Consider the following 115,343-nt stretch of genomic DNA (forward strand, 5'->3'; position numbering starts at 1 on the left):
ATATCCTGCCGTTTTTCCCGTTTACGTCTGATGATGGTTTTGCTGTCTCGGATTACTACAGTGTCAGCACGCAACTTGGTGATTGGCCTGACATCACGCGCATCGCGGATGATTTTCACCTGATGTCCGATCTCGTCCTGAACCATGTCTCAAGCCAGGGGGGATGGTTCACGAATTATCTTCAGGGCAAATCTCCTCATGACCGGTTTTTCTTTGAGGCCACGCCCGAAGACGATCTGTCACAGGTCGTTCGACCGAGGACAACGCCGCTTTTGCGGCAAGTCGAAACGAGTTTGGGCGAGAAATACGTTTGGTGTACGTTTTCTCATGATCAGGTCGATCTGGATTTCTCAAACCCCGAAGTGCTGATCGAGATGCTGCGGATTATCCGCCTGCATATCGACAAAGGTGTGCGAATTCTGCGACTTGATGCGGTGGCGTTCATTTGGAAGGAAATTGGGACCAATTGTATCCATCTGCCACAAACGCACGCCATAGTTCAGCTGTTGCGGCTGCTGTGTGATTACACAACTGAAACGCTTGTTCTGCTGACGGAAACTAATGTTCCGCGCACCGAGAACCTCAGTTATTTTGGCAACCGAAACGAGGCACACGCGGTCTATAATTTCCCTCTTCCGCCGTTGATCCTGCATGCGATGCAATCGGGCACTGCCCAGTATCTGCGGGAATGGCAGTCGGCGATGCCGCCAGCCCAACTTGGGTGCGCCTACCTGAATTTCACAGCCAGCCATGACGGGATCGGGATGCGTCCCGCCGAAGGGCTGCTTCCGCCGGATGAGAAAGAGCGCATGATCGACACAGTTCGCCGGATTGGAGGGCTCGTGTCGATGCGCGCGCTACCGGACGGGCGCGAAGAGCCATACGAAGTGAATTGCGGTTATTTCGAAGCCATGACCGAGACGTTTCATGGGCCCGATCAATATCATTTGGCGCGTTTCATCTGTTCGCAGACAATCGTTATGTCACTGGAAGGCATACCTGCGTTTTACATTCACTCGTTACTGGCGACCCCAAACGACTACGACGCTGTTGAACGGCGCGGCATGAACCGCGCAATCAACCGACATCGATGGCATTACCCCGATCTGCTGGCCCGTTTGGCCGATCCAGGCTCGAACCAGGCTTTGGTGTTGTCCGAGCTTTCCAAGCGCATCCGGTTACGCGCCCAGCAGCCAGCCTTTCATCCGAACGCCACGCAATTCACGTTGCGATTGGACGATCGTGTCTTTGGTGTATGGCGACAGAGTCTGGACCGTAGCCAATCCATCTTTGCCTTGCACAATGTGTCACCGGAACATGTTTACGTCAGCCCCGCAGAAATGAATATGATCGCCGAAGAAGTTTGGACCGACGCCCTGACTGGGGAAATACTGGCCACCAATGGCCCCGATATTGTTCTGGCGCCGTATCAATGCCGATGGATCACGAACGCGGGGTGAATTCATCCAAATCGTTTGCAACGGCGGATTTCAGGCGCAGTAGAAACTCAGGGTCTGCGGAATGAACGCGGTTCCAGGTTGGGATAAACGGCGTTTCATGCGGATTGTCTAAAAAGATCTGGCCCGCGCGGATGATGTTTTCGGCGAATAACTCGATGGACTTCTCTTCCTTGTGTCGATCCAGTTCCAGCCCGTTCATCTTTGCGTCTGTATAATACCCCTCGAGCAGATCGAGCGCGGACCGATAGTAAGTGGCCTTTAAGGTGCGGAACGTGTTCGGTGTAAAAACCGTGCCGTCGGCCGCCAGTTTACGGAAAATGGCCTTGCAGATATCTGTAGACATCCGGCTGAGCCCCCGATTGGCGTCTTCCGCAGACAGGGTTTGGTGTTTGTGATCATAGTTGTCTGCGATCTCAACCTGGCAGACCGACTTTGGTGCCAGATTGCGCCAGGCTTCTGACAGAACACCGATTTCAAGGCCCCAATCTGAAGGGATGCGAAGATCGGGCAGGGTAGGGGTGCGAATGGCGAATTCACCCGAAAGCGGGTATCGAAAGCTGCGCAAATAGTCGAGGTAGTCCCGATCGCCGATGACTTTCTTCAACGCGATCAACAAAGGGCTAACAAGCAGGCGGGTCACCCGACCGTTGAGCTTTCCGTCACCGATGCGGGGGTAAAAGCCTTTGGCCATCTGGAAAGGGAAAGTGGGATTGACCACGGGGTAAACCAGCCGGTCCAGCATTTCACGATTATAGGTGACGATATCGCAATCATGGATCGCCATGACTGAACTGTCGGCGCAGGCCAACAGGTAGCCGATGCATGACCAGACGTTTTTGCCCTTTCCGGGCTCTTGCGGGGCCAAACCCAATTCGCGCAAGTGGCTTTCCAACTCGGTCAAACGAGGGCTGTCATTCCAGACGACGGCATGGTTTTGCGGAAGTGTAGAAAAGAACGCTCGGGCTTTTCGATACTGCTCTTCGTCCGCCTGATCCAGACCTATGATAATGCGGTGCAAATAAGGAACTTGTTTGAGTTCGTGTAGTATCCCAGCCAGCGCAGGCCCTTCCAATTCTGAATAGAGGCACGGCAGGATCAGGGTGATTTTGCGGGTTTCAGCAAACACTGCGATCTCATGTGCCAGCTGCCCAGCAGACCGACTGCGTAAGTTATGTAAGGTCGTAATGTTTCCGTTTTGATGGAAATCTGCCATTCGAATTGCCTCGTATCTTCAGAGCCCGGCGGTCAAGGTCAGGATGGCATCTGACCAGCCCCGCGGTCCACTCTGTTTTGTTCTTATTACCCGCGCTTCAATGTCTGCAGGAAAGGGCGGTATGTCTGGGCCGTCCGGGTTGGCGATGACAACGCCAAAATCTGCAGCTTGGATCATCTCAATATCGTTGGGCGCGTCCCCCAGCGCGATTGTGCGTTCGGGGGATAATTGCAGGATCACCTCGGCCATGGCGTCGGCTTTGGATTTGCCGAATGAGAGGGTTAGAAACCGCCCCCCTTGTCGCGCGTGCAGTCCAAGCCTTTGCGCTTTTTCCAGAAAGACCGGCAGGTCAGCTTTGGAACCAGTCCACAATCCAGGTTCGCTGAATTTGCGTTGACGGGCTAATTGCGCCTGTTCGGGCGTCAGCCCGGTAACCTGGGCGACTTCGTCGTTGGTCATATCGCCAAACCCGACAAACCCCGTGGGCAGCTCCTGCAATAAAGCCCGCAACCGCCCGTATTCGTCCTCAATTAGATCGGTTTGGTATGGCCATAGCAGGCCGGCACCGTTTTCCACGATGGCTGGCATATCCGCTTGGCCCATTTCGCTTTGCAAAGGACGGATTTCAGCTGCGGTTTTACTGCTGGCTAAAACAACGCCTGCCCCAATTTCGGACAGGCGCTTCAGCCCGGGTTTTGCCGCTGACCAACTGTAATCATGGTGGTCCAGCAACGTCCCATCCAAATCGGAAAACACCAGCAGCGGTGGGGGACGGTTCATGGTATTGAATGGTCTTTTCGTTCTGACATTGTGGGGGCAGTAAAAGTTCCGACTGCGGGGAAGTAAATCCATTCTGTGGAAATAACAGCAAACAAGGTGCCCACGCCTAAAAAATAGGCGTGGGCGTTCTGGCCTACTCGATAAATGTCTTTGCGAGACGGTCACTGATAGGTTGGGCCAGATAGGTAAACACTGCGCGTTCGCCGGTGTTGACAAACAGGTCCGCGGGCATGCCAGGCACAAGGTCCAGCGTGGCAACAGCCTGCGGTTGGTCGGCATCAAGTTTGACGCGCGCTTTGTAAAAGGTTTCGCCGGTACGGTCGTCCTCCAGCGCATCGGCTGAGATATCAAAGATCTCGCCGCTGGCTTCGGGGACGTCAGCCTGCGCAAATGCCGACAGCCGGATGCGCGTGGTTTGCCCGATGTACAGCTTGTCGATGTCGCCAGTTTTGACACGTGCTTCGACGATTAGGTTCTGATCTGCCGGAACGATGTCCATGATGGGTTCTCCTGGCCGGATAACTCCACCGTTTGTAGACACCGCAAGGTTAACAACACGACCGCTGGTCGGAGCCAGTACCTGAGTCCGTTTCAACCGCGCGGCCGTTCCCGCATACTGAGGACGGACCAGATCAAGCTGTGCTTCGACGACGGCCAATTCGCCAGCGATGACCTCGTCGCGCAGTTTCTTTTGGCTGATCAGCGACAGGTCCAGTTCATGCATTTGGTCCTGCGCCTGCGCGATCTGCGTCCGCAAGGATGCGTCGATGCCATTCAAACGCTCCAGCTCAATCCGACGTCCGCTGACGCGGGTCACAGCCACCAGGCCCTTAGCCAACAAGGTCTCGAGGTTTTCGAGTTCGGTGTTGGTGATCCCAATCTGGTTTTTTGTACTGCGTCGCTGTTCTTCCAGACCTGCGATCTGATTTCGAAGGCCCGAAATGCGCTGCGCGTTGATCTGCGCTTCGGTGCGGCGCGCGCGGGCTTCGGCGTCGAACAATTGCTTCTGTGTCAGATACGGTGACACCCAGTGCAACCGGTCCATGCCTTCGCGATACCCGGCCATCGCAGTGCTTTCGTCAAAGCTGTGCTGACCGCTCATCTGCGCCAACAGACGGGCGCGGCGGACCGATAGTTCACCCAATTGGCTGCCCTGAACGCTCAACTCAACGTCGATCTCCGTGCTGTCCAGTTGAACGAGCGGTTGGCCTTGCTGCACGAACTCACCATCTGCCACGAGGATCGAACGGATGATGCCGCCGTCCAGATGCTCGACCGTTTTGCGATCACCTTCGACCACAAAAGAGGCAGGGGCGACAACGGCACCGTCTAGCTTTGAAGCAAAAGCCCAGTAGACGCTGCCGCCGACAAACACGGCCAGAGCGAACAGCCCGAACAGAACATAACGTCCGATGCCAGCAGAATTGTCCGAGATTTCCTTAAGCTGCGCCTCATGAAATGAAACGGCGTTATTGGACGGGGAGTAATTTACCAAGTCGTTCATTGGGCTGCTCCACTGATCTGAGTTTCGGTTGCGGGATGCGCGGCAGGTCTTGCACCATGGGGTTGCGGTTGCGAGTCCAGCACATTGCGGCGGTTGACTTTCAGGACATCTTCCTTGTCCCCGAATTGAATCTGGCTTCCGTCGCGCAAGACCATGACCTTGTTGGCCGCCTGCAATGTGGCCGGTCTGTGGGTCATGACGATGGCAATTGAGCCCCTTGTGTGGGCGGCCATCAGCGCATCACGCAGCGCCTGTTCGCCATCCGCATCTAGGTCAGAGTTAGGCTCGTCCAGAACCAACACGAACGGATCACCATACAACGCGCGTGCAAGAGCCAACCGTTGACGTTGCCCGCCCGACAGGAAGAAACCGTTTCCAATCCGCGTTTCATATCCATCCGGCAGATTGCTGATCAGTTCGTGGACACCTGCTTCGCGTGCAGCGCGCAGCACTTCGGTATCGTCGATTGCCGTCGAGAACCGACCGATGTTTTCGCGAATTGTCCCGTCGAACAGTTCGACGTCCTGCGGCAGATATCCAATCTGTTTTCCCAGATCTTCACCATTCCACTTCGACATCGGGCTTCCGTCCAGCATCACTTCGCCACGCTGAGGAAACCAGATACCCGCCAGCATTTTGCCAAGTGTGGTCTTACCTGATCCGCTGTGACCGATGATGGCCAGTACGTCTCCGGCTTGCAGGCTGAAGTCAATGTTGCGGATCGTGGCGTTGATAGCGCGCGGCGGGCCTGCCTGTGCAATCTGAACATCCAGCGACTTGAACGCGCGGGGCAGATTCAGGTTCGGCGGTGTTTCGGCATAATCCTGCGTCAACTTCTTGAGCTTTGTGTACGATCCACGTGCCGCAAGAAACGTCCGCCATTGACCAATCAGTTGGTCGATCGGTGACAAGGCACGCGCCAATACGATTGTGGCAGCAATCATAACACCTGCAGTGGTTTCTCCGGTGATCGCCAGTGCAGCGCCAAGACCCAGAATGGCCGATTGCAATCCCATCCGGACCGTTTTCGACAGGACCGAGAAACTGGCAACGCGATCCGCTGCGCGTGTCTTGTGCCGGTGCGCGTCGATCTGCAACGCAGTCCAGCGGCGGACAAGGTCGGATTTCATACCAAGTGCGTGCACCAGTTCGGCATTTTTGTCTGTGGTATTGAACAAAGCGTCCGAACGACCGCGGGCTTGCGCGGACAGCTCCATCGGGGCGCGGGCACGGCTGTTATTGATAAGCGCCATAATGGTAAGGGTCAAAGCCCCAACAAGACCGAGCAGCCCGAGCAAGGGATGTAACACATACAAAACAACTAGATAAATCGGAATCCACGGCGCATCGAAAAAGGCCGTCAGGGTTGTGCCGGATATAAACTCGCGAAAACCATTTACGTCTTCGATCAGGTTTTCCCCCGCGTCGCCTTCGCCTTGCACCCGGCGACGCATCGCAGCGCCCAGTACAGGTGCGCCAACGCTCATCTCAAAGCGGGCGGCGAGGCGGCCCAGAATGCGCATCCGCATCAGATCCAGGCTGGCAATAACAACGAAAACACCCAACAACAGAACAGACAGAGCGATCAGCGTGTCGACATTCTGGCTGGTCAATACGCGGTCATAGACCTGCAACATGTAAAGAGGACCGGCCAGCATAAGCAGGTTCAGAAACAGGCTGAAGAAGGCGACCGCGACAAAGCCTTTACGCAGTGACCCCCAGGCGTTCTTTACGGGATTGGCTTTCTGGAACATTTCTTTGACCCTTTCCGGTTTGAAAAACGGGGCGGTCGATGCCGCCCCGCTGTTGGTCAGTTACGCGAGGAAATCGCCGTCGTTCAGGTCGTCGCTATCGAAGTTGGCGAGACGAACGGATCCTTGGTTACCGAACGAGATAACCGCGTCGTTGCCATCCTGGGATACGCTGACACTGCCGCTGAAGTCGGGACCAAAGTCGCTAAACTGCAAGCGGTCCGCACCGGCTTCGAAGTCCTGGATGGTGTCGTTGCCGAACTGGCCTTCGAACACGAACGTGTCGTTACCTGCGCCACCGATCAGGATGTCATCGCCACCCTCACCGTTCAGGACATCATCTCCGGCCTGACCATTCAGAGTGTTCGATCCCGAGTTGCCCGACAGGATGTCGTTGCCACCATTCGCGCTTCCGGCGTTGTTCGAGCCGTTGATGTTCTCGAACCCGAACACCTGGTCGATCAGCTGACCGTTTGGCGCGTTGACTTGTGCAACACCGTTGCCGTCGTCGTCGAGATCCAGAACAACACCCGGACCGGCTGTGAACAACGCTGTGTCGATACCTTCGCCACCGATGATGATGTCTGCACCACCGAATGAGTGGATCGCATCATTGCCGGCACCTCCGTCGAGCACATTGAACTCGTTGTTGCCAAGGATCAGGTCATCCCCATCCGAGCCGACAACGTTTTCAAAGTCATCCACTTCGGTAACGATCTGACCGTCAACGATGATCGCACCGTCCTGCGGACCTTCATCGCCGTTGCCAGCCGGGTTCGGCGAAGGTGTGCTCAGGTCCAAATCGATCGTGACACCGTCAAAGCCGGACAGATCGATCGTATCGCTGTCGTCAGAACCAACAACCCGTTCAATCGAGCGCAGGATATCGGTCTCGATCTGGTTGTCGATGACATCTTCGCCGATGACACCAGTTCCACCAGTTGCCTCGACATCCAGAGTGGCACCAGCGTCCACCAGCGTATCCTGAACAACCGGACCGTTTTGACCGACGGCTGCATTGTGCAGGTGGATTGCCGAAACAACACCCGGGATCGGGGTCTGCAGATCAGCTTCGTTCAGACCCGTCACGCTCAGCTGGCTGGAATAGGTTACTTCACCAGTCAGAAGATTCTGCGTGATGACCAATGTTGCCTGACCAGTCGCTTCGCTATCCGATGTCGGATCTGGTTCCTGCGATGCATCCAGGCCCCCGCTTAGCGTAACCGTGCGGATGTTGCCGACAGTTTCATCTGTATCGACGAACAGCTGCCCGCGGATTTCGCCACCCGGGAAATCCGAGGTGTGGATGTTATAGTACAGGTTACCTTGGACCGCTTGTTCAACGAATTCGGCACCGTTGCTGATGCTCGACCCGAACTGATCCGGTGCCGCAACAACCGCATCCGTGACAGTGACGTTGAAACCTGTGTCGCGCGTTGCCGTTCCATTGCCGTTTGCATCAAGGCTAACCTCGACCGCGACATCCAGATCCGAGAAATCTGCCGTGTCGAAACCTTCACCACCGTCGATGAAGTCATCGCCCAGCCCGCCGGTCAGGACGTTGTCTGCATCGCCTGCGATCAGGATATCCTCGCCTGCGCCACCGACGATATCGCCATTGGTGGTGCCCAGATCGACAAAGATGTCGTCCCCGTCGCTCAGCAGAACGTTGCCGTTGATCACACCTTCGTCGTCGTTGACGATGGTCACGAAGCCTGCATCCGATGCGTCTATCGCATTGACCGTGCCGCGGATTTCGCCTTCGTTCAGGATCGCACCAACGAGGTTCAGACCGCCATCAACGCGGATACCGGCTGCGGCATCCGAGTCCTCGGAACCGGCGATCAAGCCTTCGTTGATCACAACGCCCGCGAATGACGCATCATCCTGGCTTGTGAACAGACGCAGACCGTCACCGACCTCATTGCCTTCCAGCGCATCGCCACGACCTTGCAGCGTACCTTCGTTGATAACCACAGCGGACACGATATCACCGGACTCGTCGCCGGTTTGCAGCGAAACGGCGGAACCGTTGTTGCCTTCGCCCGCATCGACCAGACCCGAGTTGGTAAAGCTGTAGTTGTCAGCAGTGCCATCGGCATAGACCGTGCCGTTGCGTTGATCGCCGGTGCCCAGGATGGTGCCTTCGTTGACAACGTCCAGACCAATACCGTCGATATTCACCGCGCGGCTGTCCGAGGTTACGGTGCCACGGTTGACGAACGAGCCGCCTGTGTGATCACCGGTGCCAAAGTACACACCGTTCTGGCCGCCTTCGAACAGACCGCCTTCTTCGTTGATCAGCTGACCTTGGAAGTTGACGTTGTTCACTGCACGGAACGCGCCGACTGTGCCGTTTGCACCTTCAGACGTAACTGTGCCCGAGTTGGTGATGGTGCCCGAGAACGTGCCCGTGTTGCCGACATTTCCAATGCGGATACCGTCGCCGGCTGCATTGGTGCCTGCTGCCGCGTTGCCGCGACCCTGGATAGTGCCTTCGTTGTTCAGGTCAAAGCTGTTCTCGCCTGCAATCTCGGCGCCAAAGCCCGACCCTTCGTTGCCTTCGCCCGCATCGACCACACCGGTCGACAGGTTGTTGAAGGTAAAGTCCTGCGCGGTGCCATCAGCATAGACCGTGCCATTGCGCTGATCGCCGGTGCCCAGAATGTCACCGGCGTTGTTCACTTCCAGACCGATGCCATCAATGTTGAACGCGCGGCTGTCGGACGAGATGGTCCCGCCTTCCAGGTTGTTGAATACACCGCCGGTGTGATCGGCACCCTCGCCTTCGACCGGGTTGCCGAAGTAAACACCGTTCTGCACGCCCGAGATATCGCCAGAGTTGTTGAACTCACCCTGGAACGAAACGCCGTTCACGAAGCGTACGCCAGCAACGGTACCATTTGCGCCTTCCGAGTCGATGGTGCCGGTGTTGTTGATGACCGCATCGGTGGTCCCGATGTTGCCGACATTGCCGATCCGCACGCCGTCACCGGCTGCGTTCGTGCCCGCTGCGGCGTTGCCGCGACCTTGGATCGTACCGGCGTTGTCCAGCGTGAATGAGGTCACGCCGTCTGGTGCGTCACCGATTTCTACACCAAAGCCCGAGCCTTCGTTGTGCTCACCCGCGTCGATCGTTCCGGAAACAAGGTTGTTGACCGAGAAATCATCGGCGGTGCCATCGGCATAGACGGTGCCGTTGCGCTGATCGTCGGTGCCTAGAATGTCGCCACCATTGATCAGGTTCACGCCCGTGCCGTCGATGTTTACGGCACGGCTGTCGGATTGGATGGTGCCAAAGTTCAGCACGTCCAGATCATGTTCGCCCTGACCGATATACAGACCGTTCGCGGCACCTTCGATCACCCCGGTCGAGGTGTTCAGAATTTCGCCTTCGGTGTTTGCACCATCGGCGATGCGGATACCGCCGGCAGTACCTTGGGTGCTTTCCGAAGTAATCAGGCCGCTGTTGACGATTTCGGTTTCCAGAATGGTGCCTTCGGCGCCATTGTCGATGCGGATGCCGTCGCCCGCCAGCGTTGTGTTCGACGCGGCCTGACCGCGGCCCTGAATGGTTGCACCGAAGCCGTTGAAAATGTCGGTTTCAACGCGATCACCGACCTCGTCGCCCACTTGCAGCGAAACACCAGCGCCCTGGTTGCCTACGCCTGCATCGATTGTGCCGCCCGAGAAGTTCGAGATCGAGACGTCCTCGGCAGTCGAGTTGGTGTAGATGGTGCCGTTGCGTTGATCGCCGGTGCCGATGATGTCACCAAAGTTGCGAACGTCGATGCCTTGACCCTGAATGTCGACCGCTCGGCTGTCCGAGCTGATAACACCGCCTGCAAAGTTATCCAGGCTGCCCGAGCTTTCTGCGCCTGCGAACTGAACGCCGTTGAAATCGCCCACGATCTCACCGAAGTTGCGCACAGACGCACTGCCTGTGACCTGAACGCCAGTAGCCAAAGCGTCGGGGCCATTGTTCGCCTCGATCCGGCCAGAACGGAAGTTGAAGATGTCAACGTCCTGACCTTGCGCCTGTACGGCCGCGACCGCGTTGTTGGTGATGATCTCACCAAAGTTCAGCAGGCGCGAGAAGTCATTGGCCAACACAAATGCGGGGGTGTCATCCACCACCGTGCTTTGAAAGAAGTTGTTAATGAGGGTCTGGCCATCGCGAGTGGTCTCTTGCGCCAACGTGGACGATGTCAAGAGACGAGCGCGAAGGTCCGTCAGAAGTTGGGACAGCATGGGATACTCCGTCAAGAATTGTTATTGGTTCTGCGGGTCACCCGTTGGTCTGGGCGTTCCACGTAGCAAAGGGGTAGCCACGGACGTCTGTCTGCTAAAATTCATCCTTCGAATTGGGGGTATAACCAACGCAAATACTCACGCTTTTCGTGAGAATTCACGAGGGGCAGAAACGAAAAATCAATGGGTTAGCAGAATTATAGTCTCATTTCGAAACTATTCATTGTCGAATGTTGACACTTAAGTGAGGCGAAGTGATCGTCTTTTCATCCAAGTCGGAACGCATTGAGGATAAAAATAGCCGGTCACTCGCTGCCAAAGACCTGGTTTAGATAGTTTGCACGCATGAATTTTAGAGACTTGGAATACGTACTTGCCATCGCCAAACATGGCCAGTTCAGTCAGGCGGCAGTAGCCTGCAATGTATCGCAACCTGCGCTATCCAATCAGGTCAAAAAACTGGAACAGGAACTGGGTGCCGAACTGTTCCTGCGTCTCAATAATGAGGTGCGTCCCACACTGTGCGGAGAACAGATTATTCGCATCGCCGAACGTATTCTGCTGGACGGGCAAAAGATCCGCGACACCGCAACCCAATTCCGGGATCCGGAAGCTGTCCCATACAACATCGGGATGACGCCGACTTTGGCACCTTATCTAACGCAGTATTTCTCAGAACTGTTCAGCGAAGTCTTTCCCAATATGCGCGTCACCATGATCGAGGATCTGCCGCATAACATGTTGCGGATGGTTGAGGACCACACATTGGATCTTGCCTTGGTCGCAAAGGTAAACAACGCTGAGACGCTCGAGTTCACGTCGATCTGGTCCGAACCTCTGTTCCTTGCCGTGCGTGAAGGGCATCCGTTGTGCACACTGTCTTCGATTGCCCCCGAGGATGTACCGCGGCATGACTTCATTCGGTTGCCGCACAGCTTTGGATATGAATTGGAAAACCGACTGCCCAAGGCGGACCCTTCGAACCGGGCCAGCAAACGTTTTGACCTGAGTGCGCTGCGGTTTGAAACGATCTGCCGACATATCTGCCATTCAGATGATTGCACAATCGTCTCCGCCTTGGCAGCCGAGCAGTTCAAAAGAGACCGTTGGCCTTTGTGCTTCATTCCCTTTGATGCGCCAGGCAATCTTCGCGATCTTGGGGCTGCAACGCGACCTGGCTGTCCGCGGCGGCCACTGCTGGACCGCATTGGTGCATTTATCCAGCAGCAACCACCCTCAGGCGTTTCACCGACCTTTGATCTGTAAAAGAACGGACGCCTGTTTGCGCTAAATCAAAGTGCGCGCAGATCATCTCGCTCATAGCTGGTTCAGGGACCATCCGATATCCGCTGCGTTGCGCATTGGCGATCGCGCAATCGTGAACTTAGTTGACAATGGATTTTGTATTTTGGATACATTGAGCAGTGATTTCGCGATGACCAGAGTCGTCAGGGATTGTTCCGCAAAAAGAGCAACGCGAAAGTCAGACAAAAAACATTTCTGGGAGAAACTCATGAAACTGAGATTTTTGGCCGCAACCGCAGCGATTGCGTTGTCCGGCGCTGCGGCGCAGGCAAACACGTTGGTGTATTGCTCGGAAGGTTCGCCTGAAGGTTTCGATCCGGCGCTGTTCACGGCCGGCACAACATTTGATGCGTCTTCGCACCCAATCTACAACCGCCTGCTGGAGTTTGAGACCGGCACAACCAACGTGATTCCGGGCCTCGCGGAAAGCGTTGAGGCCAGCGATGATGGTTTGGAATACACATTCAAACTGCGTCAGGGCGTCAAGTTCCACTCGAACAACGAATTTACGCCCACTCGTGATTTCAACGCAGACGACGTGATCTTTTCGTTCATGCGTCAGAAAGACGAAGGCCACGCATACAATCAGGTGTCTGGTGGCACGTGGGAATACTTCCAGGGCATGGGCATGCCGGATCTGGTCGAGTCCATCGAAAAGATCGATGACTACACGGTTAAATTTACCCTGACCAAGCCCGAAGCACCGTTTGTCGCCAACATGGCTATGGATTTCGCGTCGATCCTGTCGGCCGAATACGCCGAGGCAATGATGGAAGCGGGAACACCTGAAAAACTGAACACGGCACCGATCGGCACCGGCCCGTTTTCGTTCGTCGCCTATCAGAAGGATGCCGTGATCCGCTATGCGCAGAACGCCGACTATTGGAAAGCTCCTGCGGATGTAGAGAACCTGATCTTTGCGATCACGCCGGATGCGTCGGTCCGCTACCAAAAACTTAAGGCCGGCGAATGCCACATCATGCCATATCCGAATCCTGCCGACATTCAGGCAATGAAGGATGATGCGGACATCAACATGATGGAGCAAGAAGGCCTGAACGTTGGTTACCTTGCCTATAACACCACCATGGAGCCTTTCGATAATCCCAAGGTTCGCAAAGCGTTGAACATGGCAATCGACAAGCAAGCGATCATTGACGTGGTGTTCCAGGGCTCGGGCCAGGCAGCCAAGAACCCGATTCCGCCGACAATGTGGGGTTACAATGAATCGATCACCGACGATCCCTATGATCCAGAGGCTGCCAAGGCCATGCTGGAAGCTGAAGGTGTCTCTGACCTGTCGATGAAGATCTGGGCCATGCCGGTTCAGCGCCCGTACAACCCCAATGCGCGTCGCATGGCCGAGCTGATCCAAGCTGATTTTGCCAAGGTCGGCGTGGACGTTGAAATCGTGTCTTATGAATGGGGCGAATACCTTTCGCGTTCGAAAGAACTGAACCGCGACGGTGCGGTCCTGTTGGGCTGGACCGGTGACAACGGCGATCCAGATAACTTCCTGGCCGTGCTGTTGGGCTGCGATGGTCGTGAAGCATCGAACCGTGCGCAGTGGTGCCATGAACCGTTCGAGGATCTTATCCTGAAGGCCAAGCAAACCACCGATCAGGATGAGCGCACCAAGCTGTACGAAGAAGCACAGGTTGTATTCAAGGAACAGGCACCTTGGGCAACCATTGCACACTCGGTCGTCTACATGCCGATGAGCAACAAGGTGCAGGGCTATAAAGTCCATCCGCTGGGCGGTCACATCTTTTATGGTGTGAGCGTCGAATAAATCACCACTCACGGACCGGAGCTGCCCATGTGGTGGCTCCGGTTTTCTTTTTTGGAGGTCGGCCCTGATGCCGGATTTGTCCGAGTACCGTCAACTGGCAAAGGACATGTCAGTAGACGCCGTGGCCCTTGTGCCCGGCCCGAATTTCACCCGCGCGTTGAAAAAACCATTTATGAGCCACGAGCGCCCCTTTGTGGTCGTGATCCCGGCGCAAGGGAACCCGGCTGCGGTTGTACCCAATCTTGAACTGGGGTCGTGGGAATTAGTTGGCTTCGAAGGGGCTGTTTTCGACTGGCGGGATCAGACGGGCTATGACGAAGCCTTTGCTACGCTGGCCGAGCATATGCCGCTGACTTCGCTGGCCGTCGAAGGGCAGGTCATGCGGGTCTTTGTGTCAAAGGCCTTTACCAACGCTTTGCCTGATTTGCGCATCGTGGATGCCGAACGAGAAATTTCCGGTCTTCGGATTTGTAAAACCGAAGAAGATATTGCTGCCATGCAAGCGGCAATTGATATCTCGGAACGCGCTTTGGCCCGCGTGATCGCTGATGTACGCGTCGGTCAAACAGAAACTCAGATTGAACAAGCTCTTGTCCAGACCCTTTTTGCAGAGGGCGCCACCTCGCTGGCCTTTCCTCCTATCGTCGCGGCTGCTGACAATTCTGCGCGACCGCATGGCAAGGCGCGCGCAGATTACCAGATCAAATCTGGCGATGCGCTGCTGTTTGATTTTGGGGCGCGCAAACATGGGTTTGCAGCAGACATCACCCGAACCTTCTTCGTTGAAAAGGTTTCGGACGAGGGGCGGGATGTCTATGACACGGTTTTGCGCGCAAACCTTGCAGGCTTCGCAGCGTGCCGCCCGGGTGTCACCGCACACGATATCGACGACGCGGTGATCAGCGTGCTTGAAGCCTCACCTTACGCCGACCGTATCCGCACTAAGACCGGCCACGGGCTTGGCCGTGACGTGCACGAGGCACCGTACATAATGCGTGGAAACCAACAGGAAATGCTGCCCGGCATGGTTTGGACAAACGAGCCGGGTCTGTATGAGTTGGACAACTTTGGTGTGCGCATAGAAGACGACGTGCTTGTAACCCAGGATGGATGCCGGTCTTTGACCAGCTTTCCCAAAGATCTCACAATCATAGGTCGCTGATGTTTGGCTATTTTCTGACACGCCTTGGCATGTTCATCCCGACCTTTCTGGGCGTGACGCTGATTTCATTCATGTTTATCCGGGTACTTCCGGGCGACCCCATCATTGTCATGGCCGGTGAACGCGGCATGACCGAAGAACGCTATCAAGAGATGGTGGTAAAACTGGGCTTTGATAAACCGGTTCTACAGCAATACTGGGACTACCTTGTCGGGGTCATGCATGGCGACTTGGGTGAAAGCTTTGTTACCAAGAAACCGGTCTGGGATGAGTTTTTCGCCCTGTTCCCTGCGACGCTAGAGCTGTCAATCTGCGCGATGGTCTTTGCGGTGGCACTTGGGCTACCCGCGGGTGTGATTGCGGCGGTGAACCGGGGTAAGTTCTTTGATCGCGCGCTGATGTCTTCGGCACTGGTCGGATATTCGATGCCGATCTTCTGGTGGGCGTTGCTGCTGATCATTGTGTTCTCAGGCAATTTGGGCTGGACGCCAGTGTCGGGCCGGATCGACCTGCTGTATTATTTCCCAAGCGTGACCGGGTTCATGCTGATTGACAGTTTGCTTTCGGGGCAGGAGGGCGCATTCGGATCCGCCGTGCGCCACCTGATTCTACCCACCATCGTTCTTGGGACAATCCCATTGGCGGTGATCGCGCGGCAGACACGATCCGCAATGCTCGAAGTTCTGGGTGAGGACTATATCCGTACCGCTCGCGCCAAGGGGCTTGCGCCCACACGGATCAACGGGCTGCATGCACTGCGGAACGCGCTGATCCCGGTGATTACTGTGATCGGCCTGTCGGTCGGCACGCTGCTGGCCGGCGCGATCCTGACCGAGACGATCTTTAGCTGGCCGGGGATCGGCAAGTGGATGGTCGACAGTATTTTCCGTCGAGACTACCCGGTTGTGCAGGGCGGGCTATTGATGATCGCTGTGATCGTGATGCTGGTGAACCTGCTGGTCGATGTCCTCTATGGCATCATCAACCCCAAAATCCGGAGACGATGATGGCAGAATTGTCGGCAAACGAGCAAAAAACCGAAACCCGCCCCAGTGCTCTGCGTGAATTCTGGTTCTACTTCAGCGAAAACCGTGGCGCTGTCATAGGCCTATATGTGTTTTCGGCTTTCGTTTTATGCGCAGCTTTCGCGCCCCTATTGGCCCCTTATGACCCAACCGAACAGTTCCGGGATCACATTCTGCAACCCCCTGCTTGGCAGGAAGGCGGCAGTTGGGCATTCCCACTCGGAACTGATCCGCTGGGACGGGATATGCTGTCGCGGCTCATTATGGGGTCGCGGTATTCCTTCTTTGTCGGCATTGTTGTTGTCTGTGTGGCTGTGACGGGCGGCGTCATCATCGGATTGCTGTCCGGCTTTGCGCCGAAATGGGTCGACACGTTGATCATGCGGGTGATGGATATCATCCTGTCCTTCCCTTCGCTGCTGCTGGCTTTGGTACTGGTTGCGATCCTTGGCCCCTCACTGACCAACGCGATGATCGCCATCGCCATCGTGTTCCAGCCACACTACGTGCGGCTGACCCGCGCCTCGGTGCTGTCGGAGCGGCAGAAGGACTACGTTACGTCAGCCCGCGTCGCCGGTGCAGGCAAAGCGCGGCTGATGTTCAAGACTGTGCTGCCCAACTGTCTGGCACCGATCATCGTGCAGGCGGCGCTGTCATTCTCGACCGCCATTCTGGACGCTGCGGCATTGGGCTTTCTGGGCATGGGCGCGCAGCCGCCCACGCCGGAATGGGGCACCATGCTGGCCGAAGCGCGTGAGTTCATTCTGCGGGCGTGGTGGGTGGTCACTTTCCCCGGCCTCGCCATTCTGGTCACAGTTTTGGCCATTAACCTGATGGGCGACGGTCTGCGCGACGCGCTGGACCCGAAACTCAAGCGGAGCTGACGACATGAGCCTGTTGGAAATCCGGAACCTTTCGGTCGAATTCGCAACTGCTTCGGGTAAATTCCGCGCTGTGGATGGCGTGGATTTGTCTGTCGACAAGGGCGAACTTATGGCCATCGTCGGCGAAAGCGGATCCGGTAAATCGGTATCGATGCTGGCGCTTATGGGCCTGTTGCCCTGGACTGCAACCATCACGGCCGATCAACTGAGTTTCGAAGGCAAAGATCTAACGACAATCTCAGCCCGCGACCGTCGCAAGATCATAGGGAAAGACATCGCCATGATCTTTCAAGAACCGATGTCATCCCTGAACCCGTGTTTCACGGTGGGCTTTCAGATCAAAGAGGCGCTGCGCATCCATTTGGGCCTGAACCGCAAGGACCGCCACCAGCGCGCGATCGAGCTGTTCGATCAGGTTGGCATTCCCGCGCCGGAAAGCCGCCTGAACACGTTCCCGCACCAGATGTCTGGGGGGATGAACCAACGGGTAATGATCGCCATGGCAATCGCCTGTAATCCCAAATTACTGATCGCGGATGAGCCGACAACGGCTCTGGACGTGACCATTCAGGCGCAAATACTCGATCTGTTGGTCCGCCTGAGAGATGAACAAGGAATGGGCTTGGTCCTGATCACTCACGACATGGGTGTTGTCGCTGAAACGGCCGAACGTGTTCAGGTGCAATACGCAGGACAGAAAGTAGAGGAACAGCCGGTGCGCGATCTGTTTCGCACCCCACGACACCCTTACACATCCGCGCTGCTCAGCGCGTTGCCGGAACGGGCAACCTCAAAGCTGTTGCCGACCATCCCCGGTGTCGTGCCGGGACAGTTTGATCGTCCAAAAGGGTGCTTGTTCAGCCCAAGGTGCCATTTTGCGGATAACACGTGTCAGTCCATCCCGCCCACGCCGCATAGCGAAACCTTTGGAAAAGCGCGCTGTCACCATGTCGAAAGAATTGCTGCCGGAGAAATCGCATGACCGCTCCTATCGTTCAGGCAAATGCTCTGGCGCGTCACTACGAAGTCAAGGGTGGGTTGTTTTCCAAATCGGCAACCGTGAAAGCCTTGTCCGGCGTGGACTTCGATTTGCAACCCGGTAAAACGCTTGCCATCGTCGGTGAATCTGGTTGTGGGAAATCGACGCTGGCGCGCGTCGTCACAATGATCGAAGAACCCACGTCCGGCACGTTGACGATAGACGGCGTGGACATCTCACCCTCGAAATGGGCACAGATGCGCGAAGCGGTGCAAATCGTTTTTCAGGACCCGTACGGCTCGCTCAATCCGCGCCAACGGATCGGGCAAATTTTGCAGGAACCCCTGATTATCAATCGACCAGAAATGTCATCATCAGACCGCGAAACGCGGGCCCGTGAAATGATAGATCTGGTTGGGCTACGTCCTGAACACTATGACCGTTACCCGCATATGTTTTCGGGAGGGCAACGCCAACGTATCGCCATCGCCCGCGCCTTGATGTTGAATCCGAAGGTTCTGGTTCTGGACGAACCCGTGTCCGCTCTGGATGTCTCGATCCAGTCGCAAATCCTGAACCTGTTGGTCGAACTGCAAGAGCGTATGAACCTCGCATACCTGTTCATTTCGCACGATTTGTCGGTGGTCAAACACTTTGCAGACGATGTGATCGTCATGTATCTGGGCCGCGCAGTCGAAAAAGCACCGAAGGAAGAGCTGTTTGCAGCGCCGCGACACCCGTATTCCAAGGCGCTCCTTTCGACGACACCCCGAGCTGACCCTGATGCACGCAAAGATCGGATCAAACTGGAAGGCGAGCTGCCGTCACCAATGAACATCCCCAAAGGCTGCGCCTTTGCGCAGCGGTGTTGGTTGGCAACAGATGAATGCCGTGTCGAACCACCCGAGCTGTCCGGTGCAACACACCAAGTCGCGTGTATCCATCCGTTGGAACAAGAATAATCAGCTTTCGGCGTTTCGCGTCGCGGTGACCATCGCCAAAAGCTGGTCCTTCGTGCGCTGAATATGTTCTGTCAGCAACACGCAGGCGTCCTCTGTTTTTCGAGCGCGGGCTAAGTCCAACAGATCCTTATGATCTTTCTTGGCGGGCTCACGTTGCTCCATCACGCTCAGGTGCATACGGACATAACGGTCGGACTGTAGGTTGACGCGCTGAAGGATCTCATCCGTAAACCGACGACCCGAGGCGGAATAAAGTGCCTTGTGGTATTCGTAGTTTAAACGGCCCCAGCGTCCGACATCATAGGCTTCGTAGGACTTCTCCATTTCCGACAACAGCGTTTCACATCTTTCAAAATCTGTTTCTGTCATCATGGGGATCGAACGTCTGAACAGGTCAACCTCCAGCAAGACACGCAGGTCGAAAATCTCGGCGATTTCGGAAAGGGAATGCGTGGTCACAGATGCACCACGGTTGTTGGTCAGTTGAACAAGCCCCTCAGCATCCAGTCGCTTCAGCGCCTCGCGTATTGGCATACGAGACACATCGTAATCTTCGGCAAGGGCTTCTTGGCGAATGGTTTCTCCTTCGGCCATTTCGCCACTCAGGATCCGCTCGCGCAGATCGTTGGTGATAACATCAGGCAGGCTTTGCCGTGCGATTGCGCGTGGTCCGCTCATTTGTTTGTTCCGGGTCGTAAGTTTGTATCCAAAATACAAACTGAGCGGCATTTTTCCAAGTGGCTTTGCAAAATTGAAACGATGTTAATCCACACTTCGCTTGGGCGGCGATCTTACGGTGAAATATAGAGCAAACCAATAGGTTTTATCAAAACAATGAATTGGACCTATATACAGATTTGCTACAAGTTGCCGCCAAATCGAAGCTCAATCGACTCATTTGAGGCTGCTATGTGGACCTACTCGAACCCGGTCAGCACCGTATTCGGCGCCGGAACCATCGCTGAGATGCCGCGTCTTGTCGGCGGCAGGGGATATGCTTTGGTCACATATCCTGATGGCCCATTTCGTAACGTCACGGCCCGTTTGCAAGAAGCGATGGGTCAGGCCGCTATTGTCATAGATGATGTCGCGCCCAACCCCGACTATCGGTTGCTGAGTGACCAATGCGCCCGGTTTAGCGGGCTCCTGAATGAGGTTGAGGTTATCGTCGCTCTGGGCGGCGGATCGGTCATTGACTCAGCCAAGGTTTTCGCCGCCGCCGGTGGTGATTTCGCAAAAGTCTCAACCTTTCTGGAAACCAAGGCGGGTGCGGAACGGCTTTCGGCCATTCCGATCATCGCGGTTCCGACCACAGCTGGAACCGGAAGCGAGGTTACCTGTTGGGCAACCGTGTGGGACGAAGAACGCGGTTTGAAGTATTCTTTGGCCCAACCCAATCTTTATCCAGAAACGGCTGTCATTGACCCCGAGTTGATGGTGAACAAACCCTATGGGTTAACGCTTGCAACAGGTTTGGACACGTTGTCACATGCACTGGAGAGCATCTGGAACGTCAACGCAAATCCAGTTTCGGCGCGACATGCCGTCTTTGCTGCGCGCACCATCCTGAACACTTTACCAGAGTTGCTAAGCGATCTGGGGAACCTGGCTCTGCGAACGCTGATGGCAGAAGCAGCCCTTAGCGCAGGGCTTGCATTTTCGAACACGAAAACCGCCATCGCCCATAATCTGTCCTATCCGATAACTCTGGGCTGGGGGGTTCAACACGGGATCGCTTGTTCTTTCACACTCCCCCTCATTCTGAAATCGGTGACTGGCATTGGAGGGTTCCGCGAAGCCGCGCTGCATGAGATTTTCGGAGAAGACCTATTGGTGGCCGCAGACGAGTTAGAGGTTTTTCTGACCAGATTGGGTATCTCAACCCGGTTTGCCGACTACGGCGTCTCGGATGCCGAAAGGACCAAGATCATAGATGAAGCTTTTGCCGGTGAACGCGGAAAAAACTTCATTGGAAACAAAGAAGTCTTTTTGACCACTTTAAAAGCCAACGACGCTGCAAAGTCCAAGGTTGCCTGAGGCAATCCCCAAACAACGAACTGAGAATTCACCAAGCCTGAATTGGCATGGATCAATACGCAAGGATCAACCAATGACACTTCAAACCCCGATTTCCGCGAATGAACGGGTCTACCCAACGCCGAAAGTTCCCGCGATCGCGATCTGTCTGGACGGCTGCGAGCCGGAATATCTGGATGTGGCGATCGCGAAAGGCCTGATGCCGACGCTGAAACGCATACGTGAAACCGGCACAGACCGTTTGGCGCATTCGGTCATTCCGTCTTTTACGAACCCCAATAACCTGTCCATCGCAACGGGTCGTCCACCGATCGTACATGGAATTTGCGGCAACTACCTGATCGACCCTGAAACCGGGGACGAAGTGATGATGAACGATGTTCGTTTCCTGCGCGCACCGACCATTTTCTCACAATTCTACGAGGCCGGTTACCGGGTGGCGATGGTTACGGCCAAAGACAAACTGCGTGCTCTTCTCGGCGCGGGCCTGCGGTTTGACGAAGACCGCGCGGTCGCATTCTCATCAGAGCGTTCGGGTGAAACGACCACTGCCGAACATGGTATCGCCAACGCCAGTGAATGGTTGGGCATGCCGGTTCCAGAAGTGTACTCTGCTGAGCTGTCTGAATTTGTGTTCGCCGCAGGTGTAAAGCTGCTGAAGGAATTCAAGCCGGACATTATGTATCTTTCGACGACAGATTACATCCAGCATAAGTTCGCCCCCGATCAGCAAGGAGCGCTGGATTTCTATGCCATGTTCGACAAATACCTAGCTCAGCTTGACGAACTAGGTGCAGCCATCGTGATCACGGCTGACCACGGGATGAAGCCGAAGCACAGCGAAGACGGCACCCCGAACGTCATCTATGCGCAGGACCTGATGGATGAGTGGTTGGGCAAGGACGCCGCCCGTGTCATTCTACCTATTACCGACCCCTATGTCGTCCACCACGGGGCGCTGGGTTCCTTCGCCACCGCTTATCTGCCGGAAGGCGCAGATTGCGCCGATATCATGGCCAAACTGGATGCAATCGACGACATGATCCTTGTCGTGGATAAGCAAGAAGCGATCAAACGCTTTGAGCTGCCGGCAGATCGCATCGGCGACATCGTCATGATATCCGGAGAGAACATGACCATCGGCACATCCGCCGATCGTCATGATCTGGCAGCCCTGAAAGAGCCACTGCGCAGCCATGGTGGACTGACGGAACAGGAAGTCCCATTTATCGTTAATCGCGTGATTGATCTGAACAACGCACCTGAACTACGCAACTTCGACGCGTTTTTCTATGCGACAACTGCGGCAGCTCTGTAAGATGGACGGTATCATGAACACATCCGACATTCGCCACGAAGGTATGCGCATCGGTGGAGAGGTTGTCTTTACCGACGCGACCGTTCCCGTTCACTACCCCTATACCAACGAAGTTGTCGGTACCGTACCTGCCGGCACCGCCGAACATGCGCGTAAAGCCTTTGAAATTGCGGCCAATTATACACCTAAGCTCACTCGCTATGAACGGAGCCAAATCCTGCAACGGGCCGGTGAGCTGATTGGTGAGAAACGAGAGTATTTGGCAAAATGGCTGACGCTTGAACTGGGTATTTGTCATCAGCACTCGATTTATGAAACCAAACGCGCGCAGGATGTCTATCAGTTTGCTGCTGCAGAGGCATTGAAAGATGATGGTGAGATCTTTTCGTGCGACCTGACCCATAACGGTAAAGAGCGTAAAATTTTCACCAAGCGCGAACCCGTACGGACCATCAGCGCGATCACACCGTTCAACCATCCGCTGAACATGGTCAGCCACAAGATTGCGCCCTCTATCGCGACAAACAATTGTATGGTGTGCAAACCAACCGAGTTGACACCTCTGACAGCGCTCGCGCTGGCAGATATTCTGTACGAAGCTGGCTTGCCGCCCGAGATGTTCCAGGTTGTCACAGGCTGGCCGCAAGACATTGGTGACGAGATGATCACCAATGAAAACATCGACATCATAACCTTCACCGGCGGTGTGCCTGTGGGTAAGATGATCGCATCCAAAGCCGGGTACAAACGGCAAGCGCTGGAATTGGGTGGAAACGATCCTCTGATCGTCTTGAATGACCTGAGCGATGCCGACCTTGAAAAAGCCGCCACAATCGCAGTTGCCGGGGCAACGGGTAATTCTGGTCAGCGCTGCACCGCCATCAAACGCATATTGGTGCAAGAAAGTGTCGCAGATAAATTCGTACCGCTCGTTCTGGAAAAGGCGAAAGCCATTCGCGTCGGTGATCCTCAGGACCCTGACACGCAACTGGGTTGCGTTATCCATGCCGATGCTGCCGAGCTGTTCGAAAAACGTGTCTTCATGGCCGAAAAAGAAGGCGCAGAAATCCTCTATCACCCGGGTCGTCAAGGCGCGCTGCTGCCGCCGATCGTGGTCGACAGGGTGCCCCATGACAGCGAACTGGTCATGGAAGAGACGTTTGGCCCGATCGTGCCGATCGTACGGGTTCCCGATGACGATGCGAGGGTTATGGAAATCTCGAACGGAACTGAGTTCGGCTTGTCTTCGGGCGTGTGCACCAATGATCTGAACCGTGCGATAGCGTTCATCAACGGCTTGAATGTCGGCACCTGCAACATCTGGGAGCAACCCGGTTATCGCATTGAAATGTCACCGTTCGGGGGCATCAAAGACAGTGGGAATGGCGTAAAAGAAGGCGTGATCGAGGCGATGAAGTTCTTTACTAACGTCAAGACTTATTCTCTGCCTTGGCCGGGGTGATCGCGGCCTAGAAGAGACTGCGAAGTAAACTAAGGCTTAAAAAAAGCCCGGCCAGAAATGGCCGGGCTTTGCAGTAACGGTACCAGGCGGGTTATTACCCTTGGATGACGTCCTGACGCTGTACGCCAAGACCTTCGATACCCAGCTCCATCTTGTCACCAGCTTTCAAATAGGTTTGCGGGTTTTGACCCATACCAACACCCGGAGGTGTTCCGGTCGAGATCACATCCCCGGGCTGCAGCGACATGAATTGAGACAGGTGTGAAATCACTGTGGCAACGCCGAAATGCATCGTCTTTGTCGACCCGTCCTGATAGCGATGCCCATTGACCTCAAGGTACATCGGCAAGTTCTGCGGATCAGCGACCTCGTCACGTGTCACCAACCACGGGCCGATTGGGCCAAAAGTATCAGCTGATTTGCCTTTGACCCATTGGCCCGAGCGATGCAGTTGAAAGTCACGCTCGGAAAGATCGTTTGCAACGCAATAGCCCGCCACGTGGTCAAGGGCGTCTTCTTCTGAGACATATTTGGCCTCTTTCCCGATCACGACGCCAAGCTCAACTTCCCAATCGGTCTTGACCGAGCCACGCGGAATTTCAACCGTATCGTCCGGACCAATGATGGCCGATGTCGCTTTGAAAAAGATCACAGGTTCTGCGGGCAACTCCATCCCGCTTTCTGCTGCGTGGTCAGCATAGTTCAAGCCGATGCAGATGAACTTGCCAACCTGGCCAACACACGCCCCGATGCGCGTGCCCGCGTCCACTGCGGGTAAGCTGGACAGATCAAGGGCGCGCAGCTTTGACAGCGCCTCATCACTCAGAGCAGAGCCCGAGATGTCCTGAATTTCACCCGACAAATCCCGGATTGTCCCTTCATTGTCCAGAATCCCCGGCTTTTCAGCACCAGCAGGCCCAAAGCGTAGCAGTTTCATTTCAGTTTCCTTTTCGGATCAAATGGTCCAGCCGCCATCGATAGCAAATGGCTGTCCCGAGGTATATTTGCTGGCATCACTGGCCAGATATAGGGCCAGTTCCGCAATTTCATCAGCCGTCCCAATCCGGCCCATCGGCTGCCGCGCGATGAAATCGGTCATTGCTTGTTCATAGTCTCCGGTTGCGCGCAACCGGTCATGCAAGCTGGGGCTGTCTACCGTGCCGGGGCAAATCGCGTTGCACCGGATGCCATGGGTAACAAAATCCGCAGCAACAGATTTGGTAAGGCCAATAACAGCCGCTTTGGACGCGCAATAGGCAAATCGGTTTGGAACACCTTTCATCGAAGATGCAACCGAAGACATGTTGATGATCGAACCCCCGCCGTTTTCCAACATTGCGGGCAAGACAAGCTTGATCAGCCGATACATTGCCTTGACGTTCAGATCAAAACTGAAATCCCAGTCTTTCTCATCACACTCAAGAATCGAACCACCCGCAACATATCCTGCGCAATTGAACAGTACGTCCAATGGCGGAAGGCCTGCGACAGCGGCTTTAACTGCGTCAGCGTCCGTAACATCCAGCTTTAGCGCTGTGATGCCCTCGATCTTTTCCAATTCCGCCAGGCTGGCATCGTTGATGTCGCTAGCAAAAACTGTTGCACCTTCCGCGGCAAACAATTCCGCCGTGGAACGGCCGATCCCCTGACCAGCCGCCGTAATTAAGGCAGTTTTCCCGGCCAAACGACCGGACGGTTTTATATCTCCCATGTGCCCCTCAAACTTGTTCAGGCAGCAAGGCCGCTGGAAGGTTTTGGTAGCAAACCGGGCGCAGGAAACGCCTGATCGACAACGTGCCCACGGACGTAGCGCCAAAATTCGTGGAAGCGGGGTAGGGGCCGCCATGCACCATGCTATCGGCCACTTCGACGCCAGTCGGGAAACCGTTGGCCAGCAAACGTCCCGCTTTCCGTTCCAGAACAGGTACCAACTGGCGGGCAAGGTCAGTATCGCTATCATCGAGATGCAAGGTGCAGGTTAACTGCCCTTCAATCGCTTGCGCCGTCTGTTGCATTTGATCGGCGTCCCGCACCCGCACCACGATACCCATTGGGCCGAACACCTCTTCGTGCAGCGCCGAGTTGCCAAGCCAATCGTCGCCCGACACCACAAACAAGTTTGGCGACGCACTGCGTGGTTCGCTATCGGTCGCAACTGTCTGAGTAACGCCGGGCTGCGCAGCCATCTGAGACACACCCTTTCGGTATGCCTCGGATATGCCAGCCGTCAGCATCGTCTGACCCGAGATATCCTTAAGCGCAGCCTCTGCAGCGGCTTGGAAGGCGTCTGCATCGGGTCCGTCCATAACAACGGCTATTCCCGGATTGGTACAGAATTGACCGGCACCCATTGTCAACGAGCCAGCCCAGCCTGCACCGATTTCTGCGCCCCGTGCAGCCAGCGCACCCGGCAACAAGAACATTGGGTTCACTGACCCTAGCTCGCCGAAAAATGGGATGGGTTCAGGTCGCGCCGCACACAGATCAAACAAAGCACGCCCCGCGCGCAGCGAACCGGTGAAGCCTACCGCGCGGATCAGCGGATGTTGGGCTAAGGCAGTTCCCACTTCGATCCCATCGCTTTGAACCAGTGAAAACGTACCTGCCGGATTACCAGTCGCTTTGATGGCCGCGTCAATCGCTTGCGCTACGATTTCGCCGGTACCTGGATGTGCCGGGTGCCCTTTAACGACGACCGGACAACCTGCAGCCAGAGCAGCGGCAGTGTCACCACCGGCAACAGAAAATGCCAACGGGAAATTCGACGCGCCGAACACGGCAACCGGCCCAAGCGGGCGTTGGATCATTGTCAGATCAGGGCGGGCCAGGGGGGCACGATCGGGCATGGCCGCGTCGTGACGATGGTCAAGGTAATCGCCTTTTTCGATATGGTCCGCAAACAGGCGCAATTGCCCGACTGTCCGCCCCCGCTCACCTTGCAGCCGCGCCTCTGGCAGACCAGTTTCCTGACATCCAATTTCCGTAATCGCATCGCCGCGCGCGTCAATTTCATCGGCGATCTTGCGCAGCAAAGCGGCGCGTTCAGCGCGCGTAGACCAGCCGAATGTGGCAAAGGCTGTTTCTGCAGCTTGCACTGTTGCATCCACATCCGCCGCAGTTCCGACACAGAACGCATGGCTGGGGCCGTGGGCAGGCGTGGACTCAAAAGTTTCGCTACCGCCGATCCATTCGCCGGCGATCAAGTGCTTTCCAGTTAGCATTGTCTGGTCTTCCTTACAGCAGGCCGCGTTGGGCCAGATTTCGCATCAAATGAGACGCCCCAAAGTTCCATTCAGGACATTCAGTGGACAGGCGCACGGTGTTGGTCAGCGCCCCCAGCTTACCGTTTGCAATAGTGACAAGGTCCCCCAGTTTGTGGGTGAACCCGCCCCCCGGCACATCCCGGTCCTGAGTTGGTGCAAAAAGCGTACCCAGGAAAAGCATAAACCCGTCAGGGTACTGATGATGCCGGCCGATCGTTTGGCGGACAAGATCAGCGGGGTCACGGCTGATCTGAGACATCGATGACTGGCCGTTCAGCACAAACCCATCCTCACCCGTGACAGTCAGCGTCAACTCGGCATTGCGGACATCGTCCAGATCAAAGGTTGCGTCGAACAAGCGGATCATCGGACCGATGGCGCAGGACGCATTGTTGTCTTTTGCCTTGCTCAACAACAAAGCCGAGCGTCCTTCGACGTCACGCAGGTTCACGTCATTGCCCAGTGTTGCCCCTTTGATTTCACCTTTTGAGGTGACCGCCAGTACAACTTCGGGTTCCGGGTTGTTCCATGTGGAAATCGGGTGCAACCCGACGTCGGCACCCAAACCGACCGAGGACAAGACTTGCGCCTTTGAAAACACCTCGGCATCCGGGCCAATTCCAACTTCAAGGTATTGGCTCCATAACCCTTCGGAAATCAGCGCATCTTTTACTTGGGCTGCAGCTTCGGAACCGGGAACGATATTGGACAAGCTGTCACCGATACGCTCTCCGATGCGGTCCCGGATGGCTTTGGCTTTTGCAGGATCTCCGGCGGCTTGTTCTTCAATGACACGTTCCACCATTGATCCAGCGAATGTGACACCACATGCCTTGACCGATTGCAAATCGCACGGGGCAAGCCACGCATGACCTTCGTTCAAAGAGCCCAAGTCCTCGCCGGGTGCGTTGCGGACATAATCGGCGGAGTTTTCCATCTCGAGGATATCCCGAACGGTGGGCCCTGCCTTGGCGGTGATATCAACAAGTACGCCATCGCGCAGGGTCACGACACATGGCCCAATACCCGGACGCTCGACACGACCGAGCCAGAGGCCCTCGGAATCCAATTTCAAATCAGTCATTTCAGTTCCTGAGGTTATAGGCTTGGGCTGCGTTGCCGCCCAGAACCGCTTTGCGTTCATTTTCCGACAGTTCGCTAAGCAGCGTTTCTGTCGTGTCCAGCCAGCGTTCGTAACTGCTGGCGAGCGTGCACACAGGCCAATCGCTGCCCCAGATCAAACGCTTGGGGCCGAAAGTGTCCAACAAATGCTGAACATAGGGGCGCAGGTCGTCTGTTTTCCAATCTGATGACGCCTCAGTGACCAGGCCCGATAGCTTGCAATAGGCATTCGTTTCTTTGGCCAGTACAGCCATGTCCCGTGCCCATTCATCAATCAACCCGTCCCGGATAACCGGCTTGGAGCCGTGGTCGATCACCACGCGCAACTCGGCGTGACGTGCCAGCAACTGGCGCAACGGGACCAAATGCTGTGGCAACGTCAGCGCATCAAACGTCAGATCAACTTGCTGCATCGTCGTGAAGGCAGGTGTCAATTGATCGCCGAGCATCCAAAGCGGATCAGCAATGTCTTGAATCATAGGACGAAGGCCAACCAAGGCTGAATGTCCTGACATGGCCTTTATCTGTTCCTGCGCGTCGCTGGCTTCGAAATCAACCCACCCGACGACACCTTTGATAAAGGGTTCCTGGTCGGCCAGGGACAGCATGTATTCAGTTTCGGCCACTGTGGGTGCGGCCTGCACCAGAACGGTGCCTTCGATCCCTGCCGCGTTTAGCAACGGCGCAAGATCAGAAGGGGCAAAATCCCGGTAAATGCCGGCGAGTTCAGGGGTCAGCCAACCATAGTCACCTCTGGCCAGTGACCAGAAATGCTGGTGCGCGTCGATCTTCATTCAATGACGCCTTTTTTCAAAATGATGTTTCCATACAAGCGACGCTCACCCGTCTGAATGATGGCGAACGCAGTGGCAGCCCTGTCATAAAACGCGAATCTTTCCAGCCCTTGGACCGGGGCCGGATTGTCCGCTTGGGCATCGATGATGCGCTGGAAATCCGCCACGGCCTCTGGAATGGCATCGGGGTCACCGACGACCTGCATTGTCAAAGCTGGATCCGGCACAAAACTGTCTAATGGCATAACCGACAGCACGGCTTGCAAGATGTCGCTGGCCGAAGATCCATCGGCACGAACGCATTTTGGACCTGTGCTCGAACCCGGGAAATTCGCGTCGGCGATCACGATCTCATCCCCATGGCCCATAGCCCGCAATACATAGAGCAGGTCCGGCGACAGAAGCGGATTGATGTTACGCAGCATAAGCTGTCTCCGACGGTAAAGGGGCGTCGGGGCGAATTAGCCCTTCGCTGCGCAGGTCCGACCAAAGGCCAGCAGGAATATCGCGGTCCAAAAGGTTCACATTTGCCTGTACCTCGGCTGCGTTCACCGCACCGGGGACAACTGTTTTGACTGCTGGGTGTCCCAGAACAAATTGTAATGCTGCAGCAATCAAAGGGGTGCCATGAGCTTTGCACACTGCCTCAATCTTGCGCACACGGACCAGAACCTCTTCGGAGGCGTCAGCGTAGTTGTACTTGGCACCAGGAACGGCACCCGTCGCCAAAATGCCGGAATTGTAAGGCCCGCCCAAAATGATCCCGACATCTCGCTTTTCGCAAAGGGGAAGGAAGCTGTCTAACGCTTCTTGCTCAAGCAACGTATAGCGGCCTGCCAACAGGAAGCCGTCAAAATCGCCCAAACCTAACAGTTTTTCGCAAACCTGCCATTCGTTGACACCCGCGCCGATCGCCGCAATTTCGCCGGCTTCGCGCAGCTCAACCAGCGCTTTGTATCCGCCCCCATCGAACAGTTCGCGGACCTTAGCGTCAGACATCTCCTGGCTGCCTTGGCTAAAGACACAGACGTCATGTACCAGCAAAATGTCGGCATTGGCCACGCCAATACGCTCGCGGCTCGCCTCGTATGACCGCATGACGCCATCATAGGTATAGTCAAAAACAATGCGTTTTTGAGGAACGTCGACAAATGCCTCTGGCGTCACCTCATGAGGTTCGCAATCCAATAGTAAGCGACCAATCTTGGTTGAAAGCTGAATGTTCTCACGACCGAACCGAGCGATTGCTTCTCCGAAACGACCCTCGGACCGCCCAAGACCATACTGAGGTGCCGTATCAAAAAAGCGGATACCAGCATCATATGCCGCTTGCAGGGCGGCCTGCGCATCCTCGTCTGACACTTTGCGGTACAGATTTCCCAAGGGTGCTCCGCCAAAACCCATTCGGGTCAGCGGAACAGGTCGGGACGTTCGATTGTTCAGAAGTTCTGTGCTGGAAACTTTCATCCTGCCTCTCGTGCGGGTTGGATATTTATGTTGAAAAGTTCGGGTTTTTCTTGCTGCAAAATGTCAAGTCGCGGTGCGAGTTGTCCAAGATGGTGCCGCATTGCGTCCTGCGCGGCGCGCTCATCCTGCTCCAACAGCGCGTCTAAAATTGCGCGATGCTCGACCAGAGTTTCAGCAACCCTTCCCGGCGTAGGCAACAAAAGCATGCGCGCCCGGCTGACCTGCAGCGAAACGGTTTGCGCGACATCCGACAGTCGGCTGAAACCTGTGAAGTCCATCAAAAGCGAGTGAAATTCTTCATCCGCCTGATAAAAGCCGGGGATATCTTCATCCTCAACCAGCAGCCCTTGCAGGCGAACGTTGCGGCTTAGTTTTTTGCGCTGCTCATCGGTCAGGTCACGTGCGACTTTGGCAACGGCTGCCAATTCAAGCGCCTCGCGCAGGAACATCCCCTCGCGGATTTCTGACATCGAAAAATAAGACACGCGCGTTCCGGATTGCGGCACAACGTCGACCAGCCCTTCTGCATCCAGACGGGCGATGGCTTCTGCTACCGGTGCGCGCGACACACCCAGCCTTTCGCAAATTGGGGCTTTCCTGAGGTTTGCGCCCGGCGGGAAGTCAAGCGACAGAATGGCCCTCTTGAGAACCATATAAACCCGGTGCGCCAGAGAGCCTTCGGTCGAAGAAATATCGCCCAACAAACGTGCATCAATGTCTTGAGGTCTTTCCATGTTCGCCGATCTAGCATACTAACATGTTAGTTGACAAGTGCGTGATCGCAGTTTAGCAATCAGCGCAAGCAAGCGGGAAAACGATGCAAGCAGATCAAGAAACAAAGACCCCTCCGGCCGCGACTCGCGATACGGTAAAGCTGAATCCCGATGACAATGTTGTTATCGCGTTGAAGGAGCTGCAGGCGGGTGATCAGCCCTCTGGCGTGCCTGTTCCGTTGACCGGTTCAATCGTTCGTGGGCACAAAATTGCGACGAAGAATATTGCAGCAGGCGAGAACGTAATTCGTTATGGCCAAATCATAGGCCAGGCCAAAGCAGACATCGCACCCGGAGAGCACGTTCACGTGCACAATCTGGGTATGGGAGAGCATCAACAGGACTATGCGCATGCCAGCGCAAACAGCCCACTGCCCAAAGTTGAGTCCACAAGAACCTTTCAAGGCTTTCACAGAGCAGACGGAAAGGTGGGAACACGCAACTACATTGGCATTCTGACTACGGTCAATTGCTCTGGTTCGGTCGCGCGGTTCATTGCCGAGGCTGCGGAGAAATCCGGCATGCTGGACGCTTACCCGAATGTTGATGGAATCGTCCCGATCGTTCACGGCACCGGTTGTGGGATGTCGGGCAGTGACGAAGGTTACGCCACACTCTTTCGCACTTTGGCCGGGTACGCCCAGCACCCTAATTTTGCGGGTATTTTGCTGATCGGTCTGGGCTGTGAAGTCATGCAGGTCGCGGACTTGGTCGGTGGACGTCCGATCCGCAAGGATGGCGCGCTGCGGTACATGACCATCCAGAATGAAGGCGGCACGCGCAGAACGGTCGAGCGTGGCCTTGAAGAGGTAAAGGGCATTGCAGAACTTGCCAATCAGGTCAAAAGAGAACCTGCGCCGATAAGCGAGATTACGGTTGGCATGCAATGTGGCGGGTCGGACGGCTATTCTGGCATCACGGCCAACCCTGCCTTGGGCTATGCCTCGGATCTTTTGGTGCGGCACGGCGGGACCACCATCCTGTCGGAAACATCAGAGGTTTATGGCGCCGAACATCTTTTGACACGCCGTGCAGAGACCCCTGATGTCGGTCAGAAACTGATCGATCACATCCACTGGTGGGAGGATTATACCGAACGTAACGGCGGCGAGATGGACAACAATCCCAGCCCCGGCAACAAACGCGGTGGGCTCACAACCATCCTCGAAAAATCCCTAGGTGCTGTAGCCAAGGGCGGTACTGCACCAATGCGGGACGTCTACAAATTTGGTGAGGTTGTCGACAAAAAGGGCTTTGTCTTTATGGACAGCCCAGGCTTCGATCCGTGTTCGGTCACGGGGCAGGTGGCCTCGGGTGCAAATATCATTGTCTTCACGACTGGGCGTGGCTCAGTCTCAGGCTATCAGCCGACGCCTTGCGTCAAGTTGGCGACAAATACCGAAATGTATGCACGCATGGCCGACGATATGGATCTGAATTGCGGCGACATCGTCACCGACGGTGTAAGCATCGAAGCCAAAGGCGAAGAATTGTTCGAAATTCTGATCCGCGTGGCTTCGGGCGAAAAAACCAAAAGCGAGGAACTGGGCTTTGGGGGCGTCGAGTTCGTGCCCTGGCAAATCGGCGCAGTAATGTAATGCACGCAAACCCAAGGGGATAAGGGGCGTTGGGAGGAGAAATGACTAAACTGGTCGAAATGACGGGGATTGAAAAGTATTTCCCCGGTGTGCACGCGCTGAAGTCGGTGCAGTTCGATCTGTTCTCGGGTGAAGTTCACGCCTTGATGGGCGAGAACGGGGCCGGGAAAAGTACGCTCATGAAGATCCTTTCAGGGATTTACCAGCGTGACGGCGGTGATCTGCAGATAGAAGGCACAACGGCCAGCCCGACCACACCGCGTGAAGCTCAGGACCTTGGCATTGGCATCATTCATCAGGAATTGAGCCTGATGAACGACCTGACGGTTGCTCAGAATATCTTCATCGGTCGCGAACCCCGCAAAAGCTTCGGTCGGCTGGATGAGGGTGCTCTGAACGCGCAAACGGCCGAAATCTTTTCATCGATGAACCTGAATCTGGACCCAAAGGCGCTGGTCGGCAGCCTGACAATCGCCAAACAGCAAATGGTCGAGATCGCCAAGGCCTTGTCGTACCGCTCCAAAGTTCTGGTGATGGACGAACCCACCGCCGCCTTGAACGACGCAGAGATTGCCGAGCTGTTTGTTATCATCCGCAGGCTCAAGTCCGAAGGCGTCGGGATTGTGTATATCAGCCATAAAATGGATGAGCTTAAACAGATTGCTGATCGTGTCACCGTGATGCGTGATGGCGAATATGTTGGCACTGTTGGCGCTGCTGAAACACCGATTAGCCAAATCATTGCCATGATGGTCGGTCGCGAAGTCAACGAAGAGCCACTGGATGTGCCAGATCTGGGTGATGCTGAAGTTTCGCTGGAAATTAAGGGCCTTAATCGTGGCAAAGACATCAAGGACGTCAGCTTTTCGGTCCAAAAGGGCGAGATTTTGGGTTTTGCCGGGCTGATGGGGGCCGGGCGGACCGAAGTCGCCCGAGCTATTTTTGGGGCCGACCCGAAAGACAGCGGTGAAATTCGCGTGCACGGAAAACCCGTTTCCATCAAATCGCCGACTGATGCAGTGCAGGCAGGCATTGGCTATTTGTCCGAGGACCGCAAGCATTTCGGCCTCGCAACCGGAATGAATGTGCGAGACAACATCGCATTGGCATCCATGGACTTGTTTACCGGAACCGGCGGTGTCCTCAGCGACAGCGAAATTAGCCAGACAGCCAAAGGATACATCGCCCAGTTGGGGATCCGGACACCGTCAGATGTGCAGGAAGTACGCCTCTTGTCGGGGGGCAACCAGCAAAAAGTAGTCATTGCCAAATGGCTGCTGCGTGACTGCGATATACTGATTTTTGACGAACCGACACGCGGCATCGACGTTGGCGCCAAATCCGAGATTTACAAACTACTCGAAGATCTAGCCGAGCAGGGCAAGACGATCATCGTGATCTCATCTGAATTGCCGGAAATCATGCGCCTCAGCCACCGCATCGCCGTGATGTGCGAGGGTCGGCTGACCGGCATTCTGCCCGGCGGAAAAGATACCACTCAGGAAGACATCATGCACTTGGCGACCCAACGCGCGGCGGCCATGCAGGTTACAGGGGCAATGCAATGACCACAGCAACAGACATCGAAAAGAAAAAGCCACTCGCGGGTCTGTCGGAAAGCGGGGCGTACCAAAAGCTGCTGGCATTCGCCAGCCTGATCGCGCTGTTGATCGGTTTCTCAATTGCCTCACCGAACTTCATGCAAACGTCGAACATGATCGCGATCTTGCAGGCAACGTCGGTCAATGGGGTACTGGCGGTTGCGGCAACATTAGTCATCATTACTGGCGGCATCGACCTGTCGGTGGGCACATTGATGACCTTCTGCGCTGTTATCGCAGGTGTTGTACTCACGTATCTTGGTATGCCGCTGCTGCTGGGCGTTGCTGCTGCGATTGCAGCGGGCGCGTTCTGCGGCCTGTGTTCGGGTACGTTTGTCGCAAAAATGAAAATCCCACCCTTCATCGCGACATTGGGGATGATGTTGATCCTAAAGGGCCTGTCGCTGGTGATTTCCGGCACAAGACCGATCTATTTCAATGACACCCCCGGGTTCGACCAGATTTCGCGCGGCTCATTGATCGGAGAGATATTTCCGGCTTTGCCAATCCCGAACGGTGTACTGATACTGTTTTTGGTGGCAATCGCAGCGTCCTATATTCTGGGTCGTACGGTTCTGGGGCGTTACACCTTTGCGCTGGGATCAAACGAAGAAGCCGTGCGTTTGTCGGGTGTGAATACCGACATGTGGAAAATGCGCATCTACGCTCTGGCCGGTGGCATTTGTGGTATCGGCGGCATCCTGATCGCATCGCGGCTGAACTCGGCCCAACCAGCACTGGGTTTGGGATATGAACTTGAAGCCATCGCCGCTGTTGTGATCGGTGGTACATCTTTGGCCGGTGGCCGCGGCACCATTCTGGGTACGTTGATCGGAGCGCTGATCATGGCCGTCCTGACAAACGGACTGCGGGTCTTGTCCGTGGCGCAGGAATGGCAAACCGTTGTTACCGGGGCAATCATTATCCTGGCTGTATATGCCGACATGGCACGTAAGAAAAGGTCAGGCTGAACAACCAAAACCAACGACAAAACGACCAACTGGAGGAGAAAATCATGTTTTCACGTCGTTTCATTCTGGGGGCGCTGAGCGCAGCCACTCTTGCAGCACCGGCCTCGATGGCCTCGGCTGAAGAAATCTACATCCCGCTGGTATCGAAAGGTTTCCAGCACCAGTTCTGGCAGGCCGTAAAATCGGGTGCTGAACAAGCAGCAGACGAATTTGACGTCACAATCACATTCGAAGGCCCGGACAACGAGACCATGGTTGACCGCCAGATCGACATGCTGGCTGCTGCTTTGGCTAACAATCCCAAAGCCATCGGTTTCGCCGCACTGGACAGCCAGGCCGCGATCCCGCTGCTGAGGCAGGCCAACGAAAAGGGTATTCCGATCATCGCCTTCGATAGCGGCGTAGACAGTGACATCCCGGTCTCGACCGCGACCACCGACAACCTGGCTGCGGCTGGTCTGGCTGCTGACAAAATGGCTGAAAAGCTTGGCGGCAAAGGCAAAGTCGCCGTTGTTGCACATGACCAAACCAGCCGTACAGGTATCGACCGCCGTGATGGTTTTGTTAACCGCATCGCCGAGAAGTATCCGGACATCGAAGTCGTCACCGTTCAGTACGGTCAAGGCGACCACCTGAAGTCGACCGAAGTCACCAAAGCCATTCTGACCGCAAACCCGGATCTGAACGGCATCTTTGGCACCAACGAAGGCTCGGCCATCGGTGTTGTTAACGGTGTCCAGGAATTGGGTACAGAAGGTCTGGTCATCATTGGTTATGACAGCGGCAAAGCCCAGAAGGACGCGATCAAAAGCGGGCTGATGGCCGGCGCGATCACTCAGAACCCCGTTGGCATCGGTTACGAAACCGTCAAAGCAGCCGTCGCTGCGATGAAGGGCGAGGAAGTACCTGCGCTGATCGACACGGGATTCTTCTACTATGATGCATCCAACATCGACGATCCGAAGATCTCTGCGGTTCTGTACGACTAAATCCTAACCACTCACGCTTTGCCGGTCCGCCCTCGGGCGGGCCGGTTTTTTGTTTGGAGGTCCTCTAAAACGAAATTCGCGCCAGAGTTTGCCGAGCCACATAGGCAATCGGATTGATACTTCGTAAATGCGTAAACTTTGTGCTAGTGTTCATTCAGAGATATTATAAATTTATTAAAAGGTTTATTTTTCTGTGACGAACAACATCAAAAGCGCATATCGATTGCGCCCGATGGAAAAGGCGGATTTGGAAACCTTGACGCCTTGGTTTCAAGACGTCGAGGACCTAGCCTTATTTGATCGGACATCTCGGGTTCCGCTAAACCAACTCCAGACCGAAGACAGTTGGAAAGACGCATTCACGTCTGATGGCTGCGGCTGCAAATGCTGGTTTGTTGTAGAATCCAGCGAAGGTCAGGTTTTGGGCTTGGCCGGGCTTGACGCAATATCCAACATCAACCGGGACGCCATTGTTGCGCTATTCATGCATAAATCAGCACGTCGACTTGGCGTCGGCATCAGGGCGACTGCCATGGTGGTTGATTTTGCATTCCGGCAATTAGGCTTAAACCGACTGACGTCTTACTACAGGGCAGACAACCTCAGCAGCCGCGATCTGGTTGCACGGATTGGCTGCAAGGTCGAAGGCACAATGCGTCAGGCTTGGTTCGCGGATGGCCAATTCCACGATATGATGGTTGTTGGTGTCCTAAAAGACGATTGGTTTAAGCACAGGGCTACGTTAGCGGCAGAGCTTTCGTCGGACATGGTTGTCACGTTTGGGACAACGGCATCGGGAGGGTGGTCATGGCCACCTCAGGCACCAGACACGTAACGGGATGCCGACAAATTCACCAGAAGTCGTAAAATTTAATTTTTGCGTTATGCTGACCACTGGGGCCATCTGGCGCCTATGAAACGAGTACTGCCTGTGAACACGACCAGTTCTAATTTCCCGATGACTCAAAAGTTAGGCGCAGTCCTGTTTGCCGATGTCGTCGGCTATTCTCGCTTGATGAGCGAGAATGAGATGGACACTTATAACGCCTTGAAATCATTGCTGGCTCAGTTAGAGACATCTTGCGCAAAGTACCAGGGCAGGGTCGTCGAAGTCCGTGGGGATGGCATTCTTGCCTTGTTCGAAACAGCCACCGCGGCAGTCGAATTTGGTGTGGAACTGCACAGGATTGCGAGCCAACACAACGAAGGCGGGGATTCCGACAAACGAATCAAATTTCGCGCTGGCGTTCACCTTGGCGAAATCCTGATCGACGATCGGGGGATTCACGGCGACAACGTCAACATTGCTGCAAGGCTTCAAGAAATTGCAGAACCTGAACGCGTTTACGTCAGCTCTGCGGTCTATGATCAGGTCTGCAACCGGCTGCGATACGGGTATGAGTTTCTTGGATCAAAGCAGCTCAAGAATATCCTGAACCCGGTTTCGACCTATTGCGTTCGCAGCGAAGTCGCAGGCGCAACTATGGCCGGTACGATGCGGCCCGAAACGCCGGGCGATGTACTGGAACGGCCCGATACCCCCTCCGTCGCGGTGCTGCCGTTTGGAAGCCAGGGTGGGGACGAATCCGACAGTTGGATTGCCGAAGGTTTGACAGACGACATCATCATGAATCTGTCCAAGTTCCGGAACCTGTTTATCATCGCCCGGAACTCTTCGTTCTTTTTCAAAGCTCAGTCGATGCCGCCGAAACAGGCCGCAGAACGTCTTAACGTGCGCTACATCGCCCGTGGGAATGTACGTCGTTCGGCCAGCCGTATTCGGATTTCGACCGAGCTGATCGATGCAAATACCGAACGCACAATTTGGGCGGAACGGTTTGATCGCAATATCGACGACATTTTCGATATTCTGGATGAGGTAACCGAATGCATCGTCGCCGCAACCGCTGTGATGATCGAGTCGCACGAAAAACAACGCATGATTCAAGCCATACCCTCAGATCTCGAGGCTTACGGGTCAGTTCTGCAGGGTCAACATCACATATTCAAATACACGCGAAACGACAATCGCAAGGCGCAGAACTTCTATCAAACCGCACTTGATCGGGACGGTGGCTATGCCCGTGCAGCGGCGGCACTATCGCGAACCTTGAACATCGACTGGCGTTATTCCTGGACCGAAGATCCCGGTGGCGCGTTGGAACAAGCGCTAACTTTTGCACAGCGGGCGATCGAATTGGATCCCACCGACGCGCGCGGGTTTGGTGAGTTGGGTTATGTCCACTTGTACCGCAAAGAACATGACGCCGCGATCCAGTCCTATCAGCGTGCTTTGGCGCTAAATCCTAACGATGCCGACATGCATTCGGATTACGCCGACGCATTGGCGCATTCGGGGGACAATGAAACAGCTATTACGCACCTGCAACAGGCTATGCGTCTGAACCCTTATTTCCCGGATCAATACCTGTGGCACCTTGGCGGGGCGTATTACAACCTCAGACGATATGAGGACGTCATTGAAACCGTAAACAAGATGAACAACCCGACGGAAGGTCAACGCATGCTGGCCGCCAGCCACGCTCAATTGGGCAACATGGACATGGCACGTCTGATTGCGGATAAGCACCGCGAAGCGCATCCCAACTTTTCTTTGTCGCGGTGGGCGAAAGTCCTGCCAGACCGGTTGGAAGATGACACACAACACTTCGTCGAAGGGTTGAAGAAAGCCGGCTTCTAAAACGAAAAAAGGCGCGATCTACGCGCCCTTTTTGTTTGATTGTGGTCGCTGATTAGTCGCCGCCGCGTACTTTGGCACCACTTACTTTTGCGCCGCTGACCTTGGCACCTGATACCTTCGCGCCGCTGACTTTTGCTCCACTCACCTTGGCGCCTGATACTTTGGCACCACTGATTGCAGGGCTGTCAAAGCCGAAATAGATGTCCAGCAAGACTTGTTCGAACTGACCGGTCATGACATCCATGCGCATGGTCTGATCCGCCTTGTCATAATTCCAGACCATGATGCCATCAGCGACCTGATAGTCAGCAGCAGCTACCCCACCAACAGACGGGTTCTGCGGAGATCTGGCCCGTTGGTCTGGCGGCGTGCCCGCTTCGGCAACCGGCGTTCCATCGCCGTGCACAAGAAAAATGGTAGGCTCGGGAAGGTCGTAATATGTTCCTTCGTAGGCAAAGCCGTAAATCTTAGCGAATTTAACCTTGTCGCTGCCTGCAGCCGCAAACTGGTCTTTGAGATGCTTATTGTTGCCTTTGGTTTTTTGATCTTTCGTCGAATATGCAAGATCCTCCAAAACGCGTCCGTAAATCAACACTTCTGAAAAACTGAGTAATGTCTCCGCCATAAACTCATCTCCCAATTGCGGGTTTGACAGTTAATCTCTCTCGCCCTTTGTCCAGACCCGCAAAAAGCACGAGTCAAAAAATCCAAAAAAATCACCCCATTCATAAATGCCATAAACTTGTTTGAAAAAAAAGAATTTCCTCAGCTTTCCTCTGGCACCTGGGTGCGAACAGAGTTGGCATGGCTGTCTTCGTCCGGGTCTGGCAGGCGCGGGCCGGCCGTCGTCAGACCAATATCGCGCATCCGAAAGTTCCCTTCGATGATGCGTTGGAAAGCGCCGCCCGTGATTTCCTGATCAACTGTCAGCAGCGCTTTTTCAACGCCGAAATAGCTGAGCATGTCCGCGTCTAGCAGGCTCCATGCATCTGCTAAATAGGTGCCAAGATAGTCGCGTGCTTCCAGCAGTGCTATGCGAAAACCGTCGGGATTTTCGGCGTATCGTTGGTCAAAAATTCCCTGCATGACGTCGCTATAATCCGCCGAGTCCTCAAGCTGATCTGACAAGTCTTCTTCTTCGGGGGTTATGAGCCCATGCATCAGCAGACGCTCGTGGTAAATATCGACAAAAATGTCGAACATCGCGCCCGTTAACGGTTCGGACAAAGCGTGTTCACTGGACCACCCAGCTGCGAATTCGGCCAAAGAACGGTTATTCGCCGCGGTTCTGATTTGTGCGTTTTCCGAAAGCTCGGCAAATCGGTTCAAGCGGTTGAACGTGTACAGGTTACCTCGGGTGTTTGTGAGTAGCGTCTCAACCACGGATCCAAAATGCAATGAAGCGAGCAATGCGACCAAGTCCGCTGCAGATTCATGGAACCCATAATATTCGCCCGAGGCATCACCGTCCGACGGCATCCCAATCACACTGTAGATTATCGCGTGGCCGATCTCATGTGCGACGACATCGAAATTCAGGCTATAGGGGCGATACTCATTCCCGTGATCATGCGTGCCCCCGGTTTCAAGAAAACCCCAACCGATATGGGCGTTATCGAGGCTGGGAAGCAATGAGAGTTCTAGTCGTTCAAAATCGCGCGCGAAATGCCATGGGATTGGTCGGTCAAAATATCCTTGCCAGACATCCATCGTGAAATGGGCCGATCCGAACAAATGGGCTGCTTCAAACGCGGGGTCGCTTGGGTCGATATGGATGAAGTTCCCAAACTCGTCCGGCATTGCAGGCGGTTGAATATATCCGTTCCAGGGCGGCAGATACATACCCGGGCCATTGGGTCCCGGAACAATTGCGCCGTAGGGTGTCGTCTTACCCACAGGGTTAACGGTGTACATACGCGGACCCGATGGCCCGGGTCCGATACTGCCTTGGGGCGCAGAAATCTCGACCAGTTCCAATTGAGCGTCTGGTTCGAGAAAAGGCGATTGAGGGAACAACAAAAATCGCGTTCCCGGTTCTTCATGTTCACTGTCCACGGGTAGGTCCATAAAGCGCGCTCCCGGTCTGTTTAAGTTTCCGTCACGTGCCGGATGACTGTATCCCGGCATTATTCTGACAATACAAAAATTCCACTTCTATCAAATCATACAACGCCTCGCGTTCGGGTAATCCAAGAGAGACCGCATAAGCATCCAGATCATCTGGGACATCCCGATTGAGGTGGGTTTCAAAATACCACACTACCATATTCAGACGGTTCGCACCCACATTACGGTCGAATGGCGCGGTCATATCTGCCTTTTTAAAGGCGCGGTTCCTAAATTCCTCATATCGTCCTGTGTGTCTTAGCTCGGACATCAGGATTTCGTCCAAACGATTACTGCGCGCGGAAATGGTTGCATCCAGACGAGCCGCATCTGTTAGCATCGCCTCATATTGCTCAAGGCTCAGATCATTCGCATTCAGCCACATCATCAGATCTGATTGGCGCGGCAGATCGTGGTGGCTTCGATGGCGTGACATCTGGTGCAAGACGGCGTCGCGGTCGGGCGTCATATTGCGTCTGGTCGTTTCTTCCCGTGCCAATAAGGTCAACATCGCGCGCTCACGCAATGTCGAAAAAAGATCTGGGTTCAAACGAAGTTCGTTTATGATCGCGGTATCCCCGGTGCCTTGCTCATCAATCCGTTCACGCAAGGCTTTCCAAACCAAAGTACGTTCCATAGGCTCCGGCGTTTCGTGGGGCAGGGCGGGGCTGGACAAGTGTTCCGACATAACCCCCAACATCGCTTTTGCGTCATCAGCCTTTGCATCCACTTCTCCAATGGGCAGCCAATCCCAAAAGGCACTAAAACTGTCGGCATTTGTCAGAGCATTGCTGATTTCCGTCCAAGTTCGCTGGCGATAATGAATTGACTTGGCCGTTTTCAGAATATCCGTCGTGTATTGTGCGCTCAGGATACCTGCGGCGACCGCCTGTGCGACGGTCGCACGCACGGAAACCATTGGCACACTCAAGGGCTGAAACGCAAGCTCAGCCGGGCTGTGAAGTACGGCAACTTCATCATCGTCTTGCAGAACACCGGAATAGTAGTCCTCGAATATCTGGCCTACGCCGATCATGCCAAAATCCGCAAGTTCCGATGCCCTGAGGGCACCCATACTGGCGCTGCCAAAGACCGGTATACCTTGTTCCATCGCCCATAGGATTTCTTTGTGCCACACGGATGGCACACCTTCGAAATACCCATCAATTATGCCGATCGCATCGGGGCGATCCTTGGCTACGCGGTACACGTCACCTTGTCGGACCGGCGGCAGAATACGAGCGTCCAAAACCTCAGAGATCGCCTCTGGTTTTATAGTCGGACCTGCAAAAATGATGACGCTCATGAACGTTCTTCCACAAACATCTGGGCCCGCTGACCCGGGACGTAATCGGGATCGTCATGCGGAGCCTCCAACCCCGGAACTACGGCACGCACGACCGCGATATCATAGTCTTGTCGCGAAAGGTCCAATACGACCACTTGCTGTAAACCAACAGCCTGCAACCTGTCCAAAAGCAGGTCGACATCTTCTTCGAAAGACCCGGTAGAAAATGTGGGACAATCGCCAAAGTTTTCGTCTGCAGGGGCGTTGATAATCTGGTCTTGTATGTATCTACAACGTTCGGTTTGCGCCTGCGACGTGAATTCGGATGGATCAAGATCATCCCGCGCGCCGGAAATATAGGTCAGACGCGTTTGGGCAGCTTCAGTTACGGCACGCAACAAAGCGATCGCCCGGTCAGGATGGCACCCGTCACCAATTCCGATATGACCCGTCTTTCCTGCAGCTTCGGAAATGACACAGCGAAAACTGGCAATCCCGATATCCGAAGTCGTGTTCCATATTCCGCAATCCAACCCCGCCGCTTGGATCAATTGAAGGGCTTGCTGGCAACGATCATCTTCGATTGTCCCCGGGTCTACACGCATCTGAGCCGGCTTGTGATGCCATAGGGTTGTCGCATCGCGCTCAATCAGTTCGCAAATGGCGTGGCAGGTGGCTTCGGCAGTGTTGTTGCCAGATGCCAAACCATTAGTTGTTCTTGGAAATGCGCCCTTTCCACCATCGGGTGCGTCCGTATAGTCGGTATCTACCATTTCCAACGGGACCCAACATTCTTGTTCGGCGCACAAATCCCAGCCTTGCACCCACAACATGTTGCGGTTGGGTTCAAAACGCCCGCGGGTCACGCGCGGCAGAGCTGATACGTCAACCACATTCGCGTTCGCCACAAGATCGGTATAGCGGGCAAGGCGTTGCGGCAGGTGCACGCGTTCAGCGTGCCAACTTTCTATAGCCTCCATCACGCCTGAGGCCTGCGCCGCGCTGAGTGACAGACCTTTGCCAAGGGAAACCGCCACTGAGCGAGAGTTCGGTCGCGACACCATAACGGTCGGTAACCCAATACGGTCCAACCCGGTCAGATTGGCAATTCTGGTTATACCCATTTCTTTTAGATAGGGCTTAACCAGCTTCAGAGTCTGCTCAGGATCACGCGAGCGGTGCGTATCAAGCACATATCGTTTTTGCGTATCAACTGACATGCGACTGACCTTAACCAAAAAAACGCGAACGTATTAAAGAAATCAGAAATCAATAGGTTTCAGGATGGTGGATGTATTTCGCTGGGTCAACAGATCGAATGACGTTTCCCGTCAAGGAACGGGTTAACAGGGTATCGCGATCAAGACCTAAGAATGCCAGGAGTCTGTCCTGAACCCACGCATTTGGTCGTTTGTACGAGTCATTCGGACGAAGCCTGATTATTTCGACCACCTCGGAAGTCGCGTTTTTTCAGCGACATCTGTCCAGAGTTTATGGTTGCGAACATATTCCTGACTGGCATCCCGTGGCGGGTTGAAATCCCACGAAGTCAGGCGCCCATGGTTCATAGCGTCATAAACAGCCCGGCGTTGCTTTTGCGTTTTGATGACGTCCTGGCGGATTGTTTCACTATCCCACCTGTCTTGGGCTTCGGCTGTAAAGGTCGCCACCGTTTCAGCATAAGCTGGATCAGTTGCGAGGTTGTTCAATTCTTCCGGGTCTTTGGAGATGTCAAAAAGGATCGGAGGATCGATTTCACAATAAATGAATTTGAATTCACCTCGCCGTATCATGAAGACCGGGTGAGATGTAAGCTCGGCACAATATTCGCCGATCGCCTCGTCAACGTCATCATGCCGTCCCTGAGCCGCCGGAAACAACGATCGCCCGTCAATAGGTTGGCCCAAAACAGGTTGCTCTGCACCATTGCTGCTGGCGATATCCAACATGGTCGGCAGGATATCCAGCAAAGAACAGTTGTTACGCACACGACCCTGCCGGACGCGCGGGCCAGCCATGATCAAGGGCACCCTGGCCGAGCGTTCGAACCAATTCATTTTGGTCCACAGGCTTCGTTCACCCAACATTTCCCCATGATCGGCTGTCACGATGATCACGGTCTCATCCAACACGCCGGCTTCTTCCAGAGTTTTTACCAGCTCTCCGACCTTGCTGTCGAAATAGGAAACATTGGCATAGTAGGCATGCCGCGTGTTTCGCAGCTCTTCCTCGGTGGGCTCCACGATGCTGGCTTCAATTCCGTCCATAATACGCTGTGAAAAAGGGTCCTGTTGATCGCGGGTCATGGGGTTCAACGGCATGTCGATCTGCGCGTGATCATAAAGATCCCAGAATTCCTGGCGCGCGACATATGGATCATGTGGGTGGATGAAACTGGCCACCAGGCAAAACGGGGCATCCCCGTCACGCACATAGTCAAAGATCTGACGCCGCGCATAAAACCCGACCTCATCATCGTAATCATGCTGATAAGTCGTCGCGGCAATTCCCGCTTCGCGCACGACGTCCATATTGGCGTACCACGCATCGATCCGCTCATCCGGCAGCTCCCAATCCGGCGTCCAGGCAAAATCTGCAGGATAGATATCTGTGACGGGACGGTCTTCAAATCCGTGCAATTGATCTGGCCCGACAAAGTGCATCTTTCCGGCCAAACAGGTTCTGTACCCCATTGCCCGCAGATAATGCGCAAATGTCGGAACCGAAGCGTGAAACTCGCTGGCGTTGTCGTAGGCCGCAATTCGCGTCACCAGTTGGCCGGACATGAAACTAAATCGCGAAGGCGCGCATAGCGGAGAGTTACAGTAGGCTGATTCAAACAAGGTGCCCCTAGCGGCAAGAGCATCCATATGAGGCGTCTTAACCAGTGGGTGGCCGTAAGCACCTGTAAAATGCGGCGCCAATTGATCCGCCATGATCAGAACGATGTTTGGCCCTTGCTGCGTCATGACTTATTCCTGAGATTGCTGAGTATTTTTCTTATGATATCCTTCGCGTCAACTCTGTAAATATAGGCTTTCGCAATGTCTGATGGCTCTTTTTCCTATGGCAAAATTCATTCTCAACTGAGCGGGCTATACGTCTTTATTGTCACTGCCCGGACCGGAAGTTTTACCGCCGCTGCCAAAGCTTTCGGTATGGCGCAGCCTACGATCAGCCAGAAAATCTCATCGCTTGAGGGGGCGCTTGGCGTGTCATTGTTTCAGCGTCGAAATAAGGGCGTTGAACTGACCAGCAGTGGGCAACAGTTGTTTTCCTTTTGCGCTCCGCACATGCGCGAAATCGAGTCCAGGTTTCATTCTTTGCTGGAGCCCCCAAACAAGAACCGGGTGCGTCTGGCGACTGATTTCGCCTTTTCCACCTACTGGCTGTTGCCGCGCTTGGCGCGCTTGCAAGAGGATTTTCCGGGGCTCGATCTTCAGATCACGACTGCGCACTTCCCGGCGAACGTAAACCGCGGAGATTGGGATTTGATGGTTGAGTACAGCGATACAAGTATTGTGTCATCGAACCGCCAGGTCCTGTTTACTGAAGACGTTGCGGTCGTTTGTTCCCCCGCGTTTTATGCGAAAAACGGCCCGTTTGATACTTTGGACCAGCTACAATCAGCACCGCATATCTCAATGGCTATAGGTTCAGGTCCAGAGTTTTTTGATTGGCGCCTTTGGTACCAAGAAATGAACGCGCCTGCGCAAAAACAACAAATCGGAATCAGCGTAGGTAACTATATGCTGGGGTGTCAGGCGTGCCTTGAAGGTAACGGGTTGTTTTTGTCGCCACTGGAATTTGTTTCGCAATATTTGCAAAGCAATGATCTCGTGCAGGCTTATCCTGTTTCCGCTAAAAGCGCACGTCCATATGTGATTGAACGCAAACCCGACACACATGGCTTACAATTGGACGTTTTCAATTGGATATGTGGTGTTTCTTCATCATCTGGTTCTTAACTTAATTTTACCATAATCATCATTATGCAACCCGTAGTTCGCGCTTTCATCACAACCTCGGAAATGTGACTTGGCACCCCGACGCGACGGGTGTAACAGGCCCCATCCCGGTCGCAGCCTACCCGGGTAACAAAACAAGGGTTCAAAATATGAAAACAATCGTAATCTGCTCGGGCGGGCTGGATTCGGTATCGCTGGCGCATATTGTGGCAAGTGATCACCAGCTTTTTGGTCTGATCTCATTTGACTATGGGCAGCGCCACCGTAAAGAACTGGACTATGCCGCTGACTGCGCACGGCGTCTTGGTGTTCCCCATGACATCATTGACCTCAGGCCAGTTGGCGCAGTGCTGACCGGGTCCGCTCTGACAGACAATGTGGATGTGCCGGACGGGCACTACGCCGAAGAAAGTATGAAGGTAACCGTCGTACCAAACCGAAACGCGATCATGTTGACGGTCGCGTTTGGCGCGGCTGCGGCACGCGGGGCGGATGCCGTAGCGACTGCGGTACATGGTGGGGATCACTTTATTTACCCAGATTGCCGCCCGGCCTTTACCCAAGCGTTTGAAGCCATGCAAAAACAGGCTTTGGACGGGTACGCCGACCTGTCTTTGTTCACGCCGTTTGTCCATCGCAGCAAGGCAGATATCGTGATCGAAGGTGCGCGCGTGGATACGCCGTTTGCCCAGACCTGGTCTTGCTACAAAGGTGGCGAGCATCACTGCGGCCGCTGCGGCACCTGCGTTGAACGGCGTGAGGCGTTCCATTTGGCCGGTATATCGGACCCAACGGTTTATGAAGACCCCGATTTCTGGATGTCGGCCACGGCTCAGAAGGAAAGCGCCTGATGTACCGGATCACCAAAGAGTTTCATTTTTCGGCCTCCCACCAGTTGACCCACCTGCCCGAGGATCATCAATGCGCCCGGATGCACGGCCACAACTATGTGGTCGAGGTCGAGCTGGCCGCAAAGGACCTGAACCGCGATGGATTCGTTCGCGACTATGGTGAGCTGAAGTCCCTCAAGACTTATATCGACGACACGTTTGATCATCGCCACCTCAACGATGTGATGAATATACTGACGACCGCCGAGAACCTAGCGCGTCACTTCTATGAGTGGTGTGTGGCGCGTTGGCCCGAAACGGCCGCCGTCCGGGTCAGTGAAACGCCGAAAACCTGGGCTGAGTATCGCCCGTGACCCGGTTGCGCATCGCTGAAATCTTTGGGCCGACCATTCAGGGCGAAGGCGCACTGATCGGAGAGCCCACAGTCTTTGTTCGCTCGGGCGGGTGTGACTATCGGTGCAGCTGGTGCGACAGCGTGCATGCGGTTGACCCCGTTTATCGCAACGAATGGGCTGCCATGACAACCGACTCCGTATGGGACCGGGTCCGCGCGCTTTCCGGCGGGCGCCCCCTGACGGTTTCTCTGTCCGGGGGGAACCCGGCGATCCAGAACTTTGCGCCGTTGATCGCGCTTGGAAGGGCCAATGGGTATCGCTTTGCCTGCGAAACGCAGGGGTCGATTGCGAAACCTTGGTTTGGCGACCTGGATACGCTGGTGCTCAGCCCAAAGCCACCCTCGAGCGGGGAAAACGTGGATTGGGCCGCGTTTGACGCATGCCTCGTAGCCGCAGAATCATGCGCGAAAACTGTGCTTAAGATCGTTGTCTTTGACGACACCGACTATGACTGGGCGCGCGCAGTAGCAAAACGCTACCCCTCTCTGCCCTTGTACTTGCAACCGGGCAATGCCGAGGTTGACCCCGACCTTCCCGTCGATCCGCAAGTCCTGTCGGATCGTTTGCTTTGGCTGGTCGAGAAAGTCACCGCCGACGGTTGGTTCAGCCCCAGAGTCTTACCACAGCTGCACGTCTTATTGTGGGGCAATAAACGCGGGGTTTGACCCGCGAAGGAGTTTGATATGGAAACCATCTACAGCGACCTGACACAACTTGGCGGCAAAACCGAACTGCCAGCATCGCCCGAAGCAGCCGAACTTGAACGTGTCCAGAACCCGCAGGCGGACATCGACTATTGCGTGCGGTTTACAGCACCTGAATTTACGTCACTTTGCCCAATGACCGGACAACCGGATTTTGCGCATCTGGTGATCGACTATGTGCCCGGCGATTGGCTGGTCGAGTCAAAATCCCTGAAGCTGTTCCTTGGATCGTTCCGCAACCACGGCGCCTTTCACGAAGACTGCACCGTTTCCATTGCGCGCCGTCTGGTTTCGTTTTTGGACCCACGCTGGTTGCGGATTGGGGGGTATTGGTACCCACGCGGCGGCATCCCTATCGACGTATTCTGGCAAACGGGTGAAACACCGTCACATGTCTGGATCCCTGATCAGGGCGTTCCGCCCTATCGCGGTCGCGGATAAGGTTCAAAGCGTTTATTTTTGGTGGTTCATACTCACTAGCTGAACTGGAACAGTTAGGGGTTGGACCACCCACAGCTTAGGCTTTTAGCCCGGCAATCCGCATCCGTTTACGTTCAAATACACCGAGTACAACGAACTGGTACCCGCAGCGAATAAGCGGTTCAGCTTCGCCCCGCCAAAACAGACGTTGCCTACCATCTCGGGGATGTGAACCTTTCCGATCAATTCACCCTGCGGGTTCAGGCAATGGATTCCATCGGCCGCCGAGCTCCAGATGCGGCCATGCCGGTCGGGTCTGAAACCGTCAAACACACCGGCAGAGCATTCCGCAAACACCTCTCCTCCGCTCAGGGTTTTACCATCCGTTGAGACAGCAAATTTGCGGATATGAGCCGGCCCATCAGGATCATGTGTTATGCCAGTGTCCGACACGAATAGCGTGCTTTCATCTGGGGAAAACGCCAAGCCGTTGGGTTTCACAAAATCGGTTGCTACAGCGACAACCTCGCCAGTGTCCGGGTCAACACGATAGACATGGCAGGCTCCAATTTCGCTTTCGGCGCGCTCGCCTTCATAATCCATCATGATCCCGTAGGATGGATCGGTAAACCAGACGGACCCATCGGATTTCACAACAACATCGTTCGGAGAATTCAGACGCTTGCCCTGCCACGCGTCAGCCAGAACAGTGATTGAGCCGTCATGTTCTGTGCGGGTCACACGGCGGGTCAGATGTTCGCAGGATACCAACCGTCCTTGCGCATCAACTGTGTTGCCGTTTGTATTGTTTGACGGTTGGCGGAAAACAGAGACGGAGCCATCCGTGTCATCCCAACGCATCAGACGGTTATTGGGAATATCGGACCAAACCAAATAGCGCCCTGCCGCGAACCATGCTGGTCCTTCTGACCAACGGGCACCTGTCCATAGTCTTTCGACCCGCGCATGGCCAATAAAGCAGGCCTCAAATTCCTTTTCGATAACCTCGAACCCTGTACCATCCAGCACGCCAAACATTATTCTGTTCCTTTCTCAGGCATATCGCCCGGTCTAATCGTGGCCCATCCTGCCTTTGGCATAGTGTTGCCCGGAAGATTGGGGTCCGGCCCCCAAATAGCTTGGTAAGTATCAAAAGCCCTGCCCTGACGTTCCAAGCGCAAAGCCATAACGCCAAGAACGAACCAATAGATGACTATGGCCAGCCACATCCACCGAGGGGCGTTGGCCGCCCATAACCCGGACAAGATGGCACCGACCAGAACCGGAATAACGGCGTATCCTGTGGCACGGTGGATGCGTTCAAAAATTTGTCGGCGGCGGGTCATGTCAAAATGATCCCCTACCCTGCTAACAGGATCGGTCGGGCCACCTTTAGTGCCACGGGTAAGCCCGCCTACCAATTGAACCACTCCAAAGCTCAACACAAGGTACCCAAGAAATCGGTGTGGCGCAGGGTCTGTATTCGGCCCAAACCATAGGATCAAAATCGCAGGCACCGACACGAACAGTACAAACCCCTGCCCAAAGCGATGGATATGCCACCAGGTTGGATTATCCAGTTCGCTGGGCCAGTCCTGCCCCGGCATTATTTTGAAGTAACGTGCCGCGATAATGGCCGCTGGGCAAATTATGCCCCACCCCAACACCATCAGGCGTGCGTGCCACGACAGGGCGGTACCAACATCGTGGCCCCGCCCTGCATCAATGGGTGACAGCAGCCATTCTGTCATACGCGACCAGCCCTAGCCTTTAAGCTCGTCAGGCAACAGGATGTCTGGAATGTTCTGATAGCTCACAGGTCTTAACCACCGCACGATGCCCAGTGTTCCGACCGACGTTGCACGAACATCTGTACTGGCCGGATAGGGTCCGCCATGCATCATGGCAGAGCAGACCTCGACCCCTGTAGGATAGCCGTTGGCCAAAAGACGACCTGCCTTTTCCTCAAGAATTGGCATCAGAGACTTGGCCAATGCGGCATCTGAATCGTCCAGGTGCAAGGTAAGCGTTAGTTGCCCTTCCAGACCTTCCGCCACTTGTTGCATCTGCTCAGTGTCCTCGCAAAGGACGATAATGCCAGCAGCGCCAAACACTTCGTGTTGCAGCTTGGAGTTTGCCATCCATTCTGCAGCGTTGACTTTGAACAATGCCGGCACCGCCGCGCGTTTGCCAGTTGCGGCGCTGCAGGACGTAACCTCGGTCATCAGATCGCGGAATTCACGAACGCCTTGTTCATAGGCAGCATGGATACCGTCGGTCAGCATCTTCTGCTCCGCCGTGTCATTCAATGCGGCGACACAGGCGGCTTCCAACGCGTCTGCTGCGGGGCCTTTGACCATGACCGCAACGCCGGGGTTGGTGCAGAACTGCCCTGCCCCCATGGTTAACGAAGCAGCCCAGCCCGCGCCGATTTCAGCGGCACGCGCTTCCATCGCGGCTGGCAAACAGAACATAGGGTTGACCGACCCAAGCTCACCATAAAACGGGATCGGATTGGGGCGCGCGTGGCACAGATCGTAAAGCGCCCTGCCCCCGGCAAGCGATCCGGTAAAGCCGACTGCGGTGACGTCCGGGTGCTGGACGAGGGCCGAGCCGACCTCACGTCCCGATCCCTGCACCATCTGGAATGTGGCTGAGGGCATGCCGCAAATCTCGATGGCCTTGGAGATGGCTTGGGCGACCAGTTCGGCGGTACCTGCATGGGCGCTGTGGCCCTTGACGATCACCGGGCACCCGGCAGCCAAGGCCGAAGCGGTGTCCCCGCCCGCCGTGGAGAAGGCGAGCGGGAAGTTCGACGCACCAAAGACGGCCACGGGGCCAATAGCTTTGTGCGTCAGGCGCAGATCAGGACGGGGGAGAGGTGTCCGATCGGGGATTGCGCCATCTTTACGGGTATCAAGGTAATGGGTGTCTTCGATCAGGTCGGCAAACATGCGCAGCTGACCGGTGGTGCGACCTCTTTCACCCACCAGCCGTGCTTCGGGCAGGCCGGTCTCGGCTATGCCGGTTTGGGTGATCTCATCCCCAAACACGTCCATCTGGTCGGCAATCGTGCGCAGGAACACCGCACGCTCAGCCCGTGATTTGCCGGAATAGGCGCGGAAGTCGCGCCGTGCGGCCTTGCAGGCGTCATTAACCTGCGCAGCGGTGGCTTGCGCAAAGCTTTGGCCCTCAAGATCGTCAGAAGCGCGCAGGTTATCTGATCCGACCCAATTGCCGTCGATCAGGTTTTGTCCAAGGATCATCTTACTTTCCCCATTTCAGGACCATCGGGTCCAGTGGTTTCAAAAGGTCTATCAAGCGCTGACGGATCGCCGGTTGCAGCGGATCAATCGGGTGGCGGCAGAACTCGGATCCGATGACCCCCCCTTCGACCATCGCGGCCTTGCAGGACTGCCAACCGCATTGGCGGTTTTCATGATTGATCACCATCGCGACACGCCCATACGCCTCGGTCGCCTCGCCCACGCGACCAGCAAGGTGATGTGTGATCACCAGCTTGATCTGATCCACGATCATGCCCGAGGTCATAGACCCCGTGGCCCCCGCATCAAGATCGGCCAGCAAGGTGATGCCTTCCTCGCCATCAAAGGGCGCCTCAATCGCATCACCCCCTTCGGCAATCAACGCCCGCAGCTTGTTGGCCGCACGGGGGCATTCGATCTTGAACAGTTTCACCATCTCGATCTCTTGCGCCATCTTCACCAGCAAGGGCACGGGCAGATCGACGCCCGACAAAGGCGCGTCCTGCACCATGATCGGGATACCGACCTCGCCCACGGCGGCGAACTGATCAAAGGTCTGTTGAGCGTTCCCTTTCAAAAGCGCCCCGTGATACGGCGGCATCATCATCACGATATCCGCGCCCAGATCCTTGGCGAATTTGGCACGTTCCACCGCGATCTGTGTTGCAAAATGACTGATCGTCACGATCATCGGCACACGGCCCGCGACATGTTCAAGGCAAAGCCGGGTCAGAATCGCGCGTTCCTCGTCCGAAATCAGGAACTGTTCCGAGAAATTGGCCAGCACGCAAATCCCGTCCGCGCCCTGATCGATCAGGCAATCCAGAACGCGTTTCATCCCCTCCAGATCAAGCGTTCCGTCATCATGGAACGGTGTCGGCGCGACGGGCCAGATACCGGTATAGCTCATGGATTACTCCGTAATCTTGAAATGTTTCAGATGTTTGTCCGTGATCTCGATCCCCAGACCCGGCTTATTGTCATCCAGATCAAGGAATCCGTCCACCGCCTCGGGGTCGCCGTCGAAGATATAGTAGAACAGCTCATTGCCAACCTCGACGTCGAAGACGGGGAAGTACTCACTGATCATGCAATTCGTGTTGGCCATGGTCAGATGATAATTATGCATCTGTCCGGCATGGGGGATGACGGGGATCTGATGCGCCTCGGCAATCGCGTTGATCTTTTGCGCCGCTGTGATGCCGCCCACGCGGTTGGTGTCATATTGCAAAACGCTGACGGCCTTTTTCTCGATCAGGTCCTTGCAACCGATGATCGAGAATTCATGCTCACCACCCGAGATCGGAACGATGTTCATCGCGTTGAGCTCGCGATAGCCTTCAACATCGTCGGCAATCACCGGTTCTTCCAGCCAGCGGGGTTCGTATTTGACCAGCTTGGGCAACATCCGCTTGGCGTAATCCAGGTTCCAGCCCATGTAGCATTCGACCATCAGGTCCACGTCATAGCCGATGACCTCACGCACAGCCTCGACCCGTTTGAGGTTTTCGCGCATGCCCGCCATGCCGTCCTTGGGCCCCCAGCCAAACCGCATTTTGTAAGCGGAATAGCCGTTCTTTTGCGCCTCGGCCGCCTCGGCCTGCATCACGTCGATGGGGCCGGAATAGAGCTTGGAATAATAGACCGGGATCTTTTCCTTGGTACGTCCGCCCAACAGTTTGAACACGGGCTTACTGGCCAGCTTGCCCATCAGGTCCCAGATCGCCAGATCAACCGCCGAGATCGCGATCATCCCGATCCCCTTACGGCCCCATGCATGGCTGCGGCGATACATTTTCTCCCACAGATAGGCATAGTCGAACGGGTCCTCGCCAATCACCAGCGGGGCGAACCATTCGTCAATGGCGGCCTTGACCACCGAGGGCGCAAGGGCCGCGTTGCCGATCCCCACGGTGCCGTCTTCGGTCTCGATCTCGCAGGTCAGCCATTGGTGGAAACGAAAAGACGACATCGCATCGCCTTTTTCATAGAGCGCGTCCGAGGCGTTGGTGCAGAAATTGCCGGTGGGTGGCACGGTCGGTCCGGTCCAGTTCCAGACGCGGGTGCGTACGGATTTAATCTTGGTCATCTTGGTCCTCTCAGTCCGCGCGGCGTTCGGCGCGATGTGTTTTGGCCATGCGCACCAGCAGGTCGAATGCCTGCCGTGTTGCGCCCGGATTGGCCTTGTTCTGTCCGGCAATATCAAAAGCGGTGCCATGGGCCGGGGTGGCGACCGGAATGGGCAAGCCGCCCGCAACGGTCACGCCGCGTTCAAACCCCATCAGCTTGATCGCGATCTGGCCCTGGTCGTGATACATGGTCACGACAGCATCCACCTCACCGCGTTGCGCCTTCAGGAACACCGTGTCCGAGGGCCACGGCCCCGTCACATTCATCTGTTTTTTCTGCGCCTTGCGGACGGCAGGTTCCAGAATGTCGATCTCTTCCCGGCCAAACTTGCCATTGTCGCCCGCATGGGGGTTCAGCGCTGCGACCGCGATATTCGGGCGCGCCTTGCCCGCCTTGCGCAGCGTGTCATTGGCCAGATTAACAGCCTTCAAAATCCCATCTTCGGTGATATTGGCCGCCACATCCTTAAGCCCGATATGCGAAGTCACACGTGTGGTCATCAACTCATCCAGAACGTTGAGTTCCGAGTGATAGCCGTCGTACCCCATATACCGCGCCATATAGCGGTGCTCATCCTCGGCATTCAGGCCAGCGGCGGTCATCGCGGCCTTGTTGAAAGGGCCGAACAGGATGCCATCGACCTTCCCCGCCATCGCCAGATCCATCGCCTTGTCCAGACAGCGCAGGGCGGTGGTGCCCCCTTCGACTGTGACCTCAGCGATCTGCACGTCCTCGGGCGCGATCGTGTCCAGCTCTAGATGGCTCAGACCGGGTTGACCCGCCACTTCGGCCACCGTGTTCAACGGCACCTCCAGATCGGCCTGTTCCGCGCCGCGCTGCCAGAGGTGGCTGTCACCGACCAACACGATATCGGCAGCGTCCTGCACGCCCTCCTGATTGAGCAGTTTGGCAATCAATTCCGGTCCGATACCAGACGGGTCGCCGGGCACGATAGCGATACGGGGCTTGGTCATGCCGCATTCTCCCAGTGTTTGGAAAATCCATCGGGCAGGATGACCATCACATCCGGTTCCTTACCCGTGTCAAAGGTTTGCACCACTTCGAACGTATCCAGATTAAACCGCTGCACTTGCTCACAATCGATGGCGATATAGGCGAATGCAGCCTCGTCATCGATACACAGCGCCAGCGGATTTGCCGGAGTTTTCTGTTCGTGCAGCATCTCACCCGTCGCCTCATCAAAGACCGAGAACGAGCCGCCGAAATGGTTCATCGTCACCAGCCGGTTGCGTTTACCGTCATAGTAGATACGGCAAGGATCATCCGGCGTCGGAAAGGTGCGTTCGATCTCAAGCGTGTCAGTATTGATCACCGCGACCGTGTTCGAAATGCGTTGCGAGGTATAAAGCGTGTGCACATCCTCGCGCAGGCACCGCCCCTCGGGCTTTTGACCTGTCTTGATCGAGATCGGCGCAACCGAGGCGTCATAAGGGTTGAACACCGTCACATCGCCTGAGGTCAAGTTCATCGAATAGGCCGTGTGCCCGTCCTTGGTCAGCGCGAACAGATGGCATTTTGTGCCCCCCGTGGGCGTGATGTGATCCCATCCCTGATCGAAGGCACGCGGGTTTTCTTTAACCAGCAGATGACCAGTCCATTCCGACAGGACATAAAGCCGCCCCTGCCCGTCCAACCCGATACCATGCGGGCGTGCGTGTTCGCCCAGATCGTAGGTATGCGCGATCTCTTGCTTGCGGATGTCGATCACGATGACCGAGCGACCATCGGTGCCATCAATGCCCGAGTTCTGCACGCCGTAGTGGCCGACATAAGCATAGTGGAAATCTGCGTCGACAACGAATTCATGAGGAAAATGCGGCAAATCCAAACGCCCCTGCAGGGCGCCGGTTTCAATGTCATACCAACTTACACAGTGGCTGCACTTCTCGATCAACATCATGGATTGCGCCATTCAAACTTCCTCCGGTCGCAACTTTTCATTGGTATCCGTGGCCAGCCACTCGCAAGCTGGCCACGGATGGTTTCTCAGCGTTCCAGAGCTCCGACGCCCGAAAAGCGGAATGCTTCCTGTTCCAGCGCGTTTAACTCGTCGGCGCTCATCTGGTCATGAGCAACCGTTATCCGGCCAAGAAATACAAAGGGCAATTCGTCCTGACGACCTTCCATATGCGCCTTGATCGCCTCGGCGGTGGCCGCGCCTACATCATCGCCCATACGCATGGGGGTCGCGTCCAGCTCACCCCGGCGGATCGCATCCAGCTCAAGGCCTGTGCCACCCCAGCCAGTGGAGAAGACGTCTTTCTCTTTGCCGACCGCGACCTGAGCTTCAACGGATCCCATCGCCATCGCAGTGTTCGCGTTGTGAATGATCGTTGCCTCTGGATAGGCCTGCAGGATCAAGCTGGTGCCCTCAAAGCCACCCTCGCGCTGGTACTCACCATAGTGTTCGTAAACGGTCGTCCAGTTGCCTTTCTCTTCCACGCAAGCCTTGAAGTCGCCCGAGCGCTGATCGTCCGTGATCCCCGGAATCCCGCGGTTCATCGCCATGGTCACATCATTGCCCAGACGCTGTAGCATATAGTCACACATGGTCAGCGCACCTGCGGCTGAGCTGAAATCGAACCACGCATCAGGCTGGTTGGTCAGATCCTTGGGCGGCGTGTGAAAGGCCCAGACGAATGTGGCAAAGCCATCATTGCCAGCCATTTTGTCGATGTTGTCGGCCTGAATGGCCAGTTCCGACGGACCGAAGATGACAAAGTCATACAGGTCCGCATCCTGCACCACCTGATTGGCATAGGTCGATTGCAGGCTGTGTTCGATCTGGCGGCTGGCGAACTCGGTCGTTTCATACTCGATACCCAACTCATCCAGACGTTTTGTCATCGCCAGATAGTTGCGCGCCCAAAAGTCAGAGGTATCCGCAGACGGATAGATCAACGCGATCTGTAACGGCCCGTCCTGTGCTCCGGAATAAGGCACGGCTGCGGCACCAGTTGTTGCCTGCAGCGCCTCAAGCTTACCTTCAGCATTCACTTCACCCGGTACCCAGTAATCGCGATCTGCGATGCCCGGTAGTTCCCTGAGTGGTAAGTTGCTTTCTGCCATGGCGGCCGCTGCACACAGGCACAACGCGCTTGTCGTCAGTAGTGCTTTGTTCAATTGTTTCACGGTAAGTCCTCCCTTTCGCGAACATTGTGGGGTCTTGCAGGTGCGCCGAGGCTCCTACCTCTCGGCGCACCATCTTTTTTGTTGCCTTAGCCGCTTGGCGTAGGCGCGGTTGCCAGTCCCGCCCCAAGGGCCAGCAACAAGATCAGTGCGCCGATCAGGGCGGCTGAAAAACGGATGAGTTTTTGTGCTTCTTTGCTACGCAGCGCAGACATCAGGCCATGCGCGCCATCCCGGTCCTTCTTCTGCATCCAGGTGTAAAGCGCGACCGAGCTGACGATCACCACGCCCGAGGCGACGGATTGCCAGAAGAATTCGATCCGCAAAGTCACCAGCGCATTGATCATCATCGACAACAGCAACACACCGGCCAGCGAACCCAGCATCGAGGCCCGTCCGCCGAACAGGGACGTTCCGCCCACAACCACCGCCGCGATGACGTGCAGGTTGAAATAGGGGGCCGAGGTCGCCTGAATGGCGTTCAGTTTACCCGTCAGCATCACGCCCGCCATTGCCGCCGCAGCGCCCATCAGCACATAGGCATAGATCTTATGGCGATCGACCGCGACGCCGGTCATCTCACTGGCTTCGGGGTTCGAGCCGATCGCAATGGTGTAGCGTCCGAAATAGGTACGGGTCAGGACCACATAGCCAACTGCCATTGTAAGCAGACCCAGCACGACAGGCACAGGGATAAAGCCGGGGATCTGGCCGCGCCCGATCTCAGTGATCAGGTCGGGGAAACGCGCCAGCACCAGACCTTTGGCAATGACCAGCGCCAGACCACGATAGACAAGGTCCATCGCCAGCGTGCCGATCAGGTCCGGCACTTTGAACCGGGTGATAACCAGGCCGTTGATCAGGCCCATGATTGCGCCCATCAGAATGGCCAGCGGCACAGCAATCCAAGCTGGAAAACCGTATTGCTTGACCAGAAACGCCATCAGAATGGCCGACAGGGCCGCGACGGAGCCAATCGACAGGTCAATACCGCGCTGCGTGATCACAAACGTCATCGCCATGGCCATCGGCATATACAGCGCCGCGTCCAGTAGGATCAGGTTCAGGTTTGTCAGGCGAAAATACCGAGCGGGTTCCGCAATCCCCATGAAAATCAGGATCGCGAGGATCATGACCATTGGGCCAATGAAAGCCAGATAGGGCTCAAGCCGCTCCATCACCGTCTTTTCGGGATGCGTGGTGGTTACAGACATGTCTTTCTCTCCCTCACGCGGCTGCATCCTGGGCACCGACGATGAGGCCCAGAACGTCTTGCACCGAACTTTCGGCTGTTTTGACCACACCAACGGCACGTCCGCGGCGCTGCACATGGATGCGATCAGACACCTCGAACACGTCATCCAGCGAGTGTGAGATCAGGATAACTGCGAGCCCTTGTTCACGCAGTGCCTTGATCAGTTTCAGTGTCCGCGCAGTCTCTTGCGGGCCCAAAGCGGCGGTCGGTTCGTCCATCACCAGCAAACGCAGGTCTTCGTGGTAGACGGCCCGCGAAATCGCAACGGCCTGTCTTTGCCCACCCGACAGGCTTTCAGTCATCACATCCATGGACCGCAGCCGAACACCCAGACGTTCTTCCAGAACGCGGGCAGCCTCGGACTTCATGCGTTTATTGTCCAGAAAGGGGATCCCGAAAAAGCTTGTGGTGAGTTCATTCCCCAAGAACATGTTGGCCGCTGGTGTCAGATGATCTGCCAAGGCCAGTGTTTGATAGACCGCGTCTATTCCGTTTGCGATTGCATCGGAGTGGCTGGCCATTTCCAGCGGCTGACCATCCAGAAAGATCTGCCCCTCTGTTGGCTGATAAACCCCGGTCAGGATCTTGATCAGTGTCGATTTACCCGCCCCGTTGTCACCAACAATCGCCAGCACTTCGCCCGCATAGGCCGCAAGGTCTACGTCCTGCAGCGCAGTCACACCACCGAACCGCTTGGTAATGCCCTTCATTTCAACCAATGGCTGATCGCTCATGGTTTCCTCCTCTGCGCAAAGCTCCGCCATGGTGGTCAAAGGACCACTTGAGCACTCTGCGCTGTGTCATCTCAGTTGGAGGTGGCCCCGATGCCGGGACCACCCGCGGGGTTACTTGCCCCAGATTTTCGAATACGCCTCGCGGTACGGGGTGTCCGGGTCGAACTGGTTGCTGTCACCCAGCTTGGCCAGCCCGGCCTCAGTCACCAGCGCGGGCGATGTGATATAGCCCGAGCAAGCCTCGCCCTGAATGGCGCGGTTCAGCTCATCCACCAGTTGCCAACCCTGTAGGTTCAGCGGCTCGGCCACGGTGATGGTCTGATAGTTGCCGCTGCGAATACGTTGGAACGCAGCCTCGGAACCGTCACCAGCAGATCCCGCCTGCGGGCCGTCATCGGACGAAATGCCCGCAGCAGCCAATGCCGGGCCCATGAAATCGAAATAGAGGTCATTGATTGCCAAGGCATGCGTCCACTGATCACCGTATTTCTGCAACAAACTGGTTGTCAGCGGCCCCATGCGGGCGGATGTATCGGCGATGGGGGTATCCACATATTCCAGCACCTTACCACCGGCGGCCTCAATGGTTTCCTTAATACGATCCGCCTTGTCGATGGCGATCTGGTAGGTCGAGTCGGTGAAGATGATCGCACCCACACCATCACCGCCGTCATCCATGGCCCATTCGGCAGCCACCTCGGACACGGTCATCGCGTCAGTTGAGACATTGGCAAAGATACCACCCGGCGCGTCACAGCCGATCTTGGGGCCTGAATGCCACGCGACGATCGGAATGCCTGCATCCACGATGCCTTCAAGCGCGGCCTGCTGTTCTACAGCGTCAAAGCCGTTGATGATGACACCGTCAGGCTGCAACGCCAGCGCTTGACCGATCGCACCGGTCCGACCCTGGATCGAACCCGCGCCGTCCAAAACCCGTACTTCCCAGCCGATGGCGTCAACGGCCTCTTCCACTCCGTTGGTCACACCCAGAATACCGCCGTTTTTCAGGTCTGCAGCGACGACTACGATTGACTTACCCTCAGCGGCCTTGGGGCCAGTGGTTGGCCCGTCAAAGGCGGTCTCGGCCACCACAGGCACACCCAGACCGGTCAGAAGGGCAGCGGCGGATACCGCCATGAACGTCCGTTTCAGCATAATCTCCTCCCTTATGCGTTGTTACTTGTTGGCGCCTTTGCGCCGCTGTGCGTAACCGGCAATGCCGATTGCGATCAGAAGCGTGACACCGTTGAACATCGGCTCGACCCAGAAGGACCCACCGAATTGTTGAATGCCCGAGATACCAACAGCCAGGATCGCGACACCCACGACTGTTCCCCAAACATTCACACGTCCCGGCTTGATAGTGGTCGAACCAAGGAAGGCCCCGACCAAAGCAGGCAACAGGAATTCCAAACCGACCGAGGCTTGCCCGATCCGCAGTTTCGACGCCAGCAACACCCCGGCAAAGGCGGTGATCAGGCCCGATGACATGAAGGCGCCGATGACGAATTTGCGCGTCGGGATACCGTTCAGCTGCGCGGCGCGCTGGTTGGCACCAATCGCATAGAGGTACCGACCAATGGGCGTGTATTCCAGGATCAGCCACATCGTGACCGTGATCCCCAGCACATAGAACCCGGTGATTGGCAGGCCGAAGACAAAGGTGCCGTTGATGGCATAGAAACTCTCGGGCAAGGCACCAACCATCTGGCGACCACCGGTGTGCCACAGGGCCAGCGCGTACAGAACCGTGCCTGTTCCCAGAGTAGCGATAAAACTGTCGATCTTGGCAACTTCGACCAGCAGCCCGTTCAGGAATCCGGTCAGCAAGCCCAGCGACAGGACAATCGCCACAGCAATCGGCCAGGGTATGCCGTACAAAGTCTGCAAGGAAATCGCCAGAATGTGCCACAGCACGATACCGTATCCGACCGTCAGGTCGATCCGCCCTGCGGCCATCGGGATCATCGCGCCCAGCGACAACAAGGCAATGATCGCCTTGTCCGAAATAATCGCCCGCAGGTTCAACAAAGTCGGGAATGTATTCGGCAACAAAATGGAAAACAGGATGATCAGAAACCCGGTCAACAACACCAAGCCGTAGACTGGCAAAAACCTGAGAATACGGGTCTTGAGCGAGGCATTTTTCAGCTCGGCCTTTGTGGGTTCCAATGCGTTGGATTCAAGCGATTGCATCTTCGTTTTCCTTAACTCGCAACAGCGTTCGACGCCGAGGCTGCCTGTATGAGGTTTTCGGTTGTCAGTTCAGTGCCCGTCAGCTCTTCCACGATCTGGCCCTGACTAAAGACGATGGCGCGGTGGCAAATGGCGGCGACTTCCTCAAAATCAGTCGACACAACGATGATGCCTACGCCGTCTTCCATTGCCCTGTTCAGCAAGGCGTAGATTTCCGCTTTCGCGCCAACATCCACGCCGGCAGTCGGGTCTTCGCAAATCAAAAGCTTACGCTTTGTCTCCAACCACCGACCGATTACAACCTTTTGCTGGTTGCCGCCCGACAAGCTTTCGATGGCCATGCTCTGGTCATTTGGTGACAGAGCAACGTCGGCACCAATACGCGCTGCGCTATCGGTTTCCGAGCGGTGGCTCATGAAGGACAACAGCGATCGCCCGATGGCAGCCGGATTGAGAAATGTGTTTTCCCGAATGGTCAGCGACATAGCCACCGATTCCTCGGTTCTGTCCCGCGCGACCAAACCAATACCTGATGCCATGGCGGTCTGTGGTGAACTCAGATCAGGTGTCTCACCATGCAGCGAGATCTTCCCATCAAAAACCTCGGCCCCAAAAAGGGCGCGCGATACGTTTTCGTGCCCCGCACCACGCAGACCAACCAAACCCACGATCTCATTTGACTGTAGCTTGAAACTGACATTGTGGGCGGCGTCCATGTTCAGACCGTCGACCTTCAGAATGGTTTCGCCGGGTGGCGTGTCAGGTTTGATCACTTGCCGGGTCTTACGCCCAACGATCATGTAAACCAGTTCTTCGGGCGTTGTATGGTCAATGCTGCGCAAACCCACCAACTCACCATCACGTAAAACTGCGACGCGATCAGCAATTTGGAAAATCTCGTCCAGCCGGTGTGAGACATAGATCATTCCAACGCCCTGCTCTTTCAGCGGGCGCAAAGCCTCGAACAAACGCTCAACCTCATCGGCAGGCAGCGACGCTGTGGGCTCATCCAAAACTAAATAGTCGCAATCGACGGCAAGGGCCCGCGCGATGGCAACCAGCGATTTTTCGGTGCGTGACAAGTCTTGCACTCGCGTCGTCGGGTCAAAATCGCATCCGACTTTGTCCAAAGCTTGTTGGGCAAATTCATCAACAGTCTTCCAGTTGATCAAGCCGTTTTTGCGCGAATAACCCAGCGCCAACGCGATGTTTTCGGCAACCGTCATCCATTCGATCATGCCCAGGTCTTGGTGAATGAAGGCCACAGACTGCCGCTCACCGAAGCCGCCCGGGCGGTGCTCGTAGGCATGACCGTCGATCAGAACACGGCCTTCATCGGCCTTGTGGATGCCGCCCAGTATCTTGATCAGCGTCGATTTACCCGCACCGTTTTCACCCAACAAGGCAACGATTTCGCCGCGTTCGATGTTCAGGGATACATCCCGCAAGGCATAGGTGCCTCCAAAATGCTTCTTTATCCCGTCAAAGAACAGATTGTTTTGTGCAGTGCCGGGCACGGCAGCCTCCTCCCAGATCGCGGTAACTCTGCTGCTCCTCAACAACGTATTGAGTTACCCGTAACGTTACGTTAGCATTCTCTCAGGCCACTCAGATGTCAATAAAAAAGAGTTACCCGTAACGTAAATGAGCAGCGATCCGGATAAATCTAGCAAAAACAATAAAATAAGCCTTGCCGAGGTTGCCAAGGCCGCGGGCGTGTCAAAGATGACAGCCAGCCGAGTTTTGCGCGATGAGGGCGGATTTTCCGAAAAGACCCGCGCCAAGGTGATGGCCGAAGTCGATCGTTTGGGCTACTTGCCGAATCGCTTGGCGACGGTTTTTGCGGGGGACAAAAAGTCTACTTTTGTCGGTGTCAGCATCCCTGAGCTTGGCAATGAGATCTTTGCACAAGTGCTGGAAGGGATCGACCGCAAACTGGGCGCGTTCGGGCATCAAACAGTTCTTGGCCTGACGGAACATGAAATCGATCACGAAGAGAAATGGATCGAAACCGTATTGTCGTGGCAGCCTGCCGGGCTAATCGTAACCGGACGTTCACACAGCCCCAAGGCCATACAGATGCTGCGCGGTGCTGGAATTCCTTTGGTGGAAATCTGGGATTTCAATTCCAGCCCCTTGGACATGTGCGTCGGCCTGAACCACTTTGACAGCGGTTACAGCATGGGGCGGTATCTGGCCGGAATGGACTACAGGAAGTTTGGCTATGTCGGTACGTCGCATGACGTTGCCAACGCTGCGACGGCTCGCCTGAACGGATTCTCCAAAGCTGTTGAGGACGCAAACGGGCGCCTTGAAAAGCAACTGCTGCTGAAAGACACGCCCGGGTTCTACACCGGGTTTTACGGGACTGAGCAGCTTTTGGCTGCCCATCGCGATATTGAGGCGATCTTTTACCAAAACGACAATATGGCTGTCGGTGGTCTGCAATACGTGCAAAAAGTAGGTCTGCGCGTACCCGAAGATATCGGTATCGCGGGCTGGGGTGATCTGCCGATTTCTGCAATACAGCCTTACCGTCTGACCTCGATTGCCGTACCCCATCTGAAAATTGGACAAATTGCCGCCGAGATGGTGCTGGCTCAGATCAATGGTGAACCTGTCAAATCAGCGAAAGACGTGGGTTTCAGGTTAATTCCCGGCAGCACTGTCGGGAAAGCGAGCTCATAAACGAGGCGCAACTCTATAGCTGTAGATTTATACTTACTGCTATAGGAACGTCTAATCCGGCAACCTCTGGATGAACCATCCCCGACAGCTTTGTTTTTCCTCTATAAAAACGGCTTAGAATTAGCCCTCAGCTCCGCTTAGTCACCAATATCAGACCTGATCCCAAACGAGATCCAAGGGCCCACAAAATACCCGTTAACACAAACTTGATTTGTTACCTACCTACTAATAGGTTTATTCCGGCAGCGAACCAGAGAGTGAACCCAGAAGCACCTAGTCGAAAGGACAATCTTTCATGGAACTCAACTCGGACTTTTCGTCCCGCGTGGTTGTGCATTCGGATCAGCTTGAATGGCAGGCCTCCCCCATGAAGGGTGTAGATCGCCGAATGCTGGACCGCATCGGTGGTGAGGTCGCGCGGGCGACGACAATCGTGCGTTATGCACCCGGCAGCAAGTTTTCGGCCCATACACACACGGGCGGTGAGGAATTCATCGTTCTGGACGGCGTTTTTCAAGACGAGCACGGAGATTTTCCGACCGGAACCTATGTGCGAAACCCCCCAACGTCCAAGCACACGCCCGGGTCAGAACCCGGATGCACGATCTTTGTGAAACTCTGGCAATTTGACATGGACGATCGAACGCAATTCCGCAAAACCATGGCGGATGAGCTAAGCGATCCCGTGGATGGAGTAGCTACGGCGATCCTGCACAAAGACCCGCGCGAGGTTGTCACCTATAGCCACCTGGATGCCGGGGCCACGATGACTTCAACTGCATCAGGCGGTACGGAGCTGTTGGTTATCGATGGCTCGCTTACAGCAGATGGCGACATTTTGAACAAACACGACTGGCTGCGCTTGCCAGAAGGCGCGCCCTTAACTGTCCTTGCTGGCGCAAGCGGTGCTAAGCTTTGGATGAAAACCGGGCATCTGCCCTATGCTAAACCACCGGCGGTATAACTTATGACAAATGATAAACCTTTGGCGCTTGTCGCTGGCGCAGGAGCCGGCCTTGGCCAATCTCTTCTCGCGCGTTTTGAACAGGGCGGAATGACCGCTATTGGCTTGGGGCGCACACGACCCGAGGAAACGGTGGCTCCGTTTCATCAGGTCGATCTGTCCGACCCGGATAGTGTCACTCCGATCATTTCCGACCTGATCGAAACATACGGCCCGCCCAAAATAGTTGTGCACAACACGGCCGAATTGGTGATCGCGCCTTTTGCCGAAACAACTCTGGAAGACTACCAGAGAACCTGGACGTCGATGGTCCAAACCTTGGCCGTCGTTGGACAAAGCGTCCTTCAACCCATGGTCCAAGGAGGCGGTGGAGCATTGATCGTATCCGGTGCAACGGCTTCCCTAAGGGGCGGGGCGCGGTTCTCAGCCTTTGCGTCGGCTAAATTTGCCCTGCGCGGGCTGACCCAGTCTCTGGCACGCGAATACCAGCCTGCGGGTGTGCATGTTTCGCATGTAATCCTGGACGGTATCATTGATACGCCCCGATCCCGAGATCTGCACAGCCTGGACCCGGCGAAAATGATGAAACCGGACGAAATTGCAGAGGCTTATTGGCAGCTTGCGCATCAACCTCAGTCCACATGGACCCATGAACTGGACCTTCGCCCAGCGTCCGAGGGTTTCTGAAACATGCACGCGCAGACCCTGATCATAGGGGCTGGATTGTCAGGGCTGAGCCTTGCCTCGCAATTGGAAGAGCAAGGTCACGACTATCTGTTGGTCGAAGCACGCGAGCGCCCGGGCGGACGGATTCTGGCCGAAACGGTCGATTATGGGCACTTTGATCTGGGACCGGCCTGGTTCTGGCCGGGGCAACCGCGCATCGCCGCATTACTTAAAAACCTAGGGTTGGGATGGTTTGAACAATATTCAAGTGGCGCGCTCGTTTATGAAAACGAAGATGGCCGCGTCGAACGCGACAAGGGGTTTTCTTCAATGCAAGGGTCGTACCGCCTGTCAGGCGGGCTTGACCTTTTGACCCACAAACTGGCCGCAGGCTTACCCGCAAAACGGTTGTTGATGTCGTCCCCAATAAAGGCTCTGACAAAAACCGAAAGTGGCGCAATCGCAATCACCCAATCCGGCCAGCACATCCACGCCGAAAAAGTCGTTCTGGCTTTGCCGCCTAGGGTGGCAAGCACATTCTCATTTTCTCCGGCAATGCCACCGGAAACCCACGCGGCGATGACAGGAATCGCGACGTGGATGGCTGGGCAAGCCAAGGCGGTCGCAGTTTACGAGCAGCCGTTTTGGAGGATCGCCGGTTTATCGGGCGACGCAATGAGTCGCCGCGGTCCAATGGTCGAAATCCACGACGCATCGTCCGAAAGCGGCGGTCCTTATGCTTTGTTCGGGTTCATAGGCGTGCCGCCTCAGGCCCGGCAGGACGAACAGCGACTGCGGCAGGCTGTACTTGATCAGCTCATCCGGTTGTTTGGTCCCGAAGCTGCCGATCCAAAGACGCTGATGATAAAGGATTGGGCCTTTGACCCTTACACTGCCACACAAGAGGACCACCAACCGCTATTTGCCCACCCGCGATACGGCTTGCCGCGTGAACTAGATAACCTTTGGCAGGGTCGCTTGATCTTTGCTGGAACCGAAGTTGCGCCGCAGTTCGGCGGATACCTCGAAGGGGCATTGGAAGCAGCAGAAAACGCGTTGACGCAGGTGATGATGGAAAAGGTTTGACGCCTATGGCGAGCGATACCAAAACCGCTTTGCTGGATATTGCAGAACATGCCGTGCGGGCGCGTGGGTTCGATGGCTTTAGCTACGCCGACCTCGCAGCGGCTGTGGGTATACGCAAAGCCTCGATCCATTACCATTTTCCGACCAAGGCCGCTTTGTCGTCGGCTTTGATGGATCGGTATCATCAGGTTCTGGAGGCCCACTGCAATGGGATCAGGGCCTCGAACGCGACTGGTGCGCAACAATTGAAGGCGTTCATCTCGCTCTACCGCAGTGCACTGAACGAGGGCAAAACCCTCTGTTTATGCGTGTCGCTCATTGGGAGCCGTGAAAGCCTTTCAGAGGACGTGATCGAGAAAATTCGTAGCTTTCGGGCCATGATGACCGAGCAGATCAAGGCCGTGTTTGAACTGGGCCTAGAAGACCATTCAATAATAGGTATCACCGATCCTGTGGCCGAAGCCCGCGCGACGTTGGCTTTGTTGGAAGGCGCACACCTGACCGCACGAGCCGAAGAAGATGTCAAAGCCTTTGACGATGCCGTGGGCGTTCTGCAATCACGCTGTTAGCCTCAGACAGACCCATGGTTTCACCCGTTCTGTGATGCAGGCGATTGTACTTAACGACCCATCGCCTGCAGTCTTAAGTCACGCGACCTTTACGACCATCTTGCCGAAATTGCCGCCTGCCAACAGCTGGTTGAACGCATCTGGGGCGTTCTCCAGGCCTTCGACCACGTGTTCCTTGTAGGAAATAGTACCATCCCGAAGCCAACCGGTCATGTCCTGAACAAACTCCTGGTACACTTCGGGACCGAAATTATCGAAGATGATGAACCCCTGCATTTTGACCTTCATGCGCAGCAAAGTTCCCATGATTACCGGGGCCATATCCGGCCCATCAGGAAGGCCCGGTAAGTTGTACCAAGATACGATCCCGCAAACAGGTACACGCGCAAACGGGTTCAAAAGCGGCAACACTGCATACAGGACCTTGCCGCCGACGTTTTCAAAGTAAACATCAATCCCATCTGGGCATGCCTCTTTCAGTTGCGCCGCCAAATCGTCGGACCGATGATCCAGACAGGCATCAAACCCTAAGTTTTGGACGACATGAGCGCATTTTTCCGGCCCACCTGCGATACCGACAACGCGGCACCCCTTGAGCTTTGCGATCTGTCCGACGGTTGCGCCAACTGGCCCCGCGGCAGCAGCTACAACAACGGTTTCACCCGCCTTCGGCTCACCAATCTTCAGCAAACCTGCATAAGCCGTATAACCAGGCATTCCCAAAACGCCTAATGACCATGACGGGTTTTCCGGCGACTTGCCAAGATTAACAACCTGCGTTCCGTCCGAGACCGCGTAGTCCTGCCAACCGCTCATGTTGAGGACGAAATCCCCGGCTTCATATCCTTCAAGGTTAGACGTCACCACCTGCCCCACGACCTGTGCCGTCATGACACCACCAATCGAAACTGGTTCTGCGTATGATTTGGCGTCATTCATCCGACCGCGCATATAGGGGTCAAGCGACAGAAAAACCGTGCGCACCAGCATTTCGTTAGGACCAGGCTCTGGGATATCTGTGGTTTCAAGCCGCAACGTGTTTTCATCGGGCTGCCCATTTGGTCGTTCAGCAAGGACGATACGGCGGTTTGTGTCGGCGGTTTGTGGCATTACGATCCTCCTGAAGAACTGTTGATCTGCACCAGAAACCTTAGCTGAGGGGTATGCAAGCGAAACGAGACATTTCCGGAAGAAAACCCAACGTTAGAACACCGGGTTTCTTAGAGCACTAAAGGCAGTCGCGTTCTGACCAACCACAAAAAGCTTTAAGTTCCAGAGGGCGACCCAACATATGTTCGGGCTAAGGATTGTGGAACGCCGACCTGACGTTTTGCATAAGCTCCTCGGCCAATGCTTGGTTACTGACCAGGATCGAACCCGACGACATGATGCTGCGATCCAACCAGAGCGGCTGCACAACTCCGCCAGCCTCCTGAACCAAAACCATACCCGCAGCGATGTCCCAAGTACCAAGGTTTCTTTCCCAGTATCCTTCCAGTCGACCCGCCGCGACATATGCCAAATCAAGAGCTGCCGCCCCTGCCCTGCGAATTCCGGCACATTTCGGCATAAGCCGCTCCAGATCGCCCAAAGCTGGTTTCAAATACGTCACCCGTCCACCTGCGGGTACACCTGTTGCGAACAAAGCAGTCGCAAGCTCAGCCTCATCGCTGACGGCGATGGCCTTGCCATTCAAATACGCCCCGCACCCTGTTTCGGCAGAGAAAAGCTCTGCCTTTAACGGGTCATAAATCAAGCCGGCAAGTACATCATCACCCTTACATAAGGCAATCGACACTGCCCAATGCGGAATGCCTTTCAGGAAATTTGTCGTTCCATCCAACGGATCGACCACCCACTTCAAATCACCGTTTGCACTTGGTCGATCTCCAGTTTCTTCGCCTTGCCAGCCGTAGTCGGGGAAGGCTTTTGTCAGGACGCGGGCGATCTCGGCCTCGGCATTGCGATCTGCGTCCGAAACAAAATCACCTTTCGTCTTTTGTGTAACGGTTAAGTCCTGGCGGTTTTCATAGGCATACCGCAATCCCTGACCGGCCTGCCACGCGGCCTGCGCCATAGCCCGCAAATGTTCCGATGCATCTGCTGAAAGCTGCGCGTTCAAATCCCCTATATTCGTCATGGCTGCGAGTACCTCACCCTGTGGCACAACGTGTTGGGGTCATCCAGGATCGTCGCATATGCATTGGGCAGGTCATTGAACGCGGTCTCGCCGGAAATCAATGCGTCCAGTGCTGGATCGCTGAGAAACTCAATCGCTTTGGCTAGCCGCCGACCATAAGTCCAACGCGGAGCCATAGTCGCGGGTATTCGACCAACTTGGCTACTGACAATCCGTAGGCGTTTTTGATGAAACTGCGCCCCTAGCGGAGCAGTCGTCAGTTGCGTTCCATACCAACTGGCTTCGACAATAGTTGATTCCAGACCGGCCACCGAAATCGCTGTTGCAAGACCCTCGGATGTCGCCGAGGCGTGAATAACGACATCCATATCCGTCGGCAAATCATCTGGCGTTGTAAAATCACAGCCCAGTCTTTGCGCAAGGTCGGATTTTGTTGAATCGATATCAATCAGACAAACGTCAGTACCCACGATTCTGGCACTCAGATAACCTGCCAGAGCACCAACGACTCCGGCACCTACAATGGCAATTCTGTCTCCGGGGCGCACACCGGCGTCCCACACAATGTTCAGCGCGGTTTCCATATTGGCCGCCAAAACACCGCGCTCCGGTGGAACGTCCGGGCCAAGCCCTATGGCCGCTTCGGAAGGGATGAAAAAATCGGTTTGATGTGGGTGCAACGCAAAGATCACCTCACCTTGTCTTGGTCCGGTTTCCACGGTGCCCACTGCCGAATATCCGTATTTGATTGGAAAGGAGAACTGCCCTTCCTGAAAAGGTGCGCGCATGGTTTCGAACTCACTGATCGGGACCTGCCCGCGGAACACCAACCGCTCAGTGCCGCGGCTAATCCCGGAATACAGCGTACTGACCCTGATCAGATCAGAGCTATCGTTAGAACCGACACTGCGGATTTCTGCCTTCCCCGCTTCTGTGACCCAAAATGCCTTTGGAGTCGTCATCCACCTGCCACCCCGGTTATGCAATCAAGAGGGTACGACACTGCTTTACCTCAATAAAATCAAAAGCCACGCAGAATGCATGCAGCTTGGACCAACAATTAAGACGCATGACGCGCTGTTCGGCAAGGCAGCGGGTACGCGCCCATCTGCTGATGCGCCGGCACAAGCGTGCAGTCGAACAAGACATCCGACCCCAAACCATACACATCGGTTTTAGGTCGCAACGCCTGTGTCAGATCAGCAACCGGCGAAGTGGTTAAACCTTGCGGCCCAGCCCCGATAAGAAGCGGTGCGACCGCCACATGCAGACGCGTTAAAAGCCCCGCTTCAAGGAACTGAGCGATCGTGATCCCACCACCTTCGATCAGAACCCGATGCAAATCCCGCTGGCGAAGCGTTTCCAGAATACGAGCCGGGGAAATCCATCCCGTCCGCGGTAGTTTGATCACCTCAACATGCTTGGGCCGTTGCTTTTCGACGGACTGAATCACGATGGTGCGTGCGCTGGTGTCTTGCATCAAACCAATGTCGTCTGGCATGCGTCCGTTCGGATCGATGATCACACGGGCGGGGTTTTCGCCGCGGGCCATACGCACAGTCAGGCGCGGGTTATCGTGCAAAGCGGTTTTTACACCAATGACGACGGCATCCGACAAGGCGCGAAGACGGTGCAGATGTGTCAAGCCGTCCCGTCCCGAAATGTCCTTTGCATCCCCCGAAACGGTTGCAATACGACCGTCCAGAGATTGTCCAATCTGTGCCACCACCTGTGTCTGCGATTTTGGCTGCGCAAGCGATCCATACAAAGCAAGCGCTTGCTTTTCACCTGCAGTCCAATCGCTTCCGCAAAGGCATCCATCACCTGTTCGCACGGCAAGAATACGGTCCCAAACTCTGGGTGTTACGTCAACTTGGTGCATTGGATTCTCCGCAATCTGAGCTCGGCATTTGTCGGTCTCTCATCTGGGTATCGCCAAAATATCTGTATGCCCAATGACCACCTGAATTTCTGCCACAGCGCTTCGTTTGTCCTGCCCCCAAGACAAAGCACAGGCAGCGCCGGCTTCTTGGGCGGCCTCTGCAATCCCGGTCAGCAGCGCGTCGTGCAATGCAGCATGCTCCGGACCAAACTGCCACGGGCTAGGGGCCGTTTCGACATAGTAGCCTTCTGCCTGACACAACTTTTGGATCACCGGGACGGCAGTAGGTCCAAGCGCGTGGCCCAGACCTTTGTCCCAACGCTGATGTTCATTGAACGCATTCGTAATCGTCGCATCCCGCTCATCGGCAGGCAACCAGCGCATTACGCCATCGTAGTTGAGCGCCGCATAGATTGGCACCCGGGCAAGGCCCGCCCATTTTATCAGGCGGCGCGCCCAATCTTCGGACATAAGGTCAAACAAGGCAGACGCTGTGATCAAACCCACCCCTTTCAGCGGCAGGTCCTCGATCCGCGAAAGGTCACCCAAAACGCATTCAGCAGAAGGGTGACGTTTCTGGGCCATCCGCAAAAGATCCGGATCATTGTCGACGAAGCGCCAGGTTAGATCGTTGAACCCTGCCTCTGCAAATGCGCGCGCTGTCGATCCCGTGCCGCTGCCCAGATCGAGCACCGTTTCACCTTTCGCCACACAGGCCGCAGCTTGCGACAGCAACCCTGCATCCCGGGCCATGTGGTCTACGGGTTCGCGCAGGCTTAGCCAGGCCGGTTCAAAACTGGTTTCAGATGTCTGCTTCATACCACCCACGCGCCACATGGCTTTCGTGCAATTGCACCCGGATACGCCGAACACGGCCGTTATCACCCAACCCACTTGTCTTGGTCACATCCCTAAGCTGCTTCCAGATATGGTGGCAGAGGAATTCAGTCGTCGTGATTTTACCCTTGAACGCGGGCACCTCATCAAGATTTGCGTAACGCAGAGGGGCAAGTGTTTGGGCTAATGCTTCGGTCGCCAAACCGATATCAACAACAAGCCCGTTCTCATCCAGGTCCTCGGTGAAAAAGGCAGCATCCACAACGAAGGTGGCGCCATGTACGCCCTGTGCGGGTCCAAAAACGGGCGAAGGCAGGGAATGCGCAATCATGATGTGATCGCGAACTTCAACAGCAAACATATGTGTTCCAGTTCATTGGTTTAGAGGTAAAGACAAAACAGCTCATGGGGTAACCTCGGCGATGACTTTGGCAAAGTGCCGGGCGGTATCTTGCCAGGTCGGCAATGCCGCAGCCTGAGTTTCAGAGGCGCGCGATGATCGTGCGGACATCTCTGTGTCTTGCAACAAAGCGCGCAACGTTTCGGCGAACGCATCGGGATCGTCTGACGACACCAGATGTCCAGCGGCGCCGACTGTATCGGGAACTGCGCCTACCTTACATGAAACAATCGGAAGGCCGTATTGCATCGCCTCGCTCAGCACCATTCCGTATCCTTCATAACGGGTAGCCAAAGCAAAAAGGCTAGCGCGCAGATATGCGTCCTCAAGTGCGTCCGCCCCCACTTCACCGACAAGTTTAATGCGCGTTTCAAGCCCATGTCGGTTGATCTGAGCAGCCAAAGCTTCGGAGTATTCCGTGTCCTGTGGGCGACCAATGATTTCGGCCTGCCAGGATAAATCCGACACTTGCCGCAATGCGTCGACCAAGACGTCATGGCCCTTACGTCTGGCCAGCAGTCCCACGCTAAGGATCATAGGAGGGGAAATAGGGGATCGACGCCGTTTCGGGGCTGAAAACCCGGGGTTTGCCACTGTGATCCGATCCGGCGCCACATTAAAGTCTGAGACAAGCGTTTGGGCGACATGTTGACTGGTCACGATGACATGCGCCACATGCCTCAGGACCTCTTTCTCGTTTTGGATAAGTCTTGCCGCCTGATTGCGATCCAAACCCGTTTCCAAGCCAAGTGGATGATGGACCAACGCAATGACCGGCGCGGCCAGTTCTGCGATACTGTCAGGTGGCATTGCACCTAATGCCAGACCGTCAATAATGACCGGCGTGGATTTTGGGATTGCTCTCAGTTCGGTCAAAGCAGCCGACATATCTTCCGCGGGCGGGTTCGGAAAGCTGTCCGGCAGTTCGAGGTATGAGGTTGCGCACCCGTTCGCGTTCAGCACTTCCAGCACGGTTGCATCATAGATATATCCGCCTGTGCGCTGATCTTTATCTCCGGGAATGGCAAAAACAGCAGATGTCATACGTTTTCCAATGTCTTAGCATCAAGCGGCGGTCGAATTGGAAAAACCAGAAAACCAACGGCGGGCAATGCGGCAAGCAACATGACGACACCATACCAAATACCCATTGAGATACCGGCCTCCGTCGACGCACCGATCAGGGGAAACAAGGCCGCTGCGGCACCCTCGCGCCATCCCCACCCTGCCACCGACAAAGGCACCAGCATTGCGCAAAACACCAATGGCAAAATGGTCAGGCTCGCCTCAAGAGACAGGTCTGTGCCCGTTGCGCGAGCACAAGCGTAAAGGCCGAAAATCAGCAAGCCTGCTGCCGCAAACGAATGAGCCTGGATGTTTCCACGCATCATCAAAGCCACGCAAAACCGGGTGAAGGCCGCTGTTGGACGGGCAAAGGCAAAACCCAAAATGATGCTCACTGCCAATGCTAAGGCCAACGCCAGAACCCACCCAGTAGGTGAAGGCCAGTTAATCCCCCCGGGCAATAACAAGGCAAAAAACAAACACACGAACAGTACGCAAAGCATCGCCGCCTGCCCGATCAACCGTTCGGCCAGAACGGATTGCGCCGCGCGCTTCAGGTCTCCGTGGTGCCGCGCTCGGACCGCCCGACCAACGTCCCCAACGACCCCGCCCGGCAACAGGGAATTGGCAAGTAACGAGAGGTAATATTCCCTCAAAGCGGCAGGGTACCTTATATCCAGATCAAGTGCTTTGGCTGTAATTTGCCACCGGCGCGCCATCGACAGGCTGCTGACGGTCAGGCTCAGAAACGCCGCCAAAATCCACCACGGATTGACCTGCTGCAAGCGGGACCAAATCACTTCAGGCGAGCTCCACCAGAACAAGGCTCCGAGCAGTAGCAGCGAGCCGATCAGTCGTATCAATCGCCCTTTCACTGTGCGACCTCCGCCAATTCTTCGATCGAGGTGAAGGCCGTCAGGAAATCATTGCGAAAGCTATCCATACGGCGCACAGGACCATCGCTCGCGGGTATGATACCGTCGGTCCAGTTCCAATGATCAATCATCGAAACGACATTCGGCGGTCCAATCACATGCACCGGGACATCGCGGTTGTCACTGCCAGCAACAAACCCTGCCGCCTGATGATCGCCAGCGACCACGATCAAGGGTGCTTGTTCTCCCAAAGATGCGACGTGCGAGAAGACAGCTTGAACGCTATAGTCCACCGCGCGCCGGTAGGCATCCCGAACGTCATCCTGATTTTTCCAAAGTTCACGCGCGGGCGGGCCCTGTTCCGCCATTTCGTTGAACTCGGTTCCGTCGCCAATTTCATCCCAAGGGATCATGCTTGGAATGGGTGTCCACGGCGCATGAGATGAGATCAATGCCACCTGAACAAATTTCGGGCATGGGTCTGACGGAAGCAAGCTCTGGTACCGTGCGAGCGTAAACTGATCGGGCATGGTTACCCAACTGAACCGTTTGCCTTTGTACGGAATATCGGCTGCCGCAAAGACCTGATCAAACCCCATGACCAGACTTTCAGGCCATGCGAGCGTAATCGCAGGCATGATGGCGCTGGTGCAATACCCTGCATCCTGCGCGAAATGAAAGAGCCACCTTTGGCCGCTGGCAATCATCGCATTGTAACGGCCATTGTCGGACGTCCATAAACCGGTAGCCAAAGTGCCATGGGCCAGCCAGCTTTCTCCTCCTGCCGTTGGGGATGTCATCCAGCCGCTTTTGATGTCCATACCGGCCCGCGAAATGGCGGCTTCGGCGTCCAGCAAAGTTGGTTTGTGCGTTGCGGAATAAAGTGGGTTGTCAAAACTGGCGCGCCCATAACTTTCGATCCAAATGAACAGCACATCGCGCCCATCCAGTTTATCGAAGGCGCCTTGCAACTGATCCAGCGGATCTGTTCCCGCGCTTCGCCTGAACTTTACAAGGTCTGCTGCCGTCGCCTGCATTTCCACGCCGCGTTTAAAGGTCAGGCGGGTGCTCCAGGACGTGCCGGGCGGGCTTTTGTCAAGTTTCCAATAATCCAGGTGATGACCTGCATCCGCGACAGTCCAGGTTCCTGCGATCACGACACCCGCAGCTGACGTCCAACGCGCCCAATGTGGGACCGGCAAAGCGGCCCATGCCTTCAGTCCGTAACGCAGCAGGAAAAAAACCAAGAGGGTAAGGGCCGTACCAACAATGGCGATCAAGTAGGCCAAGGGATCGCCCAGACTGTCACGCAACAACCCAAAACCCGCCTCAATCAAAAACAGGTCAATGATCGGATTGAACGTTCGATTATAAGCGATGAACGTGCCGTAATCCGCGATCTTCATCAGCGACACCAACACCAGGACAGCCGCCAATACTGTTGCCAACCCGCGCACCCTGCCAAAGGTCATCATCAACAACAAAATGACGGGCAGTTCCAACGGCCAGCGATTGAATGCTGTCCAATTCATTGTTCCTGGGTGGTTCGGCAGGATCAAAACGCAGAACGTCAATCCGGCCCCTAGAAAGAGAGAAAGCAGAGCTTTCATGACTCTCGGCGCAGCAGCCAACGGACATCAATACCGAAGGACATGCACAGCGCAACAGAGGCGCCAATTGAAACGGGCGTGATCAGGCCCGCAGGAGTCCAGGGAAATACCAGAAACAGCAACGCTGCGATCTGAACAACGCAAATCACCTTGCGTCGATAAGACTCTGGCAATTCAGCCCTCAGGCGAGGCTCAAACCAGCTTGCAGCCACGAAAACATAGCGCGCGAAACCAAGGATCAGCACCTCGACCGAGGTGGTGCCTGACAAAATCAACCATAGCACCAGGACCGCACCCAAAGCCGCATCCGTTTCCATATCGAAACGCGCGCCAAAGCTGGATTCCAAACCTGATCGTCGGGCCAACCAACCGTCCAGACCATCCAAAGCAAATGCAATCGTTCCGATCCCGAACACCAACCATGGCGAAACGGTTTCTGCAACGAACAACCCGCCAAACAAAAACGCGACCAACGCCATTCGGAACAACGTGACGGAATTGCAAAGACCCAGAACCGCATGTGGAAACTTTTGTGGCAGCGCGACGGCAGCGGTCGATGACGCCGCGAGAAACGCGCTCAGCACCCAAAAACTCGAAACCTGCGTGATTGACGCAAGGAACACCAATCCAATGCCCAGAGCCGTCGCTTGCAGCGAAAAAACTGAGACAGGTGAGAGCGCAAGCCTTCCCGCTAACGGACTAACATATTGGCGCTCTTCCATAACTTGTCTTCAGCCCATCTGATTACATTCTGCATTTAACTAGCGCAGAATATTGCACTAGCTAATCATTGAACAATTGAACCCGGGTTTTATTCAAAAAAATCACGAGACTGTGATTGTGCCTATCAGCGGCAAATGGTCCGATGCATGGCTTAGAATTGGCGAACGAAGTACGCGCACTTCGCAGGCCGAAGCGTTGCGGTCGGTCAAAATCCGATCCAGTGGAAGGATCGGCTGCCCCGATGGAAAGGTTGCTTTTACCGGCCCACGCACACGCCGCCCGAGCAGACGAGGATGAAACATAAGCCCGCCCCATGGTCGCCATTCATTGAAGTCGCCCAGCAACACTGTCTGCATTTCGGGCCGGCGGTAAAGGTACTGGCCAATGATGCGCATTTGCAGAACCCGCAAAGGCTGAAACAGCGACAAGTGCGCCGAGATTAGTCGGACAGGAATACCGGACTGATTGGCCTCGATCACAACTGCACCACGATGGCAATGCCCGGGCAGGTCCAGCACTTCTCTATGTGTGACCAGATATCGGGGATGCAAAAAAATAATAGTGCCGAGAAAACCATCGCTTTCCGGCCCCCATCGCATGTTCTCGGGCTCATGCTGATACTGCAGCCCCGTATCGGATGCTATCCGCTCTATGTCTACGATACGTGCATGCGGACTGCATTCTTCGTCAGCCTCTTGCAACGCCAAAAGATCAAGCTGTTCTGGGGCTAGCTCTTGAGCGATAGCGCTTGCGATACGATCAGGATCTACCCTGCGATCACGACCTTTTGCGCGATGAATATTCCATGTTGCACATTTCAACTGGATCGAGCGCATGACACTCACTTTATCAACGCAGTTACCGGGCTATATAACTTTGTAACGATGACAGAAACTTCGACAACCCGAAGAGGCCCCAACTATGCGTTATCTTGTTCTTAGCGTCCTGACTGCCGCCACCCCGTTTGCAGCAGCCGCTGAAATGGCCAGCTATGAGCTTGACCCCGACCACACCGCGGTCTTTTTCACGGTTGACCATATAGGGTACGCAAAAACGCTTGGTATCTTTGGAAAAGTTCAGGGATCCTTCGATTACGATGCGGAAAGCCAAGAGCTTGCGAATGTGCAGGTTTCGATAGACGCAGGCAGCGTAAACACGTTTCACAAGGCCCGAGACGGCCATGTGAAAAACAAGGATTTCCTGAACGTAAAGGAATTTCCGGACATCACGTTCGTCGCCAATTCAGGCTCGGCGAATAGCGACACCTCAGGCACAGTGACAGGTGATCTGACAATTCTTGGCGTAACAAATCCTGTGACGCTGAACGTCACGCTGAACAAAGCCGACGCCTATCCGTTTGGACACCAACGCTTTGTTCTGGGGCTCTCAATTGATGCGGAAATCCAGCGCAGCGAGTTTGGCATGACATATGCGGTCGACAATGGCCTCGTAGGAGATTTGGTAAAGGTTTCCATCGAGACCGAGGCCATGAAGATCGAGTGAAAAATGTGCGTTTCTGACATCGGCGCGACGCCTTGAGAAACGCACATATTCGGTGTTGTTACTCAACGATCTTGTGGGAATACCCGACTTGCTTTGACGCTCCGAATTCTTTTACCCAATCGAAGGTAAAGGCGTAGTCGTCCTCGGTCAGGGGTTTATGACAAGCCATACATGGTGCTTCGTTTACACCCGCCTTGTTGCTGCCATCCACTTCAAACACAGCATAGCGCCAGTCGTCATTCTTATAGATGTCCGGCACGTCATCGCCCCAGCCGCTACGCTTTTCCATCGCTGTGTAAAGCTTACGCTCACCGGCAACCAAACGGCCTTCGGCATCCTTGAGCAGATTGCCATCAGCATCCTTCTTTGCATCGAAGATTTCGACCAGGAAATAGGCGCCCGGCGCAAACGGGCCACCATTCTCTACCCCTGCCAACGCGATATCGTTGCCGCTGAAATACCGAACTTGTTTACGGTCGTCATAGTCCTTGCGGTGATACCGGGTGAATGTCGTTTCATGGTCCTTGGGAAAGTCCATTAGCGAGCCGTCCAAGCCCGTCTCGTTGATGGCCACTGCACCGGCCTCTCCCCCGGGAAGGCTGGCAAAATAGGCGGCTAGGTTGTCAATTTCCGCGTCAGACAGGTTCGCGGCAATCGCATTCATCAGATCGTTCTTACGCTTTTCCGTCTTGAAGGCCTGCAGTTGGGTTTTGATGTAGCCTTCTTTTTGACCCGCGAGGTTCGGAAAATTGTCGGCTGTACTGATACCCGCGCTGCCATGGCAGGCCGAGCATTGCGTTGCTGTCTCACTGCCAGCCTGAATGTCTCCAGCGTTTACTGTGGCGCTCATCGATGCGCCAAACACAACGGCCCCCAAAACGGTTTGTGTTAATGATCTCATAGGGTGTCCTTTCACTGGCTGGCGACCGCTCGAACTTGGGAACGAGAGGTGCGTGCTGATGAACGGACACTAGACAGGTGCCCGGGACACACAATGGACACAGCAATCACAACTCAGCACGAAATCATGATCGAATGGCGCGCCGCGCGTTTAATCGCCCTGTTCCGACGTCTTGGGCCGCACGTGTTCTCCCCAGGTCAGGTATACACCTACCAAGGCATCTGCATCCAACTGGTAGAAACGCCATGCGCATAGCGCGTTCTAGTTTTCGTCCAGCCTTTGTCGATTGTGGTTCAGGCTTAGAATATCGCGACGACTGTAATGACCCGCCGGGTCCAGTTTCAGCCGTGCAGAAGTCACGGCATCCACGTCAATATCGGCAAACAATGTAGTCTCTTCCCCGACCACGGGGCCCGCGATTATCGCGCCTCCGGGCGCTGCGATCATGCTACCGCCGTCGTTGATCAGATCCCGTCCTTCGGTCACGTATTGCCGCAACGGGAAGCTGTCTGGAATATCGGTACTGCGCAGAAGGCCGGAAACGGATACCACATACACCCGCCCCTCCATCGCTATGAATTGGGTAATGTGATCTGTGACATCCAGATCGCCGGGCCAAGTCGCGACATGCAGCTGTTCCCCTTGCTGGTACAGCGCCTGACGCGCCAGCGGCTGCCAGTTTTCATAGCAGTTCAGCCCACCGACCCTGACACCTTTCCAATCCTGAACGGTCAGCCCGTGACCGTCGCCATCCGCCCAAAGCAGGCGCTCGTGAAATGTCGGCTTTAGCTTGCGGTGCGTATTCACCACGCCCTTGTCCGGATGAATGGTGACCAGCGAGGCATAGACAGACCCGCCAGATCCCGATCGTTCGACGACTCCCACCATTACGGCGACACCAAGGTTGGTCGCTTCAGAACAAATCGCGGCGATTTCCGGACCGTCCAACGTGACGGCGGACTTGAGATAAGCCAAATGGCCGATCTTCAACAGCTCGTCGTTATGAGCAACGGCCTTTGCCCGCAACCAAACGGGATAACCCGACAGGAATACTTCGGGGAATACGACCAGCTCGGCCCCTTCCGCGGCGGCCTTGCGCAACAAACCGATCAGCTTATCGGTGCTTGCCTGCGGATCAAGGAAGACAGGGGCGGCCTGAACCGCAGCTACTTTCATTCTGTGTGCTCCTGATTAGGGCGGCCCGGCGCCGTCTCCGGCGCGGGGCGTATTCGTAAACCCGGATCAGCCCGGATTGGCCGGAGCCTTAGCCATATCGTCGCTGAGATTGGCCCATGGCTGCGAGGAATCGCACCAGATCTGAATTGTCGGCTTTACCCAGCTACTATCCTTCAAAGTACCCGCCTTAACTGCGGCAAGGTTATCAAAGGCAGGCAACTCTGTCGCCAATGGTGAACCGCAATTGCGGCAGAAATTCCGTGTTACAGGTTGGCCAGAGTCCCCGTTAACGACATATTGGCTGAGGCTGTCGCCTTCAAATGTAATAGATGACGTCGGTACCAAAACATTGGTGGAATACGCACAGCCGCTTTGTTTCTGACAATCCGGGCAGTGACAGACAACCATCATCGCGGGCTCTTCAGCACTGGAACTATAGGTGATCTGACCACACAGGCAGCTTCCTTCGATCTTGGGCATTGGGTTCTCCTTGTTGGTTGGTTTCTTGTTTTCAGGCTGGTTTCTTATGACCTTGCATTAGATGCGCGGCGGACTGATTAAACAGAGTTGCATTCTGTTCTGCCGTGGCTGTTCCCGAGAATTGCGCGTCTTTGTGCAGGTTGATTGCATCAATCACTGCGGGACGTGTTTTGATACTTTGGCGCCAAGCAGCGACATTTGGGAACGCATCCAGTGACACGCCCAAAGGCTTGGCGATGAAGGCCCACGGGAAACACATCATGTCCACGATTGTGTAACGGTCAAGCATATACTCTCGCCCCTCAAGCCACGTTTCCATCACCGCCAGAGCACGCTCGAACTCGCCCTTGTAACGCTTGTGGGAATAGGTCTGTCCTTCGGGGCTGTAGTTAACAAAATGGCTAAGTTGCCCTCCCATTGGGCCCTGGTTGGCAGCCTGCCAAAACAGCCATTCGTTAAAGGCGATGCGTTCGGCCGGTGTTTGCGGCCCAAACTGGCCTGTGCGCTCAGCCAGATACAACAAGATCGCGCCGCTCTCAAAAACGGTCTGCGGACCGTCGGGTGCATCATGATCTACAATAGCAGGCATCTTTGCGTTGGGACTGATTGCACGGAACGCAGGTGTTAATTGATCACCGGCACGTAGATTCATCAGCACTGTGCGGTGCTCAAGCCCGGTTTCGCCGAGCATGATGGCGACTTTCCAGCCGTTTGGCGTCGGAGAGTAATAAAAGTCTATCATGAGGCATCCGCCAGTTTATCGTTGCCTGCCTCAGCGCGCACCTCATCCGTGTGCTCACCCAGTTCCGGGGCCGGGCGCAGGTCAGTTGCGGGTGTGCCATGGAACACCGCCGCCGGACGGGTCTGGCGCAAGCGACCTGCCGTGGGGTGGTCGTATTCCACAATCAAACCGTTGGCCTGCAATTGCGGATGTTGGCGCATTTCGCGTCGAGTCAAAACAGGGGCGCAGGGCACACCCGCCTCTTCCAACGCCGCCAGAAGGGTATCGCGGTCAACATTCCGCACGATGGTCTGGGTCAGCTCCAGCCGCTCGTGGCGGTTAATGTCCCGCAACTCGGTCGTTTTGAACCGCTCGTCATCCAGAATATCGGGCCGACCTGTCGCATTGGCCAAGGCTTCCCAATGCTTGTTCTGCATGATCGAAATGCTGAGATAACCGCCCTTCACCTGATAGATCAGGTCGTGGAAAGACTGGCTTTCCTCTTTCTCCATCTCGTCGCCAACAAAAGTGTGCCCGTTCATATCCGAAGCCCAAAGGAAAGCTGCCACGGTATCCAACATGGACAAAGTGACTTTTTGACCTTTGCCGGTGCGCTCGCGCGCAAACAAGGCGGCGGTCACAGCTTGACTGGCCTGCACGGCTGTCAGTTTGTCCGGCAGAATAGTGCGCACCAGACGCGGGCGTTCTTCATCCGATCCGGCCTGCACAGTGGTCAGGGCTGACAAGGCTTGAATCAAAGGATCATAGACCGGTTTGCCCGCCAGCGGCCCGTCAAAACCGAAACCCGAAATCGACATGTAAACCAAACGCGGATTTATCGCGCTGAGAACCTCATAACTCAGGCCAAGACGGTCTACGACGCCGGGGCGGAAATTCTGGATGAACACGTCAGCGTCGGCCACCAACTGCTTGATCATCGCAATATCGTCGGGGTTTTTCAGATCAGCTACGACAGACCGCTTGTTGCGGTTGTTGTTGAGGTAGGATGCAGAATGCCCCCCACGCCGCGTTGCAACGTGCCGCGTGAAATCGCCATCTGCACGTTCGATCTTGATTACATCCGCGCCTTGATCGGCCAAAATCATCGTGCTCATCGGGCCAGAGACTACGGCAGTCAGATCAATCACCCGGACACCCGATAACGGGCCGTTGCGCTTAGAACCGTCGCTCTGTGCCATCATCAAACTCCTGTATTTCTTACAGCAAAGCTAAACCGCAACATGGTCAGAGCGTAGTGCAAAAATCTCAGCAGTAGTTGAAAAAAATTCAGCCTGCGTGCGCCATCAACCAATCGTGAAAGCGTTTCAGATCAGATCGCATCGGCGCGTCGGGTCGCACAACGAAATATGCCATTTTGTCCGCGTCTGGCACATCAAAGGGTGCCGCCAGCACGCCCATGTTCAACAATGGATCAATCAGAGGCCGCCGCCCCAACGCAATCCCCAAACCGTCCTGAGCGCCCTGTATCGTCAACTCATACGTTTCCAGATTATAGCGATGCTCAGCTGCGGGTACTTCGATATCCCGAGCCTTACACCACCGGTCCCATTCGCCGTCGACAGTTGTATTGACCAGAACACGTTGTGTTTTCAGCACCTCAGCCAGCGGTGCGCCTTTCACGTCTTCCGCAAGCGTTTGGGACATGACCGGCACAATGGTTTCTCGCAACAATGGTTGGGAAATTGCTTCGGGCCAGTTTCCTGTACCACGTCGAATAGCCAGATCCACGTTTTCCCGTTCCAGATCCACAACCCGCGTTGTTGTCACCAAATTCACTTCAAGATCTGGGTGGCTACGCTCCAAGTCCGCCAGACGCGGCAAAAGCCAACCCGCAGCGAAAGACGGCGTCAGCGTCAGCGAGATACGTTTACGGCCCGGCATCGACCGTATCGCCTCGGTCGCCCGCAATATTTCAGCCATCGGCCCCTTGATCCGATCAAAAAACTGACCTCCATCCGGCGTAAGGTACAGACGCCCTTTTCTGTTTTCGATCAGACGCACGCCAAGCTCAGCCTCCAGCGACTTGACCTGATGGCTGATAGAGGACGGAGAGACATTCAACCGCGCAGCGGCCTGAACAGCGCTGCCTGTCAAGGCAAGTTCGTAAAACGACTTCAAACCACCGAAGGGCGGAAAATAGTCCTTTTGAATTGAGGGTTTTTGTGGGGACATCACGGTCCTTATTGTAGCTGGGCTAGACTTATTTACACACAAAAACCTTTGCAAGCGCACTGCTCTAATTGCCATCTGCTTTTGCTGTGAAGCCAAAAGATATCAGATCACGTATGGAAACCTAAACTGCTTTGGTTCAATACAGTTTGTTAGATACCGCTGTGGCGTGCCACCCGGGCGAATACTGAAAGGACCAACCCTTAATGTCTGACTTTCCTACTCTGACCGAACTCGAGACCGAAGAAGCCGAGTTCCACCTGTCGTCTTTTTCCTTTGAAGACGGCCTGCGACTTGCGTTGGACACAGTAGAAAAAGCGAACCAGGAAAGCTTGCCAATCGCCCTTGAGGTTTTTGCTTATGGCCAGGTGATTGCACATATCGGTTTGCCGGGCAGTACGCCCGACAACGGGCACTGGATTCGCCGCAAACGCAATACGGTGCTGCGATGCGCGCACAGCTCTCTCTATATGGGTCAGGTTGAACGCGACAAAGGGATATCGGTTGCCGAGGTATTTGCCATGGACCCTTCAGAGCATGCGTTTCACGGGGGGTGCGTTCCGATCTTCCTGAAAGGCAACGGTCTGATCGGCACATTCACGATTTCGGGTCTGGAACAAGTCGAAGATCACAAGCTTGCCTCTGCAATGCTCCGGAACCTCGCTCGTTAAAACGCGCAGTCACAAATTGGATCTAAACAAGTGCCGGATGGCCAAGGGTCAATCCGGCCGGTTTTTGCTGTCGTCGTCCACTTCGGACAGCCAATTGAACAATACCTTGGCCCGGTCGGACGCCTGATTGTGCAGCACTACATAAAAATCCAGTGGGGACGATACTGTTTGGGGAAAGAGCTTGACCAGCTTACCCGAAGCCACAAGATCTGTTGTCAGCCCTTCCCACCCAAGAACGGCCCCCATGTCATCCTGCGCCGCCTGTAGCGCGATGACATAGTTATTCACGCGATGCGCCGCGCGCGGTTTTCCAGAGAACCCAAGCGCATCAAGCCATTGCTGCCAATCGGTCCAACCGCTTTCCGCTGCTTCGAGATAGATCAACGGAATATTGGCTACATCGTCTATGCTGTCCAACTTGTGTTGGGCTGCAAAACGGGGGCTGCCAAGCGCCATGATCTGATCGTGAAACAGGGCCCGGCACAGGCCGGAGTCGCGGTTCATGTGCCCATAATGAATGCTCAGATCACAATCCGTCGGGCTTATGTCCTGATCACTGACAACCTGCGCAACTGAAATGTGCGGATGACTTTTCCAGAATTGCGCCAACCGCGGCGTCAGCCACAACGAACTCACAGCGGTCGTTGACCGAATAGTGACAGATGTGCGTCCGTGATGGGCCCGCAACTGACCTACCGCCTCGCTAATTCCTTCGAAACCGCGCTGTAGCGCGACTAGCAGGTAGGCCCCGCTTTCTGACAGCTCGACCCCACGGTGAAAGCGATGGAAGAGCGTACATTGAAGTTCTTGCTCAAGGCTTTTGATCTGATGGCTGACGGCCGCTGGGGTCACGTTCAACTCAGTCGCCGCCGCCTTAAAACTTACGTTGCGCGCAGCGGCTTCGAAACTGACCAAGGACGTCATGGGCGGTATATCATAAGGGCGTTTGGGCAACTTCACCTCGCATAAAACGCTTTCAGGTCGCTTGTTTTCATTTGAATGAAAGCCATTCGAGTGAATTTTTCTAATGCAGGATGAGTTTTTTTACAATTGCGCGAATTCAAGTCTCGCTCAAGATTGTATCCAATCACACTTGGCAAAACGCTGGCGTACGGGGCGATATTTCACAGCCATAGCCACCCGCAAATGACGCCCTTGCCCAAACACCCAGGCCGCGTCGCCTTGACCCAAGTGGTGAGTAACAACAGGGTATTGCCCTGAGCTCTGCGCAGCGGACCGCGCGGTCTGTACAGAATGGAAACAAATGGCAACTCCGGTGTTGCCCGCGAGTCTTTGAAGGAAAACAAGATGAAGTCACATGCAAAGGTTGTGGTTGTCGGAGGCGGCTGTGTTGGGGCCTCGATCCTGTATGGCTTGACCGAAAATGGCTGCAATGACGCTGTCATGCTAGAGCGCACCACGCTCACTTCGGGCTCGACCTGGCATGCGGCCGGCTTGCTGGTGACATTCGTGCGCTCGCACAACGTATCCAAAATGACGATGGAAACCATCCGTATCTATACCGAAGTCGAGCAGAAGATGGGCACCTCGGTCGGACTGCGCAAAGTGGGGCAGCTGCGGGTTGCCAACACCGAAAAGCGCTGGGATGAATTCCAATCCTATATCTCAATCGCCGAAGCTGCCGGTGTGCCCTGTAAGTTGGTGTCGCCGGAAGAGATCGCTGAGATTCATCCACTGCTGAACCAAAGTCCCGATATCCGTGGCGGCATCCTGCATACCGAAGACGGCTATGTGAACCCGGCCGATATCACCATGGCCATGGCCAAGCTGGCCCGCGACGCAGGCGCTAAGGTGTATCAGAACACCGAGGCGACCGCTTACGAAAAGCTGGATAACGGTAATTGGAAAGTAACAACCAATCAGGGCGAAATCACCTGTGAGCACCTGATCTTTGCAACCGGCAACTACGCCCGCGAAAACGCCCGCCGCGTCGGTCTGGATCTGCCTTGTATCCCGATTGTCCATCAATACTGGACGACCGACCACGTACCGCAGCTGATCGAGCGTAAGAAAAAAGGTGAGCCCGAATACCCGATCCTGCGCGACGAGGATTATGGCGCGTATTTGCGCGAAGATGTGGGTGGCATTCAGTTCGGCCCCTACGAATTCACCAAGGATCTCAAGCTATTTGCCGAAGACCGAGTGCCGCCTGAATTCGGTGCCGATCTGTTGCCCGAAGATTTTGACGCCGTGGAAACCCAGTGGGAGCGCGCGATTGAGCGGGTCCCAACATTGGGCGAAGTCGGTATCAAAGCCAACACGCGCGGCCCGTTCCAGATGACACCGGATGAGCTGCCCCTGGCCGGTCCCGCACCGGGGCATGACAACCTGTGGCTGGCCGAGGGTATGCCCGGCGGTATTCTTTGGGGCGGCACTGTAGGGAACCGTTTGGCGAAATGGATCGTCGACGGGGATCCGGGCATGGACATGTCGGAACTCGATCCGCGCCGGTTCTCGGATTATGCGTCTAAACGCTGGACCATGGACAAAGTGCGCGAGACATGGGGCACTCATATGAACGCGCATATACCGGGTGAGGATTTCCCCGATGCGCGCCCGATGAAAACCATGGGGTCCTACGATCTGCTGACCGCACAGGGCGCGGTCTGGACCAGCTTCAACGGCTACGAATTCCCCCGCTGGTTTGCCAAGTCCCCCGAAGAGGCAATCCCCGAACATTCCTTCCGCCGCACCAACCACATGGAACTGGTGCAGGAAGAAGTGCGTCGCACGCGCGAAGAGGCAGGCTTCATCGAAATGTCGCCAATGACCAAGTTCACCGTGCGCGGACCGGGCGCGGCGAAATGGCTGGATGGGTTGATGGCCAACAAGTTGCCCAAAGTGGGCCGCATGACCCTGTCGCTGATGCTGAATGACAAGGGTGGAATGGATGCAGAATACACAATCGTGCGCTACGCCGAGGATGATTTCTACCTGATCTCAACCCCCAATTGGCGGGCTTACAACTGGGACCAGATGCAGCGTCTGCTGCCCAAAGACGGCTCGGTCATCATGGACGACATCTCGGAACAGTTGGGTGTGATTGCCTTGGCCGGACCCAAAGCACGTGACATCCTGCAACCGTTGACCGACAACGATCTGTCGAACGAGTCTTTCCCGTGGCTGTCGGCCCAGATGGGTGAAGTGGGCTATGCCAAAGGCGTACACCTGTTGCGCGTATCCTATACCGGCGAGCTGGGTTGGGAATTGCACCACCCGGTCGGATACAACCGCCACTTGGTTGATCTGCTGCTGAAAGCGGGCGTGAAACCCTTTGGCCTTGAGGCGCTGGAATCCATGCGCCTTGAGAAATCCTACCGCGCTATCAATCGCGAGATTTGCAAGGATATGACCCCATATGAAGCCGATCTGGGCCGGTTCGTAGCAATGACCGAAAAGATCGGCGGGCAAGTGGCCGAACGGGATTTCATTGGTAAGGCCGCCCTGCAAAAACAGCAGCAGGAGGGTGGTTACAACACTCTGGTCACGTTGAAACTTCCGTTCTGTGATACCTCGGTCATGTTTGACGAAGGTGTCTATGCCGAGGGCAAGCTGATCGGGCGCGTCACTTCGGGCGGATTCTCATATTACTGCAACCATGACATTGCGATGGCGCTTGTACCGCAGGACATGACGACGCCGGGAACCAAGATGCATGTCATGGTTCACAACGAAATGCGCGACGCTGAGGTGATCGATACCTGTGCTGTAGACCCAAGCAGCGCCCGAGCGCGCGCCTGATACGGAGGAGTCCTTATGGCAGAAGCTAGAGCACGTTCAGGTCGCGGCGGTGGGCGCGCGGCGCGGGTACAAGCCCGCACCAACCCTCCTCCGGTTTACCTTTCGACTCTGAATCGCAAAATCGGGCCGATTGATCTGCTTGGGCCTGAAGGTGTTGAAAAAATCCACAACGCGGCGATGACGATCCTGGAAACCACAGGCATCGAATTCCGCGACCCGGTGGCCCTGGCTGACTGGAAAAAACACGGAGCGGACGTTCAAGGCGAAAGGGTTCGCATCGGTCGGGACATGCTGATGGATCTGATCTCGGCAGTCCCATCGGAATGGGGCTATGCCGCGCGCAACCCGGAACGATCACTCCGGGTGGGGAACCGGAACTCGATCTTTGCGAACGCCTATGGCGCACCTTTTGTCTATGGTCTGGATGGTGTGCGACGACCTTCGGTGCTGGAGGATGCGCACAACTTCTTCAAACTCAGTCAGATGAGCCAGTCCATGATGGTGCCCGGCGTCCTGCCTGTTGAGCCTCAGGACGTCCCCGTTCCGCAGCGCCACCTGGAGCTGGTGCACGCCGCGCTGACACTGACCGACAAGCCGATCAAGGGGTCCGTTCTGTCGGAACAAGCGGCGCGAGACTCGGTTGAGATGACCCGCATCGTTTTTGGCGAGGAGTTTGTCGACAATAACGTTGTGATGGCCGCCCTGCTGAACTGCAACACGCCTTTGGTCTGGGATGAGACCATGCTGCAAAGTCTGCGTGTCTATGCCGCTGCCAATCAGCCATGCCTGTTGTCACCGTTTGTTTTGGCCGGGGCGAGCACGCCCGCCAGCCCTCAGGGGGGCGTGGCGCTTTTGATCGCTGAATCGCTGGCAGGGATGGCCTATAGCCAGATCATCCGACGTGGCGCACCAATGGTTTTAGGCGTTGCAATCATGGGTGTATCGATGAAAACCGGGGCACCGATGATGGGCTCGCCTGAACCCGGCCTTATGAACATGCTCGTGGGGCAGATGGCGCGCTACTATGATGTCCCCTGGCGGACTTGCACCATGTGGACCGGCTCGAAATCGCCGGATATGCAAGCCGCGTTCGATACCGCGAATACGATGTGGCCAGTGCTGTTGGGCGGGGCAAATTATATCGTCCACTCAGCGGGTTTCCTTGAGGGGGCGTTGGGTGTCAGCTATTCGAAATGGGTGCAGGACACGCTGCAACTGGAAAACTTCCACCGCTTCTTTAGCGGCCTTCAAGAAGAAAATCTGGACGCGCTTCTGGGCGACATCCAACAGATCGGCCCCGGCGGGCACTTCCTTGGCACGGATCACACACGCGAAAACCCGATGCACATGAACCATCTGCAGAACAACGACAGCTTCGAACAATGGGAAGCCGAAGGTTCGAAAACGGCTGAAACCGTCGGCACTGAAGAGGCGGAACGTATGCTAAGAACTTATGTTCAACCTCCGATGCCGGACGACCAACGCGGCGCACTGGACGAGTTCGTCGCCAAAAAGCGCGCGGAATACAGCGTTTGAAACACGTACAAAAGGGTGCCCCGGCTCCCTTTTCAGCCACACAAGGACAGGATTTGGCAAATGACCGAGGTCTCGACGAAAACGCTCTCACTCCAAGAGGTTAGGGAATTGGCTAAGTCCGTCCTTGTGGCGGCCGGGATGAACGAGACAGGCAGTGACCTGATCGCTGATATTGTGACCAAGTCCGAACGTGACGGCCCGCGCAGTCATGGTTTGCGGATGCTGCCTGTTTATGTACAGAGCTTTACTTCGGGCTATGCAAACCCTGCCTCGGACCCAAAAGTCGAGCGTATCGCGCCGAGTGTTCTGCGCGGGGATGGGGACAACGGATACTACCAGATCGCTGCAGCCTCAGCTCTGGATGATCTGATCGCGATGGCCCGCGAAAACGGCATTGCGGCCTTTACCTGCGCCAACTGCCACCACCTTGCGGGCCTGCGCTTTGACACCGAGCCGTTGGCCGAGGCCGGGCTGGTGGCTTTGGGTGTTGTCAATTCGCTGTCAATGGTTGTGCCGCAAGGTGGTGTGCGCCCGGTTTTTGGCACCAACCCTATGTCCTTTGCCTGCCCCCGTCAGGGGCAAGATCCGATCGTTTGGGATCAGGCCTCATCCATGGTGGCGTTGATGGACATCCGTATGGCCGCTGCCGAAGGACATGACCTTCCACGCGCCGCTGGTCTTGATCCCGAAGGTCAGCCCAGCACAGATCCAAACGCCATTCTGGAAACCCGCAGCCTGCTACCGTTTGGTGAGCATAAGGGAGCCGCGATCGCCTTCCTGATCGAAGTCATGGGTGCCGCGCTGGCGGGCGGTACATTGTCGGTCGACAATACCGACCGAGAGGCCCATGGCGCACTCAATATCAAGGGCGGTTCAACTCTTATCGCCATTGATCCCACCCGGTTCGGAAACGCAGCCTTTGATAACTACATCAAGCGCATCTGCGCTGAGATCGAAGGCAATGGCGCGGCCCGCGTGCCCGGTGATGGGCGGCTGAAAAATCGCGCCGTATCGCAGGCCGAAGGGGTCCTTGTTAGCACAGAGTTGCTCAAGCAATTGCACGAACTGCGGTAAAGGCCCAAAAACATGACGCAAGTGATGGTGATCGGCGGCGGTGTCGTAGGAATTTCCTGTGCGCTGGCGCTGCAGTCGCAGGGCCATGATGTTACGGTTATCGAACCCGGCCCGGTCGGAGAGGGCGCAAGCTGGGCCTCATGCGGGTGTATCGCTGTCGGTGAAATTGTCCCGCTTTCGCAACCGGGCATGCTGATGAAGGTGCCGGGTTGGCTTTTGAACCCCGAAGCGCCCTTGACCCTTCGTCCGGCTTCAGCTGTTCGTTTGTTGCCGTGGTTCACTAAGTTTGCGTCCAACGCTCGCGGATCAAAGATGCGCGCCATCGCGTCAGACTTGGCGCGGCTGACCTTCGCCGCAACTGAAGATTTCAAGGCGCAATTGGCTGATATTGGCGAGCCCGACCTATTGATCGAAAAACCGATCATCAAGCTTTTTGACGATGACAACGATCTTGCCACCATGGCGCCGGCCTTTGCACTGGCCCGCGATCTGGGGTGCACCATCGAAGACATTTCCGGCCAAGAAGCGCACGAGTTGGACCCCGCCATCGCGCCTGATTTCAAACACGCCGCCCTGCTGCGAGACTGGAGCTTTGTGACCGCGCCAAAACGGCTGGTCGAGTCGCTGCATCAGGCCTTTGTCAGCCGCGGTGGCAAAGCCGTCGCTGGTGCCGCCGAAGGGTTTGAGCGTGACGGGCGAACCGTCAAAGGTGTTCGTCTTTGCGATGGTCAGGTTCTTTACGCGCAAGAGTTTGTTTTGGCCGCGGGAACGCATTCTCGCGAACTAGCGCAACAATTGGCCGTACCGATCCAACTGGAAGGTGTGATCGGGTATTCGACCGCTTTGCGCGACAGCGGCAGTGATCTGGCGCATATGGTGTTCTATGCGAAGGGCGGATTTGGGATCACACCATACGAAGACGCCTTGGCCGTGGCAGGGACCATCGAATTTGCCGATCTTGCAGCGAAACCAAATTGGAACCGAGCCGACATTCTGGTCAAACGTGCAGAACGCGTTTTGCCGGGCCTTCGAACTGACAAGGGCGAGCGCCGGATAGGTCGCCGTCCCTTCACACCAGATACCCGGCCCATTATCGGCCGCACTGCGCAGTTGGCGAATGTCATCTTCGCGACCGGGCACGGTCAGTTGGGGCTGACACTGGCGGCGACCACCGCGCGGTTGGTGGCAGACGAGCTTGCGGGGCGAAACCCCAAAATTGATATTCAGGCCTTCAGTCCGGATCGGTTCTGAACACCAAGCAGCCTGTCAATTTGCCGTTTCCGGCGATCCTTGGTTCCACACTTACACGCCTGTCAAACGGTTAAGATGTGCGTAGCGGTCCCCAAGCTGATGGTCGATCGTGATCAAACGCTTAGCAAAATGAGAAACTGGATATTCCCAAGTCATACCGATCCCGCCATGCAATTGGATGCTTTCCTCGGCAATAAGTTTTCCGGATCGACCAATCAGGTTCTTGGCCATGGACGTGTATTTTTTAGCGGCGGGGCTGTCGAGTTTGCTGGCCGCAAGGATCGTAATCGAGCGGCATTGTTCAATCTCGATTGCCATGTCCACAACACGGTGTTGAAGGGCCTGAAAGCTTGCAATCGGACGACCGAATTGTTGCCGTTGTTTCAGGTAATCAACCGTCATCTCAAGCAGCACTTCCATCACACCAACGGCTTCTGCGCACAAGGCAAGGCAACCTGCAGTGAGCGTGGCCTCGATCGTAGGCGTCGCATTTTGGGAAAGACATTCAGCGTTGGTGTTGTCCAGAATAAGCTCTCCGCCCCCGCCGCCATCGATCATGGCGTAATCAATGGTTTCAGGTGCATCGACCAGAAACAAACCCAACTCTTCACCAACTCTTGCGACCACGAGGGCCGCGTCAGCGCCCGGCAGCCCGTACACAACGGTTTTGCGACCGTTCAAAATCCATGCGCCGCCGGCATTGGAAGCGCTTGTTTGGATCAAAGACAGGTCGTCCGCTTCGGGTTCAAAGACCGCGAAGGCGAAACGTTTTTCTCCGGCGATCAAATCTGCCGCTAAGTCTGAATTGCCACATCCAACAACAGACCGGACGGACAATAGCGCCGCCAGCATAGGTTCGGGACATAGTCCGCGTCCCAATTCCTCGAAGACCGTCGTGATGTCAAAGCCATCACCGCCAAAGCCACCTTCGGCCTCGGTCACGAATGCACCGATAATCCCAAGTTCGGCCATCTCCCGATATTTCTGACGGGAATGATAAGGGGCCTGTGCAACAACCGCGTTTCGCGTTTCGAAGTCATATTGTTCTGCAAGATACCGACGTAACGTATCGGACAGCATCTGCCGGTCAGCGCTGAGGTTGAAGTCCATCGATCAGCCTCCGAACAGGTCTTTTGCAATGATATTGCGTTGGATTTCGTTCGATCCGCCAAAAATCGAAAGCTTTCGGTTGTTGAAATAAACCGCCGCAGCACGTGCCGCCTCTTCTGGGATTGTTCGGGCATTTTCCGGCAGGTCTTCGACCGGAAACGGAGCAGCAGCGGCCCCCAGCGCCGAGCGCGTCAGGTGTTGTATTCTTTGTCGAATAACCGTGCCCTTGATCTTGAGCATCGAACTTTGCGTGCCTGATGCCGCGCCAGCTTTGGCTGCAGACAACATCCGCAGGTTCGTGACCCTGAGAGCCTCAAGATCAACCTCAACTTCAGCTATTTCCGCCGCAAACAAAGGATCCTGAGCCAAGAGTTTGCCGCCGCGAACCAGTTGTTGAGACAAAGCTTTCAACTTATCAAGGTCGCGCGCTGAAAACCCAACGCCCGCAATATTGGTGCGCTCATGGGTCAGCAGGTACTTTGCAATCGTCCAACCGCGATTTTCCTCTCCGACAAGGTTTGCCACAGGTACGCGCACATCAGTAAAGAAAACCTCATTGACCTCATGCCCGCCTTCCAAAAGCTTGATGGGGCGCAGATCTATACCCGGGGTATCCATATTGGCCAGAACAAAGCTGATCCCTTCCTGCGGCTTCCCTTCTGACGAGGTACGCACAAGGCAGAAAATCTTGTTGGCATATTGCCCAAGCGTGGTCCATGTCTTCTGGCCGTTGATAACGTAGAAATCCCCGTCCCTTTCAGCACGTGTTTTCAAGCTGGCCAAATCTGACCCCGCGCCCGGTTCAGAATACCCCTGACACCACCAGTCCGAACCATCGAGAATGCGCGGCAGCAGCTCAGCCTTTTGCGCATCCGTGCCGAATTTCATCAAAACCGGGCCCAACATATTCAAACCGAATGGGACGGTGCGTGGTGCATTGGCCAATGCACATTCTTCTTCAAAAATATGCCGTTCAACTGCTGTCCAACCGGTTCCGCCGTACTCCTTAGGCCACGTGATAGCCAGCCACCCCCGCGCATTGAGAGTGGCGTGCCAGCCGTTCATTTCCTGTTTCGTCAGACCTTCGTTGTTGCGTCCCTTGCGGGCCAGATCGGCCGATAGGTTTTCTGCCAAAAACGCGCGAACTTCTTCGCGGAAAGCCTCTTCTTCGGGTGTAAAGCTCAGGTCCATGATCAACCGTTCCCGTTCAGATCAGCGAACGATTTTCCTGACTGCGCCAGTTCGCGCAATATTGCTGGGACCTGCCAATAATGGGGGTCTTCCTGGGCATATTGCTCAATACGCCGCACTAACTCTGGCAAACCGACAATGTCTGCGTATTGCAGCGGTCCTCCCCAATGGCGGGGAAACCCGTATCCAAACAAGAACACCGCATCCACGTCAATCGGGCGCAAAGCGATCTTGTCTTCAACCACTCTTGCCGCTTCGGACACCATCGCGGCCATGTAACGTTCCACGATCTCAGTGTTCGAAAAATCACGAGCCGTTATGCCCTTTTCGGCTCGTTCGGCAGCAGCAAAATCCGCAATTGCTGGATTCACCTGACGGTCTTTCCCGTCGTAGATGTAGAAACCCTTACCCGTTTTGCGCCCGAACCAACCCTGTTCGCACACCCGGTCGGCGATTTCGACATAGCGTTCCTGCGGTGGCCGCAAGTCGGCCTGCCGTTTTCTTGTGGCCCAACCGATGTCCTGCCCGGCCAAGTCGGAAACGGCAAAAGGACCCATCGCAAACCCGAACTCTTCCAACGCGCGGTCGATCTGTTCAAAAGGCGCACCGTCCAGTTGCATGTAAGCCGTCGACTTGCGGTAATGCGCCAAAACACGGTTCCCGATAAACCCGTCACAGACCTCGGACCGAACAGCGATCTTTCTTAGCTTCTTTGCAAGTTTGAAACTGCTCGCCACAACCTCTGGTGCAGTATCACGCGCCACTACGACCTCAAGCAAACGCATGACGTGGGCCGGAGAGAAAAAATGCAGTCCAATCACGTCATGTGGCCTCGTCGTGGCTGACGCTATTTCGCTTACATCCAGATAAGAAGTATTCGTGGCCAAAATCGCGCCGGGTTTGCAAACCTTGTCCAACTTACCGAAGACGTCCTGCTTGACCTCCATACTTTCAAACACCGCTTCCACAACGACATCCGCGTCGGACAGGGATTGAATATCGGTACTACAACTGAAACGGCTCAGCGCGGCCTCTTTTTGGTGTTCCGTCAGTTTGCCGCGTTTGACCGCTCCGTCGAGGTTTCCGGCAACTGTTTTGAAAGCAAACTCGGCACGTTCTTCAGCCGTTTCGATCAGAACGATAGACATCCCCGCAAGCAACATAGCCGTTGCAATGCCAGACCCCATAGTGCCACCCCCGATCACACCGCCGGATTCCAGGTCGCGTGCTTCGAACTTGGCCTCTGGAATATGAGCAACGGCACGTTCCGCAAAAAATGCGTGCTTCAAACCCTTATGCGCATCGCTGGAAAGAGCTTCGAGAAACAAGTTGCGCTCAATCTGCAAACCCTCAGCCAGCGGCAATGCGCTGGCTTTGGCTGCTTTCAAGGCGCGTTCTGTAACCTCGCCCCGGGCTTTCGCGCGAAAGCTTTCAAGATCCTCGTCCTTCACTCGGTTCTCTAAATTTGCGGTCACACGTGTTTGCAATTGTCCGGCGACAACCTGTTGGCCCGCCGCAAGGGCGACAGCTTCGGGTTCACCATCTTGCAGGTCATCCAAGAGCCCGGCCTTCAACGCGGCTTCAGCCGAGATTGGCTTACCCGATGTGATCATCGTCAGTGCAGTTTGCCCATCGACCAACCGGGGTAGCCGCTGGGTTCCACCTGCGCCGGGTAGCAGACCCAGATTAACCTCGGGCAGACCAAGTTTCAGCCCTTTGATCCCCACCCTGGACTGACAGCTCAACGCGATCTCGAGACCGCCGCCCAGCGTTGTGCCGTGCAAAACGCAAACGACCGGTTTCGGGCTGGCCTCAAGTATCTCACAGACTTCGGGCAGCATTGGTTGTTTGGGCGGTTTCCCAAACTCTCGAATATCGGCCCCGGCCACAAAGGTCCGACCAGCAGCATAAAGCGCGATGACCTGAATCGATGCGTCATTGGCCAAGTCAGACAGCGCCTCTTTCAGCCCAATCCGAACGTCATAACCGGCCGCATTAACAGGAGGGTTGTCAATTTTCACCAGTGCGACTGCACCTTCCTTGCGAACATTTACAACCGTCATTTTCTTCTCCTGTTTCAATGTCATGCCAAACCGAGGCTGAGCGAAAGTGTTTGCACCGTTTGACGCAACTGGGGACCTACTGAGTTTTCGAGCCGATCAGCGTCCAGATCAGCGGCATTCGCTCCGCACAAAAAGGCAAACGGTTGAGATCCCGACCCGTTTCGGAACGGGGTCGCACACGCATTGACCGAACTGTTCCACCCACCATATGAGGTCACAAAACCAAGGCACTGCAATTGTTCACGATCGGCCTGTATTTGGCCCGTATCACCTGGGCCTTCGCTTTCGGCCGCCAGAATGGCCCGTCCCGCCGCGCTGTTTTCCATCCGAATTTGATGCCCTTCGCTCAACCACAGCGAGGAGGCATTTCGGGGCCGCCAGCAACGCGTCAACATAACTGAGTCGCCGTTTCGCATGGTTAGCGCCACAAGAACACCGGTGTCATCGGCCAGTTTCTGCATAATGTTCTCAGCCACCGGCAAGAAAGACAGGGCCGCGCGGGCAGTATATCCCAACGCCATGACAGAAGGACCAAGACGATAGCTGTCCGAGGGTTGCTGCTGTTCCAGAAATCCCATCGATGTCAAAGTAAAAGTCAATCTGGACACGGTCGATGGGGGCATTCCCGTCCTGCGCGCCAGCTCTCGGTTACCCAGGGATTGATCATCCGGCTTAAATGCCTGCATGATGCGCAGACCCTTGGCCAAGGTAGACGCGAAACGACGATCTCTGTCTGTGTCCGTCATAGGAAAAACCATCCGCGCTGTTACGACACCCGTTCCAGCACCATGGCGATACCCTGCCCGACGCCGATACACATGGACAGGCAGGCGTATCTTCCGCCGGTTTCTTCAAGATACCGCATCGCCGTCAACACGATCCGCGCACCTGACGCGCCAAGGGGATGCCCGACGGCAATCGCTCCGCCATTGGGATTCAAGCGGCTGTCCGCAGGGTCTATCTCCAGATGTTTGCAACAGGCCAGAACTTGCGCGGCAAAGGCTTCGTTGATTTCTATCAGGTCCATGTCGGCCAGAGTTAGCCCGGCCCGTTCCAACGCTTTGGGGACAGCAAAAGCAGGGCCGATTCCCATGATCCGCGGCGGCACACCGGCAACGGCCCCGGACAATATCCGCGCACGCGGGGCAGCACGGTCCGTTTTGGCGCCGACAACCAGCATTGCCGCACCATCATTCACACCCGAGGCATTGGCAGCCGTGGTAACACCATCGGGGAAAATGGGCCTGAGGGCGGCCATCTTATCCATCTGAACATCAGGGCGCGGATGCTCATCCTGCGTTACCTGATGCGTCGCGCCCTTGCGCCCTTTGATTGTGATGCCGACAATCTCATCTTCAAAGAAACCGCGCGTTCGGGCCTCTTCGAACCGTGATTGAGACGCAAACGCGAACTGATCCGAAGCCGCACGCGTGATCTGGTAGTCTTCTGCCAGATTGTCAGCGGTTTGTGGCATTGGGTATTCGCCATGCATTTCGGCAATGCGCGGGTTTGGAAACCGCGCGCCAATAGCACTGTCATAAATCTGGGATTGCCGCGCATAAGCGGTTTCAGATTTTGCGATCGTAAACGGTGCCCGCGTCATGCTTTCGACCCCGCCAACCGCATACACCGTAGCCTCGCCCACCGTGATCGACCTTGCCGCGTCCAACACCGCCGACATGCCTGATCCGCACAATCGATTGACGGTCAGCCCGCCAACTGAAACGGGCAAACCAGCCAGCAAACTGCTGTAGCGCGCGACGTTGCGGCTGTCCTCGCCCGACTGACAAACGTTGCCCATAATGACGTCTTCAATCTCAGACGCATCAAAGGCGGAACGCTGAACCAATGCTTCCAGGACTTGGGCTGCCAGATCGTCAGGCCGAACCGAGGCCAAAGCACCGCCGTGGCGCCCAAAAGGGCTGCGTAGCCCGTCATATATATAAGCATCAAGCATTCTCAGCCTCTTTGTCCAATTGCGCCAGTTCCTCCGCAAAGGTTTCGACCAGCTTGTGTTTCAGGATTTTGCCGGTCGCCGCTTCGGGCAGTTCTTGGGCAATGACGATATGATGGGGGATTTTGTATCGAACCAGTTTTTCGGCCAGAAACGCCCTAAGTTCGACCGCTGAAACGGGTGTTCTGAGTGTTACAAATGCCAGAACATCTTCGTTTCCAGCTCGTGCCCGACCCACGACCGCAGCCTGCGTGATGGCTGAGTGCGCATTCAACGCGGCCTCAATCTCGGGCGGGTACACATTGAAACCAGAATGGATAATCACCTCTTTGCACCGGCCCACGATATACAAAGAGCCCTCTGCCGTGATCCGCGCCAGATCACCGGTGCGCAGAAACCCATCTGGCGTGAACACCTGCGCCGTGGCTTCGGGCTCTTTGTAATAGCCTTTCATCACGTTCCTGCCGCGAACCAGCAATTCCCCCACACCATCCGAACCGGGTTCATCAAGCTGAACCTCAACCCCGGGCAAGGCAGGACCAACGGCATCATCCGAAGGGGGCGCTTGGATTTGGGTGGTGGCAATGCCGGGTGAGGCTTCGGTCATCCCATAACCGTTATGAATGGGTAAGCCGAAAATACGTTCGATTTCTTGCTTCCAGTTGGGGTCCAAAGGCGACCCGCCAGAGGACATGTAACGCAGATCGGTGTTCAGATTGTCGATACCGTTGTCTTTGCAGTACTTCAGGATGAGGGCAAACATCTGAGGAACTCCGGACAGCATCGTCGCCCCCCGTTTAAGCCCATCAAGGACAAGGTTGGGATCAAACCGAGACTGTATGCGAAGGCTGCCTCCGGCCAGCAACATGGTCAGGATGATCGACGAAAACCCAAAGATATGCGTTCCTGGCAATACAGCCAAAGACTGATCGTGGCGAGTAGCCTGCCGACGCCGCATCGAGGCATTGGCCATGAAAATCAGATTGTCGTGGGTCAGCATAACACCCTTGGGTGAGCCACTTGTTCCCGATGTATACAAAATAGCCGCCACCTGATCCGCATCAGGCTGCACAGGCTCGGGCTTTGCGGCGCGCAAAGGTGATGCCTGAAGCGTACCCAAAACCGACGTTTTCAACGGTTCCGCATGCCAACGTTGCGCGTGGTTAATTGCGTTTTCCGAAACATCCGGGGTGCATAAGACACAGCATGCCTCCGAATGCGCCGCAATGGTTTCAACCTCAAGCTCGGACGCTCGTGCATTCAGCGGAACAATCCATGCGTCCAAGACGCTCAGCGCCAGTAGTGTTACTATGTAAGTTGCGCAGTTTTCGGCCAAAATCACGACGCGATCACCGGGTCTTACGCCATAATCACGCAAAGCCCTGGCCGCCGTATTCACAGCCTCTTGGAGATCACCATAACTGATAGGCGTTTCGTCATAATCGACGATCGCCAAGTCCGCCGGGTTCTTCCCGTCGATCAGTTGGTGGATACGGCGCATGCATTCTCCTCAGATGCTGTGCCAGGTGAATGTAGCGTCAGGCTCAGGCCTGATCAATATGCGGCACTTTGTTCCGCATGGCGGAATGAAAGGCAGCTTTGTTAGAAAATTTCAAAAAGGCCAGCCGCCCCCATTCCCCCTCCGATGCACATCGTCGCAACCGCATATTTGGCCCCGCGACGACGCCCCTCAATCAACAAATGTCCTACCATACGCGCACCCGTCATCCCAAAAGGATGTCCGATCGAAATCGACCCTCCATTGACGTTGCAGATATCAGGGTCAATCCCAAGCCGAGTCCGACAATACAAAGCCTGAGAGGCAAAGGCCTCGTTCAGCTCCCAAAGGTCAATATCCTCTACTTTGAGGCCATGCCTGTCCAACAACCGGGGCACGGCAAAAACCGGCCCGATCCCCATCTCGTCCGGCTCACAACCGGCTACAGCAAAGCCCTTGAAGGCACCTAAAGGCTCTAACCCTTCGCGCTCTGCCAGCTCTGACGATACAACCACACAGGCTGACGACCCATCCGACAATTGCGACGCGTTTCCAGCAGTTACAAAATGCTCTGGTCCGCGCACAGGATCCAAACCGGCCAATCCGTCCAACGTGGTATTCGGACGATTGCAATCATCCCTGTCAACAACGACCCGTTTTTCAGAAACCTCGCCAGTTTCTTTGTCTTTGAGCAGCTGAACCGCCTCCATCGGAGCTATCTCTGCCTCCAGTTTTCCCTGCGCCTGCGCGGCGGCGGTTCTCTTTTGACTTTCCAATGCCAATTCGTCTTGCGCCTCGCGCGAGATACCATACCGAGCCGCAACGATATCCGCCGTTTCAATCATCGTCAGGTAGATGTCGGGTTTGTGCTCAAGCAACCAGGGATCCCGGTCATAGGGCCCAGATTTCTGATTGCGCAACGAAATGGATTCGACGCCACCCGCAATCGCTGCTGGCACGCCATCCTGAACAATGGCGTGCGATGCCATAGCGATCGCCTGCAAACCCGATGAGCAAAATCGGTTGATCGTTGTCGCACTGACCGTCGTCGGCAAGCCGGCCCTCAGAACGGATTGACGCGCGATATTTGCACCGGTTGTCCCTTCTGGAAAACCACAACCGACAAAGGCGTCCTCGATCAGTTCAGGGGCAAGTCCTGAGCGTTGAAGAGCGTGTTCAATGGAATGCCCCATCAAAGTCGCACCGTGTGTGTTATTGAAACCGCCACGAAACGATTTTGCCAACCCAGTGCGTGCTGTGGAAACGATAACGGCCTGTTTCATTGCTTGTGCCTATCCTTTGCTTTGACTTTGCCGCACAATGCCATTTGCGGGCAAATCACGGTCCCCTAATTCTGACAGGCGCATGAACCAGATATCAAGCCCGGTCGATCCTCACAATTCAACGCAAAGCAACACGAATGTAAGTCGACCATTTGTGGCCGACAGTTCAATAGCTTGACGATACAACGCATCACCATAGGTCTGAAGATATCGGAGTGACAGCACATGCGCACAAGCAAATCTGGATTGCCCAAAGCGGTATCACCTCGTTGATCAGGGTGTTAAAATTTTTCGATGACGAAACGTCTTGCAATCATCTCAAGTGGTATAAACAGCCCGCTCAATTCTGCTCTGCAATTCGCTATTGAGTGCCGTGAGTTGGGATATGAGATCAAAATACTGGCGCCCGCGTCCGCAGGAGATGTAATCGCGCATTACAAATTCATGCACAAAGTCATTCCCGACCCAAAGGTGGACGCATTCAAACCCCTGCTTTCCGAAAAATTTGCGAATAGCCTGACCAATACAGAACGCAAATCCGCTGCTGTGTCGGCGTTAGGTGTCGACGATTTGAACTCGGCTTTGGCGGACGCAGACGCAATCTTTGTTGATTGCGAATTACACGCGCATATCCTTGTCGCGCTTTCCTTGAAAAAGCCTGTAGTCCAGTTCACTAACATGTTTTTATCCCCGCCCGGCTTGCAAGCACCGCCGCTGAATCGACGCGGAATTCCCGGACATGGGTTTCGCGGAAGCAAGCTGGGGGTCGCGATCCTTTGGGCGCGGTTCTTGGTTTGGAAGAAACTCAAGATTGTACGCAACAGAAGATCAAGTTCGGGCACAGATGTACCGACGGCTCTGGAAGAGCTGGCCCAGCGGCGCAACGTGCCGCTAAGTACGCTGCGGCGATGGATTTGCTGGCAGATGCCTTGGACGTACAAAATCCCAACAGTGCTTTTGCTGCCTAAAGCTTTGGACCTTCCCACCCGGCAATACGCCAACATGGAATACCTCGGCCCAATGATTTTGGAGAACCGGCAGGAAAAGGACTACGACCGAGAAACGGTTGCACGTTTCTGCGCAGCGCCATCTCAGTCACCCCGCATTTTTGTTGGGTTCGGATCAATGATGAAGGCCAAGCGTGGACTTGTGAAAAACATCCTTGAGGTCGCAAGACGACATCCGGAGTGGAATTTCTTGTTTGCCGCTGGCCAAGACTGGGAAGAGCTTGCGGCTGAGAAAACTCACGCGAATGTCAGCATCGCGGCGTGGGTTCCGCAGCAGGAAATCCTGAAACACGCAGACCTCGCGATCATGCACGGCGGCACAGGCGGGCTGGTCGAAGCCGTGGACGCAGGCACCCCTTTGCTGGTCTATCCGCATGTGAATGATCAAAGAGGAAGCGCTGCCAGAGTTGTGCATCACGGCATCGGACGCGCCGGAACACCCATAGATTCCGTTGAAAAGATAGAATCCGATATCAGCGCGATCCTCACAGACAGCAGCATACGCGCCAATTGTGAGACGTTGAAAACAGCGCTTCGCCGCGAGCGAAACAACTGCGGGCTGGAACCCTTTTTGGACCGGTTGTTTGCTGCTGCGCCACCATAAGAAACGGTGATCTGCCGCTTCAAACAGTTGAGTTAATCAATTGGTTAGCCAAGGCCAATTTCACTACAAACTCACTTTTTATTGATCCTGCCGCGACGATCGACCGTATTGAACGCAATACGAACAATTGAAATGCGACAGTGTACACTCAACCCCAAAAGACCAGCGACACGTCTGAAGTCACACAATTTGCGGCTTCGCTTCCCGATGTGACTGCGGAAAACCTGCGTTCAACGTGGAAAGAGCTGGCGCGTTTTGGCCTTTTCAGTCAGTTCGCACCTCGCGCATTTGGTGGACAGGAGAGTACTGCCAGATTTTTCTGCGAAACCATGATGGAGTTTGGCCAAGGCTGTACGGACAGCGGCCTTGCGATGGGTGCAATTTCGCAAATCTGGACCGTCCAGAACCTTTTGATTCAATTTGGAACATCCGAACAGAAAGCGCGGTACCTGCCGAAATTGTTGGCCGGCGACTGCCTCAGTGCATTTGCTTTGACCGAGGCTGCTGCCGGATCGGATGCGTTGTCCCTTGAGACGAGCGCAGTAGCTGCCGATGAAGGTTACGTTCTGAACGGCAGCAAAACCTTTGTTGGAATGGGCCCCGTCTGTGACGTGGCGATCGTTTTCGCCCGAACAGCCCCGGAAAAAGGCCGTTGGGGTCTAAGCGCATTTCTTGTCCATGCCGACGACAAAGGGTTCATTCGTCACCCCGCCACCCCCAAGATGGGTCTGAACGCGGTCCCTATGGGTCAGCTTGACTTGCGAGACTGTTGGGTCCCGCAAGACCGCAGGATAGGTCCCGAGGGCGCAGGTGCATCAATCATCCAAGCAACCCTTGATTGGGAGCGCTGTTTCATTCTGACGGCACAAGTTGGTGCGATGAAACGGCAGTTGGAAGACTGTGTCGCCTTTGCGGCGTCGCGCAATCTGTTCGGTCAACCGATCAACAAGTTTCAGTCCGTCACCAACCGATTGGCGGATATGCGGGTGCGACTTGAAACCTGCGAACTCATGCTGCTGCGCGCGGCTGAAATGTACGACTCTGGTGCCTCTCTGACGCAGTTTGCGGCCATGGTTAACCTGCATATTTCCGAGGCGTTCCTCAGCTCCAGCATGGATGCGGTGCGAACCTTCGGTGGTCGCGCCTATATCGCTGGGTCTACGTCAGGCGCGGACCTGAACGACGCGGTCGGCGGTGTGATTTATTCGGGCACCTCTGACATCCAACGACAGATCATTTCAAAAATGGAAATTGCGCAACGCGCCAGAACACCAAAGGTGGGAGAACCAACCAATGAACGCTGACCATATCGATAGACACCCATGTTTTGTCGCGTCTTTGCCCAAGCAACTGATCGTTTGGGCCTTGCACTGTAGTATTGTCTGGATCGGTGTCGTGTTCATGACGTTTGCCACGACTGCCCAAGCGCACAGCTTCAATGAAAGCTATGTTTATTTCGATGTGACGGATGACAGTCTCAGCGGTCGCATCGAAGTCACCCTTTCTGACCTGACGCGGATCAAAGAAGGTGCAGCCGAGGAAGAAACGATTTTAACGGAAGCAGAGGTTCTCTCGACGCAATCCAGGTTTTTCGACTACTTTGAAGATCGCATGTTGTTGTCGTCCGAAGGTGAAAGATATGACCTGACCTTTGACGACATTTCGTTTTTCTCGACCGAGGTTGGTGATTTTGCTCAATTTCACTTTGAGGTGCTTGGAATCGACCAAACGCCAACCACGATAAAGATGTCCTACGACGGACTGTTCTCAGATATCGACCCCCAGCATCGTGGATATGCCCTGATCGCCAGCAACACCCGCAACGGTATGGATGAAAACGAGTCCTTTATCTCTCTCATATTCTCTCCGGGTGATGGCGAAAAAGACCTGTACCTGAACGACGAGCCAACGAAGGACATTGCTCTGACCTTTTTCGAGCACGGGGTCTGGCATATCTGGTTGGGTTTTGACCATGTCCTGTTCCTGCTGACCCTCTTGTTGGGTGCCGTCATGCGCATTGAAAACCAGCGCTGGGTGCCCGCGGAAAGCATCCGCGACAGCCTACGTGAAACGGTCAAAATCGTAACAGTTTTCACAGTCGCACATACGATCACGCTGTGCCTTGCGACCTTCGAGGTCATTACCCTACCCATAACGCTGGTCGAAGCGATCATTGCTATTTCGATTGCAGTTGTCGCAATCGGAAACCTCATTCCACGTTTCCACGCCAGTTCCTGGAAGGTTGTCTTCCTGTTTGGTATTTTCCATGGCTTTGGCTTTGCCAACGTGCTTGAACCCTTGGGCCTTGATCCAACTCGCAAAGCGCTTGGGCTGGCCACTTTCAATATCGGGGTCGAAGTTGGGCAATTGGCCATTGTCATGGTCTTATTCCCAGTCTTCTTCGCCTTGCGCAGATTGACGGCATACCGGGTGATCGGGCTGCAATTTGGTTCGATCGCGTTGATCGCTATCGCCGCCTTCTGGTTCTATGAGCGCACCGTGGGCGTATTCCCTGAGTTTGGGAACTCAGTGGCAATGGTTGCCAACTGATGGGGAAACCCATGTTCCTTGACGACGTGCTCGGGCATCAAGCCCGGGCCACGCCAAATGCGGTTGCCGTAAGCATGCTTGGCGAAACGACAAGCTATGCCACACTGGATTCGCGGGCGGATGAAATTTCAGCACATCTTTTGCTGCGAGGGGTGGGACCAAAAGACCGCGTTGTGATTTGTTCGACAAAAGGGCCAGATGCGATTGCAGCAATATTTGCAATCCTTCGGATCGGTGCGACATACGTTCCCGTGGACCCTGCGGCACCGACCGAGCGCATTCTGGCCCTGATGTCGACTGTGTCGCCTGCCTATGTTTTGACGGACATCGCCCGCCTCAAAGAATTTGCCGACATCTTTCAAGGGGGCGTTTCCGATTTATCTCAGCCGTTTTTGCCTCTCTCTGACGGTAACCGGTGCGAGCTAAACCGGGAAAAACGTTCAATTGAGGACCCCGCCTATATCCTTATGACATCCGGAACCACAGGGACACCTAAAGGTATCGTTCATACCCATGAAAGCGGGATGGCTTATGTGAAAATGGCTGCCCAGCTTTGCAAGCTATCGCCACGGGATCGGGTCAGCCACCACACGCCTTTGCATTTTGACATGTCGATTTTTGACATTTTCTCCACATTATCGGTCGGAGCGTGTGTCGCCGTCATACCCGAAATGCATACCAAGCTGCCTGCAAGCCTGTCACAACTAACCCAGCAGGAACGCATCACCGTCTGGTACTCGGTGCCGTATGCCCTGATCCAAATGGTTGAGCGCGGCGCATTGAACAACCGGGATCTGACCGCTCTGCGTATCGTGATGTTTGCCGGTGAAAAAATGCCTCCGGCCAGTTTGAAAGCCTTTGCGGACCATGCCCCCCAAGCGACATACATCAACGCGTATGGTCCAACAGAAACCAACCATTGCACATCGGCTGTCTTTGCTGCCGAAAATCTGGACGGCGTTAGTCCGTTGCCAATCGGCGAACCAGTCTGCGAAACAATCATTCACCTTCTGTCCGAGGGCGAGGACGACACCACTGGCGAATTGCTAGTCGCGTCGCCCCAGCTCATGACTGGTTACTGGGGCAACCCAGATCAGACGGCCAAGGCATTTTGCCATCTACCTGACGAAAACGGAACGTCGCGGCGGTTCTACCGTACCGGTGACATCGTGCGGCGAAACGAGAACGGTCAGCTGGAACTGGTCGGACGCAATGACCGGCAAGTCAAAATACGTGGTTACCGCGTTGAGCTTGATGAAATTGAACTTGCCCTCGTGAACATCCCGGGCATCAGCGAAGCCTGTGTGTTTCTTCACGGGGATGCCCTGCTGGGCTTTTTCAGCGGCAGACACATGCCAGAGAACGCGGATGTGCTGGCGCAGCTACAGAAAGTTCTTCCAACTTACGCGGTTCCGCAAAGCCTGTGCGGTTTGACGGACATGCCGCGCACGTCGACGGGGAAGATAGACCGCAAGAAACTGATGGGAATAGCCGATGGACAACAGGCCGCATGAACCACGCACAGTGGCGTTAAGAGACTACATCCAAGGCACCCTGCTTGGGGGTCGTAAAGTCGCTGATGATGATGATCTTCTGCTAAGTGGCATGATTGACTCGCTTGGGGTCATGTCGCTGGTGACGTTTGTCGAACAGACCTATCAGATCGAAGTACCCTTTGAAGACGTGACGCTTGAAAATCTCGGGACGATTAGCGCGATCGATAAATTTGCGTCTTCCCGGACCGGATATCTGGCGGGTTGAATAATGTCTTTTCCACTTACAGAAGCCCAAAGAAAATTTTGGAACGGCCATCAACTTTGGCCGGATCAACCAATATACAACATGGCCTGGCGATTTGATCTGCATGGCGAAATCGACCCCGAGCTATTTCAATCTGCTTTTTACGAAGCACTAAAACGGGATGAGGTTTTCCGAACCGTTTTCCGCCACACACCTGACGGCCCGGTTCAAACTGTGGAAAGTGTACAACTCGATGTTCTCGAGATCGTCGACCTAAGCCATGAACCCGAAACGGTGTTGGCTGACAACACTGACAGTTGGGTTCAAACCCCTTTCGACCTGACACGCAACACGCTGAGAAGCAAATTGGTCAAATTGGCCACCGATCGCTGGGTCTGGCTAGTGTGCCAGCACCATATTGTTTGCGATGCACAATCAGGGGCGCTTTTCTTTGAGCAGGTCTCGCAGAACTATGCTGCTTTGCGGGATACAGGCTATTATGACCCGGAACCGATACCCAGCTTCTTTGCAAGGGACATCGAATTTGATGCAAACACGGCCAACCCGCTCTTGCAAACACCCAGCCCGTCATCGCCACCCTACGGCAGCGATTCTCAGCGCACGTCTAAATCGCAACGCGTGCACATACCGATCAGCGAACAAACTCGTAATGCGCTGGAGGAAGTTGTTACGCGGCCAGAGTTTCGCTTGTTTACCCCGGACCTGTCCCGTATCGCGCTGTACCTGACGGCTTATCTGGCGTACCTCCACCGAATTACCGGTGATGAGACCATCACGATCGGCTTACCGTCCCACAACCGCTTAACCGACCAAGATCGCAAGACACCGGGACCTTATGTCGAAGTGCTGCCGTTTTCAGTCACGATAGATACGTCGGACACATTGAAATACCTGCACACAAAGGTCCGACAATCCATCGGGACATTCTTGAAATCCGCAAAACCAGGTGCGGTTGCAAATACAAACACGGCCGACATCACTGCTGTCTGCAACTATATTCAAGCCCGTTTTGGCGACTTTGCCGGTTTTCCCGCGCGCGTTCAATGGTTACACAGCGGCGCGCACGACGCGGCCCACGCCATGCGGCTGCATATCACCGATTTCACCGGCGACGGACAACACTCGGTTTTCATGGATGTCGCGGACGAGGTTTTGGACGCCGTCCACCAAGACCGTGTTGCCAGTCACTTTACACAGTTCTTAACAACAGTAATCACGGCTCCGGACACTCTGGTTTCCACCGTAGACTTCGCCGCGAGCGAAGACGATCGATCAGTGGTTTATGGCCCGCAAGAGGCGCCGGACATACCGCTTACCATTTTGGACGCCTTTGCCGCTTGCGTTCACGACGAACCGAACGCAGTAGCCATGTGGCAAAACAGCGACCATATGACTTACGGCGATCTGAATGCGTGGAGCGACGCAATTGCTGCGCGAGTTGTGGATATAGGCATTCCAGCAGGTTCTCGTATCGCAGTTCACTTGCCGCGATCATTCGACTTCGTGGCGGTTGTCCTGGGGATATTAAAAGCAGGCTGTAGCTTTGTGCCGCTGGCCACGAACACACCCAAGGCGCGCGTCGATCAGATACTCGGCAACTGCGACGCTGCGGCGGTTTTCGTACCTGCGGGTAACGCTCAAACATTCCCATGTCCTACGTTAACCACTGAGGTCGACACTACGGCGGCATTCAAGCAGAAACGCCAGATAAGGCCTGACGATCTCGCCTATGTTCTGTACACGTCGGGCTCTACCGGGATTCCCAAAGGCGTTGCCGTCAATCACAAAAACCTTTCACGGTATGTTCACTGGGCCGCTCAAGAGTTCAGCCCGAACCAACCAGCCCATTACGCGTTCTTTTCTTCGATCGCTTTTGATCTGACGCTTACCTCGGTGTTTGCCCCGCTTGTGAGTGGCGGATCGATCAGAGCTTACCCTGAAAAAACAGACCCAGATCTGTCCGTTCTGGATGTTTTTGCCGAGGACAACGTAGACATCGTCAAACTCACGCCTTCACATCTGGCGCTTGTCATTAAGCAAGGGCAGCCGTGTCGGCGTATCAAAACTTTGGTTCTGGGCGGGGAAAACCTGACATCGCAATTGTGCAACCGCGCCCAGCAGGTACTGTCACCTTCGTTGCGCCTGATCAATGAATACGGCCCGACCGAGGCCGTTGTTGGGGCCATGCAACACAGCTTTGACCCGACAAAAGACCAAGACCTATCAGTTCAGATCGGAAATCCTGCGGCTGGCATGGTCATTAGCCTTCGTGATCCAGCGATGAACATCTGCCCAAAAGGTGTGGTCGGCGAAATAACAATCAGTGGCCGCTTAGCAGATGGCTACCTTGGGGCAGTTGCGTCTGACAACGCGGCTTTTCTGGAGGATCCGGAAAATGCGACGGAACGCGTATACAGAACCGGAGATTTGGGCAGGATGCATCATAATGGCCGGTTCGAATACCTTGGGCGCGCAGACCAGCAGGTCAAGGTTGGTGGCGTGCGGCTGGAACTGTCCGAGATCGAGAACACGCTGCAAAAGCTTCCCGGTGTCGAGGGCGTTCACATCCTCCAGGGCTCAAAACAGAAAGACGCTCAGCCGACACAACACTGCAAGCAATGCGGCCTGACAAATGAGGTACCCGGCATCACCTTTTCCGATCCGGGCCTGTGCCACATATGCGCTGAATTCAAAAACTACGAAAACCGAGCCAAAGCCTACTTTCGACCCGAACCCGAGTTGGAACGCAAGATCGCGGAGGCCAGCACCAAAAGTGCGGGGAACTACGACGCTGTAATGATGTTAAGCGGGGGCAAAGACAGCACCTATGCCGCCTACCGCCTTGCGGATCATACATCGCGCGTGTTGGCCGTTACTTTGGACAATGGCTACATCTCGGGTGAGGCGAAAGCCAACATTAAGCGGGTGGTAGAGGATCTGGGTTGGGAACACCGGTATCTCAGCACCGACAAAATGAACCACATTTTCGTGGATAGCCTCAAGGCGCATTCCAATGTTTGTCAGGGGTGTTTCAAAGCACTCTATACCTTGGCATTCCGCACCGCCTTGTCCGAGGGTGCCCCGCTGTTGGTCACCGGCCTGTCACGAGGCCAATTCTTTGAAACGCGCCTGACCCCAGACTTGTTCCGAAACAATGCACCCACCTGCGCCCAGTTGGATGACATGGTGACACAGGCCCGCAAAGCGTATCATGCAGAAGATGACGCGCTTTCCCGTCTGCTGAAAACCGACGATCTGAAAGACGGAGGCTTTCTGAGCAAAGTCGAAGTTTTGGATATCTACCGCTACATCGACGTACCCGTTTCCGAGATTTATGACTTTCTCAATACGAAAACGGCGTGGCAACGACCCTCAGATACGGGGCGTTCAACCAATTGTCTAATAAACGATGCCGGTATTTATCTGCACAAGGCCCGCGAAGGGTTTCACAATTATGCACTTCCCTATTCATGGGACGTACGCATGGGCCATAAGACACGAGAACAGGCTGTAGAAGAGCTGAACGATGATATTGACAGTCAAAAAGTCGAAAGAATCCTGAACGAGATTGGGTTTGACGAAGCTGTGCTGCCTCGTCCGAAACTATCTGTCTTTGTACAGGGGACCGACTTGTCTGCTCAAGAAATATGGGACACCCTTCGCGCCCAATTTCCACGAGAGATGCTGCCGCATGAGGTCGTTATTTTGGACGATCTGCCTCTGACCTCGAACGGAAAAATCGACACTGCGCGCCTTCCGGTTGGAACCGGCGCAGGCCCGTCAACTAATGATTACGTCGCACCAAGCAGCGAGACGGAAGTAAAGTTGTCCCAAATTGTTTGCGGTGTCTTGGGAATAGGTCGAATAAGTGCTTCGCAAGAATTTTTTGACCTCGGCGTGGATAGTATCGCAGCCATCGAAATTGCGATGAAGGCCAACGAAGAGGGGTTGGCTCTGCCTGCTACAGCCTTGTTCGAATATAGAACCCTGAAAGCCTTGGCAAAATTTGCGGATGAGTTGCCGGATGAACAACGATCCGTTCCAGACCACATGCCGCTGGTTGATCTCGACAGCAGTGAGCTTTCGGCAATTTCCGAGGCTTTGAACTGATATGGGACATCCAAAGGGCGTCGCCGATATCTTGCCTTTGACCTCTGCCCAACGTGGTATGCTTTATCATTCCGTCGGCGACGCAGCCTCAAGCGGGCAATATGTGGCGGTGGTCAGTTGTGAATTGAAAGGCGATCTGGATCCATCGCGGCTGAAAAACGCCTTACAAGGCCTGATCGAAGCACGGGACGCGTTCAAGGCAGGGTTCATTTGGGAAGGTGTAAAGCAACCTTTGCAAATCGTCCGAGAGAACGTAACCATACCCTGGACCCAGCTTGACTGGAGCGGTTTAAATGACCACGAAAGCCGGTTGAACGAATTATTGGTACTGGAGCAAGCCCGGCGGTTCGACCTTAAGAAACCTCCGCTTATGGCGGTTACAGTTATCAAGATGTCCGAGGCGTCTTGGTATCTGGTGTGGACCATGCACCATCTGATCAGCGACGGTTGGTCCACCGGAATTGCGTTTCGGGACCTCTTGAATCGGTATCACGGCGTTACCCCCCTGAACCCAACACCGCCGAGCTTTAGAAGTTACCTTACGTGGCTGCGTAGTAAGGGAGAGTTGACGAATACCGAGTTCTGGACCAAAGAATTTGAAGGTCTGGAGTCGCCGAGCCTTTTGCCAGAAGGAAACACAAAAGCACCACCAACCCGTCAACATTCTCTGGAGCGATGCTTCGGCAACAATCTGATGGGGCGCATCGAAAACCTTTCAACACAGCTCAAAATCACACCTAACACCGTGCTGTCTGGTGCATGGGCGTTGTTACTGCGGCAGATTTTGCAACAAAACGACGTGGTTTTCGGCACAACTACTGCCGGCCGGCCACCCGAAATTCCAGGTATCTCGGATGCTATCGGTGCGTTTGTGAATACCCTCCCGGTCAGGTGCCGGATTGATCCCTCTCAATCTGCGTCAGAGTTTTTGCGGACATTCTCGATTGCGGATATCGCGCGGCGAAAACACGAATTTGCTTCGTTGTCCGAGGTTCAGAATTGCGCACCCCTGGCGCAAGGTACTCAGTTGTTCGACACGCTGTTCGTCAACGAAAGCACTGCGCGGACCAACTTTGGCACGAATGAAATTGAGATAACAAACCTAAGGACCACGCAGTACGGCAACTATCCCCTTACAATGCTGGTAACCCCGCAATCCCAGCTAAAAGCGGAGCTTCAATTTGACCCCGAGCGTGTCAGTCATGACACGGCCAATGATGTTCTAAATCGCTACGAACAACTATTGACGGCCATAGTTGATGAGGCGAACACGCCGATCAAAAACCTGATGCACAGGTTTCACCCTGCGCCCGAGATTTCAACCGCGCCGCAAAGTGTTGATGTCCTAGATAGGTTCCTAAATCACGCAGAAAACAATCCGAACGCTGTCGCCATCTCAGACGGGGTTCAAACACTTACATATGCTGAGCTCTCCTTGCATGCACGACAGATCGCACATGCTTTGCAAAGCGCAGGTGTTCAGTCTTCGGACGTTGTACCGATTGCCCTTCCCCGCGGGGCCGACGCCGTGGCCGCCTTTTGGGGGGTGATGATGTGTGGCGTTGCCTACGTACCAATCGACATGGATTATCCGCCAAAGCGGATCACGCAGATGTTTGAGGCAACTAACCCTCGGTTCATCATCACGTGCCAAGAGTTGGGCAATACCCTGCCTGACACCGCGGCCCAACATATCCTGATTGATGCACTGAGCGACACGATAAACCCTTCCGACGCCAGGACAGGGGAACGAGCCTATGTAATGTTCACGTCCGGATCGCAAAACCTTCCCAAAGGGGTCGAGGTGTCCAGAACGGGCTTGGCGCTGTCGACTGCAGCGCGGGACACTGTGTATGGAGCGGCCCCTGACGTTTACCTGCTATTGTCCTCGCTTGCATTTGATAGCTCAGTCGCGGGTATCTTTTGGACACTCTGCACAGGCGGCCATCTTGTCATCGCAGAGAAGAACGCTGAACAACATCCAACCCGACTGGGCGCTTTGATTGCCCAGCACGGCGTTACGCATACGCTGTGTTTACCGGGGCTGGCTCAGGCTCTGCTTACTGCGGTCCCCTCAAGCGACTTGGCCAGTCTGAGAACCCTGATCACAGCGGGTGAAGCCTTGCACCCGTCACTTGTTAGTCAATGCCGTGCTTCGTTACCGTTTTGCCAGCTTTTCAACGAATATGGACCAACAGAGGCGACGGTCTGGTGCACCGTTTTTGACGCAACGAAAAGCAGGCACGAGACACAGATACCGATAGGCTCAGCCATTCCCGGTACATGGGTCGGAGTTGTTGACCAAGACGACTGCCCTGTCAAACCGGGTGCGCAGGGTGAGATTATCGTCGCGGGCAACACTGTCGCGTTCGGTTATCTCGACGACGCGAAGCAATCCGAAAAGTCATTTTTTCGGTTCGGACCTGACAAAGTTCCAGCATACAGAACCGGAGATCTGGGTGTTACGGATGAGGCAGGATGCATCACGTTTCTTGGGCGTGCTGACAAGCAAGTCAAAATCCGAGGTCACCGTGTGGAGCTTTCTGAAATCGAAACGGCGGCAAGTGATGTGGCTGGCGGCACAAAAGTAGCTGCCTTGGTCATAGACCGCTCCCCAGCGAAATCCATAGTTCTCGCGGTCGAAAACCCGCCATCCGACGCGCTGCGTTCGGACATCAACAGGCATATCAGGGCGACCTTACCCACGCATTTTCATCCAAGCGCAGTGATTGCTGTGAACGCGTTCCCGACGCTTCCAAACGGCAAGATGGATCTGCCTGCACTGACCGAAATGGTTTCCGACAGGCCTGCCAATCAAATGAGTGAGGCACCGCGCAATGAATTGGAACACGCCGTCGCCGCCCTTTTTGCGGAAGTTCTTAACATCAGCCCACCTAACCGTGACGAGAACTTTTTTGACCTTGGCGGTGACAGCCTGACCACCATTGCCACCTATGCGAAGGGACAAGACCACAATCTCGAATTTGAACCGACAGATTTGTTTAGCTGTCCGACGGTCGCAGAATTGGCGGCGCGCATCGTAGAAAGACGAACTGAATTCAGTGAATTCGATAACAATTGCGCTTATCAAATTTCCAATCCGGGTCCGAACAAAACAACTGTTGTCATCTCACACTGCTCGATGAGGTTCAGCCGGTACATGGCCAAACACCTTGGCCCTGACCATTCCGTTGTGCTTATCCCCAGCCATCGCACCGAAGGCCTGCGCGTACCCTATGGCAAGTCCTTCAGTGAATTGGCAGACGAAGCAATTCTACGTTTGGCAGAAACCAAGAACACGGGCCCGTTTTTGTTTTGCGGGTATTCGGCGGGCTGTCCAATGGTCATGGAAATGGCCGAAAAGTTGGGGCCGCAGAAGGTAAAAGGCATGGTTTTGCTGGACCCGCCGTATAAGACGGTCGGCGCTCAACCAAAGCTACAACCATTGTACTTTCGCACGTACAAACGTTGGCGTTATTTGTTCAAGGGCTGGAAAAGAAAGAGACAGGCAAAAAGAGTATTGCCGCCGTTAAAGGCTGCTTTAGCCGCCAATCCGGGTTCAGAACGTCATCGGATCCGCGCCGTCGAAATTGTGCATGGTTTGGCCATTAGCGACTTTCGAGTTCCGGTATTCACCCCACCTGCGCATGTGTTTTTGACGCCCGGAAACCTATCCATGACAAAGGGCGATGTTTTGGAAACCCATATGCGCAATACCACCTTACACGACCTAAATATGAAGCATGTCGAGTTGATGCGCAGGCCTGATGTTTTTGAGAATATTGCCCGCGTGATCAAAAGCTTATCCCAAG

General features: G+C 55.3%; 97 protein-coding genes (2 of these 97 cut by a window edge). 40 read left to right on the plus strand and 57 right to left on the minus strand.

Annotated elements, in window-relative coordinates; translation table 11 throughout:
• A protein-coding gene (locus ACR0BD_RS06310) for a sugar phosphorylase (RefSeq protein ID WP_480829480.1) crosses the window boundary here: on the plus strand, positions 1–1,460 show its 3' portion. Its footprint begins 253 nt before the window's first position; 1,460 of the gene's 1,713 nt are visible here — the last part of the coding sequence; the start codon falls outside the window, past its left edge; the stop codon is at positions 1,458–1,460.
• On the opposite strand, the gene ACR0BD_RS06315 is transcribed toward ACR0BD_RS06310, so the two are convergent.
• The 5 genes from ACR0BD_RS06315 to ACR0BD_RS06335 form a co-directional block, all read right to left on the minus strand.
• Entirely contained in the window at positions 1,444–2,673 is a 1,230-nt protein-coding gene (locus tag ACR0BD_RS06315; RefSeq protein WP_480699809.1) for a glycosyltransferase family protein, read from the minus strand. The two genes, ACR0BD_RS06310 and ACR0BD_RS06315, sit on opposite strands and share 17 nt — an antisense overlap.
• An 18-nt stretch (positions 2,674–2,691) precedes the next feature.
• Complete coding sequence (locus ACR0BD_RS06320; protein WP_480829482.1) at positions 2,692–3,453, minus strand: HAD-IIB family hydrolase; 762 nt, start codon at positions 3,451–3,453, stop codon at positions 2,692–2,694.
• Positions 3,454–3,586: 133 nt separating this feature from the next.
• Complete coding sequence (locus tag ACR0BD_RS06325) at positions 3,587–4,957, minus strand: HlyD family type I secretion periplasmic adaptor subunit (protein ID WP_480829484.1); 1,371 nt, start codon at positions 4,955–4,957, stop codon at positions 3,587–3,589.
• The gene (locus ACR0BD_RS06330; protein ID WP_480829485.1) at positions 4,954–6,711 is read right to left on the minus strand and encodes a type I secretion system permease/ATPase; all 1,758 of its coding nucleotides are present in this window, start codon (positions 6,709–6,711) and stop codon (positions 4,954–4,956) included. Before ACR0BD_RS06330 ends, ACR0BD_RS06325 begins: the two co-directional genes overlap by 4 nt.
• A gap of 60 nt (positions 6,712–6,771) precedes the next feature.
• Complete coding sequence (locus ACR0BD_RS06335; protein WP_480829486.1) at positions 6,772–10,959, minus strand: beta strand repeat-containing protein; 4,188 nt, start codon at positions 10,957–10,959, stop codon at positions 6,772–6,774.
• 345 nt (positions 10,960–11,304) lie between these two features.
• On the opposite strand from ACR0BD_RS06335, the gene ACR0BD_RS06340 reads away from it, so the two are divergent.
• The 7 genes from ACR0BD_RS06340 to ACR0BD_RS06370 all read left to right on the plus strand — a co-directional run bounded on the left by ACR0BD_RS06340 (position 11,305) and on the right by ACR0BD_RS06370 (position 19,068).
• Positions 11,305–12,225 (plus strand): LysR family transcriptional regulator, encoded by a 921-nt coding sequence (locus ACR0BD_RS06340; RefSeq protein ID WP_480699804.1) that lies wholly within the window; start codon positions 11,305–11,307, stop codon positions 12,223–12,225.
• 247 nt (positions 12,226–12,472) lie between these two features.
• Positions 12,473–14,056, plus strand: a complete 1,584-nt coding sequence (locus ACR0BD_RS06345) for an ABC transporter substrate-binding protein (protein WP_480699803.1) — start codon at positions 12,473–12,475, stop codon at positions 14,054–14,056.
• A gap of 67 nt (positions 14,057–14,123) precedes the next feature.
• Positions 14,124–15,218, plus strand: a complete 1,095-nt coding sequence (locus ACR0BD_RS06350; RefSeq protein WP_480829489.1) for a M24 family metallopeptidase — start codon at positions 14,124–14,126, stop codon at positions 15,216–15,218.
• Positions 15,218–16,225, plus strand: coding sequence for an ABC transporter permease subunit (locus tag ACR0BD_RS06355; protein ID WP_480699801.1), 1,008 nt, complete (start codon positions 15,218–15,220; stop codon positions 16,223–16,225). Before ACR0BD_RS06350 ends, ACR0BD_RS06355 begins: the two co-directional genes overlap by 1 nt.
• Entirely contained in the window at positions 16,222–17,127 is a 906-nt protein-coding gene (locus ACR0BD_RS06360; RefSeq protein ID WP_480829491.1) for an ABC transporter permease subunit, read from the plus strand. Before ACR0BD_RS06355 ends, ACR0BD_RS06360 begins: the two co-directional genes overlap by 4 nt.
• A 4-nt stretch (positions 17,128–17,131) precedes the next feature.
• Positions 17,132–18,109, plus strand: coding sequence for an ABC transporter ATP-binding protein (locus tag ACR0BD_RS06365; protein ID WP_480829492.1), 978 nt, complete (start codon positions 17,132–17,134; stop codon positions 18,107–18,109).
• Positions 18,106–19,068, plus strand: coding sequence for an ABC transporter ATP-binding protein (locus ACR0BD_RS06370; RefSeq protein ID WP_480829493.1), 963 nt, complete (start codon positions 18,106–18,108; stop codon positions 19,066–19,068). Before ACR0BD_RS06365 ends, ACR0BD_RS06370 begins: the two co-directional genes overlap by 4 nt.
• Here the strand turns inward: ACR0BD_RS06370 and ACR0BD_RS06375 are convergent, their stop codons facing one another.
• Positions 19,069–19,746, minus strand: a complete 678-nt coding sequence (locus ACR0BD_RS06375; RefSeq protein WP_480829495.1) for a GntR family transcriptional regulator — start codon at positions 19,744–19,746, stop codon at positions 19,069–19,071.
• Between the two features lie 231 nt (positions 19,747–19,977).
• On the opposite strand from ACR0BD_RS06375, the gene psrA reads away from it, so the two are divergent.
• The 3 genes from psrA to phnY all read left to right on the plus strand — a co-directional run bounded on the left by psrA (position 19,978) and on the right by phnY (position 23,885).
• A complete protein-coding gene (gene psrA / locus ACR0BD_RS06380) occupies positions 19,978–21,105 on the plus strand; it encodes an iron-containing alcohol dehydrogenase PsrA (protein WP_480829496.1) in 1,128 nt (375 codons plus the stop codon).
• 73 nt (positions 21,106–21,178) lie between these two features.
• The gene (phnA, locus tag ACR0BD_RS06385) at positions 21,179–22,423 is read left to right on the plus strand and encodes a phosphonoacetate hydrolase (protein ID WP_480829497.1); all 1,245 of its coding nucleotides are present in this window, start codon (positions 21,179–21,181) and stop codon (positions 22,421–22,423) included.
• Positions 22,424–22,436: 13 nt separating this feature from the next.
• Positions 22,437–23,885 carry a phosphonoacetaldehyde dehydrogenase gene (gene phnY / locus ACR0BD_RS06390; protein ID WP_480829499.1) on the plus strand — a complete coding sequence of 483 codons (1,449 nt, stop codon included), beginning with the start codon at positions 22,437–22,439 and terminating at the stop codon, positions 23,883–23,885.
• A 94-nt stretch (positions 23,886–23,979) separates the two neighbouring features.
• On the opposite strand, the gene ACR0BD_RS06395 is transcribed toward phnY, so the two are convergent.
• From ACR0BD_RS06395 to ACR0BD_RS06430, 8 genes are read right to left on the minus strand one after another with little or no spacing between them, the layout of a single operon-like run.
• Entirely contained in the window at positions 23,980–24,822 is an 843-nt protein-coding gene (locus tag ACR0BD_RS06395; RefSeq protein WP_480829500.1) for a fumarylacetoacetate hydrolase family protein, read from the minus strand.
• Positions 24,823–24,840: 18 nt separating this feature from the next.
• Entirely contained in the window at positions 24,841–25,596 is a 756-nt protein-coding gene (locus tag ACR0BD_RS06400) for an SDR family oxidoreductase (protein WP_480829501.1), read from the minus strand.
• Positions 25,597–25,603: 7 nt separating this feature from the next.
• Positions 25,604–27,106, minus strand: coding sequence for an aldehyde dehydrogenase (NADP(+)) (locus ACR0BD_RS06405; RefSeq protein ID WP_480829503.1), 1,503 nt, complete (start codon positions 27,104–27,106; stop codon positions 25,604–25,606).
• 13 nt (positions 27,107–27,119) lie between these two features.
• Positions 27,120–28,232, minus strand: coding sequence for a fumarylacetoacetate hydrolase family protein (locus ACR0BD_RS06410; RefSeq protein ID WP_480829504.1), 1,113 nt, complete (start codon positions 28,230–28,232; stop codon positions 27,120–27,122).
• A gap of 1 nt (position 28,233) precedes the next feature.
• Complete coding sequence (locus ACR0BD_RS06415; RefSeq protein ID WP_480829505.1) at positions 28,234–29,064, minus strand: amidohydrolase family protein; 831 nt, start codon at positions 29,062–29,064, stop codon at positions 28,234–28,236.
• Positions 29,061–29,489, minus strand: coding sequence for an L-fucose mutarotase (fucU, locus tag ACR0BD_RS06420; protein ID WP_480829506.1), 429 nt, complete (start codon positions 29,487–29,489; stop codon positions 29,061–29,063). The genes ACR0BD_RS06415 and fucU overlap by 4 nt, the downstream gene beginning before the upstream one ends.
• Positions 29,479–30,531: an aldo/keto reductase gene (locus ACR0BD_RS06425; protein WP_480829507.1), complete on the minus strand. Its 1,053-nt coding sequence runs from the start codon at positions 30,529–30,531 to the stop codon at positions 29,479–29,481. Before ACR0BD_RS06425 ends, fucU begins: the two co-directional genes overlap by 11 nt.
• Positions 30,528–31,265 carry a GntR family transcriptional regulator gene (locus ACR0BD_RS06430; RefSeq protein WP_480699786.1) on the minus strand — a complete coding sequence of 246 codons (738 nt, stop codon included), beginning with the start codon at positions 31,263–31,265 and terminating at the stop codon, positions 30,528–30,530. Before ACR0BD_RS06430 ends, ACR0BD_RS06425 begins: the two co-directional genes overlap by 4 nt.
• Before the next feature lie 83 nt (positions 31,266–31,348).
• Here ACR0BD_RS06430 and ACR0BD_RS06435 point away from each other — a divergent pair, with 83 nt between their 5' ends.
• The 6 genes from ACR0BD_RS06435 (at position 31,349) to ACR0BD_RS06460 (ending at position 39,164) form a co-directional block, all read left to right on the plus strand.
• Complete coding sequence (locus ACR0BD_RS06435; RefSeq protein ID WP_480829508.1) at positions 31,349–32,902, plus strand: UxaA family hydrolase; 1,554 nt, start codon at positions 31,349–31,351, stop codon at positions 32,900–32,902.
• Positions 32,903–32,943: 41 nt separating this feature from the next.
• On the plus strand, positions 32,944–34,470 hold the full coding sequence (locus tag ACR0BD_RS06440) for a sugar ABC transporter ATP-binding protein (RefSeq protein ID WP_480699784.1): 1,527 nt from the start codon (positions 32,944–32,946) through the stop codon (positions 34,468–34,470).
• Positions 34,467–35,474 (plus strand): ABC transporter permease, encoded by a 1,008-nt coding sequence (locus tag ACR0BD_RS06445; RefSeq protein WP_480829509.1) that lies wholly within the window; start codon positions 34,467–34,469, stop codon positions 35,472–35,474. The genes ACR0BD_RS06440 and ACR0BD_RS06445 overlap by 4 nt, the downstream gene beginning before the upstream one ends.
• A 44-nt stretch (positions 35,475–35,518) precedes the next feature.
• Positions 35,519–36,463: a substrate-binding domain-containing protein gene (locus tag ACR0BD_RS06450; RefSeq protein ID WP_480699782.1), complete on the plus strand. Its 945-nt coding sequence runs from the start codon at positions 35,519–35,521 to the stop codon at positions 36,461–36,463.
• Between the two features lie 193 nt (positions 36,464–36,656).
• Positions 36,657–37,298 carry a GNAT family N-acetyltransferase gene (locus tag ACR0BD_RS06455; protein WP_480699781.1) on the plus strand — a complete coding sequence of 214 codons (642 nt, stop codon included), beginning with the start codon at positions 36,657–36,659 and terminating at the stop codon, positions 37,296–37,298.
• 123 nt (positions 37,299–37,421) lie between these two features.
• Positions 37,422–39,164 (plus strand): tetratricopeptide repeat protein, encoded by a 1,743-nt coding sequence (locus ACR0BD_RS06460; protein ID WP_480829511.1) that lies wholly within the window; start codon positions 37,422–37,424, stop codon positions 39,162–39,164.
• A 52-nt stretch (positions 39,165–39,216) separates the two neighbouring features.
• Here ACR0BD_RS06460 and ACR0BD_RS06465 read toward each other — a convergent pair whose 3' ends face one another.
• From ACR0BD_RS06465 to betC, 5 genes are all read right to left on the minus strand, one after another.
• Entirely contained in the window at positions 39,217–39,789 is a 573-nt protein-coding gene (locus ACR0BD_RS06465; RefSeq protein WP_480699779.1) for a hypothetical protein, read from the minus strand.
• A 140-nt stretch (positions 39,790–39,929) separates the two neighbouring features.
• The gene (locus ACR0BD_RS06470) at positions 39,930–41,231 is read right to left on the minus strand and encodes a gluzincin family metallopeptidase (RefSeq protein ID WP_480699778.1); all 1,302 of its coding nucleotides are present in this window, start codon (positions 41,229–41,231) and stop codon (positions 39,930–39,932) included.
• Between the two features lie 31 nt (positions 41,232–41,262).
• The gene (locus ACR0BD_RS06475; protein WP_480829512.1) at positions 41,263–42,576 is read right to left on the minus strand and encodes a TfuA-like protein; all 1,314 of its coding nucleotides are present in this window, start codon (positions 42,574–42,576) and stop codon (positions 41,263–41,265) included.
• The gene (locus ACR0BD_RS06480) at positions 42,573–43,778 is read right to left on the minus strand and encodes a YcaO-like family protein (protein ID WP_480829513.1); all 1,206 of its coding nucleotides are present in this window, start codon (positions 43,776–43,778) and stop codon (positions 42,573–42,575) included. Before ACR0BD_RS06480 ends, ACR0BD_RS06475 begins: the two co-directional genes overlap by 4 nt.
• Before the next feature lie 219 nt (positions 43,779–43,997).
• Positions 43,998–45,527, minus strand: coding sequence for a choline-sulfatase (betC, locus tag ACR0BD_RS06485; RefSeq protein ID WP_480829514.1), 1,530 nt, complete (start codon positions 45,525–45,527; stop codon positions 43,998–44,000).
• Between the two features lie 75 nt (positions 45,528–45,602).
• Between betC and ACR0BD_RS06490 the strand changes: the two genes are divergently transcribed.
• The 5 genes from ACR0BD_RS06490 (at position 45,603) to queF (ending at position 48,917) form a co-directional block, all read left to right on the plus strand.
• Positions 45,603–46,526: a LysR substrate-binding domain-containing protein gene (locus tag ACR0BD_RS06490; protein WP_480829515.1), complete on the plus strand. Its 924-nt coding sequence runs from the start codon at positions 45,603–45,605 to the stop codon at positions 46,524–46,526.
• A gap of 149 nt (positions 46,527–46,675) precedes the next feature.
• A complete protein-coding gene (gene queC, locus ACR0BD_RS06495) occupies positions 46,676–47,377 on the plus strand; it encodes a 7-cyano-7-deazaguanine synthase QueC (protein WP_480829516.1) in 702 nt (233 codons plus the stop codon).
• Positions 47,377–47,730, plus strand: a complete 354-nt coding sequence (gene queD / locus ACR0BD_RS06500; RefSeq protein ID WP_480696665.1) for a 6-carboxytetrahydropterin synthase QueD — start codon at positions 47,377–47,379, stop codon at positions 47,728–47,730. Before queC ends, queD begins: the two co-directional genes overlap by 1 nt.
• Positions 47,727–48,437, plus strand: coding sequence for a 7-carboxy-7-deazaguanine synthase QueE (queE, locus tag ACR0BD_RS06505; RefSeq protein WP_480829517.1), 711 nt, complete (start codon positions 47,727–47,729; stop codon positions 48,435–48,437). Before queD ends, queE begins: the two co-directional genes overlap by 4 nt.
• Positions 48,438–48,455: 18 nt before the next feature.
• Positions 48,456–48,917 carry a preQ(1) synthase gene (queF, locus tag ACR0BD_RS06510; RefSeq protein ID WP_480829519.1) on the plus strand — a complete coding sequence of 154 codons (462 nt, stop codon included), beginning with the start codon at positions 48,456–48,458 and terminating at the stop codon, positions 48,915–48,917.
• Positions 48,918–49,001: 84 nt separating this feature from the next.
• Here the strand turns inward: queF and ACR0BD_RS06515 are convergent, their stop codons facing one another.
• The 13 genes from ACR0BD_RS06515 to ACR0BD_RS06575 all read right to left on the minus strand — a co-directional run bounded on the left by ACR0BD_RS06515 (position 49,002) and on the right by ACR0BD_RS06575 (position 63,147).
• Positions 49,002–49,934 (minus strand): SMP-30/gluconolactonase/LRE family protein, encoded by a 933-nt coding sequence (locus ACR0BD_RS06515; protein ID WP_480829520.1) that lies wholly within the window; start codon positions 49,932–49,934, stop codon positions 49,002–49,004.
• Positions 49,934–50,647 (minus strand): cytochrome b561 domain-containing protein, encoded by a 714-nt coding sequence (locus ACR0BD_RS06520; protein ID WP_480829521.1) that lies wholly within the window; start codon positions 50,645–50,647, stop codon positions 49,934–49,936. The genes ACR0BD_RS06515 and ACR0BD_RS06520 overlap by 1 nt, the downstream gene beginning before the upstream one ends.
• 12 nt (positions 50,648–50,659) lie before the next feature.
• The gene (locus ACR0BD_RS06525) at positions 50,660–52,162 is read right to left on the minus strand and encodes an aldehyde dehydrogenase (NADP(+)) (RefSeq protein WP_480829523.1); all 1,503 of its coding nucleotides are present in this window, start codon (positions 52,160–52,162) and stop codon (positions 50,660–50,662) included.
• Position 52,163: 1 nt separating this feature from the next.
• Positions 52,164–53,072: a dihydrodipicolinate synthase family protein gene (locus tag ACR0BD_RS06530; RefSeq protein ID WP_480829525.1), complete on the minus strand. Its 909-nt coding sequence runs from the start codon at positions 53,070–53,072 to the stop codon at positions 52,164–52,166.
• A 3-nt stretch (positions 53,073–53,075) separates the two neighbouring features.
• Entirely contained in the window at positions 53,076–54,251 is a 1,176-nt protein-coding gene (locus ACR0BD_RS06535) for an L-rhamnonate dehydratase (RefSeq protein ID WP_480829526.1), read from the minus strand.
• A 10-nt stretch (positions 54,252–54,261) separates the two neighbouring features.
• Positions 54,262–55,266 carry a 4-hydroxythreonine-4-phosphate dehydrogenase PdxA gene (locus tag ACR0BD_RS06540; protein WP_480829527.1) on the minus strand — a complete coding sequence of 335 codons (1,005 nt, stop codon included), beginning with the start codon at positions 55,264–55,266 and terminating at the stop codon, positions 54,262–54,264.
• The gene (locus ACR0BD_RS06545; RefSeq protein WP_480829530.1) at positions 55,263–56,225 is read right to left on the minus strand and encodes a YncE family protein; all 963 of its coding nucleotides are present in this window, start codon (positions 56,223–56,225) and stop codon (positions 55,263–55,265) included. Before ACR0BD_RS06545 ends, ACR0BD_RS06540 begins: the two co-directional genes overlap by 4 nt.
• 74 nt (positions 56,226–56,299) lie before the next feature.
• Complete coding sequence (locus ACR0BD_RS06550) at positions 56,300–57,445, minus strand: substrate-binding domain-containing protein (RefSeq protein ID WP_480829531.1); 1,146 nt, start codon at positions 57,443–57,445, stop codon at positions 56,300–56,302.
• 86 nt (positions 57,446–57,531) lie between these two features.
• Positions 57,532–58,656, minus strand: a complete 1,125-nt coding sequence (locus ACR0BD_RS06555; RefSeq protein ID WP_480829532.1) for an ABC transporter permease — start codon at positions 58,654–58,656, stop codon at positions 57,532–57,534.
• A gap of 13 nt (positions 58,657–58,669) precedes the next feature.
• On the minus strand, positions 58,670–59,431 hold the full coding sequence (locus tag ACR0BD_RS06560; RefSeq protein WP_480829533.1) for an ATP-binding cassette domain-containing protein: 762 nt from the start codon (positions 59,429–59,431) through the stop codon (positions 58,670–58,672).
• 111 nt (positions 59,432–59,542) lie between these two features.
• On the minus strand, positions 59,543–60,589 hold the full coding sequence (locus tag ACR0BD_RS06565; protein ID WP_480696691.1) for a substrate-binding domain-containing protein: 1,047 nt from the start codon (positions 60,587–60,589) through the stop codon (positions 59,543–59,545).
• A 21-nt stretch (positions 60,590–60,610) separates the two neighbouring features.
• Positions 60,611–61,630 (minus strand): ABC transporter permease, encoded by a 1,020-nt coding sequence (locus tag ACR0BD_RS06570; protein ID WP_480829534.1) that lies wholly within the window; start codon positions 61,628–61,630, stop codon positions 60,611–60,613.
• 11 nt (positions 61,631–61,641) lie between these two features.
• Positions 61,642–63,147 carry a sugar ABC transporter ATP-binding protein gene (locus tag ACR0BD_RS06575; RefSeq protein WP_480829537.1) on the minus strand — a complete coding sequence of 502 codons (1,506 nt, stop codon included), beginning with the start codon at positions 63,145–63,147 and terminating at the stop codon, positions 61,642–61,644.
• Between the two features lie 127 nt (positions 63,148–63,274).
• On the opposite strand from ACR0BD_RS06575, the gene ACR0BD_RS06580 reads away from it, so the two are divergent.
• From ACR0BD_RS06580 to ACR0BD_RS06600, 5 genes are all read left to right on the plus strand, one after another.
• Entirely contained in the window at positions 63,275–64,318 is a 1,044-nt protein-coding gene (locus ACR0BD_RS06580; protein WP_480696697.1) for a LacI family DNA-binding transcriptional regulator, read from the plus strand.
• A gap of 295 nt (positions 64,319–64,613) precedes the next feature.
• Positions 64,614–65,282 (plus strand): cupin domain-containing protein, encoded by a 669-nt coding sequence (locus ACR0BD_RS06585; RefSeq protein WP_480829539.1) that lies wholly within the window; start codon positions 64,614–64,616, stop codon positions 65,280–65,282.
• Between the two features lie 3 nt (positions 65,283–65,285).
• Positions 65,286–65,969 carry an SDR family NAD(P)-dependent oxidoreductase gene (locus tag ACR0BD_RS06590; RefSeq protein WP_480829541.1) on the plus strand — a complete coding sequence of 228 codons (684 nt, stop codon included), beginning with the start codon at positions 65,286–65,288 and terminating at the stop codon, positions 65,967–65,969.
• A gap of 3 nt (positions 65,970–65,972) precedes the next feature.
• Positions 65,973–67,034 carry a flavin monoamine oxidase family protein gene (locus ACR0BD_RS06595; RefSeq protein ID WP_480829542.1) on the plus strand — a complete coding sequence of 354 codons (1,062 nt, stop codon included), beginning with the start codon at positions 65,973–65,975 and terminating at the stop codon, positions 67,032–67,034.
• Positions 67,035–67,039: 5 nt separating this feature from the next.
• Positions 67,040–67,603, plus strand: coding sequence for a TetR/AcrR family transcriptional regulator (locus ACR0BD_RS06600; RefSeq protein ID WP_480829544.1), 564 nt, complete (start codon positions 67,040–67,042; stop codon positions 67,601–67,603).
• 78 nt (positions 67,604–67,681) lie between these two features.
• On the opposite strand, the gene ACR0BD_RS06605 is transcribed toward ACR0BD_RS06600, so the two are convergent.
• The 11 genes from ACR0BD_RS06605 to ACR0BD_RS06655 form a co-directional block, all read right to left on the minus strand.
• Positions 67,682–68,713: an NADP-dependent oxidoreductase gene (locus tag ACR0BD_RS06605; RefSeq protein ID WP_480829546.1), complete on the minus strand. Its 1,032-nt coding sequence runs from the start codon at positions 68,711–68,713 to the stop codon at positions 67,682–67,684.
• A 190-nt stretch (positions 68,714–68,903) separates the two neighbouring features.
• Positions 68,904–69,743, minus strand: coding sequence for an inositol monophosphatase family protein (locus tag ACR0BD_RS06610; protein ID WP_480829547.1), 840 nt, complete (start codon positions 69,741–69,743; stop codon positions 68,904–68,906).
• Positions 69,740–70,705: a zinc-dependent alcohol dehydrogenase gene (locus tag ACR0BD_RS06615; protein WP_480829549.1), complete on the minus strand. Its 966-nt coding sequence runs from the start codon at positions 70,703–70,705 to the stop codon at positions 69,740–69,742. The genes ACR0BD_RS06610 and ACR0BD_RS06615 overlap by 4 nt, the downstream gene beginning before the upstream one ends.
• 98 nt (positions 70,706–70,803) lie before the next feature.
• A complete protein-coding gene (locus tag ACR0BD_RS06620; RefSeq protein WP_480696713.1) occupies positions 70,804–71,625 on the minus strand; it encodes a RibD family protein in 822 nt (273 codons plus the stop codon).
• A 39-nt stretch (positions 71,626–71,664) separates the two neighbouring features.
• A complete protein-coding gene (locus ACR0BD_RS06625) occupies positions 71,665–72,444 on the minus strand; it encodes a class I SAM-dependent methyltransferase (protein WP_480829550.1) in 780 nt (259 codons plus the stop codon).
• Complete coding sequence (locus tag ACR0BD_RS06630) at positions 72,428–72,823, minus strand: 6-pyruvoyl trahydropterin synthase family protein (protein ID WP_480829551.1); 396 nt, start codon at positions 72,821–72,823, stop codon at positions 72,428–72,430. Before ACR0BD_RS06630 ends, ACR0BD_RS06625 begins: the two co-directional genes overlap by 17 nt.
• Before the next feature lie 42 nt (positions 72,824–72,865).
• Positions 72,866–73,906, minus strand: coding sequence for a glycosyltransferase family 4 protein (locus tag ACR0BD_RS06635; RefSeq protein WP_480829552.1), 1,041 nt, complete (start codon positions 73,904–73,906; stop codon positions 72,866–72,868).
• Positions 73,903–74,802 (minus strand): lysylphosphatidylglycerol synthase transmembrane domain-containing protein, encoded by a 900-nt coding sequence (locus ACR0BD_RS06640; protein WP_480829553.1) that lies wholly within the window; start codon positions 74,800–74,802, stop codon positions 73,903–73,905. The genes ACR0BD_RS06635 and ACR0BD_RS06640 overlap by 4 nt, the downstream gene beginning before the upstream one ends.
• On the minus strand, positions 74,799–76,334 hold the full coding sequence (locus ACR0BD_RS06645) for a sulfatase-like hydrolase/transferase (protein ID WP_480829554.1): 1,536 nt from the start codon (positions 76,332–76,334) through the stop codon (positions 74,799–74,801). Before ACR0BD_RS06645 ends, ACR0BD_RS06640 begins: the two co-directional genes overlap by 4 nt.
• A 74-nt stretch (positions 76,335–76,408) precedes the next feature.
• Positions 76,409–77,134, minus strand: coding sequence for a CDP-alcohol phosphatidyltransferase family protein (locus ACR0BD_RS06650; RefSeq protein WP_480829555.1), 726 nt, complete (start codon positions 77,132–77,134; stop codon positions 76,409–76,411).
• 102 nt (positions 77,135–77,236) lie between these two features.
• The gene (locus tag ACR0BD_RS06655) at positions 77,237–77,971 is read right to left on the minus strand and encodes an endonuclease/exonuclease/phosphatase family protein (RefSeq protein WP_480829556.1); all 735 of its coding nucleotides are present in this window, start codon (positions 77,969–77,971) and stop codon (positions 77,237–77,239) included.
• A gap of 85 nt (positions 77,972–78,056) precedes the next feature.
• Here ACR0BD_RS06655 and ACR0BD_RS06660 point away from each other — a divergent pair, with 85 nt between their 5' ends.
• Positions 78,057–78,638: a YceI family protein gene (locus ACR0BD_RS06660; protein ID WP_480829557.1), complete on the plus strand. Its 582-nt coding sequence runs from the start codon at positions 78,057–78,059 to the stop codon at positions 78,636–78,638.
• A 58-nt stretch (positions 78,639–78,696) separates the two neighbouring features.
• Here the strand turns inward: ACR0BD_RS06660 and ACR0BD_RS06665 are convergent, their stop codons facing one another.
• The 6 genes from ACR0BD_RS06665 to ACR0BD_RS06690 all read right to left on the minus strand — a co-directional run bounded on the left by ACR0BD_RS06665 (position 78,697) and on the right by ACR0BD_RS06690 (position 84,109).
• Positions 78,697–79,539 carry a cytochrome P460 family protein gene (locus tag ACR0BD_RS06665; protein WP_480696731.1) on the minus strand — a complete coding sequence of 281 codons (843 nt, stop codon included), beginning with the start codon at positions 79,537–79,539 and terminating at the stop codon, positions 78,697–78,699.
• Positions 79,540–79,800: 261 nt separating this feature from the next.
• Positions 79,801–80,715 carry a carbon-nitrogen hydrolase family protein gene (locus ACR0BD_RS06670; protein WP_480829559.1) on the minus strand — a complete coding sequence of 305 codons (915 nt, stop codon included), beginning with the start codon at positions 80,713–80,715 and terminating at the stop codon, positions 79,801–79,803.
• Between the two features lie 66 nt (positions 80,716–80,781).
• Positions 80,782–81,195, minus strand: coding sequence for a GFA family protein (locus tag ACR0BD_RS06675; protein ID WP_480829560.1), 414 nt, complete (start codon positions 81,193–81,195; stop codon positions 80,782–80,784).
• Between the two features lie 31 nt (positions 81,196–81,226).
• Positions 81,227–81,937 carry a glutathione S-transferase family protein gene (locus ACR0BD_RS06680; RefSeq protein ID WP_480829561.1) on the minus strand — a complete coding sequence of 237 codons (711 nt, stop codon included), beginning with the start codon at positions 81,935–81,937 and terminating at the stop codon, positions 81,227–81,229.
• A complete protein-coding gene (locus ACR0BD_RS06685; protein ID WP_480829562.1) occupies positions 81,934–83,115 on the minus strand; it encodes a CaiB/BaiF CoA transferase family protein in 1,182 nt (393 codons plus the stop codon). The genes ACR0BD_RS06680 and ACR0BD_RS06685 overlap by 4 nt, the downstream gene beginning before the upstream one ends.
• An 88-nt stretch (positions 83,116–83,203) precedes the next feature.
• On the minus strand, positions 83,204–84,109 hold the full coding sequence (locus ACR0BD_RS06690; protein ID WP_480829564.1) for a LysR substrate-binding domain-containing protein: 906 nt from the start codon (positions 84,107–84,109) through the stop codon (positions 83,204–83,206).
• A 203-nt stretch (positions 84,110–84,312) separates the two neighbouring features.
• On the opposite strand from ACR0BD_RS06690, the gene ACR0BD_RS06695 reads away from it, so the two are divergent.
• A complete protein-coding gene (locus ACR0BD_RS06695; RefSeq protein WP_480829565.1) occupies positions 84,313–84,777 on the plus strand; it encodes a heme-degrading domain-containing protein in 465 nt (154 codons plus the stop codon).
• A 48-nt stretch (positions 84,778–84,825) separates the two neighbouring features.
• Here the strand turns inward: ACR0BD_RS06695 and ACR0BD_RS06700 are convergent, their stop codons facing one another.
• Positions 84,826–85,701 (minus strand): LysR substrate-binding domain-containing protein, encoded by an 876-nt coding sequence (locus ACR0BD_RS06700; RefSeq protein WP_480829566.1) that lies wholly within the window; start codon positions 85,699–85,701, stop codon positions 84,826–84,828.
• Positions 85,702–86,085: 384 nt separating this feature from the next.
• Here ACR0BD_RS06700 and ACR0BD_RS06705 point away from each other — a divergent pair, with 384 nt between their 5' ends.
• Genes ACR0BD_RS06705 through ACR0BD_RS06720 form a run of 4 tightly spaced genes read left to right on the plus strand, consistent with a single transcriptional unit; the run spans position 86,086 to position 92,400 of the window.
• Entirely contained in the window at positions 86,086–88,539 is a 2,454-nt protein-coding gene (locus ACR0BD_RS06705) for a GcvT family protein (RefSeq protein ID WP_480829567.1), read from the plus strand.
• A 15-nt stretch (positions 88,540–88,554) separates the two neighbouring features.
• Positions 88,555–90,075 (plus strand): trimethylamine methyltransferase family protein, encoded by a 1,521-nt coding sequence (locus ACR0BD_RS06710; protein ID WP_480696749.1) that lies wholly within the window; start codon positions 88,555–88,557, stop codon positions 90,073–90,075.
• A gap of 60 nt (positions 90,076–90,135) precedes the next feature.
• A complete protein-coding gene (locus ACR0BD_RS06715) occupies positions 90,136–91,149 on the plus strand; it encodes an Ldh family oxidoreductase (protein WP_480829568.1) in 1,014 nt (337 codons plus the stop codon).
• Positions 91,150–91,161: 12 nt separating this feature from the next.
• Positions 91,162–92,400: an NAD(P)/FAD-dependent oxidoreductase gene (locus ACR0BD_RS06720; RefSeq protein ID WP_480829569.1), complete on the plus strand. Its 1,239-nt coding sequence runs from the start codon at positions 91,162–91,164 to the stop codon at positions 92,398–92,400.
• A gap of 51 nt (positions 92,401–92,451) precedes the next feature.
• Here the strand turns inward: ACR0BD_RS06720 and ACR0BD_RS06725 are convergent, their stop codons facing one another.
• The 7 genes from ACR0BD_RS06725 to ACR0BD_RS06755 form a co-directional block, all read right to left on the minus strand.
• Positions 92,452–93,510 carry an acyl-CoA dehydrogenase family protein gene (locus tag ACR0BD_RS06725; RefSeq protein WP_480829570.1) on the minus strand — a complete coding sequence of 353 codons (1,059 nt, stop codon included), beginning with the start codon at positions 93,508–93,510 and terminating at the stop codon, positions 92,452–92,454.
• Between the two features lie 3 nt (positions 93,511–93,513).
• Complete coding sequence (locus tag ACR0BD_RS06730) at positions 93,514–94,701, minus strand: acyl-CoA dehydrogenase family protein (RefSeq protein ID WP_480829571.1); 1,188 nt, start codon at positions 94,699–94,701, stop codon at positions 93,514–93,516.
• A 2-nt stretch (positions 94,702–94,703) separates the two neighbouring features.
• The gene (locus tag ACR0BD_RS06735; RefSeq protein ID WP_480829573.1) at positions 94,704–96,764 is read right to left on the minus strand and encodes a 3-hydroxyacyl-CoA dehydrogenase NAD-binding domain-containing protein; all 2,061 of its coding nucleotides are present in this window, start codon (positions 96,762–96,764) and stop codon (positions 94,704–94,706) included.
• Positions 96,765–96,784: 20 nt separating this feature from the next.
• The gene (locus ACR0BD_RS06740; RefSeq protein ID WP_480829574.1) at positions 96,785–97,510 is read right to left on the minus strand and encodes an IclR family transcriptional regulator; all 726 of its coding nucleotides are present in this window, start codon (positions 97,508–97,510) and stop codon (positions 96,785–96,787) included.
• Between the two features lie 20 nt (positions 97,511–97,530).
• Complete coding sequence (locus ACR0BD_RS06745) at positions 97,531–98,721, minus strand: acetyl-CoA C-acyltransferase (protein ID WP_480829575.1); 1,191 nt, start codon at positions 98,719–98,721, stop codon at positions 97,531–97,533.
• Complete coding sequence (locus ACR0BD_RS06750) at positions 98,714–100,219, minus strand: class I adenylate-forming enzyme family protein (RefSeq protein ID WP_480829576.1); 1,506 nt, start codon at positions 100,217–100,219, stop codon at positions 98,714–98,716. Before ACR0BD_RS06750 ends, ACR0BD_RS06745 begins: the two co-directional genes overlap by 8 nt.
• 101 nt (positions 100,220–100,320) lie before the next feature.
• Positions 100,321–101,499 (minus strand): acetyl-CoA C-acyltransferase, encoded by a 1,179-nt coding sequence (locus tag ACR0BD_RS06755; protein WP_480829578.1) that lies wholly within the window; start codon positions 101,497–101,499, stop codon positions 100,321–100,323.
• Between the two features lie 294 nt (positions 101,500–101,793).
• Between ACR0BD_RS06755 and ACR0BD_RS06760 the strand changes: the two genes are divergently transcribed.
• The 7 genes from ACR0BD_RS06760 to ACR0BD_RS06790 all read left to right on the plus strand — a co-directional run.
• Positions 101,794–103,110 carry a nucleotide disphospho-sugar-binding domain-containing protein gene (locus tag ACR0BD_RS06760; protein WP_480829579.1) on the plus strand — a complete coding sequence of 439 codons (1,317 nt, stop codon included), beginning with the start codon at positions 101,794–101,796 and terminating at the stop codon, positions 103,108–103,110.
• Between the two features lie 209 nt (positions 103,111–103,319).
• Positions 103,320–104,414 (plus strand): acyl-CoA dehydrogenase family protein, encoded by a 1,095-nt coding sequence (locus ACR0BD_RS06765; RefSeq protein ID WP_480829580.1) that lies wholly within the window; start codon positions 103,320–103,322, stop codon positions 104,412–104,414.
• Positions 104,404–105,660 carry a HupE/UreJ family protein gene (locus tag ACR0BD_RS06770; protein WP_480829582.1) on the plus strand — a complete coding sequence of 419 codons (1,257 nt, stop codon included), beginning with the start codon at positions 104,404–104,406 and terminating at the stop codon, positions 105,658–105,660. Before ACR0BD_RS06765 ends, ACR0BD_RS06770 begins: the two co-directional genes overlap by 11 nt.
• An 11-nt stretch (positions 105,661–105,671) precedes the next feature.
• On the plus strand, positions 105,672–107,174 hold the full coding sequence (locus ACR0BD_RS06775) for an amino acid adenylation domain-containing protein (protein ID WP_480829583.1): 1,503 nt from the start codon (positions 105,672–105,674) through the stop codon (positions 107,172–107,174).
• Positions 107,155–107,421, plus strand: coding sequence for an acyl carrier protein (locus ACR0BD_RS06780; RefSeq protein WP_480829584.1), 267 nt, complete (start codon positions 107,155–107,157; stop codon positions 107,419–107,421). The genes ACR0BD_RS06775 and ACR0BD_RS06780 overlap by 20 nt, the downstream gene beginning before the upstream one ends.
• A gap of 3 nt (positions 107,422–107,424) precedes the next feature.
• On the plus strand, positions 107,425–111,531 hold the full coding sequence (locus ACR0BD_RS06785; RefSeq protein ID WP_480829585.1) for an amino acid adenylation domain-containing protein: 4,107 nt from the start codon (positions 107,425–107,427) through the stop codon (positions 111,529–111,531).
• Between the two features lies 1 nt (position 111,532).
• On the plus strand, positions 111,533–115,343 hold the 5' portion of the coding sequence (locus ACR0BD_RS06790) for an amino acid adenylation domain-containing protein (protein WP_480829587.1). 11 nt of this gene lie beyond the right edge of the window; only the first 3,811 of its 3,822 coding nucleotides appear in the window; its start codon is at positions 111,533–111,535; its stop codon lies off the right edge, out of view.

This window comes from Ruegeria sp. G5 (assembly GCF_056533365.1).

Excerpts from the sequence above, each read along its gene's own strand:
- ACR0BD_RS06595 (WP_480829542.1), top strand. The coding sequence starts at position 65,973 with ATGCACGCGCAGACCCTGATCATAGGGGCTGGATTGTCAGGGCTGAGC.
- queD (WP_480696665.1), top strand. The coding sequence starts at position 47,377 with ATGTACCGGATCACCAAAGAGTTTCATTTTTCGGCCTCCCACCAGTTG.
- ACR0BD_RS06655 (WP_480829556.1), bottom strand. The coding sequence starts at position 77,971 with ATGCGCTCGATCCAGTTGAAATGTGCAACATGGAATATTCATCGCGCA.
- ACR0BD_RS06670 (WP_480829559.1), bottom strand. The coding sequence starts at position 80,715 with ATGAAAGTAGCTGCGGTTCAGGCCGCCCCTGTCTTCCTTGATCCGCAG.
- ACR0BD_RS06700 (WP_480829566.1), bottom strand. The coding sequence starts at position 85,701 with ATGACGTCCTTGGTCAGTTTCGAAGCCGCTGCGCGCAACGTAAGTTTT.
- ACR0BD_RS06395 (WP_480829500.1), bottom strand. The coding sequence starts at position 24,822 with ATGAAACTGCTACGCTTTGGGCCTGCTGGTGCTGAAAAGCCGGGGATT.
- ACR0BD_RS06410 (WP_480829504.1), bottom strand. The coding sequence starts at position 28,232 with ATGACTGATTTGAAATTGGATTCCGAGGGCCTCTGGCTCGGTCGTGTC.
- ACR0BD_RS06315 (WP_480699809.1), bottom strand. The coding sequence starts at position 2,673 with ATGGCAGATTTCCATCAAAACGGAAACATTACGACCTTACATAACTTA.
- ACR0BD_RS06415 (WP_480829505.1), bottom strand. The coding sequence starts at position 29,064 with ATGAAGATCGACGCGCACCAGCATTTCTGGTCACTGGCCAGAGGTGAC.
- ACR0BD_RS06750 (WP_480829576.1), bottom strand. The coding sequence starts at position 100,219 with ATGCGCCGTATCCACCAACTGATCGACGGGAAGAACCCGGCGGACTTG.
- ACR0BD_RS06460 (WP_480829511.1), top strand. The coding sequence starts at position 37,422 with ATGACTCAAAAGTTAGGCGCAGTCCTGTTTGCCGATGTCGTCGGCTAT.
- ACR0BD_RS06580 (WP_480696697.1), top strand. The coding sequence starts at position 63,275 with ATGAGCAGCGATCCGGATAAATCTAGCAAAAACAATAAAATAAGCCTT.
- ACR0BD_RS06325 (WP_480829484.1), bottom strand. The coding sequence starts at position 4,957 with ATGAACGACTTGGTAAATTACTCCCCGTCCAATAACGCCGTTTCATTT.
- ACR0BD_RS06445 (WP_480829509.1), top strand. The coding sequence starts at position 34,467 with ATGACCACAGCAACAGACATCGAAAAGAAAAAGCCACTCGCGGGTCTG.
- ACR0BD_RS06740 (WP_480829574.1), bottom strand. The coding sequence starts at position 97,510 with ATGACGGACACAGACAGAGATCGTCGTTTCGCGTCTACCTTGGCCAAG.
- ACR0BD_RS06570 (WP_480829534.1), bottom strand. The coding sequence starts at position 61,630 with ATGCAATCGCTTGAATCCAACGCATTGGAACCCACAAAGGCCGAGCTG.
- ACR0BD_RS06745 (WP_480829575.1), bottom strand. The coding sequence starts at position 98,721 with ATGCTTGATGCTTATATATATGACGGGCTACGCAGCCCTTTTGGGCGC.
- ACR0BD_RS06560 (WP_480829533.1), bottom strand. The coding sequence starts at position 59,431 with ATGAGCGATCAGCCATTGGTTGAAATGAAGGGCATTACCAAGCGGTTC.
- ACR0BD_RS06695 (WP_480829565.1), top strand. The coding sequence starts at position 84,313 with ATGTCTGACTTTCCTACTCTGACCGAACTCGAGACCGAAGAAGCCGAG.
- ACR0BD_RS06610 (WP_480829547.1), bottom strand. The coding sequence starts at position 69,743 with ATGACGAATATAGGGGATTTGAACGCGCAGCTTTCAGCAGATGCATCG.
- ACR0BD_RS06555 (WP_480829532.1), bottom strand. The coding sequence starts at position 58,656 with ATGTCTGTAACCACCACGCATCCCGAAAAGACGGTGATGGAGCGGCTT.
- ACR0BD_RS06690 (WP_480829564.1), bottom strand. The coding sequence starts at position 84,109 with ATGTCCCCACAAAAACCCTCAATTCAAAAGGACTATTTTCCGCCCTTC.
- ACR0BD_RS06680 (WP_480829561.1), bottom strand. The coding sequence starts at position 81,937 with ATGATAGACTTTTATTACTCTCCGACGCCAAACGGCTGGAAAGTCGCC.
- phnY (WP_480829499.1), top strand. The coding sequence starts at position 22,437 with ATGAACACATCCGACATTCGCCACGAAGGTATGCGCATCGGTGGAGAG.
- ACR0BD_RS06520 (WP_480829521.1), bottom strand. The coding sequence starts at position 50,647 with ATGACAGAATGGCTGCTGTCACCCATTGATGCAGGGCGGGGCCACGAT.
- ACR0BD_RS06340 (WP_480699804.1), top strand. The coding sequence starts at position 11,305 with ATGAATTTTAGAGACTTGGAATACGTACTTGCCATCGCCAAACATGGC.
- ACR0BD_RS06345 (WP_480699803.1), top strand. The coding sequence starts at position 12,473 with ATGAAACTGAGATTTTTGGCCGCAACCGCAGCGATTGCGTTGTCCGGC.
- ACR0BD_RS06665 (WP_480696731.1), bottom strand. The coding sequence starts at position 79,539 with ATGAGATCATTAACACAAACCGTTTTGGGGGCCGTTGTGTTTGGCGCA.
- ACR0BD_RS06715 (WP_480829568.1), top strand. The coding sequence starts at position 90,136 with ATGACCGAGGTCTCGACGAAAACGCTCTCACTCCAAGAGGTTAGGGAA.
- ACR0BD_RS06770 (WP_480829582.1), top strand. The coding sequence starts at position 104,404 with ATGAACGCTGACCATATCGATAGACACCCATGTTTTGTCGCGTCTTTG.
- ACR0BD_RS06320 (WP_480829482.1), bottom strand. The coding sequence starts at position 3,453 with ATGAACCGTCCCCCACCGCTGCTGGTGTTTTCCGATTTGGATGGGACG.
- ACR0BD_RS06760 (WP_480829579.1), top strand. The coding sequence starts at position 101,794 with ATGACGAAACGTCTTGCAATCATCTCAAGTGGTATAAACAGCCCGCTC.
- ACR0BD_RS06475 (WP_480829512.1), bottom strand. The coding sequence starts at position 42,576 with ATGAGCGTCATCATTTTTGCAGGTCCGACTATAAAACCAGAGGCGATC.
- ACR0BD_RS06400 (WP_480829501.1), bottom strand. The coding sequence starts at position 25,596 with ATGGGAGATATAAAACCGTCCGGTCGTTTGGCCGGGAAAACTGCCTTA.
- ACR0BD_RS06530 (WP_480829525.1), bottom strand. The coding sequence starts at position 53,072 with ATGAGCTATACCGGTATCTGGCCCGTCGCGCCGACACCGTTCCATGAT.
- ACR0BD_RS06440 (WP_480699784.1), top strand. The coding sequence starts at position 32,944 with ATGACTAAACTGGTCGAAATGACGGGGATTGAAAAGTATTTCCCCGGT.
- ACR0BD_RS06775 (WP_480829583.1), top strand. The coding sequence starts at position 105,672 with ATGTTCCTTGACGACGTGCTCGGGCATCAAGCCCGGGCCACGCCAAAT.
- ACR0BD_RS06730 (WP_480829571.1), bottom strand. The coding sequence starts at position 94,701 with ATGGACCTGAGCTTTACACCCGAAGAAGAGGCTTTCCGCGAAGAAGTT.
- ACR0BD_RS06720 (WP_480829569.1), top strand. The coding sequence starts at position 91,162 with ATGACGCAAGTGATGGTGATCGGCGGCGGTGTCGTAGGAATTTCCTGT.
- ACR0BD_RS06330 (WP_480829485.1), bottom strand. The coding sequence starts at position 6,711 with ATGTTCCAGAAAGCCAATCCCGTAAAGAACGCCTGGGGGTCACTGCGT.
- ACR0BD_RS06335 (WP_480829486.1), bottom strand. The coding sequence starts at position 10,959 with ATGCTGTCCCAACTTCTGACGGACCTTCGCGCTCGTCTCTTGACATCG.
- ACR0BD_RS06370 (WP_480829493.1), top strand. The coding sequence starts at position 18,106 with ATGACCGCTCCTATCGTTCAGGCAAATGCTCTGGCGCGTCACTACGAA.
- queC (WP_480829516.1), top strand. The coding sequence starts at position 46,676 with ATGAAAACAATCGTAATCTGCTCGGGCGGGCTGGATTCGGTATCGCTG.
- ACR0BD_RS06625 (WP_480829550.1), bottom strand. The coding sequence starts at position 72,444 with ATGAAGCAGACATCTGAAACCAGTTTTGAACCGGCCTGGCTAAGCCTG.
- ACR0BD_RS06710 (WP_480696749.1), top strand. The coding sequence starts at position 88,555 with ATGGCAGAAGCTAGAGCACGTTCAGGTCGCGGCGGTGGGCGCGCGGCG.
- ACR0BD_RS06705 (WP_480829567.1), top strand. The coding sequence starts at position 86,086 with ATGAAGTCACATGCAAAGGTTGTGGTTGTCGGAGGCGGCTGTGTTGGG.
- queF (WP_480829519.1), top strand. The coding sequence starts at position 48,456 with ATGGAAACCATCTACAGCGACCTGACACAACTTGGCGGCAAAACCGAA.
- ACR0BD_RS06470 (WP_480699778.1), bottom strand. The coding sequence starts at position 41,231 with ATGGACCTACCCGTGGACAGTGAACATGAAGAACCGGGAACGCGATTT.
- ACR0BD_RS06425 (WP_480829507.1), bottom strand. The coding sequence starts at position 30,531 with ATGAAAGTTTCCAGCACAGAACTTCTGAACAATCGAACGTCCCGACCT.
- ACR0BD_RS06465 (WP_480699779.1), bottom strand. The coding sequence starts at position 39,789 with ATGGCGGAGACATTACTCAGTTTTTCAGAAGTGTTGATTTACGGACGC.
- ACR0BD_RS06535 (WP_480829526.1), bottom strand. The coding sequence starts at position 54,251 with ATGACCAAGATTAAATCCGTACGCACCCGCGTCTGGAACTGGACCGGA.
- ACR0BD_RS06650 (WP_480829555.1), bottom strand. The coding sequence starts at position 77,134 with ATGGAAGAGCGCCAATATGTTAGTCCGTTAGCGGGAAGGCTTGCGCTC.
- ACR0BD_RS06755 (WP_480829578.1), bottom strand. The coding sequence starts at position 101,499 with ATGAAACAGGCCGTTATCGTTTCCACAGCACGCACTGGGTTGGCAAAA.
- ACR0BD_RS06780 (WP_480829584.1), top strand. The coding sequence starts at position 107,155 with ATGGACAACAGGCCGCATGAACCACGCACAGTGGCGTTAAGAGACTAC.
- ACR0BD_RS06735 (WP_480829573.1), bottom strand. The coding sequence starts at position 96,764 with ATGACGGTTGTAAATGTTCGCAAGGAAGGTGCAGTCGCACTGGTGAAA.
- ACR0BD_RS06590 (WP_480829541.1), top strand. The coding sequence starts at position 65,286 with ATGACAAATGATAAACCTTTGGCGCTTGTCGCTGGCGCAGGAGCCGGC.
- ACR0BD_RS06450 (WP_480699782.1), top strand. The coding sequence starts at position 35,519 with ATGTTTTCACGTCGTTTCATTCTGGGGGCGCTGAGCGCAGCCACTCTT.
- ACR0BD_RS06565 (WP_480696691.1), bottom strand. The coding sequence starts at position 60,589 with ATGCTGAAACGGACGTTCATGGCGGTATCCGCCGCTGCCCTTCTGACC.
- ACR0BD_RS06660 (WP_480829557.1), top strand. The coding sequence starts at position 78,057 with ATGCGTTATCTTGTTCTTAGCGTCCTGACTGCCGCCACCCCGTTTGCA.
- ACR0BD_RS06355 (WP_480699801.1), top strand. The coding sequence starts at position 15,218 with ATGTTTGGCTATTTTCTGACACGCCTTGGCATGTTCATCCCGACCTTT.
- ACR0BD_RS06620 (WP_480696713.1), bottom strand. The coding sequence starts at position 71,625 with ATGCACCAAGTTGACGTAACACCCAGAGTTTGGGACCGTATTCTTGCC.
- ACR0BD_RS06405 (WP_480829503.1), bottom strand. The coding sequence starts at position 27,106 with ATGCTAACTGGAAAGCACTTGATCGCCGGCGAATGGATCGGCGGTAGC.
- ACR0BD_RS06635 (WP_480829552.1), bottom strand. The coding sequence starts at position 73,906 with ATGACATCTGCTGTTTTTGCCATTCCCGGAGATAAAGATCAGCGCACA.
- ACR0BD_RS06585 (WP_480829539.1), top strand. The coding sequence starts at position 64,614 with ATGGAACTCAACTCGGACTTTTCGTCCCGCGTGGTTGTGCATTCGGAT.
- ACR0BD_RS06360 (WP_480829491.1), top strand. The coding sequence starts at position 16,222 with ATGATGGCAGAATTGTCGGCAAACGAGCAAAAAACCGAAACCCGCCCC.
- ACR0BD_RS06675 (WP_480829560.1), bottom strand. The coding sequence starts at position 81,195 with ATGCCCAAGATCGAAGGAAGCTGCCTGTGTGGTCAGATCACCTATAGT.
- ACR0BD_RS06630 (WP_480829551.1), bottom strand. The coding sequence starts at position 72,823 with ATGTTTGCTGTTGAAGTTCGCGATCACATCATGATTGCGCATTCCCTG.
- ACR0BD_RS06725 (WP_480829570.1), bottom strand. The coding sequence starts at position 93,510 with ATGGACTTCAACCTCAGCGCTGACCGGCAGATGCTGTCCGATACGTTA.
- ACR0BD_RS06645 (WP_480829554.1), bottom strand. The coding sequence starts at position 76,334 with ATGAATTGGACAGCATTCAATCGCTGGCCGTTGGAACTGCCCGTCATT.
- ACR0BD_RS06600 (WP_480829544.1), top strand. The coding sequence starts at position 67,040 with ATGGCGAGCGATACCAAAACCGCTTTGCTGGATATTGCAGAACATGCC.
- ACR0BD_RS06540 (WP_480829527.1), bottom strand. The coding sequence starts at position 55,266 with ATGACCAAGCCCCGTATCGCTATCGTGCCCGGCGACCCGTCTGGTATC.
- ACR0BD_RS06365 (WP_480829492.1), top strand. The coding sequence starts at position 17,132 with ATGAGCCTGTTGGAAATCCGGAACCTTTCGGTCGAATTCGCAACTGCT.
- ACR0BD_RS06480 (WP_480829513.1), bottom strand. The coding sequence starts at position 43,778 with ATGTCAGTTGATACGCAAAAACGATATGTGCTTGATACGCACCGCTCG.
- ACR0BD_RS06350 (WP_480829489.1), top strand. The coding sequence starts at position 14,124 with ATGCCGGATTTGTCCGAGTACCGTCAACTGGCAAAGGACATGTCAGTA.
- ACR0BD_RS06435 (WP_480829508.1), top strand. The coding sequence starts at position 31,349 with ATGCAAGCAGATCAAGAAACAAAGACCCCTCCGGCCGCGACTCGCGAT.
- ACR0BD_RS06685 (WP_480829562.1), bottom strand. The coding sequence starts at position 83,115 with ATGGCACAGAGCGACGGTTCTAAGCGCAACGGCCCGTTATCGGGTGTC.
- ACR0BD_RS06615 (WP_480829549.1), bottom strand. The coding sequence starts at position 70,705 with ATGACGACTCCAAAGGCATTTTGGGTCACAGAAGCGGGGAAGGCAGAA.
- psrA (WP_480829496.1), top strand. The coding sequence starts at position 19,978 with ATGTGGACCTACTCGAACCCGGTCAGCACCGTATTCGGCGCCGGAACC.
- ACR0BD_RS06490 (WP_480829515.1), top strand. The coding sequence starts at position 45,603 with ATGTCTGATGGCTCTTTTTCCTATGGCAAAATTCATTCTCAACTGAGC.
- fucU (WP_480829506.1), bottom strand. The coding sequence starts at position 29,489 with ATGCTGCGTAACATCAATCCGCTTCTGTCGCCGGACCTGCTCTATGTA.
- ACR0BD_RS06430 (WP_480699786.1), bottom strand. The coding sequence starts at position 31,265 with ATGGAAAGACCTCAAGACATTGATGCACGTTTGTTGGGCGATATTTCT.
- betC (WP_480829514.1), bottom strand. The coding sequence starts at position 45,527 with ATGACGCAGCAAGGGCCAAACATCGTTCTGATCATGGCGGATCAATTG.
- phnA (WP_480829497.1), top strand. The coding sequence starts at position 21,179 with ATGACACTTCAAACCCCGATTTCCGCGAATGAACGGGTCTACCCAACG.
- ACR0BD_RS06515 (WP_480829520.1), bottom strand. The coding sequence starts at position 49,934 with ATGTTTGGCGTGCTGGATGGTACAGGGTTCGAGGTTATCGAAAAGGAA.
- ACR0BD_RS06375 (WP_480829495.1), bottom strand. The coding sequence starts at position 19,746 with ATGAGCGGACCACGCGCAATCGCACGGCAAAGCCTGCCTGATGTTATC.
- ACR0BD_RS06525 (WP_480829523.1), bottom strand. The coding sequence starts at position 52,162 with ATGATCCTTGGACAAAACCTGATCGACGGCAATTGGGTCGGATCAGAT.
- ACR0BD_RS06605 (WP_480829546.1), bottom strand. The coding sequence starts at position 68,713 with ATGCCACAAACCGCCGACACAAACCGCCGTATCGTCCTTGCTGAACGA.
- ACR0BD_RS06545 (WP_480829530.1), bottom strand. The coding sequence starts at position 56,225 with ATGGCGCAATCCATGATGTTGATCGAGAAGTGCAGCCACTGTGTAAGT.
- ACR0BD_RS06785 (WP_480829585.1), top strand. The coding sequence starts at position 107,425 with ATGTCTTTTCCACTTACAGAAGCCCAAAGAAAATTTTGGAACGGCCAT.